The sequence below is a fragment of the Arthrobacter sp. Y3221160 genome (assembly GCF_059092585.1).
This window is the reverse complement of the sequence record NZ_JBNHHU010000002.1, coordinates 169,107-284,449: the sequence shown is the minus strand read 5'-3', so window position 1 is coordinate 284,449 and position 115,343 is coordinate 169,107. Positions and strand designations below refer to the sequence as shown.

The 115,343-nt window shown below is 67.9% G+C and carries 94 protein-coding genes (2 of these 94 cut by a window edge); 49 read left to right on the top strand and 45 right to left on the bottom strand.

Annotation, left to right across the window (positions count from 1 at the left end; translation table 11 throughout):
* From AC5RWG_RS14295 to cysN, 4 genes are all read left to right on the top strand, one after another.
* Nucleotides 1-803 carry the 3' portion of a sugar transferase gene (locus AC5RWG_RS14295; RefSeq protein ID WP_494157762.1) on the top strand. Its footprint begins 760 nt before the window's first position, so 803 of the gene's 1,563 nt are visible here — the last part of the coding sequence; its start codon lies beyond the left edge, outside the window; the stop codon is at nucleotides 801-803.
* Nucleotides 804-876: 73 nt separating this feature from the next.
* The gene (locus AC5RWG_RS14290) at nucleotides 877-1,686 is read left to right on the top strand and encodes a 3'(2'),5'-bisphosphate nucleotidase CysQ (protein WP_494167211.1); all 810 of its coding nucleotides are present in this window, start codon (nucleotides 877-879) and stop codon (nucleotides 1,684-1,686) included.
* Nucleotides 1,687-1,729: 43 nt separating this feature from the next.
* Nucleotides 1,730-2,650: a sulfate adenylyltransferase subunit CysD gene (gene cysD / locus AC5RWG_RS14285; RefSeq protein ID WP_494014319.1), complete on the top strand. Its 921-nt coding sequence runs from the start codon at nucleotides 1,730-1,732 to the stop codon at nucleotides 2,648-2,650.
* Complete coding sequence (gene cysN / locus AC5RWG_RS14280; RefSeq protein ID WP_494001396.1) at nucleotides 2,650-3,900, top strand: sulfate adenylyltransferase subunit CysN; 1,251 nt, start codon at nucleotides 2,650-2,652, stop codon at nucleotides 3,898-3,900. Before cysD ends, cysN begins: the two co-directional genes overlap by 1 nt.
* A 102-nt stretch (nucleotides 3,901-4,002) precedes the next feature.
* On the opposite strand, the gene cysC is transcribed toward cysN, so the two are convergent.
* The 5 genes from cysC to AC5RWG_RS14255 all read right to left on the bottom strand — a co-directional run bounded on the left by cysC (nucleotide 4,003) and on the right by AC5RWG_RS14255 (nucleotide 10,807).
* A complete protein-coding gene (cysC, locus tag AC5RWG_RS14275; RefSeq protein WP_494167210.1) occupies nucleotides 4,003-5,322 on the bottom strand; it encodes an adenylyl-sulfate kinase in 1,320 nt (439 codons plus the stop codon).
* Nucleotides 5,319-6,281 (bottom strand): sulfite exporter TauE/SafE family protein, encoded by a 963-nt coding sequence (locus AC5RWG_RS14270; RefSeq protein WP_494100783.1) that lies wholly within the window; start codon nucleotides 6,279-6,281, stop codon nucleotides 5,319-5,321. Before AC5RWG_RS14270 ends, cysC begins: the two co-directional genes overlap by 4 nt.
* Nucleotides 6,282-6,432: 151 nt before the next feature.
* Nucleotides 6,433-7,452: a glycoside hydrolase family 26 protein gene (locus AC5RWG_RS14265; protein WP_494167209.1), complete on the bottom strand. Its 1,020-nt coding sequence runs from the start codon at nucleotides 7,450-7,452 to the stop codon at nucleotides 6,433-6,435.
* Between the two features lie 37 nt (nucleotides 7,453-7,489).
* Complete coding sequence (locus tag AC5RWG_RS14260; RefSeq protein WP_494167208.1) at nucleotides 7,490-9,133, bottom strand: lipopolysaccharide biosynthesis protein; 1,644 nt, start codon at nucleotides 9,131-9,133, stop codon at nucleotides 7,490-7,492.
* Between the two features lie 15 nt (nucleotides 9,134-9,148).
* Complete coding sequence (locus AC5RWG_RS14255; RefSeq protein ID WP_494167207.1) at nucleotides 9,149-10,807, bottom strand: P-loop NTPase family protein; 1,659 nt, start codon at nucleotides 10,805-10,807, stop codon at nucleotides 9,149-9,151.
* A 380-nt stretch (nucleotides 10,808-11,187) separates the two neighbouring features.
* Between AC5RWG_RS14255 and AC5RWG_RS14250 the strand changes: the two genes are divergently transcribed.
* Entirely contained in the window at nucleotides 11,188-12,198 is a 1,011-nt protein-coding gene (locus tag AC5RWG_RS14250) for a sulfotransferase domain-containing protein (RefSeq protein ID WP_494167206.1), read from the top strand.
* Here AC5RWG_RS14250 and AC5RWG_RS14245 read toward each other — a convergent pair.
* The 6 genes from AC5RWG_RS14245 to AC5RWG_RS14220 all read right to left on the bottom strand — a co-directional run bounded on the left by AC5RWG_RS14245 (nucleotide 12,173) and on the right by AC5RWG_RS14220 (nucleotide 18,175).
* Nucleotides 12,173-13,108 carry a glycosyltransferase family 2 protein gene (locus tag AC5RWG_RS14245; RefSeq protein ID WP_494167205.1) on the bottom strand — a complete coding sequence of 312 codons (936 nt, stop codon included), beginning with the start codon at nucleotides 13,106-13,108 and terminating at the stop codon, nucleotides 12,173-12,175. The two genes, AC5RWG_RS14250 and AC5RWG_RS14245, sit on opposite strands and share 26 nt — an antisense overlap.
* A complete protein-coding gene (locus AC5RWG_RS14240) occupies nucleotides 13,105-13,848 on the bottom strand; it encodes a hypothetical protein (protein WP_494109943.1) in 744 nt (247 codons plus the stop codon). Before AC5RWG_RS14240 ends, AC5RWG_RS14245 begins: the two co-directional genes overlap by 4 nt.
* A gap of 95 nt (nucleotides 13,849-13,943) precedes the next feature.
* Entirely contained in the window at nucleotides 13,944-14,795 is an 852-nt protein-coding gene (locus tag AC5RWG_RS14235; RefSeq protein WP_494167204.1) for a sulfotransferase, read from the bottom strand.
* A gap of 7 nt (nucleotides 14,796-14,802) precedes the next feature.
* On the bottom strand, nucleotides 14,803-16,041 hold the full coding sequence (locus tag AC5RWG_RS14230; protein ID WP_494167203.1) for a hypothetical protein: 1,239 nt from the start codon (nucleotides 16,039-16,041) through the stop codon (nucleotides 14,803-14,805).
* Nucleotides 16,038-17,390: an O-antigen ligase family protein gene (locus AC5RWG_RS14225; RefSeq protein ID WP_494167202.1), complete on the bottom strand. Its 1,353-nt coding sequence runs from the start codon at nucleotides 17,388-17,390 to the stop codon at nucleotides 16,038-16,040. Before AC5RWG_RS14225 ends, AC5RWG_RS14230 begins: the two co-directional genes overlap by 4 nt.
* Before the next feature lie 44 nt (nucleotides 17,391-17,434).
* A complete protein-coding gene (locus AC5RWG_RS14220) occupies nucleotides 17,435-18,175 on the bottom strand; it encodes a hypothetical protein (protein ID WP_494073631.1) in 741 nt (246 codons plus the stop codon).
* A 426-nt stretch (nucleotides 18,176-18,601) separates the two neighbouring features.
* Between AC5RWG_RS14220 and AC5RWG_RS14215 the strand changes: the two genes are divergently transcribed.
* Entirely contained in the window at nucleotides 18,602-21,463 is a 2,862-nt protein-coding gene (locus tag AC5RWG_RS14215; RefSeq protein ID WP_494167201.1) for a PKD domain-containing protein, read from the top strand.
* 52 nt (nucleotides 21,464-21,515) lie between these two features.
* On the opposite strand, the gene AC5RWG_RS14210 is transcribed toward AC5RWG_RS14215, so the two are convergent.
* Nucleotides 21,516-23,159, bottom strand: coding sequence for a RecQ family ATP-dependent DNA helicase (locus AC5RWG_RS14210; protein WP_494014305.1), 1,644 nt, complete (start codon nucleotides 23,157-23,159; stop codon nucleotides 21,516-21,518).
* A gap of 256 nt (nucleotides 23,160-23,415) precedes the next feature.
* Here AC5RWG_RS14210 and AC5RWG_RS14205 point away from each other — a divergent pair, with 256 nt between their 5' ends.
* Nucleotides 23,416-24,732, top strand: coding sequence for a cysteine desulfurase (locus tag AC5RWG_RS14205; RefSeq protein WP_494014304.1), 1,317 nt, complete (start codon nucleotides 23,416-23,418; stop codon nucleotides 24,730-24,732).
* Nucleotide 24,733: 1 nt separating this feature from the next.
* Nucleotides 24,734-25,195, top strand: a complete 462-nt coding sequence (sufU, locus tag AC5RWG_RS14200; RefSeq protein WP_494014303.1) for a Fe-S cluster assembly sulfur transfer protein SufU — start codon at nucleotides 24,734-24,736, stop codon at nucleotides 25,193-25,195.
* Between the two features lie 71 nt (nucleotides 25,196-25,266).
* Here sufU and AC5RWG_RS14195 read toward each other — a convergent pair whose 3' ends face one another.
* Nucleotides 25,267-25,488, bottom strand: a complete 222-nt coding sequence (locus AC5RWG_RS14195) for an SCO4848 family membrane protein (protein ID WP_494014302.1) — start codon at nucleotides 25,486-25,488, stop codon at nucleotides 25,267-25,269.
* 16 nt (nucleotides 25,489-25,504) lie between these two features.
* Nucleotides 25,505-26,005: a DUF2505 domain-containing protein gene (locus tag AC5RWG_RS14190; protein WP_494014301.1), complete on the bottom strand. Its 501-nt coding sequence runs from the start codon at nucleotides 26,003-26,005 to the stop codon at nucleotides 25,505-25,507.
* Nucleotides 26,006-26,155: 150 nt separating this feature from the next.
* Between AC5RWG_RS14190 and mfd the strand changes: the two genes are divergently transcribed.
* On the top strand, nucleotides 26,156-29,770 hold the full coding sequence (mfd, locus tag AC5RWG_RS14185) for a transcription-repair coupling factor (RefSeq protein WP_494014300.1): 3,615 nt from the start codon (nucleotides 26,156-26,158) through the stop codon (nucleotides 29,768-29,770).
* Nucleotides 29,771-29,782: 12 nt separating this feature from the next.
* On the opposite strand, the gene AC5RWG_RS14180 is transcribed toward mfd, so the two are convergent.
* Nucleotides 29,783-31,564: an ABC transporter ATP-binding protein gene (locus tag AC5RWG_RS14180; protein WP_494014389.1), complete on the bottom strand. Its 1,782-nt coding sequence runs from the start codon at nucleotides 31,562-31,564 to the stop codon at nucleotides 29,783-29,785.
* 119 nt (nucleotides 31,565-31,683) lie between these two features.
* On the opposite strand from AC5RWG_RS14180, the gene AC5RWG_RS14175 reads away from it, so the two are divergent.
* Nucleotides 31,684-32,100, top strand: a complete 417-nt coding sequence (locus AC5RWG_RS14175) for a MarR family winged helix-turn-helix transcriptional regulator (RefSeq protein ID WP_494014299.1) — start codon at nucleotides 31,684-31,686, stop codon at nucleotides 32,098-32,100.
* A gap of 7 nt (nucleotides 32,101-32,107) precedes the next feature.
* On the opposite strand, the gene AC5RWG_RS14170 is transcribed toward AC5RWG_RS14175, so the two are convergent.
* On the bottom strand, nucleotides 32,108-32,464 hold the full coding sequence (locus AC5RWG_RS14170) for a hypothetical protein (RefSeq protein ID WP_494014298.1): 357 nt from the start codon (nucleotides 32,462-32,464) through the stop codon (nucleotides 32,108-32,110).
* A 222-nt stretch (nucleotides 32,465-32,686) separates the two neighbouring features.
* Here AC5RWG_RS14170 and AC5RWG_RS14165 point away from each other — a divergent pair, with 222 nt between their 5' ends.
* Complete coding sequence (locus AC5RWG_RS14165; RefSeq protein WP_494167200.1) at nucleotides 32,687-33,151, top strand: hypothetical protein; 465 nt, start codon at nucleotides 32,687-32,689, stop codon at nucleotides 33,149-33,151.
* Here the strand turns inward: AC5RWG_RS14165 and AC5RWG_RS14160 are convergent.
* The gene (locus tag AC5RWG_RS14160; protein WP_494023710.1) at nucleotides 33,118-33,957 is read right to left on the bottom strand and encodes a response regulator transcription factor; all 840 of its coding nucleotides are present in this window, start codon (nucleotides 33,955-33,957) and stop codon (nucleotides 33,118-33,120) included. The two genes, AC5RWG_RS14165 and AC5RWG_RS14160, sit on opposite strands and share 34 nt — an antisense overlap.
* 376 nt (nucleotides 33,958-34,333) lie before the next feature.
* Between AC5RWG_RS14160 and AC5RWG_RS14155 the strand changes: the two genes are divergently transcribed.
* The 6 genes from AC5RWG_RS14155 to AC5RWG_RS14130 all read left to right on the top strand — a co-directional run bounded on the left by AC5RWG_RS14155 (nucleotide 34,334) and on the right by AC5RWG_RS14130 (nucleotide 38,541).
* Complete coding sequence (locus AC5RWG_RS14155) at nucleotides 34,334-34,873, top strand: alternate-type signal peptide domain-containing protein (protein ID WP_494167199.1); 540 nt, start codon at nucleotides 34,334-34,336, stop codon at nucleotides 34,871-34,873.
* A gap of 81 nt (nucleotides 34,874-34,954) precedes the next feature.
* Entirely contained in the window at nucleotides 34,955-35,530 is a 576-nt protein-coding gene (locus tag AC5RWG_RS14150) for a SipW-dependent-type signal peptide-containing protein (protein ID WP_494167198.1), read from the top strand.
* Nucleotides 35,531-35,541: 11 nt separating this feature from the next.
* A complete protein-coding gene (locus AC5RWG_RS14145) occupies nucleotides 35,542-36,225 on the top strand; it encodes a signal peptidase I (protein ID WP_494167197.1) in 684 nt (227 codons plus the stop codon).
* A gap of 166 nt (nucleotides 36,226-36,391) precedes the next feature.
* On the top strand, nucleotides 36,392-37,135 hold the full coding sequence (locus AC5RWG_RS14140; RefSeq protein WP_494023714.1) for a hypothetical protein: 744 nt from the start codon (nucleotides 36,392-36,394) through the stop codon (nucleotides 37,133-37,135).
* A complete protein-coding gene (locus tag AC5RWG_RS14135) occupies nucleotides 37,132-38,115 on the top strand; it encodes a hypothetical protein (RefSeq protein WP_494167196.1) in 984 nt (327 codons plus the stop codon). The genes AC5RWG_RS14140 and AC5RWG_RS14135 overlap by 4 nt, the downstream gene beginning before the upstream one ends.
* A 165-nt stretch (nucleotides 38,116-38,280) precedes the next feature.
* Nucleotides 38,281-38,541 carry an SHOCT domain-containing protein gene (locus tag AC5RWG_RS14130; protein ID WP_494023716.1) on the top strand — a complete coding sequence of 87 codons (261 nt, stop codon included), beginning with the start codon at nucleotides 38,281-38,283 and terminating at the stop codon, nucleotides 38,539-38,541.
* Between the two features lie 100 nt (nucleotides 38,542-38,641).
* Here AC5RWG_RS14130 and AC5RWG_RS14125 read toward each other — a convergent pair whose 3' ends face one another.
* The 3 genes from AC5RWG_RS14125 to AC5RWG_RS14115 form a co-directional block, all read right to left on the bottom strand.
* Entirely contained in the window at nucleotides 38,642-40,678 is a 2,037-nt protein-coding gene (locus AC5RWG_RS14125; RefSeq protein WP_494167195.1) for a M1 family aminopeptidase, read from the bottom strand.
* Between the two features lie 179 nt (nucleotides 40,679-40,857).
* Nucleotides 40,858-42,171 carry a UDP-glucose dehydrogenase family protein gene (locus AC5RWG_RS14120; RefSeq protein WP_494014289.1) on the bottom strand — a complete coding sequence of 438 codons (1,314 nt, stop codon included), beginning with the start codon at nucleotides 42,169-42,171 and terminating at the stop codon, nucleotides 40,858-40,860.
* A 49-nt stretch (nucleotides 42,172-42,220) separates the two neighbouring features.
* Complete coding sequence (locus AC5RWG_RS14115) at nucleotides 42,221-42,664, bottom strand: VanZ family protein (RefSeq protein ID WP_494026431.1); 444 nt, start codon at nucleotides 42,662-42,664, stop codon at nucleotides 42,221-42,223.
* A gap of 291 nt (nucleotides 42,665-42,955) precedes the next feature.
* Here AC5RWG_RS14115 and AC5RWG_RS14110 point away from each other — a divergent pair, with 291 nt between their 5' ends.
* On the top strand, nucleotides 42,956-44,470 hold the full coding sequence (locus AC5RWG_RS14110; protein WP_494167194.1) for a M20/M25/M40 family metallo-hydrolase: 1,515 nt from the start codon (nucleotides 42,956-42,958) through the stop codon (nucleotides 44,468-44,470).
* Nucleotides 44,471-44,493: 23 nt separating this feature from the next.
* Here the strand turns inward: AC5RWG_RS14110 and AC5RWG_RS14105 are convergent, their stop codons facing one another.
* The 7 genes from AC5RWG_RS14105 to AC5RWG_RS14075 all read right to left on the bottom strand — a co-directional run bounded on the left by AC5RWG_RS14105 (nucleotide 44,494) and on the right by AC5RWG_RS14075 (nucleotide 51,639).
* Nucleotides 44,494-46,209, bottom strand: coding sequence for a sensor histidine kinase (locus AC5RWG_RS14105; RefSeq protein ID WP_494026430.1), 1,716 nt, complete (start codon nucleotides 46,207-46,209; stop codon nucleotides 44,494-44,496).
* Nucleotides 46,210-46,510: 301 nt separating this feature from the next.
* A complete protein-coding gene (locus AC5RWG_RS14100) occupies nucleotides 46,511-46,738 on the bottom strand; it encodes a hypothetical protein (RefSeq protein WP_494001347.1) in 228 nt (75 codons plus the stop codon).
* A 32-nt stretch (nucleotides 46,739-46,770) separates the two neighbouring features.
* Nucleotides 46,771-47,493 carry a deoxyribose-phosphate aldolase gene (gene deoC, locus AC5RWG_RS14095; RefSeq protein ID WP_494167193.1) on the bottom strand — a complete coding sequence of 241 codons (723 nt, stop codon included), beginning with the start codon at nucleotides 47,491-47,493 and terminating at the stop codon, nucleotides 46,771-46,773.
* Between the two features lie 122 nt (nucleotides 47,494-47,615).
* Nucleotides 47,616-47,822, bottom strand: a complete 207-nt coding sequence (locus AC5RWG_RS14090; protein WP_494001345.1) for a hypothetical protein — start codon at nucleotides 47,820-47,822, stop codon at nucleotides 47,616-47,618.
* Between the two features lie 222 nt (nucleotides 47,823-48,044).
* Entirely contained in the window at nucleotides 48,045-48,557 is a 513-nt protein-coding gene (locus tag AC5RWG_RS14085) for a putative endonuclease domain-containing protein (protein ID WP_494167192.1), read from the bottom strand.
* A gap of 473 nt (nucleotides 48,558-49,030) precedes the next feature.
* Nucleotides 49,031-50,842 (bottom strand): phospho-sugar mutase, encoded by a 1,812-nt coding sequence (locus AC5RWG_RS14080; protein ID WP_494167191.1) that lies wholly within the window; start codon nucleotides 50,840-50,842, stop codon nucleotides 49,031-49,033.
* Complete coding sequence (locus AC5RWG_RS14075; RefSeq protein WP_494023724.1) at nucleotides 50,839-51,639, bottom strand: purine-nucleoside phosphorylase; 801 nt, start codon at nucleotides 51,637-51,639, stop codon at nucleotides 50,839-50,841. The genes AC5RWG_RS14080 and AC5RWG_RS14075 overlap by 4 nt, the downstream gene beginning before the upstream one ends.
* Before the next feature lie 184 nt (nucleotides 51,640-51,823).
* On the opposite strand from AC5RWG_RS14075, the gene AC5RWG_RS14070 reads away from it, so the two are divergent.
* Nucleotides 51,824-53,227 carry an NAD(P)H-quinone dehydrogenase gene (locus AC5RWG_RS14070; RefSeq protein ID WP_494073647.1) on the top strand — a complete coding sequence of 468 codons (1,404 nt, stop codon included), beginning with the start codon at nucleotides 51,824-51,826 and terminating at the stop codon, nucleotides 53,225-53,227.
* A gap of 125 nt (nucleotides 53,228-53,352) precedes the next feature.
* On the top strand, nucleotides 53,353-54,333 hold the full coding sequence (locus AC5RWG_RS14065; protein WP_494001341.1) for a response regulator transcription factor: 981 nt from the start codon (nucleotides 53,353-53,355) through the stop codon (nucleotides 54,331-54,333).
* A 37-nt stretch (nucleotides 54,334-54,370) separates the two neighbouring features.
* Here the strand turns inward: AC5RWG_RS14065 and AC5RWG_RS14060 are convergent, their stop codons facing one another.
* The 4 genes from AC5RWG_RS14060 to AC5RWG_RS14045 form a co-directional block, all read right to left on the bottom strand.
* Complete coding sequence (locus tag AC5RWG_RS14060; protein WP_494023726.1) at nucleotides 54,371-54,742, bottom strand: hypothetical protein; 372 nt, start codon at nucleotides 54,740-54,742, stop codon at nucleotides 54,371-54,373.
* Between the two features lie 475 nt (nucleotides 54,743-55,217).
* The gene (locus AC5RWG_RS14055) at nucleotides 55,218-57,764 is read right to left on the bottom strand and encodes a Tex family protein (protein WP_494167190.1); all 2,547 of its coding nucleotides are present in this window, start codon (nucleotides 57,762-57,764) and stop codon (nucleotides 55,218-55,220) included.
* Between the two features lie 30 nt (nucleotides 57,765-57,794).
* Entirely contained in the window at nucleotides 57,795-58,118 is a 324-nt protein-coding gene (locus tag AC5RWG_RS14050; RefSeq protein WP_494026427.1) for a hypothetical protein, read from the bottom strand.
* A 69-nt stretch (nucleotides 58,119-58,187) separates the two neighbouring features.
* Nucleotides 58,188-58,376, bottom strand: coding sequence for a hypothetical protein (locus tag AC5RWG_RS14045; RefSeq protein ID WP_494001337.1), 189 nt, complete (start codon nucleotides 58,374-58,376; stop codon nucleotides 58,188-58,190).
* 195 nt (nucleotides 58,377-58,571) lie between these two features.
* Between AC5RWG_RS14045 and AC5RWG_RS14040 the strand changes: the two genes are divergently transcribed.
* A complete protein-coding gene (locus tag AC5RWG_RS14040) occupies nucleotides 58,572-59,264 on the top strand; it encodes a hypothetical protein (RefSeq protein WP_494001336.1) in 693 nt (230 codons plus the stop codon).
* A 30-nt stretch (nucleotides 59,265-59,294) separates the two neighbouring features.
* On the opposite strand, the gene AC5RWG_RS14035 is transcribed toward AC5RWG_RS14040, so the two are convergent.
* Nucleotides 59,295-60,149: an alpha/beta fold hydrolase gene (locus AC5RWG_RS14035; RefSeq protein WP_494001335.1), complete on the bottom strand. Its 855-nt coding sequence runs from the start codon at nucleotides 60,147-60,149 to the stop codon at nucleotides 59,295-59,297.
* A gap of 212 nt (nucleotides 60,150-60,361) precedes the next feature.
* On the opposite strand from AC5RWG_RS14035, the gene AC5RWG_RS14030 reads away from it, so the two are divergent.
* On the top strand, nucleotides 60,362-61,765 hold the full coding sequence (locus AC5RWG_RS14030; RefSeq protein ID WP_494001334.1) for an MFS transporter: 1,404 nt from the start codon (nucleotides 60,362-60,364) through the stop codon (nucleotides 61,763-61,765).
* Nucleotides 61,766-61,946: 181 nt separating this feature from the next.
* Here AC5RWG_RS14030 and AC5RWG_RS14025 read toward each other — a convergent pair whose 3' ends face one another.
* From AC5RWG_RS14025 to AC5RWG_RS14010, 4 genes are all read right to left on the bottom strand, one after another.
* Nucleotides 61,947-62,216: a GlsB/YeaQ/YmgE family stress response membrane protein gene (locus tag AC5RWG_RS14025; RefSeq protein WP_493977616.1), complete on the bottom strand. Its 270-nt coding sequence runs from the start codon at nucleotides 62,214-62,216 to the stop codon at nucleotides 61,947-61,949.
* A 180-nt stretch (nucleotides 62,217-62,396) separates the two neighbouring features.
* A complete protein-coding gene (locus tag AC5RWG_RS14020) occupies nucleotides 62,397-64,178 on the bottom strand; it encodes an acetyl/propionyl/methylcrotonyl-CoA carboxylase subunit alpha (protein WP_494167189.1) in 1,782 nt (593 codons plus the stop codon).
* 120 nt (nucleotides 64,179-64,298) lie between these two features.
* The gene (locus AC5RWG_RS14015; protein WP_494167188.1) at nucleotides 64,299-64,955 is read right to left on the bottom strand and encodes a Maf family protein; all 657 of its coding nucleotides are present in this window, start codon (nucleotides 64,953-64,955) and stop codon (nucleotides 64,299-64,301) included.
* 264 nt (nucleotides 64,956-65,219) lie between these two features.
* Nucleotides 65,220-66,950: a DUF885 domain-containing protein gene (locus AC5RWG_RS14010; RefSeq protein WP_494167187.1), complete on the bottom strand. Its 1,731-nt coding sequence runs from the start codon at nucleotides 66,948-66,950 to the stop codon at nucleotides 65,220-65,222.
* Between the two features lie 170 nt (nucleotides 66,951-67,120).
* Here AC5RWG_RS14010 and AC5RWG_RS14005 point away from each other — a divergent pair, with 170 nt between their 5' ends.
* A complete protein-coding gene (locus AC5RWG_RS14005) occupies nucleotides 67,121-68,377 on the top strand; it encodes a serpin family protein (RefSeq protein ID WP_494167186.1) in 1,257 nt (418 codons plus the stop codon).
* 124 nt (nucleotides 68,378-68,501) lie between these two features.
* Here the strand turns inward: AC5RWG_RS14005 and AC5RWG_RS14000 are convergent, their stop codons facing one another.
* Together AC5RWG_RS14000 and AC5RWG_RS13995 are read right to left on the bottom strand one after the other, a co-directional pair.
* The gene (locus AC5RWG_RS14000) at nucleotides 68,502-68,756 is read right to left on the bottom strand and encodes an acyl-CoA carboxylase epsilon subunit (RefSeq protein WP_494050229.1); all 255 of its coding nucleotides are present in this window, start codon (nucleotides 68,754-68,756) and stop codon (nucleotides 68,502-68,504) included.
* 14 nt (nucleotides 68,757-68,770) lie between these two features.
* Nucleotides 68,771-70,366 carry an acyl-CoA carboxylase subunit beta gene (locus AC5RWG_RS13995; RefSeq protein ID WP_494050230.1) on the bottom strand — a complete coding sequence of 532 codons (1,596 nt, stop codon included), beginning with the start codon at nucleotides 70,364-70,366 and terminating at the stop codon, nucleotides 68,771-68,773.
* Between the two features lie 236 nt (nucleotides 70,367-70,602).
* Between AC5RWG_RS13995 and AC5RWG_RS13990 the strand changes: the two genes are divergently transcribed.
* From AC5RWG_RS13990 to AC5RWG_RS13915, 16 genes are all read left to right on the top strand, one after another.
* Nucleotides 70,603-71,490: a biotin--[acetyl-CoA-carboxylase] ligase gene (locus AC5RWG_RS13990; RefSeq protein ID WP_494167185.1), complete on the top strand. Its 888-nt coding sequence runs from the start codon at nucleotides 70,603-70,605 to the stop codon at nucleotides 71,488-71,490.
* 36 nt (nucleotides 71,491-71,526) lie between these two features.
* The gene (locus AC5RWG_RS13985) at nucleotides 71,527-72,087 is read left to right on the top strand and encodes a PH domain-containing protein (protein WP_494167184.1); all 561 of its coding nucleotides are present in this window, start codon (nucleotides 71,527-71,529) and stop codon (nucleotides 72,085-72,087) included.
* A 255-nt stretch (nucleotides 72,088-72,342) separates the two neighbouring features.
* Nucleotides 72,343-73,425: an adenylate/guanylate cyclase domain-containing protein gene (locus AC5RWG_RS13980; RefSeq protein WP_494167407.1), complete on the top strand. Its 1,083-nt coding sequence runs from the start codon at nucleotides 72,343-72,345 to the stop codon at nucleotides 73,423-73,425.
* 296 nt (nucleotides 73,426-73,721) lie between these two features.
* On the top strand, nucleotides 73,722-79,865 hold the full coding sequence (locus AC5RWG_RS13975; protein WP_494167183.1) for an Ig-like domain-containing protein: 6,144 nt from the start codon (nucleotides 73,722-73,724) through the stop codon (nucleotides 79,863-79,865).
* A 107-nt stretch (nucleotides 79,866-79,972) separates the two neighbouring features.
* Nucleotides 79,973-80,944 (top strand): AAA family ATPase, encoded by a 972-nt coding sequence (locus AC5RWG_RS13970; protein ID WP_494167182.1) that lies wholly within the window; start codon nucleotides 79,973-79,975, stop codon nucleotides 80,942-80,944.
* A 39-nt stretch (nucleotides 80,945-80,983) separates the two neighbouring features.
* Complete coding sequence (locus tag AC5RWG_RS13965; RefSeq protein WP_494167181.1) at nucleotides 80,984-82,336, top strand: DUF58 domain-containing protein; 1,353 nt, start codon at nucleotides 80,984-80,986, stop codon at nucleotides 82,334-82,336.
* On the top strand, nucleotides 82,333-84,861 hold the full coding sequence (locus tag AC5RWG_RS13960; RefSeq protein WP_494167180.1) for a DUF4129 domain-containing transglutaminase family protein: 2,529 nt from the start codon (nucleotides 82,333-82,335) through the stop codon (nucleotides 84,859-84,861). The genes AC5RWG_RS13965 and AC5RWG_RS13960 overlap by 4 nt, the downstream gene beginning before the upstream one ends.
* Nucleotides 84,846-86,045, top strand: coding sequence for an RDD family protein (locus AC5RWG_RS13955; protein ID WP_494167179.1), 1,200 nt, complete (start codon nucleotides 84,846-84,848; stop codon nucleotides 86,043-86,045). Before AC5RWG_RS13960 ends, AC5RWG_RS13955 begins: the two co-directional genes overlap by 16 nt.
* Entirely contained in the window at nucleotides 86,042-86,878 is an 837-nt protein-coding gene (locus AC5RWG_RS13950; RefSeq protein ID WP_494167178.1) for a PP2C family protein-serine/threonine phosphatase, read from the top strand. Before AC5RWG_RS13955 ends, AC5RWG_RS13950 begins: the two co-directional genes overlap by 4 nt.
* Nucleotides 86,878-88,551 carry an FHA domain-containing protein gene (locus AC5RWG_RS13945; RefSeq protein ID WP_494167177.1) on the top strand — a complete coding sequence of 558 codons (1,674 nt, stop codon included), beginning with the start codon at nucleotides 86,878-86,880 and terminating at the stop codon, nucleotides 88,549-88,551. The genes AC5RWG_RS13950 and AC5RWG_RS13945 overlap by 1 nt, the downstream gene beginning before the upstream one ends.
* Nucleotides 88,548-90,116, top strand: a complete 1,569-nt coding sequence (locus tag AC5RWG_RS13940) for a serine/threonine-protein kinase (protein ID WP_494167176.1) — start codon at nucleotides 88,548-88,550, stop codon at nucleotides 90,114-90,116. The genes AC5RWG_RS13945 and AC5RWG_RS13940 overlap by 4 nt, the downstream gene beginning before the upstream one ends.
* A gap of 88 nt (nucleotides 90,117-90,204) precedes the next feature.
* A complete protein-coding gene (locus AC5RWG_RS13935; protein ID WP_494167175.1) occupies nucleotides 90,205-90,906 on the top strand; it encodes an FHA domain-containing protein in 702 nt (233 codons plus the stop codon).
* Nucleotides 90,907-90,982: 76 nt separating this feature from the next.
* Nucleotides 90,983-93,157, top strand: coding sequence for an NAD-dependent DNA ligase LigA (ligA, locus tag AC5RWG_RS13930; RefSeq protein ID WP_494167174.1), 2,175 nt, complete (start codon nucleotides 90,983-90,985; stop codon nucleotides 93,155-93,157).
* The gene (locus tag AC5RWG_RS13925; protein WP_494167173.1) at nucleotides 93,154-93,663 is read left to right on the top strand and encodes a DUF2087 domain-containing protein; all 510 of its coding nucleotides are present in this window, start codon (nucleotides 93,154-93,156) and stop codon (nucleotides 93,661-93,663) included. The genes ligA and AC5RWG_RS13925 overlap by 4 nt, the downstream gene beginning before the upstream one ends.
* Before the next feature lie 285 nt (nucleotides 93,664-93,948).
* Nucleotides 93,949-94,698, top strand: coding sequence for a hypothetical protein (locus tag AC5RWG_RS13920; RefSeq protein ID WP_494167172.1), 750 nt, complete (start codon nucleotides 93,949-93,951; stop codon nucleotides 94,696-94,698).
* 95 nt (nucleotides 94,699-94,793) lie between these two features.
* Nucleotides 94,794-95,291 carry a GNAT family N-acetyltransferase gene (locus AC5RWG_RS13915; protein ID WP_494128316.1) on the top strand — a complete coding sequence of 166 codons (498 nt, stop codon included), beginning with the start codon at nucleotides 94,794-94,796 and terminating at the stop codon, nucleotides 95,289-95,291.
* A gap of 35 nt (nucleotides 95,292-95,326) precedes the next feature.
* Here the strand turns inward: AC5RWG_RS13915 and AC5RWG_RS13910 are convergent, their stop codons facing one another.
* Complete coding sequence (locus tag AC5RWG_RS13910; RefSeq protein ID WP_494167171.1) at nucleotides 95,327-96,241, bottom strand: metallophosphoesterase; 915 nt, start codon at nucleotides 96,239-96,241, stop codon at nucleotides 95,327-95,329.
* A 525-nt stretch (nucleotides 96,242-96,766) separates the two neighbouring features.
* On the opposite strand from AC5RWG_RS13910, the gene gatC reads away from it, so the two are divergent.
* From gatC to AC5RWG_RS13885, 5 genes are all read left to right on the top strand, one after another.
* Nucleotides 96,767-97,063, top strand: coding sequence for an Asp-tRNA(Asn)/Glu-tRNA(Gln) amidotransferase subunit GatC (gene gatC, locus AC5RWG_RS13905; protein ID WP_493977642.1), 297 nt, complete (start codon nucleotides 96,767-96,769; stop codon nucleotides 97,061-97,063).
* A 9-nt stretch (nucleotides 97,064-97,072) separates the two neighbouring features.
* On the top strand, nucleotides 97,073-98,575 hold the full coding sequence (gatA, locus tag AC5RWG_RS13900; RefSeq protein ID WP_494002513.1) for an Asp-tRNA(Asn)/Glu-tRNA(Gln) amidotransferase subunit GatA: 1,503 nt from the start codon (nucleotides 97,073-97,075) through the stop codon (nucleotides 98,573-98,575).
* Nucleotides 98,576-100,087: an Asp-tRNA(Asn)/Glu-tRNA(Gln) amidotransferase subunit GatB gene (gene gatB / locus AC5RWG_RS13895; protein WP_494002512.1), complete on the top strand. Its 1,512-nt coding sequence runs from the start codon at nucleotides 98,576-98,578 to the stop codon at nucleotides 100,085-100,087. It begins immediately after the preceding gene.
* Between the two features lie 252 nt (nucleotides 100,088-100,339).
* The gene (locus AC5RWG_RS13890) at nucleotides 100,340-101,227 is read left to right on the top strand and encodes an aminoglycoside phosphotransferase family protein (RefSeq protein WP_494167170.1); all 888 of its coding nucleotides are present in this window, start codon (nucleotides 100,340-100,342) and stop codon (nucleotides 101,225-101,227) included.
* A gap of 70 nt (nucleotides 101,228-101,297) precedes the next feature.
* A complete protein-coding gene (locus tag AC5RWG_RS13885) occupies nucleotides 101,298-101,675 on the top strand; it encodes a VOC family protein (RefSeq protein WP_494167169.1) in 378 nt (125 codons plus the stop codon).
* A gap of 176 nt (nucleotides 101,676-101,851) precedes the next feature.
* Here AC5RWG_RS13885 and AC5RWG_RS13880 read toward each other — a convergent pair whose 3' ends face one another.
* The 3 genes from AC5RWG_RS13880 to AC5RWG_RS13870 form a co-directional block, all read right to left on the bottom strand.
* On the bottom strand, nucleotides 101,852-102,310 hold the full coding sequence (locus AC5RWG_RS13880; RefSeq protein WP_494167168.1) for a DUF779 domain-containing protein: 459 nt from the start codon (nucleotides 102,308-102,310) through the stop codon (nucleotides 101,852-101,854).
* 14 nt (nucleotides 102,311-102,324) lie between these two features.
* Nucleotides 102,325-103,848 carry an acetaldehyde dehydrogenase ExaC gene (gene exaC / locus AC5RWG_RS13875; protein WP_494026413.1) on the bottom strand — a complete coding sequence of 508 codons (1,524 nt, stop codon included), beginning with the start codon at nucleotides 103,846-103,848 and terminating at the stop codon, nucleotides 102,325-102,327.
* A gap of 198 nt (nucleotides 103,849-104,046) precedes the next feature.
* Nucleotides 104,047-105,408 carry a GAF domain-containing protein gene (locus tag AC5RWG_RS13870; RefSeq protein WP_494167167.1) on the bottom strand — a complete coding sequence of 454 codons (1,362 nt, stop codon included), beginning with the start codon at nucleotides 105,406-105,408 and terminating at the stop codon, nucleotides 104,047-104,049.
* Nucleotides 105,409-105,738: 330 nt separating this feature from the next.
* On the opposite strand from AC5RWG_RS13870, the gene tdh reads away from it, so the two are divergent.
* Complete coding sequence (tdh, locus tag AC5RWG_RS13865; RefSeq protein WP_494002506.1) at nucleotides 105,739-106,785, top strand: L-threonine 3-dehydrogenase; 1,047 nt, start codon at nucleotides 105,739-105,741, stop codon at nucleotides 106,783-106,785.
* An 11-nt stretch (nucleotides 106,786-106,796) separates the two neighbouring features.
* Nucleotides 106,797-108,038 carry a glycine C-acetyltransferase gene (locus AC5RWG_RS13860; protein WP_494026411.1) on the top strand — a complete coding sequence of 414 codons (1,242 nt, stop codon included), beginning with the start codon at nucleotides 106,797-106,799 and terminating at the stop codon, nucleotides 108,036-108,038.
* A 97-nt stretch (nucleotides 108,039-108,135) separates the two neighbouring features.
* Here the strand turns inward: AC5RWG_RS13860 and AC5RWG_RS13855 are convergent, their stop codons facing one another.
* From AC5RWG_RS13855 to AC5RWG_RS13845, 3 genes are all read right to left on the bottom strand, one after another.
* The gene (locus tag AC5RWG_RS13855) at nucleotides 108,136-109,173 is read right to left on the bottom strand and encodes a sialate O-acetylesterase (protein ID WP_494109950.1); all 1,038 of its coding nucleotides are present in this window, start codon (nucleotides 109,171-109,173) and stop codon (nucleotides 108,136-108,138) included.
* 100 nt (nucleotides 109,174-109,273) lie between these two features.
* Nucleotides 109,274-110,860 (bottom strand): histidine ammonia-lyase, encoded by a 1,587-nt coding sequence (hutH, locus tag AC5RWG_RS13850; protein WP_494026409.1) that lies wholly within the window; start codon nucleotides 110,858-110,860, stop codon nucleotides 109,274-109,276.
* 61 nt (nucleotides 110,861-110,921) lie between these two features.
* The gene (locus tag AC5RWG_RS13845) at nucleotides 110,922-111,950 is read right to left on the bottom strand and encodes an ABC transporter substrate-binding protein (RefSeq protein WP_494026408.1); all 1,029 of its coding nucleotides are present in this window, start codon (nucleotides 111,948-111,950) and stop codon (nucleotides 110,922-110,924) included.
* Nucleotides 111,951-112,133: 183 nt separating this feature from the next.
* On the opposite strand from AC5RWG_RS13845, the gene AC5RWG_RS13840 reads away from it, so the two are divergent.
* The 3 genes in view from AC5RWG_RS13840 to AC5RWG_RS13830 are tightly spaced (at most 6 nt apart) and all read left to right on the top strand, a layout consistent with a single transcriptional unit that may run on beyond the window.
* On the top strand, nucleotides 112,134-112,856 hold the full coding sequence (locus AC5RWG_RS13840; protein ID WP_494026407.1) for an IclR family transcriptional regulator: 723 nt from the start codon (nucleotides 112,134-112,136) through the stop codon (nucleotides 112,854-112,856).
* Between the two features lie 2 nt (nucleotides 112,857-112,858).
* Nucleotides 112,859-114,556 carry a urocanate hydratase gene (gene hutU / locus AC5RWG_RS13835; RefSeq protein ID WP_494014386.1) on the top strand — a complete coding sequence of 566 codons (1,698 nt, stop codon included), beginning with the start codon at nucleotides 112,859-112,861 and terminating at the stop codon, nucleotides 114,554-114,556.
* A gap of 6 nt (nucleotides 114,557-114,562) precedes the next feature.
* A protein-coding gene (locus AC5RWG_RS13830; protein WP_494026406.1) for an allantoate amidohydrolase crosses the window boundary here: on the top strand, nucleotides 114,563-115,343 show its 5' portion. The gene runs 419 nt beyond the window's last position; the window shows 781 of its 1,200 coding nt (coding positions 1-781); it begins with the start codon at nucleotides 114,563-114,565; its stop codon lies beyond the right edge, outside the window.

Genomic DNA, 115,343 nt, shown 5'->3' with positions numbered 1-115,343 from the left:
TCCTTGGCGCAGACGCCGTCATCGTTGCGGGACAGGTGGGGCAGCGCAGCGGCTACCTCCGGGAACTCGGCTGGCGGCTGGAGGAGAGCGCCACCGAGCTGGTGGTCGCGCTTTCGCTGACCAACGTTGCAGGTCCCCGGATCCAGATGCGTCCGGTGGAGGGCTTGCCGCTGATGCATGTCGAAAGGCCGCAGTTCTCCGGTTACCGGTACTTGCTCAAGCGGTTCGTCGATGTCGTCGTCTCCGCTGCCGCCCTGCTTGCCCTGCTGCCGGCCTTCGCCGTCTTCGCCGGCCTGATCCGCTGGGACTCGCCCGGCAAGGTCATTTTCAAGCAACGCCGGGTGTGCCGCAACGGACAGACGTTTGAGATGTTCAAGTTCCGGTCCATGACCGCCAACGCTGAGGCTGAACTTGAGGCCCTCAAGGCTATGAACGAAGGCAGCGGGCCGCTGTTCAAGCTGCGGGCTGACCCTCGTGTCACCAAGGTGGGCGCCTGGATGCGCAAGTACTCGCTGGACGAACTCCCGCAGTTCCTCAATGTCCTGCGGGGTGAAATGTCCCTGGTCGGGCCCCGGCCGCCGCTGCCCTCGGAAGTGGCCGGCTACGAGGGGCACGTGGGCCGCCGGTTGTACATCAAGCCGGGGCTGACCGGACTGTGGCAAATCAACGGGCGGTCCGACCTGAGTTGGGACGAAAGCGTGAGGCTCGACCTCTACTACGTGGAGAACTGGTCGCTGACCGGGGACCTCATGATCATGTGGCGCACGTTGAAGGTGATGGTGAATCCAACCGGCGCCTATTGAGGGTCAGCCGTTCACGCGACGGGCGCCCGGTACCGGCAGCAACAAGGGGATTGAGCAGGGAAAGGGGAAGTTGATGGGGGCGGATATACAGGCGGTCAACCGCCTGGACTTGGGACGGTACGTCCCGGACACCGCGCTGGCGCCGGAGCTCGCCGGCAGGGCCGGGGCCATGCTGCGGCAGTTGCAGTGGGACGCCGCGGTCGCGGGATGGACAGCCGACCGGCTGAAAACAGAAGGTGATGCGCGCTCGCATGAACTGCTGGTCGCAGCGCTGCGGTGGTCTCGGCCGCAGGACCTGGTGTTGTCGGAAGAGGGCGAGGATGATCCGGCGCGCCCAGGGGCCGAACGGGTCTGGATTATCGACCCGCTGGACGGCACCCGTGAATTCTCCGAAGGGCGCCGGGATTGGGCGGTCCACGTGGCGCTGTGGTGCAGGGGCAGCCTGCGGGCTGGGGCCGTCGCGCTGCCGGGACTTTCCACGACCCTGGATACAGCCGACCCCGCGGTCCGGTTGCAACCGTCCCGCTTCCCGCCGGGCCGCCGGTTGCGGATCGCGGTATCGCGGACCAGGCCTCCCGCCGTCATTGGCGCGCTGGCCGAGGAAACGGGCGCGGCAGTCCTGCCGATGGGCTCTGCCGGCTACAAGATCGCCGCTGTGATCCGCGGCGAGGTGGATGCCTACCTGCACAGCGGCGGCCAGTACGAATGGGATTCAGCGGCTCCGGTCGCCGTGGCCCGCAGCCGTGGCCTGCATGCCAGCAGGCTGGACGGTTCGCCACTGGTCTACAACCAACCGAGTGCGTACTTGCCCGATTTGCTGGTCTGCCGGCAGGAACTGGCAGGCGACCTGTTGCAGCGGCTCAGCCGGTTGCCGCGGGAATAGGCCGTTACGTGCTGGCTGGCACAAACAAAGGGGGAAGAAAGAAATGAATGAAACAACCAGTGGACCGCGCTATCACGTGAGCCACCTTAAACTTCTCGAGTCGGAGGCGATTTACATCATCCGCGAAGTCGCCGCCGAACTGGAGAAACCAGCGCTCATGTTCTCCGGCGGCAAGGACTCGATCGTCATGCTGCATCTCGCGGCGAGGGCCTTCGCACCTGCGCCGATACCGTTTCCGGTGGTACACGTCGATACCGGCCACAATTTCGACGAGGTCTTGCAGTTCCGCGACTCCTTGGTCAAAGAACTCGGGGTGAACCTGGTGGTCGGCTCGGTGCAGGATGCCATCGACCGCGGGCTGGTGCAGGAGGAACCCAACGGGTCCCGCAACCGCATCCAGACCGCGGTGCTGCTGGAGACTGCCGAAAAATACGGCTTCAACGCCCTCATGGGCGGGGCGCGCCGTGACGAGGAAAAGGCCCGGGCCAAGGAACGGGTTTTTTCATTCCGTGACGAGTTCGGCCAGTGGGATCCCAAGAACCAGCGTCCGGAATTGTGGGGCCTGTACAACCCCCGAATCCACCTGGGCGAGAGCATCCGCGTGTTCCCGATTTCGAATTGGACCGAACTCGATATTTGGAGCTACATCGCGCACGAGCAGATCGCAGTTCCGTCGATCTACTACGCCCACGAGCGGGAAGTCTTCGAACGCAACGGCATGCTCTTCGGGGTGCATCGCTTCTGTCAGCCGCGAGGCAACGAGCGCACCTTCAGGGAAACGGTGCGGTACCGCACCGTCGGCGACGCCACCCTCACCGCCGCCGTCCGTTCCACGGCGACGACGGCCGGGGACGTCATCGCAGAGGTGGCGGCGACCCGCGTCACGGAGCGCGGCGCCACCCGTGGGGACGACCAAGTAAGCGAAGCGGCCATGGAAGACCGCAAGAAAGAGGGGTATTTCTGATGGATCTGTTGCGTTTCGCCACTGCGGGTTCGGTCGACGACGGCAAGAGCACACTGATCGGACGCCTGCTCTACGACTCAAAATCGATCTTCAGTGACCAAATGGAAGCCATCGAACGCACCAGCCGGGAACGGGGCGACGAGTACACAGACCTGGCGCTGCTGACCGATGGGCTGCGCGCCGAACGGGAACAAGGGATAACCATCGACGTCGCGTACCGGTATTTCGCGACGCCGAAGCGCAAGTTCATCATCGCCGACACCCCGGGCCATCTGCAGTACACCCGCAACATGGTCACCGGCGCCTCCACGGCGGACGTCGCGATCGTCCTCGTGGACGCCCGGAAGGGCTTGGTGGAACAAAGCCGGCGCCACGCCTTCCTCGTGTCGCTGCTGCAGGTGCCGCACCTGGTGCTTGCCGTCAACAAGATGGACCTGGTCGACTGGTCGCAGGACGTGTTTGATCAGATCCGCGAGGAGTTCAGCGGATTTGCCAGCAAACTGGAAATCACCGACCTTTCGATCATCCCGGTGTCCGCGCTGCAGGGCGACAACGTGGTCTCGCGGTCCCAGAACATGCCGTGGTACGAGGGGCCGTCGCTGCTGCACCATCTTGAGAACGTGCACATTGCGAGCGACCGCAACCTCGTGGACGTGCGCTTTCCCGTGCAGTACGTGATCCGGCCGCACCAGAACCGCAACCACGACTATCGCGGCTATGCCGGCCAAGTCTCCGGTGGCGTCATGAAGGTCGGCGACGAGGTGATCGTCCTGCCCAGCGGCCTGCCTTCGCGGATCTCCGCCATCGATACCCCGGACGGACCGGTAGACGAGGCCTTCGCTCCGATGTCGGTCACCGTGCGGCTCGAAGACGACTTGGACATCTCCCGCGGTGACATGATCTGCAGGCCGAACAACAAGCCGATGGTGGCCCAGGACATCGACGCGATGGTGTGCTGGATGAGCGACAAGCCGCTGCAGCGGGGGCAGAAGCTTGCGGTCAAACACACCACGCGCAGCGCGCGGGCCTTGGTTAAGGACCTGCAGTACGGGCTGGACATCAACAGCCTGCATCGCCGGCCCGACCCGGACTCGCTCAGCCTTAACGAGATCGGCCGGATCAGGATGCGCACCACGTCGCCGTTGCTCGCCGACGAGTACAGGAGGAACAGGCAGACCGGCGGTTTCATCTTGATAGACGAGGCTACAAATGCGACGGTGGGGGCCGGAATGATCGTCGCCACGGCCTGATACTGCCTCTGCATAACAGCCCTGCCCGTGGGTCCAGGCCACGGGCAGGGCTGTTATGCAGGGTGGTTGGAACGTGAGGGACAGCCGGTTCCGCTGGCTCGCCTAGCGGTTGGCCGCGGCAGTAAGCGGCTTCTGCGCCGCTCTCACCAGGCTGAGGAGCTCCGCGACAGCCTCCTCGATGCCCACCCGGGAAGTGTCGACCACGCAATCGGCGTCCTGCGGCGTTTCGTAGGGTGAACCGATGCCGGTGAAGTCTGGAATGAGGCCCGCCCTAGCCTTCGCGTACAAGCCCTTCCGATCGCGGGCCTCGCAGACCTCCAAGGGGGTCGAGACGTGCACCAGAAGGTAACCGCCCGTCTCCCGGGCCATCGCCGCAACCTCCCGGCGTGTGGCTTCGAAGGGTGCAATCGGTGCGCAGACCGCTATACCCCCGGCCCGTGAAATCTGTGCCGCCACCCAACCGATTCGACGGACGTTCAGCTCACGATCGGCCGGCGAGAAGCCCAGCCCCGCCGACAGCATGCGGCGCATTTCGTCGCCGTCCAGCAGGATGGCCTCGCGGTCATCCAAACCCTGCAAGCGTTCCGTGAACCGGCGGGCCAAGGTCGACTTGCCGGAGCCGGAAAGCCCCGTAAACAGCACGACCAGGCCCTCCGGCCGCGCTCCGGCGGCGGGGGCGGCGGGTGGCGAAGGGGAGGCGCCGGACGCATCAGCCGCCGTGAAATCCATGACAGCCGCGGCGCCAAGCCGCTCCAGCGCATGGCTTCGCAGCAGGGAATGGTCCTGGGCATCCGGTATGACCAGCAGACGCACCAAGGCGCCGGAAACCCGATGGGCGCAGCGGTCCAGGGCGTCCAGCAGCCTCCCGAGGTCCCGGGTGGCGGAGGCGGAACTGCTCACGACGGCGGTCAGCAACAGGCGCCAACCGGCTCCGGAGGCGGCGGCCACCGCCTCGGCGATCTGTGCCGGCTCCGGCGGTACGGCGAAGGCTGCAACAAGGCACGGGCCGTCCGCCTCCGACAGGGGAGCGGTCAGGCGAAGTCTCCGCGCCGGCGGGTGTTCTGCCCGTTGTAACGGCTCCAGGGTGCCGCTCACATAAACGGTACCGTTGCCGCCCGTGCCTGCCGCCGCCTCCCGGTTGTCTGGCTCTCCGCGGTTGCCGCGTTCAGCAACCGCGAGCCGGGCAAGCGGCGTGCCTTCCGGATCAGACAGGAGGAGGGCACCCTGGGCGGCGCCTCGCCGGGCGACATCGGGCGGCACGGGCAGCGTGAACTCGTGCGGCCAGCCGTCCGGTTTGTCGCCCGGCCGGCAGTAGCCGTCCGCTGGCGCGTACAAGCCGCCCGTGAGCAACTCCAGCTCGTCAAGCCTGGCGCCGCACAGCGCGAACACCGGCTCGTGCAAGGAAGCGGACCAGTCACTCATTGCGCCACCTCCGACGCCGGTTGGCCAGCCGCTGCGCGGACCCGTTCGTGCTTCTCGGTCCAGGCCAGGGCGGGGAAGCCCCGGCGCCGGCGGATGTACATCCAGACCAGCGGTGCCACCAGCAATACCACGACCAGGATTATCCCCGTCGTGGTGTTGTCGACACCCAGCATTTTCAGCGAGGAGGCCAGGAGGACGAAGGCCAGCGCCCGCCTGACGAAACCACCGCTGAGCCGGGACGACATCTGGGCTCCGACCCAGACGCCCGGAATACTGCCCAGAATCAGTGGCAGGGCAATTCCCAGGTCCAGCGACCCGAACAGCATATGACCGATGGCAGCGGCCACGACAAGCGGCACGGCTTGCACCAAATCCGTGCCCACCAGCTGGGAAGCCTTGAGTCCCGGATAGATCATCATGAGACCGATGATGATGATCGAACCTGACCCGACGGATGTCAGGCCGACGATCATGCCGCCGACGACGCCGAGCAGCACCGTCGGCAGGATCCGGGCGGCTACTTCCGGTCTATCCAGCGGCAGCTTCGCGCCCAGCCCGTCGCGTGACTTCGCTCGTTCGACCAACCGGATGTAGGCACGGATGACCAAGAGCAGGGCGGTGAGCATCAGGGCGCAGCCCAAGGCGAGTTTGATTCCGTCTTGGACCCGGGCGTCGTCGCCGAGCGCCTTGAGTATCAGGACCCCGCAGAAAGCCGATGGCACGGCCCCGATAGCCAACCACTTAACCAGCTGCAGGTTCACGGTCTTCCGGCGCAGGTGAACCGCCGATCCGACCGGTTTCATGACTGCGCTGGCCAAAAGGTCACTGGAGACGGCCGTCAGCGGCGGGACGTTGAAGAAGAGCACCAGCATCGGTGTCATCAAAGCGCCGCCGCCCATGCCGGTCAGCCCGACGACGATGCCGATGCCGAACGCGGCGAAGCCGATAGTCATGTCCATGAAACGATATTCTGGCAGCCCTGCCGCCGGGGAAATAGAGTATTTTTCCGTGCTGCTACTGGAATAAGTGACCCGGCCCCGCGCGCAGGAGAATTCTCTCTGGAATGCGGGTGCGTCCCATTGTTTTCGCCGGCGAGGCGCACCCGCTGGCTCATTGTTCGTGCGCCAGTCGGCATGCAGAAGGGGAATTCAGTGCGCCGTCTTCGATGAATTCGCGGAAAGCGGCCAAGTCCTCCGGACGCGAATCGATGGAGGTGTCACCCACCGCCAGATGGTCTTCCTGGTCAGGGCCGGAATGGTTCCAATACACCAACGCGCGCAACTGTGGCAGTGCAGCGAGGTCGTCGGCGGCGGTTTGGAAGAAGTCCGCCTTGGCGCCGGCTGGTGGAAGTTCCGCCGCAACACCCCATTCGGCAAGCATCTGGGGCTTGTCCGGGTAGTTTGCCACCGCCCAATCATAGAAACCGGGCCAGGCCCCGCCACTCGTGCGGTTGACGAGCCCCGCCAAGTCCGTGGTGCCGGATTCGGGGTAGGCATAGGGATCCTGCGCAATCCAATCAACGACGTCGTCACCTGGGTACAGGTCGCCGAACCAGTCTTTCATGGCCCACTTTTCGGCACCGGTGTAGTTCATCACCGTCACCACGTTGTCCACACCGTTGGACCGCAGTGTCGACACGACGTGGCGAAAAAACAGGCGGAAATCATCGGCAGTCTGACCGGAATCCGGGTCCGTGTTGACCTCGTCTTCCATCTCCGCGTTCAGCGACAGGAAAAACGGCTGCTTGGCATGCGCGGCCAGATGGCGGGCCAACCGGTTAAGGTACTGATCGGCGGCGCCGTCGGCAACCTGACGCCAGGTCAGCCCGTCCGGTTTCCAGTTGTAGAAAAGAATCCTGTTTTGACCCGATTCGTTGCTGCGTGTGCGTTCGATCTCATCGGGGAACAATTTCTCCTGGCCTCGCTTGTAATAGCGCACCACGTCCACGTTCCGTCCGGCCGCCGCCTCAAAATCGGTCAGGGCGGCATCCCAGTCCTGGCCCGGCAGCGGGTTGGCGGCCACGCCCAGCAGGACGTTGCAGGCCGGCTGCGCCCGCCCATCGGCCTGCGGGAAAGGCAGCGAGCACGAGGGGAGGGACACCGCGGCGGCAACTGATGCAACAAGCAGCACACGACGCCTCATCCGCATCCTCCTCCGGCGTGTGCCTTCACACCCGGTGGGTGGTTGCATTAGTCGGGCTGACAGCGTGCGTCCGGCTGCCCTCTCGGGTGCCTGTCGGTTCGGCGGCGGCCTCCGGAGCTTCCCGCGCCCGCGTCCCGCGCAGCAGCGACGCCCGGCGCCGCCACACCGCCGCCGCATAGAGCACCGCGGCTGCCGCCGGCACCGCCGCCTGGACAGCCGGCGGCCACACCAGCACATGTGCGGCCAGCCACGGCGCCGCACCGAAGACCAGCAACAGGAAGGCGGCCATCGCCACAACTTCCCGCGAGGTCGGCACAATGTGCAGTGTCCGGTGCACCTGGATCAGGCACAAGACATTTTTGAGCACAATCGCCGAGGCCCACGCTGCCGCCGCCCCGAAGATGCCAAGCACCGGGACCAGCAACAGGCAGAGCACCACATCGGCGGCCAGTGCCAGCGCGACGTTGATCAGCGACAGGCTGCTGCGTCCGGCCATCAACAGCAACACGTCCAGCGGTCCCATGGCCGCGCCAATCAGCATGGCGCAGGCCAGCAGTTGCAGGCTTCCGGCAGCGAGGGCGAAGGACGAACCGAACAACAGTTCCAGGAGCCATTCGGCATAGGCAGCGATCAAGAGGTACACCGGCCAGGTCAGCATGACCGCCCACAGCGTCATCTTCCGTGCCACCATCTTGGCCTGGTCCGGCTGCCCGCGCGCGAGGAGCCGCGCAAGTTGCGGTTCGCTGACCTGTTGCATCGCGCTGGTGGCCATCTGGCCCACCACCAGGAATCGCGTGACGGCGGTGTACAGCGCGGCGGCCGACGGCCCGGCGAGCACCGTGACCAGCGCGATGTCCGCCCGCTGCAGCCCGACCTGCGCCAGCCGGGCCAAGCCGCGGGGGATCGTGAACTTCCAAAATGCGGCGCGCGCAGCATTGGCGCTGCTGGGACAGTCGATGACGGCAGCCGGCGAGGTGCCGGTGAGCGAGCCCGGATTCGCCCGCAGGATCCGCAGCAGCCCCGCGGCCGCGAGAACCAGCCCCAGCAGGTAGGGCGCCGTCCAGGCCAGGGCCAGCCCTACGGCGTCGGCACCTGATAAGCCTGCCAGCAGGACGCAGGCAAGCTGCAGGCAGGGGCGCAGCAGACGCTCGACGACGATCGTCGGCCGCATGTGCGCAAGTCCCCGCGAGACGGCCAGCAGAAGCTCGTACGTTGCGCCAATGGGCAGCGCGGCGGCGAAGACCACGATCACGTCCCGTGTCGCCGGCGCGCCTCCGAGCAGCTGTCCGAGCGGCCCGGCCAGCAGCATTCCGGCGGCCATCACGACCAGGCTGGCGGCCAGGGCGGCCAGCAGGCCTTCCACAACCAGCCGGCGGTTGTGCCTGCTCTCGGACCGAGCGTTGTTCCACGCGATGGACCGGATGAGTCCCTGGTCCACGCCGAGTTGGCACAGTGCCAAGGCAATCAAAAACAGCGACGTCACGGCGAACAGGGAACCGGCAGTCTCCAAGTCCCAGAGCCGGGAGACCAGGACAATGAGCACGAAGTTTGCCCCGGCAGAGATCCCGCTCCCCAGGATGTTCACACTGCCGGAGCGTGCTATCCGGCGGACTGCGGCTTGGCCGTCGTCGTCATCCTGCCGGACGCGCCCGTTACCCTTGGCGAACACGGAAGACGCCACCGGTCAGCTGCGGGAGAGCGGCCGGGTGCGCTCGTCGACCCCCGTTGAGCCTGGCCCGTCCGCCGTGCTCCCGCCATCGACGGGTCCCCCTACCGGGACCGGTTCAAGGCTGGCCGCTTCCTGGCGTTGGGTCCCGGGCGGCGGCGGCGTGGCCCTGCGCCGCCTGGAACTCCGGCGGAGGAGCACCGATCCAAGCATGGCGGCACCACCATTGCCCAGCAGTTCGCGGGCCGCCGACGCTTCCATGGCTGTAGACCGGCCCTGTGCCGCGACCAACACCGCCTCACGGCAAGCGCGCATCAGCGAGCCGCCAGTGGCCGAGTCGGCGGTAGGTCCAACAACGAGCACTAGATCCGAGGCGTTCTGCAGGGTGGCCAGCACGGTGTCCAGGCCGCGGTGCTGGACCAGCGCCGACAGGCGTTGCGGCTCCCGCCCCGTTTCCAGCACCGCTACGTGCTCGGAAACCGGAACCAGGAGCGTCCGGGCTTCCGACGGCGGACGTTGGCCGTTCAAAAGCTCGCTCAAGCCATCCCTGGCCGCTGCACCGTCCTGCCCGGGGGCGGACGCCTTGCGATCAAGCGGCGCCGTGCCGTCCGCCATCACCACCACGGTGCGGAGACCGGCTTCCTCGAACGCCTGCGCCAGCCCTTCGGACACCTGCCGTGCCGCCGTTCCTTGCGAGAGACCGGCAAGCAGGACAGTGTTGTTCGGCAGGAACGTCACGCGCTGCAACGCGTTGCTCAGCCGGCGATAGTCGTCCAAGGCGGTCTCCGCGTTCCCCCCTGCCGCGAGCGCTTCCACCGTGCCGAGCACCGGAGCTGTTCCTGCGGCAACAAGATCCGGTCCGTCAAGAATCCGCTGATGCAGATGCTCGCGCAAGAGGGCCAGCCCGACGCCCACTGCCACGGCCAGAAGGACTATCCCCCCGGCAATCAGCAGCGGGTCCACGCCGTCAGGGACGGTGGGGAGGCTGGCCGGATCGATGATGTCTCCGGGATCCAAGGATCCTGCCTGCGCGTCCGAAGCCTCCAGCCTTATTTCCGCAAGCTGGTTGGCGTACAGGGAGACCTGCTGCTCGAGGTCCAGTACGGCCGCCTGGTCTGGTTTTTCCGCGGCCCGCGCCTCGTTCAGCGCGGCGGAGGCCTGGTCCAGCAGCTGCGTCGCGGACGCGATCTGCTCATCGTGCATCGCCGATCGGGCCTCCAGTACGTCGGCGGCCCGGTCGCTGCGGTACTGCAGGTAGGCCTCGGCCAGCGCCCCGGCCACGGACTGGGCCTGGGCCGGTGAATCAGCGGTGTAGGTGATGTGCACTACCTGGGAGTTGGACGGCACCTCCGTGGCGATGAGCTGCCCGGCATCTTCGCCGAGCGCATCTCCGACAGATTCCCTGGCGAGTCCGATCACGGCCTGCGTGTGGACCAGCCCGGCCTCGGTGGTTAACGCGGCGAGCTGCTCGTTTCGCGTCGGCGGCGTCGCCGGCGAGAAGGGATTGCCCGATAACGGTTCCAAGAAGACAACGCTGGTCGACGAATACTTGGGCACGCTGCCCGCAACATAGGCTCCGGCGCCAAGTACCCCCAGCAGCACCACGGCCAGCAGCAACAGCCAATGCCGGCGCATGGCACGGCCAAAGAATGCTGGGCGCGCCGATGAATGGTCCATGATTAAACCCCCAACTTTTGCCGGCCGGCTTCCGCCTCCGGCGTCCCCCAAAAGTTTTCCCCAAAAACGCCCGCCTCATGCCCCAAGCGGTGCGTGGTGCCCAGTCTTGCACAGAACCACAACGTGTGGAATAGCCTGCTGGGGCAAAAATTAACGCTTTCATCAATAGCGCCAATGCTTTCCCCGAAATCCTTGACAGGAATCAACGCCGCCGTGATTATTGGCAAATCTGGGGGCGAACGGCCGGCACAATTGCCGTGCCGCGGGGAACGGCTTCCAGCCATGGGGGAGTCGTGATGGGTATCAACATGTCAAGCGCTCGGCCGGCTGTAAAGCCGCGGGTGGATGCGGCAAAGCGGGAGGACAGCGGCGTGCGCCGCATGGCGCCACTCACCGCGCCGGGGGAGCACGGCGGCGCGCTGCAAGGGCGGCAACATCCGGCGGTCCTGATGCTCGGTGGATTCGGCCGCAGCGGGTCCACCCTGTTGGAACGTTGCCTGGCAGAATGCCCCGACGCCGTCGGCGTGGGCGAAGTGCTTCATCTGTGGGAACGGGGGCTGCGCGACGACGAGCTCTGTGGTTGCGGCCTGCCGTTCAGCCAGTGCGGTTTCTGGCAGCAGGTTGGCGAGGCTGCTTACGGCGGCTGGCCGCGGGTGGATTCCGTGCAGGCGATTCAGGACCGCTTCGCGGTCGTGCGGAACCGCTTCCTGCCGGAGCTGGCGTCCGGGCTGCCGCTGCCGGGCCGCAGGAAGGCCCGGGAGCGCCTCCTGCACCGGCTTGACTCCCTGTACGGGGCGATTGCCCAGGTCAGCGGTGCCGGTCTCATCATCGACTCCAGCAAACATCCCGCGTACGCATACTTGCTTCGTGCGGCCAACGTGCGGCTTCGATGCGTGCTGGTGGTCCGGGACCCGCGCGGGGTGGCGTACTCATGGGCCAAAGTTGTGAGGCGTCCCGAGAGCACGGGCGCGGAGGCGCTGATGCCCCGGTACTCGACCGCTGCCGCGGTCACCCGCTGGACCCTGTATGGAGTCCTCTTCCACGCTCTGACCCTGCTGCGCGTACCGGTCATGACCGTGCACTATGAGGATTTCATGGCCAGGCCGCGCGAAACAGTCCACGATGTCCTCCGATTCGCCGGCGTGAACGCCGGTGCGGCGATGGAACACATCAGCCCCGCGGAAGTGCAACTCGCTGCCCATCACACCGTGGCCGGCAACCCGATGCGGTTCCGCACCGGCGCGCTGCCCATCCGTTTGGATGAGGCTTGGCGGCGGCAGATGCCGGTGCGGGACCGGCGGATCGCCGCCGTGCTCAGCGCCCCGCTGCGCGCCGCCTATGCCGCGGCGCGCATCGGAGCGAAGCTCAGATTCCGCGGCCGCGGGCGTTGAGTGCCCGGACCACCACCGGCGCCTTGACCAGCTTCAGCACCAGCGCCAGCGCAAGGTAGGCCCGCGGCTCCAGCAGGCTGCCGGCCAACGACCCGGCCGCCGTGCGCACGGCCTCCCTGCTGTTCCCCTGGGCAGCCAACGCGAACGCCCTCTGGCCCTGCATCCACGCCCGGCCGCGGCGGTCTGCCACGATCGCCGGATGCTTGGCCATCAGATACTCCAGGCCGTCTGCCATCGCGTCCCAGCGTCGGGAAAAGTACGAACCGTCGGGGTGCCACAGCACGTCGGCCCCCACCTGCCCGAGTACTGCCACTTTCCCGTGCTGGGCTGCGCGCAGCAGCAAGTCATAGTCCTCGCCGTAGCCGTAGGGCAGATCCTCGTCCACCAACCCGACTCTCTCGAGCAGGTGCTCGCGCAGCAGGAGATAGGTCGACGGGTGCGCCCCGGTCAACCTGCTGCCGGTGAGCTGCCCGGCCGTGATCTCCCGGACGTTGGGGATGCGGACCAACCGTTTCTCCCCGTAGTGGACTTCGATGCCCGTGACGCAGGCGGTGGCGGCCCGGTCGACCATGGTCTGCACCTGCCGCCTCAGTTTCTCCGGACGCCAGGCATCGTCGTCGTCGCAAAACGCCACCAGCGGTGCGTCGGCGGCGAGCAGGCCGGTGTTGCGCGAGCCGGCCAAGCCGGGAGTGCGCCGGTTTGACATCACCCGGACTTGGCGACGGGGTTCGGTTCTGGCCAGGGCCGGGTCCTCGGCACACCGGTCGTGGACCACGGTCACACGGATGGCGCCTGGATAATCCTGGGCCATGACGCTGGCGATCGCCTGGCGGAGCAGTTCCGGCCGGTTGTGCGTGGCTATGACGACGTCGACGGCTGCATCGAGCTCCAGCCCGGTAGGTGTGTTCATGACGTCCTTCCCTCGTGTGGAAACCTTTGTTCGTGCCTACGCTGGCTGCGTGCAGCCACGGCCGCGGCCAAGGCCAGTCCGGCCGCCAAGCTGGACCCGATCGCGGTGGGGAGCCCGGCGCGCTTGCTGCGGTCGGGCAGCACGGCCGGCCGGGAGATGTAGCCGGGTTCCGGGTCGTGGACGCTTAGCGCCGTCAGTTCTGCCTCAAGCTGCGCGTGTTGGCGGCTGAGCGTATTGACTCCCACGGCAGTGTTCGCAGGGGCCGTGCTCGACCGGTCGTGCATGCTGCGCTCGATGACCCGTTTCTGGGCGGCGATCGTTTCCGCCCGGTCCCGGGTGGTCGCCGCGAGCGATTCGCTGCGGACCTCAAGAAAGTTTTCGGCCAGGGCGGCGACGGCCCTGTACGCCGTCCGCGCCTCGGGCGCTGAGACGTAGAGCTGCAGGATCCGCGAGTTGACCACGGGCAAAACCGTGACGTCGTCCAACAGCCCGGCAGTACCTCCCGGGTAGTCCAAGCCGCGCGCAGTCTGCCCCAAGACCCGGTCAGAGAGCAACAACTGGACGGCGGAGTCGATGGAAACATCCACGACCAGGGCGTCGCTGAGGGCCAGGTCCGAGACCGCCACGACCACCACGTCGGTGCGGGCGGTGTATTCGGGTTCCTTGGCGACATGTAGTCCCAGCCCGGCGGCCAGCATGGCGGCAATAACGGCGCAGCCGGTCCGCCAGTTGTCGCGCATCAGGCCGCGATACCTCAGTCCATGTCCACGGTCCGGGGGCCGGAGCTGTGCCTGCCGGTGCGGGTGTCGGTCCTGAATCTTCATGTCGGCCACCGCTATCTGCGCCAGCTAGGAGTGACGCCCAGCAGCCGGGCGAGCCGTTCGTCGTCGTCAACGAAATCGTCGCGGAGCTGCCTGCGCAATCGCTCCGGCATCGGCCGGCTGGGACGGGAATTGGAATGCACGGCCGCGGGAGGGCGCCAATCCGGCAGCCCGAGGTGCTCCAGCAATCTGTCCCACTGCGGCAGCCCCGGCTGGAAAAAGTCGTCGGCGTCCAGCACCAGTACGTGCTCCCGCCCTACGGCGTCGAACATGCGCTCCAGTTGTGCCGCGTACCGGCCACGGGCACGGTAGGCGTGATGCTGGTGCGCGAACGACTGATAGCCCGGGTCGGCGACGATCCGTTCTTCTTCACCGGCCAGGCGCCCCGGTTCGGCTGCCAGCGCTTCGGCGAAGCCAAGGGTCTCGAATCCCCGGCCGTACTCTTGCTTGTGAGCGGAGAACGCCCGCTCGGCCGGGTCGCGCAGCAGCACGATAATTTTCACCGGTCCCAGCTCCTGTGCAATCCGTCCGGGTGCCAGCGGGTGGAAGAGGTAGTACGGGCTGGCTTCGCCGGTGATCTCCTGCCCACGCGCGCGGCGCAGGGGAAAATGCCCGGCGTAGAATCGCGTCCCGCGCCGGAACCGGTCCGCGGTGTCGAAGAAGTGAATGCCCTTGTTGAGCAGCGGCGGGCGCACGCCAGGGTGCTGGGCCAACATGCGGAACAGGCTGGTGGTCGCGCAGCGTTGGGCGCCGGCGATCAGGAACGACGGACGCATCCGGAAATCGGCGCTGAGCCTCCCCACCGAGGTGGCCGCGGTGCGGGCAGCGTCGCGGGCGGAACCGTTGAGCCGTTCGGTCAGGGTCATCGATCTCTCATTTCTTGCCGAGGGTGGTGAGGGCGGGATGCTCCAGCCGGTCCGCCAGCACCCGCTGGTGCCAGCGTGCCAACGGGCGGACTGCAGCCCCGTCAGGGGTCAGGCTGTCGAGAGTGAACCGGGCCGTGATGGTCAGCAGGTAGCCCAGTACCAGCGCGTCCAGTACCGCGGGGTCGCGGGCGGGGTCCGGCCCGGCGCTGCGGGCGACTGCCTGTGCCAGCGCCGGACGGCAGTCGACGCCGAGAGCGCTGCGCGCGGCGGCCATCTGGTCGACCGCCCGCAACACCGGGTGGGCCAGGTAATGAACGACGTCGCTGCCCAGCGGGACGTCGTGAGCGTACCGTTCCCAGTCCCAGACCAGGGGCGCTCCGGCGGTGGCAGCCAGATTCCAGGCGCCGAAGTCGCCGTGCCACGCTCCGAGGGGCACGTCCAGGCCTGCAAAGCGCTCGCCGTAGGCATCGGCCAGCTCCGGCAGCACGCTCTCGCTCGTGCCGTGCAGCGTCGTCAGCTCCCGCCGCAGCCCGGTGAACCAAGGGCCCGACTCGGCGGGGCAGGATCCGATGGTACCGGTTGCAGCGATAGCGGCCGCCGCCGCAACCGGGACCCCGTTCTGTACCCGCCGCCTGTCGGCGCGCAGGGCGGTCATCAGCAAGACCGCGTTGCCGCGCCAGTTGCCGTGGTGAATCACCTCGGGCACTGCAAAAGAGGCCGACCGGTGACTGGCCAAGGCGCGCAGCGCGCTGTGCTCATGGTCCACGAGGGCGTTCGTCAAGCCGTTGAGTCCCACCTTGGCGAATCCAATCTCCCGCCCGTCTGCCGTGTGGACGTTCAAGACCGGTTTCCGGTTCGCCCTCGCGGAGCCTACGGAGAGGGACAGCATCACCGGGGCGCCGACGACGTCGGCCAAGTAGTCGCTGATGGATCCGGACCCGGGAGTGACGTTCAGCCCGTAGGGCATCAGTGTCCCGCCGACCGATGACGCCAGCAGCTTGGCGAGCAGCCACCGCTGCGCCGAACGGCTGAACGAGTCATTGGCGCTGGGGCGGTTTACCGCGTCTGCTGCCGCCGCCCTGGAGTGGGCCGGCACCAGCAGGCGCGGCCGTCGCGGGCCGGGCACCAGGCGGAAGGCGTGCCGTCCGGGCCCGACGGGGCCGGCGCTGACGCTGGAATCGGGGAACAACTGCTCCACGGTGGACATCAGGTCCTCCAGCGCTGGGCTGTTGCGGATAGCTTTCATGAAACCGGCTCTTTCGTTGGCTGCTTCCGGCGGGTGGCCAAAGGCTGGTGGGGCGGAGGCTGCTGCTCCAGTTCCCGCCGCCACAGCAGGCCGATGCCGATCATCAGGGTCATCAGCGGGGCGGCGATGGTGTCGTAGAACGGCAGCACGCAGAGGAAAAAGAGGAAGACGTAGAGCATGGCCGCCGAGTCCCGGTCGCGTGTCCGCAGCGAGGGCAGATACCTCCGGAAGATGAACCATAGGAACAGGAACGCACCGAGTACCCCGGTGCAGAAGATGAGGTACCAGAGCGCACCTTGGGTGCCCAGCTGCGGCGGCGAACACTGGCTGCAATCCGCGGTTGCGCCGGCCGCGATGGAGTAAAAGTTGTTCTGTTGGGTCCGCGGGGCGCCGAAGCCTATGACGGGCGAATGTTCCAGCATGGTGGAGATGCTTCGCTTGGCCAGATTGAACCGGCCCTGGTTGCTGTGTGGATTTTCCAGGCGTGCCTGCACCAGGTAGCCCAAAGGAGTCAGCAGCACCGCCATCAAGGCGGCCACGAAGGCGGCGGCCATCGCGATAAGAACCACCACTTTGCCGCGCACCGCCATCCGTATGCCGGCCGCCAGGGCCAGGACGGCGAGACCGAGCCACAGCGCTCGGTTGAGCGAAAAGACAACCGGCGGCACCGAAGCCACCAATACCGCGGCCCAGAGCGCACGCTGCCACCAATTCCGCACGTAGGCGTAGGAGAGCATAAAGAACGGCAGGAACATGCCGAAGTTTGCGCCCCAGGAATTCGCATACTCGAACGGTGCCTTCGGCCGCGGGTTGTCGAATCCCAGAATGCCCTGCACTTGGGCCAGGCCGGGGTGGATCAGGCCGTTCAGGAACGCGTTCGAGGCCAGCTGGGCCGGCAGTACCGCCTCCAGCAGTGACGGAAAGTCCAGCCGCGACAGGAACTGTCCGGCATATCCGCCGAGGACGGTGATGACGAACATCCATGCCATCAGCAGCACGATGCGCCTGCGGGGAAGTTCCCGCTCGGAGGTGTTGCCGATGTAAAGCATGACGATGGTTACCGCCACAAACCACGCCATGCGGTAGGCCCACGGCAGCAGGCGCACGGGTCCTTCTTCGGGCAGCAGCCCGGGGACAGGAATCCAGAGCACGACGACGCCGATGGCAGCCACCGCCAGGAACAACCACCAGATCCCGAAACCGTGCGGGAGCAGCACTGCGCGCCGTCGCAGCAGGTGATAGCCCAGGGGAGCTGCCATCAGCAGGAAACCCAGCACCCCGAATCCCAGGAGCCACCACACGGGAAAACCGGCAAAGAACAGCACGAAGGGCCACGCATGCAGCGCCACCCGATTTTTTGCCCCCAACATCACGATGCCCCCTGTGCCGTTATTTACCAGGACCATTCCCAGCCGTAAGCGCCCTCGAAGCCGCCCATCCGGAACGAGGCCGAGCCGTTGCCCTCCGGGACATCCAGGATGATCAGCCCCTCGGCGTCACCGCCGGGATTCACCGGGTTGGGCAGCAGATCGGCCTCGGGCACGCAGCCCGCGCTGTTGCCGACTGGATCCACCACCTGTTCGCCGTCGCCGTCCCAGGCACGGAAGTCGTGCACCGACATGGCGAAATAGGGCCAGCCGGATTCCGGCAGCTCGGGGTGGGCCTTCACCGAGAAATGGATGGCAACGAATTGCCCGTTGATGCTCGGCAGGGCGGTGTCCGCCGTGCAGGTGAAATCGGCTTGGATTTCACTGGCCTCCATCTCGGCGAACTTCTTGCCGGTTGGTTCGCCGAGCACTCCCGCCTCGCCGACTTCCGCCGGCAGGTTGCCGTGGTCGTTAAGGTCGAGTTCAGCCAGTAGATCCTTTGAGGCGGCAGCGTCAGGCTTGTCCTTCTTGGCGGCTGGGTCAGGCGTTTTTTTCTTGGCGGCATCTGCCGTGGCCGAGGGCGACGGTTTCGCCGTCGCCTCCTTCTTGTTGCCGCTGCCGGGCTGGGTTGCCTTGGCCGGAGTCCCGCTTGCCCTCCCGCCCACAGTGGGCAGGTCGGCGGCCGCTGGATCGGCACCACCGCTGCAAGCGGACAAGGCCACAACCAGGCCGAGCGCGGCACAGCCACGGGCCATCGTTCGTTTCATTCTTCCCCCCCAGATGAACCTCAAGAACGAGGCTGGCGTACCCCGGAGCCAACGCGCCGGGGAACGAAGCTGACCCGATCGTATGGCCTTCATGTGGGAAGAAAAAGGTTTCAAATACCCGACTCTTCCCCACACCGTTACCGGGGTGGGAAAGACCGGGTATTCGACCCGTAGCGGACAAGGGGAATTCGAGTAGTGCGAAAGAAGAACTGGTAGCCGCAGGCCCCCGCCGAGTGTTTCCCGTTTGTTTGATCCCCGGCAATATTGGTGCAGCCTAGGGTCTTTTCTTTGATCCCGATTTGCATGTCCGGGATACCGAATGAGGGGCCGCAGCTATTCCGCCGCGAAAGCGGAAACGGGGGAGAACAGGAATAAACAATGCGAAGACTCTTATCCATATTTACGGGACTACTGCTGGTCGCCGGCATGGGATTGGCAACGCCCGGGGCGGCCGTGGCCGCCGACGTTAGCCACACCCAGGTGGTGCGGGCGAACCCGGTCAACTACACGCCGCACGTGCTCGACGGCATCGTGTTCTCCATCGCGGAAGCGGGGGACATGATCATCCTTGGCGGCTCGTTCACGCGGGTGCAGGCGAGCACGGGAGGCCCGGAACTGGTCCGCAACCGCATCGTCGCGTTCAACAAGAACACCGGCGCGATCAGCAACTCGTTCGCACCGGACTTCAACAGCACGGTCCGCAGCGTGGTGGCATCCGCGGACGGGCAGTCCGTGTACGTCGGCGGGCAGTTCGGAACCTTGAACGGGGCCAGCGTGCAGAAGGTCACCAGGCTCTCGGTGAGCAACGGGGCCCGCGTCACCGGCTTCAATCCGGGGCAGATCAACTCGGTCGTGCACGACATGAAGTTGGTGGGGAACCGGCTGTTCATCGGGGGTGAGTTCGACAGCATTGGCGGGCAGCAACGCAGCAAGCTAGCCGAGCTGGATGCATCGTCCGGCGCGCTGCGTCCCACCGTGAACTTCGAATTCGTCGGCGGCGCGACAGGCACCGGCGACGCCGGGATCAACGTCTTCGTGCACAAGTTCGACACCACCCCGGACGGGAACACCATGTTCATCACCGGGCACTTCGCCACCGTCAACGGGGCGGATCGAAACCAGATCGCGAAAATCAATCTCGCCGGTGCGACTGCTACGGTGGACCAAAACTGGCACACGGACCGCTACGATGCCCGCTGCAACTTCCAGCGGGCTTACTATGTGAACGATCTGGACTTCGCCCCGGACGGGTCAAACCTGGCAGTCTCGACATTTGGCGGCTATGGCTCCGGTCCGCCCAGCCTCTGCGACAGCATCGCGCGCTGGGACAGCGCCGCCTCCGGCCAGCAGCTCGACCCGACCTGGATCAACTGGGTCGGCGGCGACAGCATCTATGCCCTGGAGCATGTCGGCGCGCACATCTACTTCGGCGGGCACAACCGCTGGATGAACAATCCGTTCGTGGGTGACGCGGCGGGACCCGGTGCGGAAGTCCGCGAAGGCATTGGCGTCATCAGTTCCGCCAACGGCATGGCCTTGGCGTGGAATCCCGGACGTGACCGCGGTCGTGGAGTCTTCGACCTGCTGGCCACGGCCACCGGCCTGTGGGTCGGGTCCGACACCGATCGCATCGCCAACTCCCAGTACCGGGCCAGAATCGCGCATTTCCCGCTGGCAGGCGGCTATGCGGCGGCTACGGCAAGCGCACCGCGGCTTCCCGTGGATGTCCTGAAGTCGGGATCCGGCGCTGTCCAGCAGGTCTACTTCGACGGCCGCAGGGCCACTCCGGTCACCGGGGTGCCCTCCGGCAACGTGGACTGGGCCAATGTCCGCGGCGGCTTCGTGGCCGGCGGTTCGCTCTACCTGGCCATGGCCAACGGGACCATGGAAAAGCGGTCCTTCAACGGAACGCAGATCGGCGCGGCCGAGCAGGTCAACCTGCGGAACCTGGACAGGACCGACCTGGCCACGTTCGGCCGGCAGACCTCCAGCTACAAACTGGCCAACCTGGGCCAGGAGCTGCAGGGCATGACCGGCCTGTTCTACTCCAACGGACGGATGTACTACACCGTCCAGGGCCAGCCCAACCTGTACATGCGGTATTTCGAACTGGACACCGGCACCATCGGCGCCCAGCAGCACGTCATCACCGGCGCAGCCGCCGGCGTGGACTGGCGCAACGTGAGCGGCATGTTCCTGGCCGGAAACACCCTGTACTGGGCCTCCGCCAACGGCAACCTCAATGCGGTGAACTGGACCGAACCCGTCGGCCGCGATGGCCGGGTGTCCGGCACCACCGCGGCGGTCAGCGGCCCGGGCCTGGACGGCGCCAACTGGGCCGCCCGGTCGCTGATCGCACGAACCAGCACGTCCGCTCCGCCGCAGAACCAGGCGCCGGTCGCGTCGTTCACGGCGGAGTGCAACGGGTTGAGCTGCGTCTTCGACGGCTCGGGGTCATCCGATCCTGACGGTACGATCGCATCTCATGCCTGGCGGGTCGCGGGCGGACCTTCGGCCACGGGCGAGGTGTTCTCGCACACCTTCACCGCGGCTGGCAGTTACGGGGTGACCCTGACGGTGACGGATGCCGCCGGTGCAACCGCGTCGGTGACCCGGACGGTGACCGTATCGGGTTCCTCGCAGCCGCCTCCCTCTGCCAGGGTTGCGTTCGTGGGTTCGGTGGCAAGCTCCAATACCGGATCGGCCATGAACCACAGCGTCCAGTTGCCGGCGCAGGTAGCGGCCGGCGACGTGCTGGTCGCGGCGTTCTCGGCGAACTCGGCCACGGTCGGCCTGACGCCGCCGGCCGGGTGGACCCTGGCTGCGGAGGTAGGGACGACGTCCATGCGCTCGGTGCTGTACTCGAAGGTTGCCACGGCGCAGGATGCCGGGGCGACGGTGACGGTACGCACCGCCGACTGGGCGCGTGGTTCGCTGGCGGTCTCGGCCTACCGCGGGGCACAGATCAGTGCCGCGTCCTTCGGGTTCGAGCGGGAAACCGTGAGCCGGGCAACCCACACCACTCCGGTGATGACTGCCGCGGCCGGTGACTGGGTTCTGTCGTACTGGGCGGATAAGACCGCTTCGACGACGTCCTGGACGGCACCTGCCGGCGTGACGATCCGCCAGACCGGCGCCGGGACGGGCACCGGACACCTGAGCTGGCTGGTCGCCGACAGCAACGGCCCGGTGTCCGGTACCAGGGCCGGTGGCCTGACCGCTACCGCTGACAGCGCCACCGCCAACGCCGTCATGGGCACCATCGTCATCCGCCCGGCGACGCCGTAGCAACAACTGGCAGCAAACAGACCCCGCCGGCTCACCAGCCGGCGGGGTCTGCCTATGTCAATAGGCCGTCGTCCGCCTCGATGGCCGAAAGGGCGATGTCCTTGTAGCCGACCGATTCGAACAGGATCGTGATGCGGTCCGGCTGGGTGCCCATGACGATGCCGGGCCCCCACTCGCGGTGCTTCACCGGACGCTGGATCTCGTAGCCCTCCGGCATCTCAGCTTCCCGCGCTTCAACCTCCGTTTCGGACGTGGCCTCGCAGTTGTCGCAATTGCCGCAGTAGCCGTCCGTCTCCTCGCCGAAGTAGTTCAGCAACCAGTCGCGGCGGCAGTGATCCGTCTCGGCGTAGCCGCGGGCCATTTCAATCCGCGACTCGTCGATCCGGTGCCGCGCGTCGGCTTCTGCCAGTGCCTTTTCCGCGGCGGAAGCGGGGTCCGCGCCGCCGACCGCCCGGTAGCCCTTGCGGTTCACGGTGATGCTGCCGCTGTGCTCCAGGAAGTTGAGCAGGCGGGATTGTTTCCGCTGCGACAGGCCGGTGTGTTCGCGCAGCGCCGCGGGCCGGAGGGGGCCGTGGTCCCGGACGGCGCTGAAGACACCCGCGAGCTCATCGGGGTCGGGGGCGCCGCCGGCGAAGAACCGCTGCAGGCCCAAATCCTCGGACCGATAGTGCAAGATGGTCCGCGCCGGTTCCCCGTCCCGGCCTGCGCGGCCGATCTCCTGATAGTAACTGTCCAGCGAATCCGGGATGTCGGCGTGCACCACGAACCGCACATCCGGCTTGTCGATCCCCATGCCGAAGGCGGAGGTAGCCACGACCACGTCCACCCCGTTCGCTTGGAAACGCTCATGGATCGCCTCCCGGTCCGCGGCCGTCCGGCCTGCGTGGTAGGCGTCGGTCCGCAGGCCGCGCTCGGCCAGCTCGGCGGCGTATCTCTCGGTGTCCCTGCGGGTGGCCGTGTACAGCAGGCCGGGCCCGCCGAGTTCTGCCACCTGGTCCACCACGGCCCGCCGCTTGCCGCCGTCCTCGTGATGCCGCAGGACCTGAAGGTGCAGGTTCGGCCGGTCGAAACTCTGCACGTTGATGAACGGGTCGTGCATGCCCAGCCGGTCGACGATCTCCGTCCGCGTGTGCGGTGATGCGGTGGCGGTCAGCGCGACGACCGGCGGGTGCCCCAGCCGCTTCACCACCGAGGTCAGCATCAGGTAGTCGGGCCGGAAATCGTGTCCCCAGGACGAGATGCAGTGTGCCTCGTCCACCACCAACAGCGAGATGTCCTGTTCGGCCAACCGCCGCAGGGTTTCTTCACGGGCCAGTTGTTCGGGCGCCAGGAACAGGAACTTCGCCTCCCCGCCGGCCACCGCGTCCCACGCCGCCCGTTCCGCGGAGGACCTCACGTGCGAATTCACCGCGAAGGCCCGCTGCGCGCCCAGATCGGCGTTGATGGCATCCACCTGGTCGTGTTGCAGCGCAATCAGCGGAGAAATCACGACGGCGGTGCCCGGCAACGCCACGGCAGGAACCTGATAGATGGCGGACTTTCCGTGCCCGGAGGGCATCACGGCCAGGACGTCCTCACCGCGGGCGGCCGCCGCCATGGCGTCCAACTGCCCCTCGCGGAGGACGTCCCAGCCGAAGGATTCTTCGGCCACCTTGCGCAATTCGTCGTGGTCGGGCGTTTGGGAATGTTCGGGCATCAGGCTCCTGCAGGTCGGGTCAATGACGGGGTTCCAGTTCGTTTCTAACGAATCCGCAGGGGTTTGTATATAGCCGATAAGGGCGGACCGACGACAGTTTCGCCGCCGCCCGCGGTGACCGGGGCCCGCGGGTAAGGCATGGCTCAGGTGACCCCGCACCCGCTGAAGTGGGATGATTAGCGCAGACTTGTCTTGCGTATTGTCGGCCAATAGCGGGACAAACCGGTTCCAGCCATCGATCCAAGGAGCACCTCAGGTGTCTGTGGTATCCACCCCCGCAACCCTCAAGCATGCCGCCGGCATGATCGACAACGCTGAAGCGCGGCGCATCCGCAACGACTTTCCCATCCTCGACCAGCAGGTGAACGGTTCGCCGCTGGTGTACCTGGATTCGGGCGCCACCTCGCAGAATCCGCTCTCCGTCATGGAGGCCGAACAGGAGTACTACGAACAGCGGAACGCCGCTGTGCACCGGGGTGCGCATATGCTGGCCGTCTCCGCCACCGACGCTTTCGAGAACGCGCGGGAAACCGTCGCCGGTTTCATCAATGCCGGCATCGACGAGGTGGTCTGGACCTCCAATGCCACCGAAGCCATCAACCTGGTCGCCTATGCCTTTTCCAACGCCAGCGCCGGCCGCGGCGGGGCGGCCGCGTCGCGTTTCGCGCTGGGGCCCGGCGACGAGCTGGTGGTTACCGAGATGGAGCACCACGCCAACCTGATCCCCTGGCAGGAGCTCGCCTTCCGCACCGGCGCCACCTTGCGCTTCATCCCGGTGGACGACGCCGGTGCGCTGCGCCTCGACGAGGCGGCGCACGTCATCGGCCCGCGCACCAAGGTTGTGGCGTTCACCCATGCCTCCAATGTGCTGGGGACCATCAACCCGGTGGAGGACCTGGTGAAGCTTGCCCGCAAGGCGGGCGCCGTCGTCGTGCTCGATGCCTGTCAGTCAGTGCCGCACATGGCCGTGGACGTGAAGGCGCTGGACGTGGACTTCGCCGCCTTCTCCGGGCACAAGATGCTCGGTCCCACCGGCATCGGCGTGCTGTACGGCAAGGCGGAGCTGCTCAACGCCATGCCGCCGTTCCTGACCGGCGGCTCCATGATCACCACCGTGACCATGGAACAGGCAGACTATCTGCCGTCCCCGCAACGCTTCGAAGCCGGGACCCAGCGCATCTCGCAGGCGGTGGCGTTGGCCGCGGCGGTCGACTACCTCCAGGAGACGGGCATGGACCGGATCCATGCTTGGGAGGCCGAACTGGGGCAGCGGCTGGTGGCCGGACTCTCCGCCGTCGACGGTGTCCGGGTGCTCGGCCCGGCCGCCGGGGCCGAACGGATCGGTCTGGCCGCCTTCGACGTCGAGGGGGTCCACGCCCACGATGTCGGCCAGTTCCTGGACGACAAGGGCATCGCCGTGCGCGTCGGCCACCACTGCGCGCAGCCGCTGCACCGGCGCCTCGGCCTGGTGGCCACCACCCGGGTCAGCACATATCTGTACAACACCACCGACGATGTCGACGCCTTCCTGGACGCCGTCGCCGGGGTCCGCCCGTTCTTTGGAGTTAACTGACGTGAGTGCTGAACTGCAGCAGCTGTACCAGCAGATCATCCTGGAGCACGCCAAGAAACGGCACGGGGCGCCCCTGGCGGATCCGCCGCCGGGAGACAAGTCCGGCGAGTCGCACATGCTCAACCCCACCTGCGGCGACGAAATCACGCTCCGCGCCGCCGTGCACGAGGACGGCGCCGCGACCATGCTCTCCGACGTCAGCTGGGACGGGCAGGGCTGCTCCATCTCGATGGCCTCCGCGTCGGTGCTGAGCGACCTGGCGCAGGGCATGGAGCGGGAGGAGCTGCTGAAGGTGGTGGACAGCTTCCGCGAACTGATGCGCTCGCGGGGGAGTGTTGAGGCCGACGAAGAAATCCTCGGCGATGCGGCCGCGTTTTCCGGCGTCTCCAAGTATCCGGCGCGGGTGAAGTGCGCCATGCTCGCCTGGGTGGCGCTGGAGGAAGCCTTGCTGGCGGCGAACTGACCGGATGCACAAGGGGCCGGGCGGCGCGTCATGCGCCGCCCGGCCCCTCCTGTGGCCTCTAAGCGTGGTGCCTAGCCCGCCAGTCCGCGGGCGCCGATCACCAGCGTGGCGATGCCCAGGATCATGGAGGTGGTCGCCTTCATGAATTCCATGGTGAAGTAGCGGGTCATGGCGCCCTTGTCGTCTGTGGAGCGGGGATCCTTCCACACACGGACAAGATGCGGGGCCCAGACAAGCAAAGCCCAGACGCCGGCAAGGATCAGCACCCAGGCCAGGACAGCCGGAATATTCACTGCAGCGGCTCCCGGATCAGGCGCGGCCGGACAGCCAGGCCTCGGCCTGCTGCGCCTGGATGTTCAAGGCCTTGCCGAGCATCGGCTCGGCGGCGGCGGCGATCTTGCCGCCCAGGAACGGGATCGAAGACTTCACGTCTCCGCTGAGGTCCACCCGCGTGGAGCCGCCGTCGGCCACGAGCTGCTGGACCGCGGTGACGTCCACCGGGGCACCGGCCACCTTCATGCTGACGTCGGCGGTGCGGGAACCGTCGGCCGCCGGCGCCTGCCACCGTTCGGTCTGGGTGACGGTGAGCGAGTCACCGAGCATCTTCTTCGCGATCTCCGGCAGCCGCGCGCTGGGAACCTTGCGGACCACGGTCAGCGTGAAGGCGCCCGCAACATCGCCGTCGCGCTGCACGGACTCCAGCGTGCCGCCGACCAACTCGCTGATGTGGCGCAGGAACGCCTCGTCGGTGAAGGTTTCGGTGACCTTGGCTGCGGGATAGGGCAGGGTGGTGGAAGCGCTGAGCGCCATGAAGACTCCCGGTTTGTCGGAACTGGTTGGGCCAGCATCCATCCTACTGTGCGCGGTAAAGTTGGTCCCTGACCCTCAGTTGCGCCGGATCCAGGTGCGCCGAACTGGAGGGTATTCGTGTTGCGCCCGACCGGAAGAAGATGGAACACAATGAGCCTGAACGGACTGCGCACAGCCCTCGCCCAAGACGAATCGTTCGCGAAGGTACGGCTGCAGTCGGCCCGGCCCGTGGCAGAGCGCAGCGAGGATCTGCAGATCGGTGCGCCGCCCGGGCTGCGGGCCGCCCTGCTGGCCGAAATGGTGCAAGGGCTGGAGGCGGGCGCCGGCGAGGGGGCCGCGCCGGGCGACGGGTCCGGGCCCGGCGTCGTGCTGGCGGTGACGGCGACCGGGCGGGAAACCGAAGACCTGGCGGCGGCGCTGCGCAGCTACTTGCCGGATGAGTCGATCGAGGAGTTCCCCAGCTGGGAGACGTTGCCGCATGAGCGCCTGTCGCCGCGGTCGGACACGGTGGGCCGCAGGCTATCGGTGCTGCGCCGGCTGAAGCACGACGACGGGGCGGCGCCGCTGCGGGTGGTGGTGGCGCCGGTGCGCGCGGTGCTTCAGCCGCTCGTGCAGGGACTGGGGGATTTGCAGCCTGTCTCGCTTACGGTGGGCGACGAGGTCGCCTTCACCGACGTGGTCCGGCGGTTGTCCGAAGCCGCCTACGCCCGGGTGGACATGGTGAGCCGGCGCGGGGAGTTTGCCGTGCGCGGCGGGATCTTGGACGTCTTTTCGCCCACCGACGACCACCCGGTCCGGATCGAGTTCTTCGGCGACGAGGTCGAATCGATGCGCTGGTTCGCCGTTGCCGACCAGCGCTCCCTGGCCGGGGAGAACGTCAAGCACCCCGCCCAGCTGTACGCGCCGCCGTGCCGGGAGCTGTTGATCACGCCTTCGGTCATGAGCCGCGCCGCCAAACTGAAGGGGCAGATGCCGGCGGCGGCCGACATGCTGGAGAAGATCGCCGGGGGCGTCGCCGTCGAAGGCATGGAATCGCTGTCGCCGGTGCTGGTGGACGCCATGGTGCCGTTCATCGGGGAGCTTCCGCCCGGTTCCATCGCCGTCGTCATCGAACCGGAAAAGGTGCGCGGCCGCGCCCATGACCTCGAGACGACGAACGACGAGTTCCTGGCCGCCGCGTGGGCGACGGCTTCCGAGGGCGGGGACGCACCGCTGGACCTGGCGCTGCAGGGGGATCTGGAGCAGGCCGGCTTCCGGTCGCTGGGGGACACCCGGGCTGCGGCCGCGGAACAGCAGGTGTCGTGGTGGTCCATCACTTCGTTCAATCCGGACGACGAAACGGTGCTGGACATCGACACGTTGACCATCGCGGCCAGGGAACCCAGGGGCTACCAGGGCGATGTGGCCGAAATGATGGAGTTCATCGGTTCCCGCGTGCGCGACCAGTGGCGTGTGGTCGTGGCGACCGAAGGCCCGGGCCCCGCCGCCCGCATGGCCGAACTCTTCCACGATGCCCAGATCCCGGCCTCCCGCGTCGAATCGCTGGAGAACGAGCCGCAGCCCGGGATCATCGAAATCACCACGGCCAGCACGGGCAAGGGATTCGTTTTCGACGGGCTGAAGCTCGGCCTGCTGACCGAAGCCGACCTGCTGGGCCGGGCCACCGCACGCTCTACCAAGGACATGCGGAAGATGCCGTCGCGGCGGCGCAACGCCGTGGATCCGCTGCAGCTGACCGAGGGCGACTATGTGGTGCACGAGCAGCACGGCGTGGGCAAGTTCATTGAACTGGTGCAGCGCTCCACCGGTGCCGGACCCACCAAGGCCATGCGCGAATACCTGGTGCTGGAATATGCCTCGTCCAAGCGCGGCGCCCCCGGGGACCGGCTGTTCGTGCCGACGGACCAGTTGGACCAGGTCACCCGGTACGTGGGTGGCGAGACCCCCGTCCTGTCCAAGATGGGCGGCTCCGATTGGGCCAAGACCAAGAGCCAGGCCCGCAAGGCGGTCAAGGAGATTGCAGGCGAACTGATCCGGCTGTACTCGGCCCGGATGGCCTCCCGGGGGCACGCCTTCGGACCGGACACCCCGTGGCAGCGCGAGCTGGAAGAAGCCTTCCCCTACATCGAGACGCCCGACCAGTTGACCACCATCAACGAGGTCAAGGCGGACATGGAGCGGGAAGTCCCGATGGACCGGCTGATCTCGGGCGACGTGGGCTACGGCAAGACCGAGATCGCGGTGCGGGCCGCGTTCAAGGCGGTCCAGGACGGCAAGCAGGTCGCCGTCCTGGTTCCCACCACCTTGCTGTCCCAGCAGCACTTCGAGACGTTCAGCGAACGCTTCTCCGGGTTCCCCGTTAGGGTCAAGGCGTTGTCCCGCTTCCAGACCCCCAAGGAAGCCAAGGACACGATGGAAGGCATCAAGAACGGCAGCATCGACGTCGTCATCGGAACGCACCGGCTGCTGTCCAAGGAGGTCCAGTTCAAGGACGTGGGACTGGTCATCGTGGACGAGGAGCAGCGCTTCGGCGTCGAGCACAAGGAAGCGTTGAAGAAGATGCGCACCAACGTGGACGTCCTGGCCATGTCCGCGACGCCGATCCCGCGCACCCTGGAGATGTCCCTGACCGGCATCCGCGAGACCTCCACGCTGGCCACCCCGCCGGAGGAGCGCCATCCGGTGCTGACCTATGTCGGCCCGTACACCGACAAGCAGACGACCGCTGCCATCCGGCGCGAGCTGATGCGCGAGGGCCAGGTCTTCTTCGTGCACAATCGGGTGTCGTCGATCGAGCGGCAGGCGGCGCGGATCCGGGAGCTGGTGCCCGAGGCGCGGGTGGAAGTGGCGCACGGGCAAATGAGCGAGTCACGGCTGGAGCAGATCATTGTTGACTTCTGGGAGAAGCGCTTTGACGTCCTGGTCTGCACCACGATCATCGAGACCGGGCTGGATATTTCCAATGCGAACACCCTGATCGTTGACCGGGCGGACCGGTACGGCCTTTCCCAGCTGCACCAGCTGCGCGGGCGGGTGGGCCGCGGACGGGAACGGGCGTACGCCTATTTCCTGTTCGACGCAGAGAAACCACTGGGCGAAGTTGCCCTCGAGCGGCTGAAAGCCGTGGCCGCGCACAACGAGCTGGGCGCGGGCATGCAGCTGGCACTGAAGGATTTGGAGATCCGTGGCGCGGGCAACCTGCTGGGCGGGGAACAGTCCGGGCACATTGCCGGCGTCGGTTTTGATCTTTACATCCGGCTGGTCGGCGAGGCGGTGGCGGATTTCCGCGGCGAAACGGAGCAGAAGGTCGCCGAAATGAAGATCGAACTGCCCGTCAACGCGCACCTGCCGCACGATTACGTGCCGGGGGAGCGCCTGCGCCTGGAGGCCTACCGGAAGCTCGCCCAGGCAAGTACACACGAAGCCATCGACGAAGTGGTGGCCGAGCTCACCGACCGCTACGGCGAGCTGCCCGAGCCCGTCCGGAATCTCGTGGCGGTGGCGCGCTTCCGCGTCGAGGCCCGCGCCGCCGGGCTGACCGACGTGGCGGTGCAGGGCAACTTCATCAAGTTCGCGCCCGCGGCGCTGCCGGAGTCCAAGGTGATGCGGCTGAACCGCATGTACCCCGGGTCGCAGGTGAAGCCGGCGCTGGACTTCATCCTCGTCCCCAAGCCAAAGACCGCCCGGATCGGCGGCAAGGACCTGGCCGACCTGGCCATCCTTGAATGGGCGCAGGGCGTCATCGACGCGGTGTTCAAGGAGTAACGGCGCGGGTGGCTAGGCCGCCAGCGCCGCATACCGGCCGTCGGCGTCGAGCAGGGACTCGTGCGTTCCCTGTTCGACGATCCGGCCGGCCTCGAGGACGGCGATCTGGTCGGCATTCCGAACAGTCGAGAGCCGGTGGGCGATGGTGATGGTGGTGCGGCCGGCGGCCAGCCGGTCGAAGGCCTGCTGGACAGCGTGTTCGGTCTGGGTATCCAGTGCGCTGGTTGCCTCGTCCAGCACCAGCACCGGGGGATTGCGCAGCAGGGTCCGGGCGATGGCAATCCGTTGCTTCTCGCCGCCCGAGAACCGGTGCCCGCGGGACCCGACGACGGTGTCGTAACCATCCGGCAGCGCCGCGATGTGGTCGTGGATTTGGGCGTCCCGTGCGGCCTGCTCGATGTCGGCATCGCTGGCATCCGGCTTGGCGTAGCGCAGGTTCTCCCGCACCGTGGTGTGGAGCAAATAGGTGTCCTGGCTGACCACTCCCACAATGGCGGCCAGGTCGGCCAGGCGCAGGGAGCGGAGGTCGACGCCGTCGATGGTGACGCGACCTTCCGTCGGATCCTGTAGGCGGGCCACCAGGGCGGCCAGGCTGCTCTTTCCGGATCCGGTCGGGCCGACCAGGGCCAGGGTGGAACCGGCGGGGACAGTCAGGTCCACATGCTCGATGGCCGGTGTCCCGCTGTCCGGATAGCTGAAGCTGACGTTCTCGAAGCGGACATGGCCGGCGACCTTCGACGGATCCACCGGGGCGGGGGAGGCTGGCTCGGCGATCTCCACCGGCAGGTCCAGATACTCGAAAATCCGGGCGAAGAGCGCCAACGAGCTGGTGACGGTGATCGTCACGTTCAATAGTCCGAGCAACGGCCGGAAAAGGCCGCCCTGCAGCGCCGTGAACGCCACTACCGTGCCGATGCTGATGTTCCCTGCCGCCCCCGGCAGGCCGGCGGCGAAGTAGATGACGGCGGGGACGGCGGCAAAGATGATGCTCATGGTTGCCATCCGCCAGCGCCCGGCCAATTCGGAACGAAGTTCCAGGTCGGTCAGCCGCTCCGACGAGGCGGAAAACCGGGCGGCCAGGTCGTCTGCGGTGCCCAGCGTCTTACTCAGCTGGATTCCGCTGACCGAGAGCGATTCTTCGATGGTCACATTCATGTCGGCCAGTTCCCGCTGGCGGCGCGCGGTCAGCTCCCGGCGCACCTTGGCCACCTTGCGGGTCAGCACAACGGCCGGCGGCATGACCAGCAGCGAGATCAGTGACAGCTGCCAGGACAGCGCCGCCATGGCCACTGCCGTGGCGACGACGGTGGTCAGGTTGGTGGCAATCCCTGTTGCGGTCGAGGTGACCACCGATTGCATGCCGCCGATGTCGTGTGTGATGCGGGACTGGATTTCCCCGCTGCGTGTCCGCGTGAAGAAGCCGACGGACTGGCGCTGGAGGTGCGCGAAGACCTCGGTCCGCAGGCTGTGCATGACGCGTTGGCCCACCCGGGTGGCAATCCACGTCTGCAAAACGCCGAACAGGGCCGTGACCGCAGCGACAACCAGCATCCCGGCGGTCAGCCAAGCCAGCAGCGGGAGCTGCTGGCGGGGCAGGGCCGTGTCGATCACCGCGCGCAGGAGGAACGGCGAGGCCATGGCGGCGGCAGAGGAAGCGACGATGATGCAGGTGACGAGGGCCAGTTGTCCCCGGTACGGGCGGAACAGGGCGGCGATCCGCTTTAGCGGTACGTGCCGGGCTTGTTCTTTTTCTGCGGCCGTCGGCTCCCTTACGGGCCCGCGGCCGGCGGGCATTCCGAAGGTTTCCGTCGGAACCACCTCGATCCGTGATGAAGGGGGCAACGTGCGCCGCCCGCATTGCTGAGGTTACCTCAATATGAGGTTACAACAGGAAAACTTGGTAGCCTATTCCCGTGGCAGATGAAAGTTTACTGGACGCGTTCTGGGCAGTGTCGCGTCAACTCAGGAGGGGCGCCCGGGAGGGCATGGCCCCGCTCGGCGTCGCCCCGTCACAAGCGAGGGCACTGCGCATGCTCCGCCAGCACGGCCCGCTGCGGTTGGGTGAACTTTCCGAGCGGCTTCGGATAGCACCGCGGTCGGCGACGGACATCGTCGATGGCCTGCAGGAGAGGGGCTGGTGCTCGCGGGAGCCTGATCCGGCGGACCGCAGGGCCACGGTGGTCGTCCTGAGCGCGGCTGGGCGGGAGATAGGACAGGCCATCCGGGAGGTCCAAGTGAGGCATGCGGAGAAGTATTTTGGCGCCCTGACGGCAGCCGAGCGCTCCCAACTTGCTGCACTCCTGGCCAAGCTCACGTCGGGGGAGGACTAGGAAGGGCCTACCGCAAGAACGCGAACCACAAGACGGCGACGGCAGCCAGCACGACGACGGTGCTGGCGACCCAGGCGGTCCTGACCGTCTTTCGGGGTGCTTTGGGGCGCTGCGCGGACCGAATACCGGACTGCGGCTTCTCGATGCGCACATACTTCGCAGGACCGGCCGCTTGACCGTCCGCCGGTGCCACTACTTGGATGAGGCCGGTGCGCAACTCCCGCCGGGCGGGATACGGGTCACCGGACGGCTTGGACACGAGCGGGATCACCGGAATCATGCCCGTCGGCGGCGCGGGCTCGGCTGCCCCCGTGCGAACGTCGCGCCGGCTCGGCAGTTGAGTGTCTTGGGCAGGATTAGGCATTACTGGCCTTTCAGCCATCAGGAACGGGTGTGGTACGCACAGACGTGGCATAGCCATCTTAGGTAGCCGGCGCGGAAATCCGGGCATCTTCCTTTGTCGTGTCGGGAAGCCCGTCGGTTCGCCCGCGGTGTGAACGGCCTGCCGCCTCGTTCAGCTTTCCTTTGGCCGATCTTCGGGCTGCGCCGCCCGGCTTCCTGAGCTGCCGGGGCCAGACTGGCACCTATGAGTTTTCCTGACCAGCCCCGCCTACGCGAGACGGGCCCTGGCCGACCCGCGGTGTCCCTCCTCTTGGCCGCCTGCGAACTGCCGGTGGTCTCGATGCCGGTGCTGCATGCCCTGGCGAGGGACCTGAGGGACGAACACGCCTGCCGCAGGTTCGTGGCCGACTACATTGACATGTGGGATTTCCGGAGGACGCGGCTGGCCCAGGCGGTCCAGGAACAGGATCTGGACAAGGTCATGGATGTTTCCCTGAGCCTCAAGACTGCCAGCAGCGTAGCCGGGGCACTGCGGCTGTCGTTTTGGGGCCGGCAGGTTCAAAGGCTGGCCACCGAATTCGCGGAGGGAAACCGGCTTGGCTTGGCGACCGCGCGGGATCTGCTGGACCCGATCGGAAGCTGCGGCGACGAGACGATGCGGCGCCTTGCTGCCGATTACCTGGCGACAGCCGACGGGGCCATCCGATAACCGAATCCGCGAACGGTCTCCAGCCACCGGGGCGAACGCGGATCATCTCCGAGTTTGCGGCGCAGGTTGGCCATGTGGACCTCGACGGCGCGTTCGTCGGCCTCCGACACAAAGGAGCCCGTGTCAAACTCCTCAAACCGCAGGCGCCGCACCAAGTCCTGCTTGCTGCGCACGGTGCGGCCGCCGTCCATGAGGGTCAACAGCAATTCGAATTCCGTCCGGGTCAACTCCACCGCGGCCGCGTCCACGGTTACCGTGCGGGTCGGATAGTCCAACGAGAGGCCGTTGTGGTCGTACGTGCCGAGCGCAACAGCGCTTGCGGCACAGCCGTCCTTTCCTGTGGCCGGCCGAAGGGCGGGGGCCGCGGGTTGCTCGGCAGGGACAGCCGTCGGTACTGCAAGGGCCGCGGGAGGCTGCGTTGACAGCGGCCCGGTATTGCGGGCCCGGCGGAGCATGGCCGAAACCCGGGCACGCAGTTCAAACGGTCGGAACGGTTTGTTGATGTAGTCGTCCGCGCCTGATTTAAACCCCAACACGGTGTCGATTTCGTTCGACCGCGCCGTGAGCATGAGGATGTAGGCATCGCTGAAAAGGCGGATCTGCCGTGCGGCCTCGAAACCGTCGAAGTCCGGCAGCCCCACGTCCAGGGTCACGATACTGGGACAGTACTTCCTCACCGCAGCTACGCCCTCCTGGCCACTGGCGGCAGCATGAACCGAAAAACCGGATTGGGTGAGGACACTGCTGATGAGCCGCCGGATGTCTTGGTCATCTTCTATGACAACGGCTACTTGCGGAGTGTCCATCTATCCCATTTCTTGTGTGTCTGCCGATTCCTGGGGTGCAGTCGAAAGAACGTCTGAGCCGCTATGTGGGCCAGCTCACAGGCTCCTTCCTAGCTACGATGCCCTGCTCCTTTGTAACGTTCAACCCCTCGCGTGGCCGATGGTGCCTGACAGTCGTAGGACGGCGGCGTCGTTGTTTTGTTGTCTGCAGCGTGTTCCGATCCTCTTCCGACTGCATGATCTTGAGGTTGGAGGTGATTCTTGAGGTTCGCACGGCCGTCCAGCCACGAATTTCGAGAACCTTTGGCTCATGCAACCGTTCATCTTTGGTTGTGCCGATGAGAGTTGAAGCAGCGGGAGGAACGTCCTACCGGGTCAGCACAGCATGAGGTCGAAGATGAACAAGATGGTTAAGGGCACTATTGCGATCGGCGCCGGCGCGCTGTTGCTCCTCGGCGGCGGCGGAACGCTGGCAGCCTGGAACGCGGACCAGACCGCACAAATGGGCACGATCCAGGCCGGTAACCTCAACCTGAAAGCGGGGCAGGGTATCTGGACGAGCAACCTGATGGAAGCCCCCGTGGACCTCGCAACCCACAGAATCGTTCCCGGCGAGACCCTGACTTACAAGCAGAACCTGGACGTTGTTCTGGAGGGCAACGCTCTCAAGGCAAAACTCAGCGTGGACGGGAAAAACGGGAAGAACGTTCTCGACGCAGCCTTCGTCGACGGGACGATCAATAAGCCGGAAGTCACCCTGGCCAAGGAAGGCGTTGACCTGACCAACGTCCTCTCGAAATCGGTCGAGGGCATCACAGCGTCCGTGAGTTTTACCTTCAACGCGGACACTGCTCAGAGGCAGAGCGTGAACGCGAAGTATGACTTCAACAACGTGGCATTCAAGCTTGAGCAGGTTACGCCTACGCCCGTGAGGTAGCGGGTGCCGGTTGCCTGGTTTGACCGTCAGCAGGCGGCTGGGCATCGGCTCCAGCCAAGTGGGAGGCAGGGGGGGAGTTGGATGCGGCGTTTTGCGACGGCAGCGGCGCTGATGTCAGGTGCGGTTTTTCTGGGTTTACTCGCCGTTCAAGTTACTTATGCCCTCTGGAATGCGAGCGTGTCGGCCGATGCCGGCACCGTCCAGGCCGCCGACTTCACAGTCACCCTCAGCGGGGACGAAAGCCGGCACATGGATATGACGCTGGCCAACGGTGCTCCGGCGACGCTGGCACTGTCCACGAAGACAGCGGGCGCCCTGCTCCCGGGCGGAACTGTCTATGCCGGCATCGTCATGACGAACGAGACCAACGCAAGTGCAAATTTCACTGTCGAGGCAAAGATGGCGGTAGCGCCGATTATGGAATCGCAGGAGCTCGGCAGATTTCTCAAGGTCCGATCCGCGGCTGCGGGAAATCTCGCCTCCTGCTCGGATCCCGCCCTTTTTACGGCCGCCCCCGAAGTGCTCCCTTCATTCCGCCTGGCCAAGGGGCAAGCGGGCGCCTTTTGTTTCCAGGTGAAACTCGCCGATGACGTGCCGGCCGCACTGGAGGGTTCGTCTACAGCGATTTCCATTCCGTTGTCTGCCGCTCAGATGTGAGAGAGAAGCCCATGCATGTTGTTCGCCTGATAGGCAGGGGACTTACCTACCTGGCCTTCCTGACGGTAACCCTGGCAGCACTGGTACTGGTCGTTATACCTCTGGTTACCGGGTCTCAGACATACACGGTGCTGACGAACTCCATGGCGCCCAAATACGCGCCCGGCACGTTTCTGGTGGTGAAGCCTGTCCCTTTCGCAGAGCTGAGTACCGGCGACGTCATCACCTACCAGGTGGAATCCAACAGCCCCGTCGTCGTCACCCACCGCGTCACCGCTGTCATCACGGCGCAGGACGGTGAGCGGCTGCTGGTGACAAAGGGGGATAACAACTCCCTGGAAGACGAAATGCCCGTCATGGAAGTGCAGGTCCGCGGCAAACTGTTCTATGCCGTGCCCTCGGTCGGCTATGTTGCCAGCGCCATGGGACAAGGCGGGCGCGGCAGCCTCGTTCAGATTGCAGCCCTCGCGCTCATTGCCTATGGCGGCTTTGCGATGCTTCGCGGGCTCCGCCAGCGGAGACAACAAGGCAGCTCAGATGCGGTCGCCGGGGCCCCGTCCAATCCGGCAGGAGGGGACAACGAGCCGGAGACGGACGCGCGGGACAACCTCCACGCCCGCGCCGGCACCACTGCCGTGTCGCAGACGGAAGCGCTGCCGACGCGCCGTTCGCTCAGGGAACAGAACAGGATTTAGCGTGATGACCGGACGAAAGGATCCACGGCCCTGTGTCTGGCGCGCCTCGGTTTCGGTCCTGTTGATCCTCCTGGTTCTGGCGCCGGCCAGTCCGGCATTCGCGGGCGATGAACGTCTGCAAATCAGCTTGGACGGACGGGATTTCGCACCGCGGCTTCAGGCACCGTTGTTTGAACAGAATGCGCCGCTGGTGCCCGGCGGATCCATGACGGCCGGCCTGTGGATTCGCAACAACGGCAGTGACGCCGGAGCCCTGACCGTGGCCGGCGTCGTCGGCGACGCCGACGTGCAGATCGCCAGGAATCTGGTCCTGCAGGTCGAGTCAGGCGAGGAACCTGCCGTCGAAGCCTCGCTGACGGGGCCGTGGTCTTGTTCCCGTATCAACACCGTCTGGATTCTCGAGGCGGGGGAGATCCTGCACCTGGACATGACACTGCGCCTCGACCAAGAGGCTGCGAACGAAACCCGGCTCAAGACCGCCGACGTGGATGTGGCCGTGACGTTGCAGGCGACGGCGGGAGGACAGGCGGCCCGTGCCGCCTGCCCCGCAGGCACCGGATCCAACCCGAGCATCCCGCCGCCGGACGAGGCGGCTGCCGGTCCCGTCAGCGGGCCCGGTCGCGCGGGCGCCGCCGGCTTGACCGGAAACGGTACAGACGCCACCCGCCCCAGTGAGCCGCACGGCCAACATGCCCTCGACACCGTCGTGACTGCCGATGCCGAAGACCAGGAGTTCCCGTTGCCCGGTACCGAGGCGGGTGCGCCGGCGACTGAAACAGGTCGCGCAAGTCAGCCGGCCACCTGGATTGCGGGCAACGTGTCCGCCAACAGCCGCGGGTGGCTGGCGGTGGCTTTGGGCCTGATGGGAATTCTGTTCCTGGTCCTGATGAAACGAGGGAAGCGTTCATGAGCACACCTCGAGACCCCGACGCGCCGGATTCCGCTGGAGGCCCTAATTTTCTGATGCGGTTGATGGCTGTGCCCGGTTTTGTGCCGGCCTTGGTGGCATTTTTCCTGGTCATTCTGCTCGGCGCCGGCGTGCCCGTCGCCGCGGCCAAGTGGCAGCAGACGGCCACCGCCACCCTGAACATCACGGTGGGGCCGGTGCCAGGGCCGCCGCCTGGATCCGGGGCTGCCCGTGTTGTGGCCGGCGCCCAACTAAAGCCCCGCCCCATAGGGCCGGGAAGGAAATCCGTGCAATGCGTGGTGGGGAAAACCAAGGCAGAGTTGGAGAACCGCGACAAGGTCGACGTCACCTTCAGTTGGAGCCGAGCCTCAAGCGTCACGCATTACAACGTCACGCTCACCTCGGACGATCCGCGTTACAACCTTGCGGCCGAGGTCAAAGGGGAATCGGTCACCTTCAGCAGGCCTCGCATTCCTTCCGACCGCCTGGGCAATCCGCTCGACGGTGCCGGGACAAAAGCACCCTATTACAGGCTTTACAGCCTGCGGGTCCAGCCGATGAACGGGACTTCCGCCGGCGATGCTGCCTACTTGGCGTACGAGTACCAGCACTCAAACGTGGAAAACTGCTACTACGACGCCAAACAGCATCCGCCCCTGGGGCTGTTGACGAGTGTGAAGCACGCAGTCAGGGCGCCCGCCGACGACCGCCGGCACGTGTCCTTCAGCTGGAACGAATCGGCCGGCGCGACCTCCTACGAGGTGTCCCTGCAGGGCGCCAACGGCTGGGGCGCTGAAACGAGGGTGCAGGCGACCAGCGCCGACTTTGAGCTGCCGTTCTCCCAGACCGGCGGTGAATTCTTTGCAGATTACCGCTTGCGGATCCAGCCCATGAACGGAACTGTTGCCGGCGATCCCGTCTACAAGACCCTGAAGTATTTCCCATGGGGCACGACACTCCATGAGGCTGCCTCGCCGGAGTAGGAATGCCCCCGGGCTTCGGAATGTCGGCCTGCCAAAAACCCTGAAGACAGGCGGCGCTTCGGTGTACCCGTCCCTGTTGGTTGTCGGACCGGACGCGTATCCTGACCCTAGGGGAACGGAGTAGAAAAGCCATCGTTCCGTCGTGATCGAAGGGGTGCTTTCATCATGGTAGATATGGGCTTGGCATGGCTGTTTGGGCTGCTGTTGTTGGCGATTGTGGCGTTGCTGGCCGTCCTGGTGATACGTGCGTTCATGGGGCTGAGACCGCGCGACGTGGAAGATGCTTTGGCAGCAGCAGGCGGTCAAATACAGCAGTCGCACCGGCGGAGCACCGCCCGACAGATCCTCGACCAAAGGTTCGCCCGCGGCGAGTTGACGGCAGATGCCTACCGAGAAGGCCTGCGCGTCCTCGGCGAAGACCGCTAGCAGCAGACGGCTAGGCGAGGACCGTTAGCCGGAGACGGCTAGCCGGTGAATGGAGTCGCTGACAGGTGGCTCCCGGCCTGCCCTCCGCGACGCCTTGCCGCTACAAAACCCCTGGTTTCCCAGCCGTCGATACAAAGGCCTTGAAGAGTGCAGCGAGGTCTTTGCCAGTGACATCCTCGGCCAGCTTTTCGAAATCGACCGGCTTGCCCGATCCGTTCCGGACCCAGGTCTTCAGGAGCCTGAAAAAGTCTCTGTCGCCCACGGTTTCCCGCAGTGCATGCAGCGCCATGGCGGCCCGGGTCTGGACATTACCGGCGAAAAGTTGATCGACGCCAGGATCCGACACCCGCACCTGCCAGAAGTCGTCGTCGGCCGGGATGCCGGCGTAGAAATCGAACGTGTCATCGGCGCTGCCCAGGTCTTGCTGTTCGTTCCAGAGCCACTCGGCATAGGTAGCAAGGCCTTGGTTGAGCCAGCTGTCCTGCCACCGCGGTGGAGGCAATTGCGAGTCGGTCCACTGGTGCGCCAACTCCCGGGCGATCATGGCATTTCCGCTGGCCTCGCTGTAGAAGCCGTCCACGGGGTAGACCGGCCGACCCTGCATTTGAACGGCGAAGCCAAGGTCCTCGGCACGGTCAATGATGCCGCCGGCGCTCTTGAGCGGATACTTGCCGAACACGGTGGACAGGAACTGCATGATCTGCGGCTGCCTGTCCAGCGACTGCTGGATCCTGTACGCCTGCGACGGCGGAGCAGCGGACCCGGCCGTCCAGCCGTTCGCGTTCTCCGGGCTGCCGTCCGGTGCAGGCTGCGCTTTCCAGCCGTCCCAGCGGTCGCCGTCGCTGTCGAAGGACGTGGACCCTCCGCCGCCCGGCACCTTAATGTCTTCGACGAAGACCCCGTCGTTCTGTCCCGTGATGTCGCTGGCGTAGGTGATGGACAGCTCCACATCCTGGCCGGCGTAATCTGCCAGGTCGAACTCCCAGTGCTCCCAGCCGTCGCTGGCGCCGGTGGCCGCCCACCATTGGCCGGTGGCGCCTTCTGCGGTGCAGGAACCGCCGCCGTCGTCCGTCTGGTAGTGCTTCAGGAAGGGGTGCACGTGATGCCACGCGGGACAGGAATGGCCGGTGGACTCCCGAGCGTGTCCGGTGGTGTCCTTCAGCGTGGTCCAATCGCTGCCGCCGGGCGTGCGCGCCTCCACGAAGGCATAGTCCCAACCGGGCTCCGTGTCCCGCAGCATCCAGAACGAGAGTTCACCGCCGGCATCCGGCACCCTGATGGTGCGGGTGAGCCGCTTGTAGCTGGCATTGTCGCTCTGCGACCAGGCAAGCCCGTCGCCGTTGCGCGGGACCACCGCCTTCTTCAGCGCCGGATCCATGGCGTCCACGTAGCTGATGCCGCCCTTGGTGCGCTCCGCCACGTCAAAGTGCCCGACGGCGATGGTCGCCAAATGCGGAGACAGCGGCTCGTCGGCCTTCCAGGTGTAGACGGTGCGGCCGGACTCGGCCTCCCTGCCGTCCGGCAAGCCGTTGGCCACCGCCTGCCAGCCGTCGGGCACCGAGATGCTGAAGGTGTAGCCGGCACGGTCGCTGGGATGGTTGTTCACCGGAAACCAAGTTGGCGCACTCAGCGGATGGCCGGTGACGAGGGCGCCGTCGTCGGTATGGATGAACCCGGCGGGACCGGGGAGGGCGAGGGTTCGGGGGGTGCCGGAGTACGCCACGACCACGGTGAAGCGGTCGCCGTTCGGGACACCCCGGATGGGGGTGACGGCGAGCTTGGCGCCGGTCCGGACAAACCGTGCGTCCCGCCCGTCGACGCTGACGGAGTCGACGGCCAGGCCATCCAGGTCCAGACTGAACGCCGAAAGGTTCTGCGTGGCCTGTGCCGTGATCGTGGCGGTGCCCTCCAGCCGGTCCGTGGGCGGGTCGTACAGCAGATCCAGTCCATAGTGGGACACCTGGTAGCCGCCGTTCCCGGCGTCAGGGAAATACTCGTCATGCAGGGTGGCGGAGCCGGGTTCGAAGACGTGCCGGCTGGGATCGGGTGCTGCTGCGGCCGGGGCGACAGACAGGCCCACGCCGGACACACCAACGAGCGCGGCCGCAACCAGGGCAAGACCCCTCCGAGCCATCATGCAACGTCCCCCCATCGGCCAATGCTGCACGGACCCGTGGATATGCGGGGTCGGCGGCTTCACGCGCTGGCCATCTACATAAGATGCTCCTGTTCGGGGCCCCTGTCAACGGATACGACTATGGGCCCGCACAACCTGGCTGTACGGGCACATTCTGGAAGGCCGGACTTGGGAAAACGCTAGGGGCGGCCGATGCCCTTGAAGGCCCAGCCGGCCTGGCGCCACGTTGCCGGGTCCAGCACGTTGCGTCCGTCCAGGATTTTCTTTTCATCCACTTGGTTTCCGACGGCGACCGGGTCCAGCTCGCGGTACTCGTTCCACTCCGTCAGCAGCACGAGCGCGTGGGCACGGGCGATGGCCGTTTTGGTATCCGGTTCGTAGCTGAGCTCCGGGAAACGCTGCTTGGCGTTGGCCAGCGCCTCCGGATCGGTGACGGTTACCGTGGCACCCTGCAGCTGCAGTTGCGCGGCAACCGATAGCGCGGGGGAATCACGGACGTCGTCGGACTGCGGCTTGAAGGCGGCTCCGAGCACGGTGATGCGTTTGCCGATCAGCGACCCGCCGCAGAGCTCTCGGGTCAGTTCCACCACGCGCGTGCGCCGGCGCATGTTGATGGCATCCACTTCACGCAGAAATGTCAGGGCCTGGTCCGCGCCGAGTTCGCCCGCCCGGGCCATGAAGGCCCGGATGTCCTTGGGCAGGCAGCCGCCGCCGAAGCCGACGCCGGCGTTGAGGAATTTGCGCCCGATGCGCTCGTCCATGCCGATCGCGTCGGCCAGGGCGGTGACGTCGGCGCCGGCGGCTTCGCAGACTTCCGCCATCGCGTTGATGAAGGAGATTTTGGTGGCCAGGAAGGAGTTTGCAGCGGCCTTGACCAGCTCTGCGGTGGCATAGTCGACCACCAGCCGCGGAGTCCCGTCGGCCAGCGGCGTCGCGTAGACCTGGTCCATGGCCGCGGTGGCGGCTTCACCGGGTGCACCCGAAGGCACACCGTAGACAAAGCGGTCCGGAGTCAGCGTGTCCTTGACGGCGTGGCCTTCGCGCAGGAACTCGGGGTTCCACGCCAGGATGGCCCCCGGGGCAATATCCCGGATTTCCTCTGCCAACCGTGATGCTGTTCCCACCGGCACGGTCGACTTGCCGACGACCACGTCGTCCGGGCGCAGGTGCACGGCCAGGGACGTGAAGGCGGCATCGACATAGCGCAGGTCGGCGGCGTTCTCGCCTTTGCGCTGCGGTGTGCCCACGCACACGAAGTGCACCGCGGCTCCGGCCGCGTCGGCCATCTCGGTGCTGAACGTCAGCCGGCCGGTCTGCTGAACCTCAGCGAGCAGTTCGGGCAGCCCGGGCTCGAAGAACGGGGCGCGGCCGGCTTGGAGTTCGGAGACCTTGCGTTCGTCCACGTCAATACCGACCACGTCATGCCCGAGTTTGGCCATGGCCGCGGCATGCACGGCCCCCAAGTAGCCGCAGCCGATGACGGAGATTCGCATAGTGGTCCTTTACGCGTGCCTGAGTAGAGACTACTTCGACTTTAGCGCGTTACCGGTGCCGGTTTTGCCGGAATTCCAGCCAGGCATAGGCCAGCACCGTGCCGAGTGCCGCGCCCAGGGTGTTCGTCCAGACATCCTGCAGCGAGGCATAGCGGCCGGGGAGGAACTCTCGTTGCGCCCACTCCATGGCACCGGAAAGGAGGAAGGCTCCGGCCGGGGTCAACCAGCGCCAACCGGTCGGCATCAGGAGGGCGGCCAGCAGACCGAGCGGCACGAACATCAGGACGTTGGCCCCGGATTCGACCAGGTTGTAGTCGACCCAGCGCGGCCCGCCTGCGTCATGCAGAGCCGCGAGAACTGCCTGGAGGGTGCTGTTCGCGCCGGCATCAACCGGGGTAGGCCACAACATTGCGACGGCGACCAGGAGGGTATAGCCGGCCAACAGCCAAAAATGCAGCAGGCGGGACGGCTCCCGGGACGTGCCAAGCCGCATCGGTCTTCCTCTCGGGTGTGGGCGGCCGCGCTGATGCGCGGGCGACGGAATGCCATGGTACCGGTGCGCCACCAAGCCCGGCCGCCCGCCCGCTCCAGCCTGCCGGTGTGGGACACTGCCTCGGCGACGCGAGACCGGCCGCTTGCAAGGCTGAAATGGTTCTTTCAGGTGTTTGTGAGGGATATCACGAGCTGGGTCTGTCGCTTTCCGGGGCCATGGGGTAGCTTCCGGGCAGGATCCTGCTGCGGGGACAGCGGGATTCTTGCATCCACACCTTATGGAGGAACCAGCATGCAGACCCACAGTTTCAGGCGGGGTGCGGCCATCGCTGCCGCCACCGCATTGGCGTTCGGAACCGGGTTGCCCGCCCAAGCCGCTATCGGGACAGACACCAGCACCCTGCGGGACGCGGTCACCGTCGAGAACATCGTCAGCCACTTGCAGGCCCTGCAGGACGCGGCCAATGCCAACGGCGGCAACCGCGCTGCGGGCACGCCGGGCTACGAGGCATCGGCCCAATACATCGAGGCCCAGTTGTCGGCCGCCGGGTACACGCCCGTTCGGCAGGCCTTCTCCTATGAACGGTTCGTGCTCCACGGCGCAGAGTTCGAGCAGGTCGCCCCGACGCCGACGATCTACACGGCAGGGGAGGAGTTTCTGGCCATGGATTACTCCGCCTCCGGCGACGTCACGGCACCGGTGACCGCGGTGGATATCAACCTCGTAGGCGACAGGGCATCCACCAGCGGCTGCGAGGCGACCGACTTCGCAAGCTTCCCCGCCGGAAACATCGCCTTGATCCAGCGCGGTACGTGCGATTTCGCCACGAAGGTCTCGAATGCCGCGGCAGCAGGCGCCGCCGGCGTGGTCATCTTCAATCAGGGCAACGGAGGAACACCGGACCGGACGGACCTGTTCGGCGGCACGTTGGGGACGCCGCAGGCCATCCCGGCCGTCAGCACCAGCTTCGACCTGGGGGCCGAGCTCGCCGGGACCGCCGGCCTGGAACTGCGGATCGCGGTGGACGCCGAGATCGTCGTGACGGAGACGTTCAACATCCTCGCCGACACGGCCGGGCGCGCGGACCGCACCGTCGTCGTCGGTGCGCATCTGGATTCTGTATCCGAGGGCCCGGGCATCAACGACAACGGTTCCGGCAGCGCGGCGATCCTGGAAACGGCGCTTCAGATGGCGGCATCGGGTGACGCCCCGGAAAACCGGGTGCGGTTCGCATTCTGGGGCGGTGAAGAGGACGGGCTGCTCGGCTCCGACTACTACGTGTCCCAGTTGAGCAAGCGCGAGATCAAGCAGCATGCGCTCAACCTGAATTTCGACATGGTCGGTTCGCCCAATGCCGTTCGCTTCGTGTACGACGGCGACGGTGACGCGTTTGGGCTGACCGGGCCGAAGGGTTCGGATACCATCGAGCGCGTCTTCGAGGACTACTTCGCTTCGCAGGGACTCGCCACGGAACCGACGGCGTTCGACGGGCGCTCGGACTACTTCGGCTTCATCAACAACGGCATTCCCGCCGGCGGCCTGTTCACCGGCGCCGAGGAAATCAAGACCGAAGAGCAGGCGGCAATCTACGGCGGCACCGCGGGCGTGGCCTACGATCCCTGCTACCACGAGGCCTGCGACACGCTTGCCAATGTGGACCTTGTGGTACTCGATCAGATGGCTGATGCGATTGCGCATGCCACGCTGACCTTCGCCGAAACGACCTCAGCGGTCAACGGCACGGCCAAGGGCAAGGGAACGGGCAGCACCAAGATGCCGTTCAAGGGGCCGCACGCCGTTCGCTGACCCCACCGGACCGGCGCTGTCTCCTACGGCAGCAGTTGGCCCAGGGAGGCCGTCTCCGGACGGCCTCCCTCTTCGCTGCGCTGCGGAATCGCGACGCTGAAGGTCGTGCCCGCTCCCAGGACGCTCGTGAAGGTCAGCGTGCCGCCGTGGGCTTCTACGATCGACTTGCTGATGGCCAGCCCCAACCCCAGCCCTGGAATGGCCGCTTGACGGACGGCACTGGTGCGGAAGAACTTGGTGAAGATTTCAGCCTGATCCGCTTCGGACATGCCCATGCCGGTGTCGCTGACCTCCAGGAGGACGGCGCCGTCGGCCGCCAGGGTCCGTACCGTGACGCGTCCGCCGTCGGGGGAGTACTTGATGGCATTGGAGAGCAAATTGTCCAGCACCTGACCCATCCTGTTGGGATCGATCTCTGCTTCCAGCCCGTCGACGGCGTCGATGACCAACTCCACGCCCGCGTGTTCTGCCCGCGGCATGGCCGACGCAACGCTGGTAGCGACGAGGTCGGCCAGCGCCGTGCGGCGGGGCTCGATGCTCAGCGTTCCGGAGGCGGTGACGAGCAGGTCTTCCACCAGTTGCAGGAGGCGTTCGGAGTTGCGCATGGCGATGCCGAGGGAAGCGGTGACATGTTGCGGCAGCTGGTCGGCGTCCTCGAGCGCGAGGTCCAGGTAGCCCATGATGGAGGTCAGGGGAGTGCGGAGCTCGTGCGAGACGCCGGCGACGAACTCTTCCTTCACCGTCAACGCATTGACCAGGTCGGTGACGTCGCTGAAGGCCATCACGGTGCCGTCGAACTGGCCGAGGTCATTCTGCATGGGGCGTGCCGTGCACAACATGGCCCGTTGCCTGTCGCCGTCGCCGATCCACACCAGCCGGTCGGAAAAAGACTCCCCCTGAATGGCACGGCGAATGGGGCGGTCTTCGGGGACCACCGGGGTCACCCGGTCCGGTTCGAAGACCAGCAAATCGGCCTCGTCCGGATTGTCGATGCCTTGGGGCATGGCCAGCAAACGGTCCCGATCCTGTTGCACGTTGCTCAGGATGTCACGGCCGTCTGCATCGGTGACGAGCACCCCCACCGCGACGGCGTTCAGGACGGTGTCCAGCCGTCGCACGTGGACCTTGCTTTCTTCCAGCAAGGCCCGCAGTTCGCGGTCTTTGCCGGCCAAGGCTTGCTGCTGCGCCGTCATGCTCAGGGAGAAAACGGACGCGGTGATGGAGACCCCCAGGGTCACGATGGGGATCAGGATCGGGCCGAACAGGGTTTCCGGCGTTACCGGCTCCGGGCCGGTGAACACCGGAATCCAGACGATGAGCATCGGCGCGGCGAAGCTGACGATGCGCGCGGCGGCGGGGGCGATCTCCGACCAAGCCATCCAGAACACCGGGAAAACCGCCAACAGGGCCACGCCGGCCAGTTCTGTCCCGGCGCCCTGGTGAAGGGCCCCGATGGCGACGAAATCCAGCAGCGGGATCACCCAGTACGACGGATAGGGCAGCCGGTCCCACGGGATGGCGGCGCCGAGGATCCACAACACGGCAATGCCGATGAGTCCGCCGGTGAATTGCGCGTTGCCCAGCAGTTGGGGGAAGAATGCGGCGGCGATCACCGCAGTCAGCGTCACCGAAATGCAGAGCGGCAGATGGCTGAGGAAAACGCGTGCGCGCAGGGGCAGCTCATGGAACTGACGGCGTCCGGTCAGCCAGGACAACAACGGGCTTGGTGCGGCAGACATGATCGAAGGTCCCCTTACTCCGGGCAGCCCTCGTTGTCGGTTGCGTTGCGGAGCCGGGCTGGCCATGACTGGTTCAGTATGGCACGCGTGTTGGCCCGCGCCGTGGAACTATGCGGTCTGTGACGCAAGTCGCAGCGGTGCGGGGTGGGTGTGGTGGAGACGGGTTGGCGGATCAGTCCGCTGCGCGCCGGTTCCGTTCGGGCCCGGGCGGGTTTGCCCTTAACTACGCAGGGCGCCCTGCCATGGGAAACAGGACCTGCCTGCCTCCTGGCTGGGCGCCCGCGAAAGCCCGCGAAAAACGTCAGGCGTTGTGGTGCGTGTCGGAACGGCCCAGGAACTGCTTGGGAATGAAGAACGCCAGCGTGAACAGGCCGAGCCCGATGGCGAAGGCCGGGATGGGGCCGATGACCGGCTCCAGGCTGAAGGCGTACAGGGAACCGAAGAACATCAGCATGATGACCGCGAAGGTGACCAGATTGCCGACCAGGTGTCCCTCGCCCGAATGGGTGCGCTGCTTGGGGTGGGCCATGGGGTGTTTCTCCTCAATAGTGCGATGCGGCGTCAGTAGCCGCCGGCGGCTTGCTCGCCTTTAACAATAGCCACTGATGAGCTGGCGCCAATTCGTGTTGCGCCGGCCCGGAGCATGGCGCGCGCGTCGTCGAGGGATCGCACGCCGCCCGAGGCCTTCACACCCAGGCGCGTCCCGACGGCGTCCCGCATCAGGGCGATGTCCTCGACGGTGGCGCCGCCACCGCTGAACCCGGTGGACGTCTTGACGAAGTCCGCCCCGGCCTCGGCGGCGGCTTCGCAGACCATCCGCTTTTGCTCGTCGGTCAGGAAATGGGTCTCCAGGATGACTTTGAGGATGGCGCCGCCGGCGTGGACGGCTTCGGCCACCGCAGCGATGTCATCGATGATCGCGGCGCGGTCGTTTGCCCGGGCCGCGGCGATATTGATCACCATGTCGATTTCGTCGGCGCCGTCCAGGGTGGCGCCGCGGGCCTCGTGTACCTTCACATCGGTGGGAGTGGCGCCGAACGGGAAACCGACGACCGCGCAGGTCTTGACCCCGGAGCCTTTTAGCGTGCTGTGGACCAATGCTGTCCAGACAGGATTCGCACACACGGCGGCAAAGCGGTACTCGACCGCCTCCTGGCAGACCTTGAGGATGTCTTCGCGGGAAGCTTCCGGCTTCAGCAGTGTGTGGTCGATGACCGAAGCGATCGACGTCGGATCGTGATAGGTCGCGCTCGGAGCGGATCCGGATGTGATGTCTTCAGCCATGGCCATCCCTTTCATCTGCTGGGGTTCGAAGGAACTTCTATCCTTGCATACCGGTCAGGCGGCCACAGGACCGGCGCACCGGCCTGCACGGCCGCCGGGAGCGTTCCCGGACAGGGCAGGGGTCAGTGCGGGCCGCCAGTGGAGTGGCCCTCTTCCTCGGCCGCACGGCGGTGCTCCTCAAGCTTCTCCTCGGCCTCCTGCCGGCGGCGCGCGATGGCCCGGGGGTCGTCAGCCGGAATGTGCTCCTCCGAGGCCTTGTGCGCCGGCTCTTCGTCAGGGCTTTGATGCCTCGCCCCTGCGGAACGGGGCAGCTGTTCTTCTATGCCCATGGCTGCATCGTCCCACATGGCACCAGCGTCGAAAAGGTGCGGAAGGTGATCAATCAGCGGAGGTTGTGCCCCCTCCGGCCCGGCCCTTCCCGCGGAGGGCGCCCGGGCCGGCCGGCGCCTCGGCCAGCGGATTTTTGTTAGGCCCGCGCCGGCCCGGTCTATGCTCCGCTTTGGGCGCCTCGCCCGCCGAACCATTTGCGGGCGGGGTGGGCGCGTGTCCCGTCAGGCGGCCGGGGGATGATTTTTCAGCCCTGACGTTCTGCTCGCGGCGCGGGCCATGGCTTCGGCGAGCCGGCCCCGGAATTCGTGAGGCCGGCTGAGCTGCGCCCAGTCCACACGGATGAAGTTCCAGTGGATTTCCGATAAGGCGTTCTCCCGCTGTCGTTCCTCGAGCAGCACTTGTCCCGTCGGCCTGTAGTCGAAGTATTTGCTCCTGCCATCGAATTCCAAAATCAGCATGATGTCCTCCCACGCGAAGTCGACGCGGTGCTTGCCCAGCCTCGTGGTCAGTTCTACCTGCGGCACGGGCATCGGAATACCGAACGTGCCTAGCAACAGCCTGGTGCGGGTTTCTCCCGGTGACTCGGCCCGACCATCCAGCAAGGCGACGGCAGTTCTGGCGCGGTGCACTCCCCGTGAACCCGGCATCGAATCGAGGATCTCGTTAATCCGCCCGAGGACCGCGCCGCAGCGGAGGGCGTGATCGCCGATAATGGCAGCCCGGTCAAGCTGCATGGTCCTGGCACAGTCCACAACTGTCCGTTCCAAGCTGGTGACGGGCACCGGCTCGCCGCGCGGACCACGCAGAATCGTGACTTCATCCGGCGGCAAGACAGAGCGGTGCGGGCTGACGTCCGGGCTTCTGGTGTGCCGGGTGGTGGGGAATGGCTGGGTTAGATGGACAGTTGCCGGAACATCCCAAACATGCAGCCCGTGTGCGCGCGCAGCGGAAGCGTGGCTGTAGGTGCCGGCGGGACCGGTCACGAGGGATGGGCCTGGATGCGGAGCAGATTCCGTTGCCGGGAACTGCTGGCCATCCACCGCGAACCCAGGATCCGTGCCGATGAACCGGGCCGGGTTTCAGGGCGGCCAAAAGTCGACACAGACCCGTCGGTTAAGGCCGTTCTCGCACAGCTAGGCCGCCCTGGAGATGGGAGCACTTTCCCTTGTGAACACCGCGGTCTTCGGGCGGCAGCGATCCGTGGCGGTTATCCGGGCACGCCGAGGCTGGTGCGGATGTCGGTTTTGATGGCCTCCAGCAGCCGGGCCGCTTCCGCGCGTTCCTCCGCCAGCCGGTCCACGCCGGCAACCGGCCGGATGACCTCCAGATAGCACTTGAGCTTGGGCTCCGTACCGCTCGGCCGCACGATGACGCGGGTATCGTCCTGGCCCAGAAACAGCAGTCCGTCGGTCGGCGGCAACGCTTCGCTGCCGAGGGACAAGTCCGTGCTCGTCACCACCGGGGAGCCGGCCAGCGACGACGGCGGCCGCTCCCGGAGCCGGTACATCATCGTTCCCATCAGGGCGAGGTTGTCCACTCTGATGCTCAGCTGGTCCGTAGCGTGGAGCCCGTACTTCAGCGAGAGGTCATCGAGGACGTCGAAGACCGTCCGGCCCGCGGCTTTGACGTCGGCGGCGAGCTCGGCGAGCAGCAGGGCGGCGGACATCCCGTCCTTGTCCCGGACCAGGTGCGGTGCCACGCAATAACCCAAGGCCTCCTCATACCCGTAGGCCAGGCCGGGGACGCGGGAAATCCACTTGAAGCCGGTCAGTGTCTCCACGTGGGCTACCCCTGCGTCGGCCGCGATCTTGCCCAGTAGCCGGGAAGACACGATCGAGTTGGCGAAGACCCGGGACGCAGCCGCGCGCTCGCCCGCACCTGCATCGATCGGATCGGGTGCGGCGTCCTGGTCCGCGCGCAGCCGCTCCTGGCCTTCGAAACGAGCCGCCATGTGGGCGCCGAGCAGCGCACCGGCCTCGTCGCCGCGGAGCATCCTCCACGCCCCGGTCAACGGATCCTTGGCAGCCAGCGCCGCGCGGTCGGCGTCGGGATCATTGGCAATGACCAGGTCCGCGTCGATTTCCGCTGCCGTCTCCAGGGCCAGGTCGATCGCTCCGGCTTCCTCCGGGTTGGGGAAGGCCACGGTCGGGAAGTCGGGGTCCGGCTCCGCTTGGGCGGCCACCAGCGTCACTTCGGTGAATCCGGCCTGCTCAAAGACCGCCCGCATGGTCGCTCCGCCGACGCCGTGCATCGGTGTGAGCACGATCCTCAGGTCCCGCTGCGGGAACAGCCGCGGGTCGGTCAGCGCGGTGACCGCGGCGACGTAGTCTTCGGCGATGCCCTCCGGGAGGACGTTCCAGCCTTCCTCGGCGAGCGGGATGGAGTCCAGGGGCGTGGTGTAGTCAATGCCGGCGGCGATATCGGCGTCGTAGGGTGCCACAATTTGCGCTCCGCGGCCGCCTTCGTCCACGGCATGTCCGCCCAGGTAGACCTTGTACCCGTTGTCGTGCGCGGGATTGTGGCTGGCGGTGACCATCACGCCCGCTTCGCAGCCCAGCGCCCGAACGGCGTACGCCAGCACCGGCGTTGGCAGGGCGGAAGGCATGAGGAACGTCTCGATGCCGGCGGCGGTGAAGACGGCCGCGGACTCGGCGGCGAAAACATCCGAGTTCCGGCGTGCGTCGTAGCCGATCACCGCGCGCGGCGCATAGGCGCCGGCGGCGGTGTCCAGCAGGAAGCGGGCCAGGCCGGCGGCCGTGCGGCGCACCACCACACGGTTCATCCGGAAGGGCCCAGCACCCAGCTCGGCCCGCAGCCCGGCGGTACCGAAGGCCAAGGTTCCGGAAAACCTGTCCGCAAGTTCGGCCCGTGCCGCGGCGGCTTCCGGCGCGCCGCCCTCAACCGCTGCCAGCAGGTCTTGCAATTCCCGGCGCGTCTGCTCGTCCGGATCGGCCTGCAGCCAGGCCTCGGCTGCCGCCTTCAGCTCCTGGGGCGTTGCCGTTATGCCGCTCCCGTTCACAGCTTGGCGACAATTCCGGCCAGCAGCCGCGAGATCCGCGGCCCCGCGGCCCGGCCCGCCTCGATGACCTCGGCGTGGCTGAGCGGAACGTCGCTGATGCCGGCCGCAAGGTTGGTCACCAGCGAGATTCCGAAAACCTCCATGCCGGCGTGGCGCGCGGCGATGGCCTCCAACGCCGTGGACATGCCGACCAGGTCGGCGCCGATCCGCTTGGCGTACTGCACCTCGGCCGGAGTCTCGTAGTGGGGGCCGGGGAACTGTGCGTACACGCCTTCGTCCAGGCTGGGATCCACCTCTCGAGCCAGGGTGCGCAGCCGTCCCGAATAGAGGTCGGTCAGGTCAACGAAGGTTGCGCCTTCCAGCGGGGAGGCGGCGGTGAGGTTAATGTGGTCGCTGATCAGCACCGGCGTCCCCGGCGCCCAGGCCGGGTTCAGTCCGCCGCAGCCGTTGGTCAGCACCAGCGTCCCGCACCCGGCCGCCGCCGCAGTCCGGACGCCGTGGACGACCGAGCGTACGCCCTTGCCCTCGTAGTAGTGGGTGCGGGCGCCCAGCACCAGCACGCGCTTGCCGTCGGGCGTCCGGACGGAGCGGATGGTGCCGACGTGGCCTTCGACTGCCGGGGCGGAGAACCCGGGAATGTCCGTGGCCGGGATCGAGTGGGTCGTCTCGCCGATGAGGTCGGCGGCCTCGCCCCAGCCGGAGCCGAGCACCAGCGCGACGTCATGGGCGGCGACACCGGTCTGCCGGGCGAGGAAAGCGGCTGCCTCGGCGGCCAGTTCAAAGGGGTCTGTAGTCACAGGACCTAACCTACCCGCTGCCGAACTGCCGCCGAAAGCGTCGGGCGGGCGGCGCCGTCGTCGTTCCTGGCATTGGGGATGTCCGCGCGGGTACTGGCGGCGGCCGTGCGCGGGGCCGCCGGCGCCTGCTTCATGCCGTGCCGGCAGGTTGAGGCGTTGCGGGGCATGCGACAGAATGAAGTCCGTGACTAGCCAAATAGATTTCAGTGCCCCGCGTCTGGCGATCCTGGGCGGGGGCCCCGGCGGGTATGAGGCGGCCATGGTGGCCAACTCGCTCGGCGCCAAGGTGACCATCATCGAACGGAAGGGCCTCGGCGGCTCGGCCGTGCTGACCGACGTGGTGCCGTCCAAGACCCTGATCGCGACCGCCGATGCCATGCGGCGGGTAGCGAGTGCCCATGACCTCGGGGTCCGCTTCGATGAGGACTCCAAGGCCGCCTACGCCGACCTGCGCACGGTCAACGACCGCCTGCTGAAGCTGGCCGAGAGCCAGTCGGCGGACATCCACCACGGGTTGGAGCGTGCCGGGGTGCGCGTCATCCTGGGCGAAGGCAAGCTCTCCGGCCCGAACACCATCGCCGTGTCGACGGAGACGGGGACGGAGACGATTACAGCGGATGCCATCCTGGTGGCCACCGGCGCGACACCCCGCGAACTGTCCACGGCCAAGCCGGACGGCGAACGCATCTTCAACTGGACGCAGGTTTACAACCTCACCGAGATCCCGGAGCACCTGATCGTGGTCGGTTCGGGCGTGACGGGAGCCGAGTTCGCCTCTGCCTACCGCATGCTGGGCACCAAGGTCACCCTGGTCTCCTCGCGGGACCGCGTGCTCCCGGGCGAGGACGCCGACGCCGCCGAGGTGCTCGAAGACGTTTTCGCCCGCAGCGGCATGACCGTGCTGTCCAAGTCCCGCGCCGCCAGCGTGGAACGAACGGACGACGGCGTGCTGGTCACCTTGGCCGACGGCCGGGTGGTCGAGGGCTCGCACTGCCTGCTGGCCGTGGGCGGCGTGCCCAACACCGCCGGCATCGGGCTCGAAGAAGCCGGGGTGGCCCTGACCGAGGGCGGGCACATCAAGGTGGACGGCGTCTCGCGCACCACCGCGTCGAATATTTATGCTGCCGGCGACTGCACCGGCGTGCTGGCTCTGGCCTCGGTGGCCGCGATGCAAGGCCGCATCGCCGTGGCCCACCTGCTGGGCGACTACGTCAAGCCGCTGAAGCTCAAGCAGGTGGCGTCCAATATCTTCACCAGCCCGGAGATCGCCACCGTGGGGGTGACCGAGGAGGAAGTCGCCGCCGGAAAGTACCAGGGCGACATCATCAAACTCTCGCTCAACACCAACGCGCGGGCCAAAATGATGAACGTCTCCGACGGCTTCGTGAAAATCATCGCCCGGCGCGGTTCCGGCACGGTCATCGGGGGAGTGGTGGTGGCCCCGCGGGCTTCCGAACTGATCTTCCCCGTTGCGCTGGCGGTGAGCCAGAAACTCCACGTGGACGATCTCGCGAACACGTTCACGGTGTACCCGTCGCTGACCGGTTCCATTTCCGAGGCGGCGAGGCGGCTGCACGTGCATCTCTAGGCGGCGGATCCCGCCGTCATTTCCCCGCTGATTATTTCGCCACATTGTCCGTTTCTGGGTCTATGATCATCAAATAGCCATGTAATGAAACGATGAACCGAAGTTAGTCAGTTGGGGGATAAAGGATGAGCGAGCAGCGTACTGCCGTCATTGTGGAGGATGACCTGGACATCCGGGAGTTGATCTCGACGGTCCTGTCCAGTTCCGGGTTTACGGTGCACACCGCCTCCTCCGGGATGGAAGGCGTTGCCGCCATCAAACGCCACAACCCCGATGTCGTCACCCTCGACCTTGGCCTGCCGGACATCGATGGCTTCGAGGTCGCGCGACAGGTGCGCCGTTTCAGCGACACGTACATCATCATGCTCACCGCGCGCGCCGAAGAACTGGACACGCTGCTGGGCCTGGAGACCGGCGCGGATGACTACCTCACCAAGCCGTTCCGCCCCCGGGAACTGCGCGCCAGGATCACCGCGATGCTGCGTCGCCCGCGTACTACAAAGGGCAACGACGGCGGTCTGCCGGAGGACGTCGGGGCCCGCGGGGGTGCCCCGACGGGGCCGGCCCTGGCCGGCGCAGCTGCGGCAACTCAGGTGCCCGAACCCGTCCTGCAGGGAGCGGGGGTGGGTGCCGGAGGGCATCCCGGCCTGTCGCTGTCGACGTCCGGTGCCGTTTCGGCAGCGGCGCTCGCAGGAGGCGGCGGGGCACCGGCCTTCGCAGCCGAGACCGGCGCCGGGGCAGCGGCTGCCGCGGCCGGGGCGGCGAGCCCGGCCGGCGACGGCGTGCTGGAGCACAACGGCATCGTGGTGGACCACCGTGCCCGCACGGTGATCCGGTCCGGGCGCGAGCTGGAACTGACCCGCAGCGAATTCGACCTGCTGTACGCCCTGATGGAAAGCGGCCGGGTGGTGCGGACCAAGGCGGATCTGGTCCGCCGGCTTCGCAACGAGCCCTACAACACCGGCGGCTACATTTCGGACTCCGACGAACGCACGATCGAAGTGCATATGGCCAACCTTCGCCGCAAGCTCGGGGATGACACCAAGTCCCCGCGCTGGATCAAGACAGTGCGCGGGGTTGGCTACAGCCTGGCACCGAAGCGGTGACGCCGCGCGGGCGCGCATTTCCCGCCTGACGGGCGGGCTACTGCAGATGCAGGCTGCGCAGCTGTGACGTCGTCGCCATCCCGCAGGTGCGCAGCTCGTCCAAGAGAGCCGTCGCGGCGTCAAAGAGCCGCCCGTTGACCAGGCCTTCGAGATGTTCCGCCATCTGGCCGAGGCGTCCGGCCCCCACCATGCTGCTGGAGATCTTCAAACTGAGGATCGCGTCCATGGCGTCTTCGGCGTCCCGGGCGAGAATGGCGCTCGAGACCCTTCCGAAGCGGTGTTCCCACAGCCCCACGTAATTGCCGATGAAGCGGCGGCGCATGCTGCCGTCGTGGTCGTCGAGGTCGGTTGCCAGTTTTTCCAGTACTGCCGTTAATACCAGAGGAATTTCCGGCGAAATGGCCGTCACGAGAACGCCTGGGGACCGGCTGCGGAGGACTGCCCGGAAAAGAGCATCGGGCGGCGCCCCTTTCAAACTTGTTGCGACTTCGAACTACTTACATCGTAAGCGACTGCTGGGGCCCGCCCGAGGCGTGCAGGCGCAACCTTGGGTAACTCTTGAGCACCAATCTCGATTGAGGGGTGCACGCCCGGGCGGTCCGAACAGGTGACGTGCACGGCGCCGCCGGTATCGGGCAGAACCTCCGCGCGGACCTGGCGGTCCCCTTAGGCCAAAGCTGAGCAAATCTTCAGCGAAAGCCTCCGCGCCCTTAAGCGGCATCGGTCACAGTGTTGTCTGTGGTTTCAAGCCCCGTGCCCGGGGCCGGAGGCACAGGCTCCATTAGTCCACCATCCGGTGGGAACAGCCCCAGTACCCTGCCCTTGTCCGTCCGGAGGGAGTGCTCCGGACCCGAGGGAGGTGCTGGGGCTGTTTCTGTGCTGTGCTAGCTGCCCAGGCCCGCCCGCCGAAGCGCCTCGGCCATCGCCGTGTCGGCGGAGCCGCCCGGGCCCGGAATGCGGCCGTCACTGCGTCCGGGCTTGCCGCCGTCGCCGCGCCCCGGCTTCCCCCCGTCGCCGCGCCCCGGCTTCCGGCCGGCGCCCCGCCCGGGCTTCCCGCCGTCGCCGCGCCCCGTTGTGCCACCGCGGGCATCGGGACGAGACCCGCCCTTTCCGCTGCGGGTTTCGCTCGCGCGGCCCTGGTGGCCGGACCCGGGCTGGCGCCGCTCGCCGACGGGAGCCTCGTCGTCGAGCCGCAGCGTCAGGGAGATGCGCTTGCGCTCGGGATCGGCTTCGAGCACCTTGACCTTCACGACCTGGCCGGACTTGACTACGTCATGGGGATCGGAGACGTACTTGTTCGACATGGCGGAGATGTGGACCAGCCCGTCCTGATGGACGCCGACGTCGACGAAGGCTCCGAACGCGGCGACGTTGGTTACGGTGCCTTCCAGCACCATGCCCGGCATCAGGTCCGAAATCTTTTCCACGCCCTCGGTGAAGGAGGCGGTGGTGAAGCTCGGGCGCGGGTCGCGGCCCGGCTTCTCCAGCTCGGTGATGATGTCCACTACCGTCGGCAGGCCAAAGTGCTCGTCGACGAACTGCTGCGGGTCCAGTACCGCCAGGGACTGGACGCCCCGCCCCGCCGCCGTCGCGGTTGTGCCGGCGGCGGCAAGGATTTTCCGGGCCACGCCGTACGCCTCCGGGTGCACGCTGGAGGCATCGAGCGGCTCGGCACCACCGGTGATGCGAAGGAATCCGGCGCACTGTTCGAATGCCTTCCCGCCCAGCCTCGGGACCTTCTTCAGCTCGGAGCGCTTGGCGAAGGGGCCGTTGGCATTGCGGTAGGCCACGATATTCTCGCTCAGCTGCGTACCGAGGCCGGCCACGCGGGAGAGGAGCGACGGGGAGGCGGTGTTCAGGTCCACCCCGACCGCGTTGACGCAGTCTTCGACCACCGCGTCCAGGGACCGCTCCAGCTTGCTGGCCGTGACGTCGTGTTGGTATTGCCCCACCCCGATGGACTTCGGGTCGATCTTGACCAGCTCGGCCAGCGGGTCCTGCAGCCGGCGGGCGATCGAGACCGCACCGCGCAGCGAGACATCCAGTTCGGGCAGCTCCGCCGAGGCCAACGCCGAGGCCGAGTAGACCGACGCCCCTGCCTCCGAAACCACCAGCTTCTGCAGTTTGTGGGCGGGCTCCATCAGTTTGATCAGCTCGGTGGCCAGCTTGTCGGTTTCCCGCGAAGCGGTCCCGTTGCCGATGGCGACGAGCTCGACGGCGTGCTGATCCGCGAGCCTGGCCAAGGTGGCGAGCGAGTCGTCCCATTTCCTGGCCGGAGCATGCGGATAGATGGTATCGGTGGCCACCACCTTGCCGGTACCGTCGACGACCGCGACCTTCACTCCCGTGCGCAGCCCCGGGTCCAGCCCCAACGTGGCCCGGTTGCCGGCCGGTGCGGCCAGCAGCACGTCCCGCAGATTGGCGGCGAAGACCCGTACTGCTTCGTCTTCGGCTGCCGTGAACAGGCGGACGCGGAGGTCGATGGCCAGCTTGACCAGGATCCGCCGCCAGCCCAGCTGCGCCGTTTGCAAGAGCCAGCGGTCGGCCGCCCGCCCGCGGTCAGACACGCCCATCCGTGATGCCACGGCGTTCTCAAACCGGCCGCGCGCCTCGGCGAAGTCCTCCGGATCAGCCGGATTGCCTTCGCTGATATCAAGGTTCAGCACGCCCTCCTTCTCGCCCCGCAGCAGTGCCAGCACCCGGTGCGACGGCAGGCCGGCAGGGTCTTGGGCGAAGTCGAAGTAGTCGGCGAACTTCTGGCCGGCTTCCGACTGGCCCTCGCGGACCTCGGCCCGCACCAGGCCCTGCTGCCACAGCCGTTCGCGCAGCTCGGAGACCAGGTCGGCGTCCTGGCTGACCCGCTCCACCAGAATCGCCCGGGCGCCGGCCAGGGCGTCGGATGGCTCGTTGATGGCGTGCCCGGCATTGAGGAACCCTTGCGCCGCTGCCAGCGGATCCTGGGACGGGTCGGCCACGAGGCCATCGGCGAGCGGCTCCAGGCCTGCTTCCCGGGCGATCTGCGCCTTCGTCCGCCGCTTGGACTTGTACGGAAGGTAGATGTCCTCCAGCCGCGCCTTCGTCTCGGCTCCGTTGACTGCCGCCTCCAGCTCGACGGTCAGTTTGCCCTGCGCGGCGATGGCCTCCAGCACGGCACGACGGCGGTCTTCCAGCTCCCGCAGGTAGCGCAGCCGCTCCTCGAGATCACGCAGCTGCGCGTCATCAAGCGTGCCCGTGGCCTCTTTACGGTACCGGGCGATGAACGGGACGGTGGCACCGCCGTCGAGCATTTCCACCGCGGCCTTGACCTGCCAGGCCTGGACGCCGAGCTCCCGGGCGAGCTGGGCATGGATCCGGGCACTGAGCGCGGCCGGGTCGAGAGGCGGCAGGTTTGCAACGGAGGCGGGCGGGGCAGGCGCGGATGATTCGGTCACCGATCCATTGTGCCGTATTCGAGGCTTGGCCTAGGCGCCGGGATAGTAAAAGGCGTAGTCATCATAGGGGTCGCGCCAGCTGGACTCGTCACGGTGAATGCGCCGGACCTCGCTGCCGGGAACCCAGGCGGTACGGGCGGATCCGTGCGCATCCATCCACTTCACCTGCACGCTGGTCCGGTCCCAGGAGATGGCCTTGGCGTCGAACGTCTTCCCCTCATGGCGCACGCGGACATAAGGTTCGCGGCCGTAGGGCTCACGAGTGGCCCCGGGCGGGCGCCCTTCGGCGCGGGGGCCGGGTTCGCCGCGATCCCGGGCGTACCTGCGGGCGGTCATGACGTCTACTTTGTTCATGCGGAAAGCCTGCCATCCGGCCCGGACGGTACGGGCGGCAACTGTCTCGATCCGGGGTCGCCGGCGGCTTCAGTAGCCGTAGCCGCCCGATTCCTTGGCATTTTCGGCTGCGGCTTCCCCCTGCACATCCTTGGAATCGGGGCCGGACGTTTCCATCGGCTTCTCGGATTCCGTGCTGTTTTCGTTGCCCGCCCCGGGATCTGCGGGAGCTGTTGCTTCCTCTTCCCCGGAATCGGAATATTCGTTGCCGCTGCTCATCATGGATTCCTCCCGCTAGGGGCGGCGGACCCGGTTTGGCGCAGTCCGCACTGTGCCCGATGCCAATCAGAGTAGGCTGATGCTCAGTATGCTGTCTATGGCGGGGTCGAAGCTCGGATGGCTTGCCGGCTGACTGACAGAGATGCTGGAAGCGGTGCGCAGCGGGGCAGCGTCACGGGGGAGGAGTCGGCGGGCATGCGGGATGTTGGCACGGCGGCCGGTCGTGGTCTGGCCTTTGTTTTCTCGGCGCTCAAGAGGCTGCGGCCGGCCCGGCCCATCCATCCGATCGGGCTCCACCTGGAAGGGCGGCTGGAGAGATCGGGGAACTCCCTCGCCAGTGGCATTTCCTGGCTGGACGAAGCGGGGAACAACGACGTCGAGGCCCGGCTGTCGAGGTCAGCGGGCCTGCCGTCGCGGCTCCCCGACATTATCGGGCTCGCGCTGCGGGTCACCGCGGAGGACGGACAGGCCGACATCCTGCTGGCTTCCAGCGGTACCTCCCGGGCCGGCAGGTACCTGCTCCAGCCTCGACGGGACGTTCGTGCTGCGGCGCTGACCACGGTGATGCCCTACCGAGGGGCACACGGCCCGGTCCAGCTCGCAGCCCGCACAATCCGGCCGAACGTGCCGCTTCCGGCGGATCCGGCGGGATTCCGACGGGCGCTGGGCAGCGAGGACTGGGTGCTCTCGCTGTCCCACGCGCAGCCGTGGGGCCCGTGGCGCCGGTTTGGTACCCTCACACTGCGGCTTGCGCAGGGCGGGGGAGACACCGGCCTGCGTTTCGATCCGATCGTGCACCGGCTTCCAAACGCGGATACCTACCGTTGGATCGAGAAGCTGCGCGCGCCGTCCTACGCGGTGTCGCGCCGGTCGCGCCCCCGGGGATAGGGGATAGGCGGACCGGCTTCGGGCGGAACCTCAAACCCCCGGCAGGTCCGCAATCCAGTTCCTCACCATCCGTGCGGCTGTTTCTCCGGCCTCCGCGGGCCACCAATGGCCTGCATCCACTTCAACAATTCTCAGCCGCGGCACCCAGTCCTCCAGCCCCTCCACCAGATGGGGCGAGAGGAACGGGTCCCGCCGCGGGACTATCACCTGCACGGGAACCCGGCAGCGGGCCGACAGGGTTTGGGGCCGGAACCAGTTTGCCCGGTACAGGGCGAGGCCGCGGACACCGTTGTCGCCGATCCTGCGGCCGGAGAAGCGCTCGTACGGACGGGTCAGGAGCGTCCGCCACGCAAGTTCCGGCAGTACCGGCAACTGGAACCCGGCGACGTACAGGCTGCGCACGGCCTGTCCTGCCGCCTGCGGCCAGAGCGCGGGCCTGCGCAGCCTGCGCCCGAACCAGCGGTGAAGATGGCCCAGGTCCGGTCCCGAAATGCTGGTGAAGCTGAGAATCCGGCCCTCGGCACGAGCATCCTGGGCCGCCGCCCAGCCTTGGATCGATCCCCAGTCGTGTCCCACGAGGTGCACGCCCTCTGCCCCGGAGGCATCGATCACCGCAAAAAGATCGTCCACCAGGACGGGCAGGCGGTAGGCGCCGGGACGGGCGATGGGGGTTCGGGACGCCCCGGCATTGCGGGTGTCATAGGAGATGACGTGGCTGTCGGCGCTCAGGTGGGCGGCGACGGAGTCGAAGACCGAGTGGTCATCCGGGTAGCCGTGGATCAGCAGGACGGCCGGCCTCCCGGGCCCGTGCGGCGGGCCGTACGTATAGACGGCGAGTGTCGCATCGGGGCGCGCCAGCATCCCGTGCCGTTCATCGGCCTCCATCGGGGCCCTCCCTCGCAGCGCCGCGTGTTTCCGTCCGCCCAGCCTACGGCGGCATGGCGACCGTGGCGAGCACGGTGGTCCGCACCGGGAAACAGCAAGAGCAGGGCGGTGCGCATAACACAGCTGTCCACATGTTGAAACAATTGTCCGGATCGCGGACACATCTGACTAGAATTCATAAGTTATTCATTCGAGCGAAAGCCAACACTTCAATGTCCAAACCAGCATCAGTTACCGCGGGGGCGCCTGCCGCGCCGGTGAACTCCCGCGGCCGCGTCATCGTTGCCAGCCTTGTTGGCACGTCCATCGAGTTTTATGACTTCTACGTCTACGCCACGGCCGCCGTGCTTGTCTTTCCGGCGCTGTTCTTCCCGAATGCCAGCGGAGCCGTCGCTCTGCTGAGTTCGTTCGCGGTGTTTGGCGTGGCCTTCATCGCCCGCCCGTTGGGGTCCATTATTTTCGGACACTTCGGCGACAAGTTCGGCCGCAAGGGAACGCTGGTGGCCTCCTTGCTCACCATGGGCATCGCCACCTTCCTGATCGGCTGCCTGCCCACCGCCCAGGTTGACGGCTGGTCCTTCTGGGCACCCGCCCTGCTGGTGGTCATGCGCTTCGCCCAGGGCTTGGCCCTCGGCGGCGAATGGAGCGGCGCCGCCCTCCTGGCTACCGAGAATGCGCCGGCGAATAAGCGGGCCATCTACGGCACCTTCCCGCAGTTGGGCGCCCCGATCGGCTTCATCATCGCCAATTCGCTGTTCCTGGTGCTGAGCATCAACCTCGCCAACGAAGAGTTCATGGCCTGGGGCTGGCGCATTCCGTTCCTGGCCAGCGCCGTGATGGTGATCATCGGCCTGTGGGTGCGCCTGAAGCTGGTGGAAACCCCCGCCTTCCAGAAGGTCGTGGACAAGGGCGAGGTCACCAAGCTGCCGCTGGGCCGGGTCTTCAAGACCAGCTGGCGCCAGCTGATCCTGGGTACGTTCATCATGCTGGCCACCTACGTGCTGTTCTACCTGATGACCACCTTCACGCTGTCCTACGGCACGGCGGCAACGAACGCCGAGGACGCCGCCGCCGCGGCCGAGGCCGCCGGAAAGCCGTTCGATCCGGACACCTTTGCCGCCGGGCTGGGCTATGCCCGCAACGACTTCCTGCTGATGCTGATCATCGGCGTGGTGTTCTTCGGCATCTTCACCCTGGTGTCCGGCCCCCTGGCAGAAAAGTACGGCCGCAAGAAGACGCTGATTGCGGTATCCCTGGGCATCATGGCATTCGGCTTCCTCTGGGTGCCGCTCTTCGCCGGCGGCTTCGCCGGCACCATGGCGCACCTGATCATCGGCTTCACGCTGATGGGCCTGACCTTCGGGCCGATGGGCGCAATCCTGCCCGAGCTGTTCCCGACGAACGTGCGCTACACCGGCTCGGCCGTGGCCTACAACTTCTCCTCGATCCTGGGCGCTTCGGTGGCTCCGTTCATCGCCGTCGCGCTGTGGCAGGCCGCCGGGGGCAGCACGGTCCTGGTGGGCCTCTACCTCAGTGGCGCCGCCGTCCTGACTCTGGTCGCCCTGCTGCTGACCAAAGAAACCAAGGACATGGACTACGAGAACCAGTCGAGCTGACCTTCCAGCCGGACGATCAGAAAGACCCGCGGCCGTGGCCGCGGGTCTTTTTGATGCCTTGGCGCAGGTGTGCCGCCGCCATGCAGGGCAAGCAAAAGGTTGCAGGCAAGCAAAAGGCCCGCCCTCCCCGGAGGGGCGGCGGGCCAGATGCCACTAAAAGGAGCAGTTTAATCGGCCAAGATTAAGCGGTTGTGCTCCTCCTCTTCGTGATGAAGCCCCAGATCACCAGCACGATCAGGGCGCCAATAATGGCCCAGATCCACGATTCGAGGCTGAAGAATTCGTTCATATCGGCGCCCATCACAGCACCGCCGATCCATCCGCCCAGGAGGGCACCGATGACACCGAGGACGAGCGTCGCAATCCAGCCACCGCCCTGCCGTCCGGGAAGGATCAGCTTGGCAATGGCGCCTGCAATAAGTCCAAGTAAGAGGAATGCTAGGAAGTTCATGAGGTGCATCTCCTTTGTTAGGTGCTACGTCAATTCTCCCGGTCAGGCCGGGTTCTGCTCCTTGGTAGGCATCACGCTACCGCATGGACAGCGTGCTTAGTAAGTTCCCGCGCCCACTTGGTACCTAAAACGTGACATGACTACAACCAGTGATACAGTCCGGCCTTAAAAGTGTGCGCCCTAATCCGCAATGGTAGCCAGCACGGCGCCGGCTGAAACGGTGTCCCCGGGCTTGGCGGCCAGCCCCAGGATGGTCCCGGACTTGTGCGCGGTGAGCGGCTGCTCCATCTTCATCGCCTCCAGTACGACGACGAGATCGCCTTCCGCAACCGTGTCGCCTTCGGCGACGGCGACCTTCACGATGGTCCCCTGCATCGGGGAGGCCAGCCCGTCGCCGCCGGCCGCGGCGCCGGCTGCGGAACCGGAACGGCCCCGTCCGGCGCGCTTGGGCTTGCCGTTGGACTTGGCGGGCGTGCCGGTACCGCCGCCCAGGCCGGCCGGGAGCACGACCTCCAGCCGCTTGCCCCCGACCTCGACGGTGACCCGCTGGCGTTCGCCGTCGTCGTCGGATCCCGCCGCCGGGACGGACTGGAACGCCGGGATGTCGTTGACGAACTCGGTTTCGATCCAGCGGGTATGGATGCTGAACGGCCCTTCCACGGGGGCGAAGGCCGGGTCGGCCACCACGGCGCGGTGGAACGGCAGCACGGTGGGCATGCCGCCGATTTCCATCTCGTCCAACGCGCGGCGGGCGCGCTCCAAGGCCTGGGCGCGCGTGCTGCCGGTGACAATCAGCTTGGCCAGCATGGAGTCGAAGTTGCCGCCGATGACTTCGCCGGCTTCGATGCCCGAATCCACGCGGACGCCGGGACCGGTGGGCAGGCGCAGGGTCTCCACCGTCCCGGGCGCCGGCATGAAGTTGCGGCCGGCATCCTCGCCGTTGATGCGGAACTCGAACGAGTGCCCGCGCACGTCGGGGTCGTCATAACCGAGTTCTTCGCCGCGGGCAAGGCGGAACTGTTCGCGGACCAGATCAATGCCGGTGACTTCCTCGGACACGGGATGCTCCACCTGCAGGCGGGTGTTGACCTCGAGGAAGGAAATGGTCCCGTCCTGGCCGACGAGGAATTCGCAGGTTCCGGCGCCCTGGTACCTGGCTTCGCGCATGATCGCCTTGGACGCCGTGTACAGGCGCTCGTTCTGCTCGGGGGACAGGAACGGGGCCGGGGCCTCCTCCACGAGTTTCTGGTTGCGGCGCTGCAGCGAACAATCGCGGGTCGAAATGACCACCACGTTGCCGTGCGCGTCGGCCAGGCACTGGGTTTCCACGTGCCGCGGCGAGTCCAGGAAACGCTCCACGAAGCATTCGCCCCGCCCGAACGCCGCCGTGGCCTCGCGCACCGCCGACTCGTAGGACTCGGCGATGGCCTCGCGGTCACGGACCACCTTGATGCCGCGGCCGCCGCCGCCGTAGGCCGCCTTGATGGCCAGCGGCAGGCCGTGCGCGTCGGCGAAGTCCAGGACTTCCTGCACGCTGCCCACCGGATCGGGCGTGCCGGGCACCAAGGGGGCGCCGACCCGTTCGGCGATGTGCCGGGCCTGGACCTTGTCGCCCAGTTGGGAGATGGCGTCGGGGGAGGGGCCGATCCAGGTCAGCCCGGCGTCGACGACCCGTTGCGCAAACTCTGCGTTCTCGGACAGGAAACCGTAGCCGGGGTGGACGGCGTCGGCACCGGCGGCCTCGGCCACCTGCAGGAGCTTATCCATCATCAGGTACGACTCGGCGGCGGTGCTCCCGCCGAGTGCGTAGGCTTCGTCCGCCAGACGGACGTGCAGGGCATCCCGGTCCGGGTCGGCGTAGACGGCGACCGAGGCAATGCCTTCGTCCCGTGCGGCGCGGACTATGCGAACGGCAATTTCACCACGGTTGGCGATCAGTACCTTGGTGATGCGCTGGGTCATTCAAAGCTCCTTCTATCCTTGAGGAGCCTAGCCTGCTTTTGCGGGATTCGCTCATGAACCATGCCGTTTCTGCGTGTGAGAGGGCGGTTCTTTGTAGGGGTCCTACAAAGCGGCCTGCGCTCAGCTCCAGAGGTCGGTGATCTGAACGCCGGCGCTGGACAGCAGCCGGCGCAGGGTGGATACCGAGAGGCCGACGACGGCATGCGGGTCCCCGTCCACCCGCTCGATGAAGGCGCCACCCAGCGAGTCGATGGTGAACGAACCGGCAACGTGCAGCGGTTCGCCGCTGGCCACGTAGGCGTCGATTTCGGTGTCGGTGAGCTGGGCGAAATGCACCGCGGCGGAGGCGACCGCGCCTACGGTGGCACCCGATCCGGCACCGGAAATTTCCTGCCCGCCGGCTTCGAAGGCGGTGGGGCGGCAGTCCACCAGCCAATGACCGGTGTGCAGCACCCCGTGCCGCCCGCTCATCCGATGCAGGCGTTCCCGGGCGACGTCCGGCTCATGCGGCTTGCCGTACGGCGCGCCGTCGAGTTCGAACACGGAGTCGCAGCCAAGCACCAAGGCGCCTTCGGCCGCGGGGAGCGCCGCAACAGCCTCGGCCTTGGCCCTTGCCAACAACAGCGCCGTGTCGTGCGGGTCGGTGATGCCGTAGCCCGCTGTGACCGCGTCCTCGTCGACATCCGAGACCAGGACCTCGTGCGCGATGCCGGCTTCGGCCAGGAGCTTGGTGCGGGCGGGGGAGGCTGAGGCGAGTATCAGGCGAAGATCGGTCATCCGACCAAGCTTATCCGGCGCCGCAAAGCGAACCCTGCTTAGGGTGTTTCCGCGCCGTGACCTGAGCGTAAAGAAGCGCCGCGTTGGCCCCTGGACCGGTTGCCTGACCGTACGATTTCGGCGGGAGCTTCTCCCGCCGGAGAGTACGCCCCGTTAAGGGCCGAAGGGACCCGGCACAGATGAGGGCCGGTGCACCGTTGGGGGATGCATCGGCCCTCCTGTTTGTCCGCGCCTTGTCCGACGTCCGGCCGGAACCGGCCCGGGTCAGCCGGTGGCGGGCACCGGGTCCTCGCCCAGCAGCGCGCGCCGCAGGGTGTCCAGCCCGACCGAGCCGATATTCAGCGCCTGGCTGTGGAAGGCCTTAATGTCGAATGCGTCGCCCTCGCGCAGGCGTCGCTCGTCGCGGATTTCCTCCCAGAGCTTTTGGCCCAGCTTGTAGGCCGGCGCCTGTCCCGGCCAGCCCAAGTAGCGGGCAAATTCAAAGTCCAGCTGGCCCTTGCTGATCGCGATGTTCCGGCGCAAGAACTCGTAGCCCTTCTCCGGCGTCCAGGCACCCGAGCCCCAGCGCTCCGGGATCTCCAGCTCCAAATGGACGCCGATGTCGAACACCACCCGGGCGGCCCGCATGCGCTGCGCATCCAGCATGCCCATCCGGTCGCCCGGGTCGGCCAGGTAGCCCAAATCATCCATCAGGCGTTCGGCATACAGTGCCCAGCCTTCGCCGTGGCCGGAAACCCAGCAGATGTTCCGCCGCCAGTTGTTCAGCAGCTCGCGCCGGTAGGTGGCCGTCGCGATTTGGAGGTGGTGGCCCGGAACGCCTTCGTGGTAGACCGTGGTGGTTTCCTTCCACGTGGTGAAGCTGTCTTCGCCTTCGGGCACCGACCACCACATGCGGCCCGGCCGGGCGAAGTCGTCGCTGGGGCCGGTGTAGTAGATGCCTCCCTCATGCGTCGGGGCAATCATGCACTCCAGCCGGCGCATCGGTTCGTAGATCTCGAAGTGGCCGGCGAGTTCCTCAACGGCCTTGTCCGAGAGGCGCTGCATCCACGCCTGCAGCTCGTCGGTGCCGTGCAGCTGCCGCTGGGGATCCGCATCCAGCAGTGCCATCGCTTCTTCGATGCTGGCCCCGGGCCGGATCTGCTCCGCCACGGCTTCCTGCTCCGCGATGATGCGGTCCAATTCCGCCACCCCCCAGGCATAGGTGGCTTCCAGATCCACCGCGGAGCCCAGGAAACGGCGCGACATCAGGGCATAGCGTTCGCGCCCGACGGCGTCCTTCTCCGGTGCTGACGGCAGCAGCTCGGCCTCGAGGAACGAGGCCAGCCGGCCGTAGGCGGTCGCCGCGGCACCGGCGGCTTCGGCCAGCCGGTCGCGCAGGTCCTGGGACAGCTCGCCCTCTTCCGGGGCAGCCTGCCCCGCCAACGTGCGGAAGAAGCCGTCCTCGGCCGCGTACGCACGGGTCTGCTCGATCACGATCCGCACCTGCCGTTTGGCGGCGACCAGCCCGTGGTCCTTGGCCTCGCGCAGCGACGTCACATAGCCGGCAATCGCGTCCGGAACGTGCGCCATGCGGCCGGCGATGTTGTTCCAGTCCTCGATGGTGTTGGTGGGCATCAAGTCGAAGATGGCGCGGATGTCCTGCGCCGGCGAGGCGATGTTGTTCAGGTCCGCCAGGTCCCAGCCGGTCTCGTGGATTTCGAGCTCAAGGCCCAGCCGCTCGTGCATCGCATCGAGGGTGACACGGTCCACGTCGTCGGTCGGTTCCAGGTCCTCCAGCCGCCGGAGTGCCTCCCGGGTGGCCTCGGCGAACGCCTCGGCGCCGGCAGGGGAGTAGTCCGGGTACTCGGTTTCATGGCCGGGGATGCCCAGGGAGGTTGCCAGCGAAGGATCCAACTCCAGCAGCTCCGCCGTGTAGGCGTCTGCGACGGCATCGATGGCGGACGGGATGCGCCAGGTTTCCGGGCTCTTGGTCAGTTCAGATGTCTGCTCAGTCACAGGGAGAGCCTACCGGCAACCCGCAGACCCGGCCACGCCAGCGCGCCTGTCCGCCGTCCGGCACCGGGCGGCCGGCCCAGCGGCAATCGTCATGGAATCGTAGTGTGCTGCCTCTGGCACTGAGGTCCTGCCGCCCCATAGGTTGGGGGGTCAACGGCGAGGAGGGCAAAGTGCGCAAGAGGACGACGGCGGCGCTGGCGGCACTGGGGGTGGCGCCCGCCATGATGCTCGGCGCCTGCGCGGCGCCTCCGGAACTGCTGGCCGCGGACGGAGTGGCCCGGGCGGACGTGGCAGCGGGGGACTTTCCGGCCGAGGTCGAAGCGCTGCGGCGTTCGGCCTACAAGCTGGGAGCAGCCATGCTCGCGGCGGCGCCGGAGAAGAACCAGGTCACCAGTCCGGTGAGCCTGCTCTACGCCGTCGCCATGCTCCGCGCGGGCGCCGGCAGCACCACGGCCCGCGAGATGGATGCCGTGGTGGGGCTGCCGGACGCGCATCTCGAAGCCGCCATGAACGGGCTGTCGGCGGAGTGGGAAGGCTTCGACGGCGATCCCACCTCGGTCGACGAGGAGGAGCCACCGGCCCGGCCGCTGCTGCACCTGGCCAACGGCGTCTTCGTGGACGAAGGGACGCCCACCGGCGAAGACTACCTGCACACCCTGGCCCGGCATTACGGCTCCGGCGTCTACCCGGTGGACTATTCGGATCCAGCGACCAAACAGGCCATGGATGCATGGGTGGACCACCACACCGGCGGCCGCATCACCGAGGCGCCCGGCACCTTCGACCCGGGGAACACGCTGACCCTGCTCAACGCCGTCTACTTCGCGGCCGCCTGGGACCAACCGTTCGACCCGTCGGCCACGGAGGACGGCGGTTTCACCACGGCATCCGGCGAGTCGGTCGAGGTACCCATGATGGGCAATCTGGTGCAGGCGGCGTACGGGCGCGGGAACGGCTGGCAAGGCCTCGACCTGCCGTACAGCGACGGATTCGTGATGCGCCTCGTTTTGCCCGACGACGGTGCACCGGTCAGGGACGAGGCCGGACTGGTGGAGGTGGCGACGGTGATGGACAGTGCCGACGAGGCCATGGTCGTTCTCGAGCTGCCCCGCTGGAACCACACGCACCGGCAGGACCTGCTGCCCATCCTGCGCGGGCTCGGACTCGCCGAAACCTTCGGCCCGGATCCCGATTTGGAGGCCATCCAGCCGGACGCCTCGGTGACCGGCGCAGCCCAGCAAGCCAACATCACCGTCGGCGAAAAGGGAACCATCGCCGCCGCCGTGACCGAACTGGATGTGCTGTCCGGTTCGTTGCCGCCGCAGCCCGACGTCGAGCTTTCGTTCGACCGGCCCTTCCTCTACCAGATCATCCACCTGCCCACAGGTTTTCCGCTTTTCCTCGGCACGGTCCTGGACCCGCGCTGAGCGCCCGGAGACCCGTACCGCGCCCGTCCCCGCAGTGAAGCGGCAGCAGTACCAAGCCGGCCGGGAGTCCGTGACCCCCGGGCCGCGGCGGCATTACCGCAGGGCGTGCCCTCTGGGGAGCCGGCTACCGGAAGGTGTGCCGCCAAGCGCCGGGGCCGTGCGAGACGAACGGGCGCAGCAGCGGCCGGCGGTTTCGCCGGGGCTTGCTCTGCGGCGAGCTGGACACCCCGGATGACTGCAGGGCGGCGACGACGGCGGTCAGCGCGGCTAGTTCCTCGGCATTGGGATTGCCCTTGGCCACGGTCAGCAGCGGATGCGGCCCCATGGCGTCATCGGCCTGCGGCACCGCGGCGGTGCCCGAAGACTGTGTTGTATTCATGTCTGACCACCGGCTCATAGCGGAATGTTCCCGTGTTTCTTGTGCGGCATGGTCGCCCGCTTGTCGCGCAGCGCCCGCAGGCCGCGCACCACTTGAAGGCGGGTGTCGGACGGTGCGATCACGGCGTCGACATAACCGAGTTCGGCAGCCTGGTACGGGTTGAGCAGCTCTTCCTCGTACTGTGAAATGATCTCCTGCCGGCGGGCCTCGACGTCGCCGCCTTCGGCAGCCACTGCGGCCAGGTCGCGGCGGTAGAGGATGTTGACCGCGCCCTGGGCGCCCATCACGCCGATCTGGGCGGTGGGCCAGGCGAGGTTCAGGTCGGCACCGAGCTTCTTGGAGCCCATCACAATGTAGGCACCCCCGTAGGCCTTGCGGGTGATGACCGTAAGCTTCGGCACCGTGGCCTCGGCGTAGGCATAGAGCAGTTTGGCCCCGCGGCGGATGATGCCGTTGAACTCCTGGTCCTTGCCAGGCAGGAAGCCGGGCACGTCCACCAGCGTGAGGATGGGAATGTTGAAGGCGTCGCAGTGACGGACAAAGCGGGCGGCCTTTTCGGAGGCGTTGATGTCCAGCGTGCCTGCGAACTGCATGGGCTGATTGGCCACGACGCCGACGGTGTGCCCCTCGACGCGGCCGTAGCCGATGATCACGTTCGGCGCATACAGCGACTGCATTTCCAGGAAGTTGCCGTCGTCGACGATGTGCTCGATCACCGTCCGCATGTCGTACGGCTGGTTGGCCGAATCCGGAATCAGTTCGTCCAAAGTCAGGTCGTCGGCGGTGAGGTCGAGTTCCTCCTCGAAGTCCAGCGGCGGAGCCTCGGCCAGGTTGTTCGAGGGGAGGAACTCGAGCAGCTCACGGACGAATTCGACGGCGTCGGATTCATCGGCGGCCAGGTACGTGGCGGTGCCCGTCGTGGCGTTGTGCTGGCGCGCCCCGCCCAGCGTTTCCATGTCCACTTCTTCGCCGGTGACCGTCTTGATGACGTCCGGTCCGGTGATGAACATGTGGCTGGTCTTGTCCACCATCACCACGAAGTCCGTCAGGGCGGGGGAGTAGGCGGCCCCACCGGCGCACGGGCCCATGATCAGCGAGATCTGCGGCACCACGCCGGAGGCGGCAACGTTGTTGCGGAAGATGTCAGCGAACATCGCCAGCGACGCCACGCCCTCCTGGATCCGGGCGCCGCCGCCGTCGTTAATGCCGATGACGGGGCATCCGTTGCGCAGGGCGAATTCCTGCACCTTCACGATCTTCTCGCCGTTGACCTGGGAGAGCGAGCCGCCGTAGACGGAGAAGTCCTGGCTGTACAGCGCCACCAGCCGCCCATCGACGGTGCCGTAACCGGAGACGACGCCGTCGCCGAGCGGCTTCTTTTTCTCCATGCCGAAGGCGGTCGACCGGTGCGTGGCAAAGGCATCGAACTCGACGAAAGATCCTTCGTCCACCAGCATTTCGATCCGTTCCCGCGCGGTGTTCTTGCCGCGGGCATGTTGTTTCTCGATCGCCTCGGCGCCGGAAGGCTGCAGGGACTGCGCCTGGCGGCGGCGGAAGTCCGCAATCTTGCCTGCAGTGGTCTGCAGATCAAGGTCTTGATCGAGGCTCATGAATTCTCCGGATTCTGCCGAGGGTGTCGGATGCGGCGCTCTGCAGGCTGCTTAAGTAGGTTTCGCACAAAACAGCAGGGCGCAGGCGCGCCGCTGAACCAAGTCTAGTGAGCATGGGCGTCAGGCCACGTGTAGGAACCCTACAATTTCGCCGCAAGTGCTTTTGCCCGGGGAACCCCGCGGATCGCGACCTGCCGGCAGCCCCCGTGCGGTCGGCGGTCAGTAGGATGGGACACATGAGCCCGAGTTTTTCCGACGTTGACCGACCGGCCCTGGATTTCGACGGCCTCAGCGACGCTCTCTGCGCACCCCTGGGCCCGTACCGGAGGCTCGAACTGGTGGAATCCACCGGCTCCACCAACAGCGACCTGGCGGCCAAGGCGGTCGCGGACAAGGTGGGATGGTCGGACCTGAGCGTCCTGGCCGCCGAGATGCAAACCGCAGGCCGCGGCCGGCTGGACCGGCAATGGAGCGCTCCGGCCCGCTCGTCGGTGATCGTGAGCATCCTGCTGCGCCCCTTCAATCACGCCGGCCGGCCCGTGCCGACCCAAAGCTACGCCTGGTTCTCACTGCTGGCCGCCGCCTCGCTGGCGGAGGCGCTCGGCGAGTACGCGCAGCTGAAGGCCGAGGTCAAATGGCCCAACGACGTCCTGGTCTCCGGCCGCAAGATCGCCGGCATCCTGGCCCAAATCGTGAGCTACCCCGACGGCTCGCCCCCCGCCGTCGTCCTCGGCACCGGCCTCAACGTGACCCTCTCCAGGGATGAGCTGCCGGTTCCCACCGCCACCAGCGTCGCGCTGGAAAAGGGCCGGACGACCGACAGGAACATCCTGCTGATGTCCTACCTGCGGGTCTTCTCACAGCGCTACCGGCAGTTTTGTGATGTCAGCGGCGACCCGGCGGCTGAGTGGGACGACGGATCCAGCCTGATCGGCCGCTTGCGCGACGTCATGGTCACCCTGGGACAGCAGGTGCGCGCCGAGCTTCCGGACGGGAAGCACATCATCGGCGAGGCCTTCGGCCTGGACGCTTACGGTGCCGTGAAAATCCGCGACGCGGAAGGCACAGAGCACGTCGTGACGGCCGGCGACGTGGTGCACCTCCGGCCGCACGAAGGTCCCTGAGTTGCTCTGGAGGCCCTGCGGGAACCGGGAGCCGCGTTGCGGCTGAAACTGGATCCGGGGGAGCGCGTGATCGTGGTGACCCGGCCGCAGGCACGGAAGCTTTCCTGGCCGGTGGCGGCGGCGCTGCTGGTGCTGGGGGCCGGCTCCTACCTGCTGGGCAACCTGAGCCGTCCCGGCCCGCCGGACTGGGTGGTCGAGTCGCGCCCCTTGCTGCTCGCCGGGCTGGCCGTGATGGTGGCGGCGCTGCTGTCGCGACTGTTCCTCCTGCCGCTGCTGCGCTGGATGAGCACGCGCTATGTGCTGACCAGCCGGCGGCTCATCATCCGCGAGGGCGTCGGGCGGCGGCATGAACGCCAGCTGCTGCTGGTGGCCATCGCCGAAGTCCGCAGCGAGCAGTCCATCATCCAGCGCACCCTGCGCAGCGGCAATCTCACGGTCGACCTGGGGCACGGACGGACCAGCACGCTGGTTGACGTACCGGAGGTCCACCGGTTCAGATCGTTGGTGGTGGAGGCCATTGAGGAGCTGCCACGCACCGCCATGTTTGATGGTGTAGACATGGAAACGGAAACAGAGTGGAACAGCTGGGACAGCTGACAGGGAGGAAAGCACAGGATGGACATCAGCAGCGGGCAGGATGAACCGCGCCGGCCACCGGTTCCGCGTGATCCCGAGCTGCCCCATCTGCTGCGCCGCGAAGTGCCGCCGCCGCCCGCGGACGAACCGGACGAAGGGCTGGAGGAAACCCGCCCGGAGGACCCCGAACCTGTGCTGGAGCCCGAGCCGGCACCGGAAGGGCACCAGGCCGCCGGCGGCCACCCGACGGGGGAGCCCGAGCCGCTGACCTTGTCCATGCCCCGGGTGCCACTGCCCACCCCCGCGCCGGTCGCCGAGTCCAACGGAAAGGTGGACCGGCAGGCCATCAAGGATCTCGAGATCCGGCTGTTGGGTTCCGAACGGACCATGAAGCGCCGTGAAGTGGCTGCCGGGGCAGGAGTGTCGCTGCTGTCGGCCCGCAAAATCTGGCGTGCCCTGGGGTTCGCGAACCTCGGGGACGAAGACCTGGCCTTCACCCAGGCCGACCTGGAGGCCTTGACCACCATCATCGACCTGGTCCGCGAGGAGCGGCTGACCGAAGAAGCGGCGATTTCGATCACCCGGTCGGTCGGCCAGATGACGGACCGCATGGTGGTCTGGCAGGTGGAGGCGTTGGTGGAGGAGATGGTGCACCAGCGGGGGCTCACTGATGCCCAGGCCCGCCAGCGGCTGGTCCATGAGCTGCCGAACCTGATCGATTCCCTGGAAAAGCTGTTGCTCTACTCCTATCGGCGACAGCTCAACGCCGGGGTTGCCCGCCTGACCGTCCGGTCCGAGGCCGCCCTCCGAGCCGGAGCCGGGGCAGGTGGCGACGCCGATTCGCTGCCCCTGCTGCGGGCCGTGGGTTTCGCGGACCTGGTGTCCTACACGAGCCTGTCCCGCCAGATGAACGAGAAGACCCTCGCCCAGCTGGTCCAGCGCTTCGAAAACCGCTGTGCCGAGATCATCTCCGTGGGCGGCGGGCGCCTGGTGAAGACGATCGGCGACGAAGTCCTCTTCATCGCGCCCTCCCCGCAGGCCGGGGCCGAAATCTCGCTGGCCCTGGCGAAGGCCATAGGCGACGACGACCTGCTGCCCTCGGCGCGGGTGGCCATGGTGTGGGGCAGGGTCCTTTCCCGGCTCGGCGACATCTACGGCCCCACGGTCAATCTCGCCGCCCGCTTGACCACGCTAGCGGAGCCCGGCACCGTTCTGGTCGATGCGTCCACCGCGTCCACGCTCGCCGGGGATGAGAGATTCGTGTTGATCCCGCAGAAGGTGCGCACCGTCCGTGGATTCGGCGAGGTCAACCCGGTCACCGTTGCCCACGGCACCGGCCAAGGGCTGGTTGTCGACTAGGTCCACGCTCACCGGACGGTACCGCAACGAGGCCCTCGACGCCCGGGCACGGCACCGCCGCCGACGCCCGGGCAGGGCATCGCCGTCGTCGTTCCCGGGCGAATGGCCGGCAGGGGAGTCTTCCCCATGCCTTCGGGTTTACGCTCAGTGGTTATACGTGCAATAGTCGATAAGGGCCCTTGTCGCACCAAGGGCCGTCTTTGGGTGCCTTATCGGCGTGTTCTTCCGGAATTTCCCGGGGCGCCGACGGGGAATCGGCGCGGGATCACAAAGGAATCAGGGCATTGCGGGGAAGAATGTTCGGGCGGACGCGGCGGCGCAAGACGCTCGCATCGACGACGACCTTCTCTGTGGCGACGGCGCTGGTGGTCGGCGGGGCCATCTACTACCAAGGGTTCCCCACCGCCGACGTGGATTTGAATGACGGCGGGGTGTGGGTCACCAACAACAGCCAGGGGATGGTAGGCCACCTCAACTATCAGTCCCAGGTGCTCGACGGCGGTTTCAGGGCCAACAGCGACGGTTTCGATGTCCTGCAGAACGCCGGCACGGTGTTCATGGAAAACCAGGACCAGTCGATGCTCAGCCCGGTGGACGTGGCGCAGATGGAGCGCGGGTCCGAACAGCAGTTGCCCGGCACCGCCGACGTGGCTTTCGGCAACACGCTGCTGTCCATCACCGACACGGCCAAGGGCCAAGTCTGGATCAGCCCGGCCGACGAGTTGGGGTCGTTCAACGAGGAAACGGCCGAGCCGCTGCTCACCGACGCCAAGGGCAGCGTGGCCACGGTCTCGAGGCAGGACACCATCTTCGTTGCCGATCCGGCTGCCGGCGAGGTCGCCCGCTTCGAAGTCAACGACGAAGGCGTGCCCGAACGCACCGGCGGGCACCGGGTGGAGTCGCTGGCCACAGCCGGGGATCTGCAGATAGCCGCCGTGGGGGAAGAAGCGGTGGTCTTCGATACCGACTCGGGCCTGCTGGTTCTCCCCGGCGGCCGCGAGGTCACCGTGCCGGACGCCCGCGGCGGCGCGCTTCAGCTCAGCGGCGACGAGAGCCCGTTCGTGGCGGTGGCAACTGAATCTGCCCTGGTTAAGCAGCCGCTGAACGGATCCGACGCAGCCATCGTGCCGCTGGAAGGCACCGGAACACCGGCCGCACCCGTCCAGCTCGCCGGATGCCTGCACGCGGCCTGGGCCGGCGTCAACCACTACCTGCGGGACTGCAGCGACGACGCCGATGATCTCGCACAGCCGATCCTGGGAATCGGTGCGAACGCGTCGCTGGTCTTCCGGGTGAACCGGGACATCGTGGTCCTCAACGACGTGAACGCCGGCAATGTCTGGCTGGTGCTCGAAAACATGCAGCTGGTGGACAACTGGAGCGATCTGATTCCGCCGGAGCAGGAGAACGAGGAAGACGAAGAGGACTCGGCGGACGAAAACCCAGTCAACACGCTGCCCGACCGGACCGAAGAAAACCAGCCGCCGGTCGCCCAGGACGACACCTTCGGCGTGCGTGCCGGCCGCACCACCACGCTGACTATCCTGGACAATGACTCCGACCCCGACGGCGATGTGCTCACCGCCCGCGTGATCGGCGACGGCCCGGTCGTCGGTGAGGTGCAGGGCATCTACGACAGCACCGGACTGCAGATCGTGGTCAACGGCGACGCGGGGCCCGGCCGGCACACCTTCAATTACGAGGTGGACGACGGCCGGGGCGGCACGGACACGGCGCGGGTAGCGATTGACGTGCGCGCCGAGGGCAGCAACCTGCCGCCGGAAGCGAAGCGGAAGACCACCATCCTGGTGGAACAGGGCCGGGAGATCAGCCAGAACATCCTCAGTGACTGGATCGACCCGGACGGGGACGACCTGTTCCTGGTCGGCGCCGACAACACCGCCGACGGCGACCTGGTGCGGACCCGGCCGGACGGGCTGCTGACCTTCCAGGACGTCGGGAAGACGTTCGGCAAGAAGGACGTCACGGTGCGGGTGTCCGATGGTTCCGAAACCACCGAGGACGTGGTGGTGTTCGACGTCCGCCCGCCCGGCGCGCTGCCGCCCTTGGCCAACGCCGACCACTTTTCCGCGACCGTGGGCCAGGAAATTCAGATCGCGCCGCTGAAAAACGACCAGGACCCCAACGGCGGGGAACTCCGGCTGGCCAAGACGGGCTCCGCGGCGAACACCTCGATCGTGCCCGACTACGACGCCGGCACGGTCAAGTTCACGGCCGATGCCGCCGGCGCCCACTACTTCACCTACCTCGTCACCAACGGGCCCTCCAGCACCACCGGCCTGATCCGCATCGATGCGACCGAGGACGACGGCGGCGGCGCGCCGGTGGCCGTGCGCGACGTTGCGCTGCTGCCGGAGAACGGGCAGGTGCTGGTGGATGTGCTGGCCAATGACACCGACCCCGCCGGCGGCGTCCTGGTCGTGACCTCGGTGGACGCCGACGGTGCGCCCGTCGCCGTCGAGGTGCTGGACCACAACATCCTGCGCCTCTCCGACGTGAAGGGGCTGCACGAGCAGACCACCATCCGGTACACCGTGTCGAACGGCTTCGCCTCGGCCACGGGCGAGGTCAGCGTGATCTCCGTGGCCGGCCAGGACAAGCCGCTGCCGCCGCAGGCCGAGGCCGACACCGCCACCGTGCGGGCCGGCGACGTCGTGACCGTGGAGGTGCTGGCGAACGACACCGATCCGAACGGCGACACGCTGGAGCTGGTGGAAGAGCTCGCGGAGACCCCGGATCCTGCCGACGGCCGCATCTTCACTGCCGAGAATACCGTGCGCTTCATCGCCGGGCAGCAGGCCAAAACGGTCTACGCGGTCTACGAGGTGACTGACCCCACGGGACAGAGGGATTCGGCCCAGCTGAGGATCAACATCCTCCCGCGCGACGACGAGTCCAACTCCCAGCCCGCTCCCAAAAACCAGGAAGCCCGGGCCATTGCGGGGTCGACCGTCCGGATTCCCATCCCGCTGAACGGCATCGATCCGGACGGCGACTCGGTCTACCTGACGGGCATCGGCAAGGCCCCCGCCCAGGGCGCGGCCGTCGCCGGGCCCAACTACATCGACTACACGGCATCGGCGCAGGGCGCGGGAACCGACACCTTCACCTACCAGGTCAAGGACCGGCTGGGCGCCGTCAACACGGCCACGGTCCTGGTTGGCATCGCCCCCGCGCCGGAGAGCAACCAGAACCCGGTGGCACTCGACGACGGGATCGAGATCCGGCCGGGCCGGACGGTGGCCGTCGACGTGCTCAAGAACGACTCCGACCCGGACGGTGACCCGCTCCAGCTGGCCCCCGACAAGATCGTCGGCACGCCCCAGTCGATTGCGGCCAAGGCCGAAGACGGCCGCGTCTATCTGACCACCCCGGCCCAGGAGGGCACGGTCAACGCCCGGTACACCGTGGGCGACGGCCGCGGCGGCTCCGCCGTCGGGACCGTGACGGTCCAGGTGAGCGGGGACGCCCCGCTGCAGGCGCCGCTGGCCCGTGACGATCGGGTGGAATCGGCCGACATCAAGGGGCGCACCGCCGTCGACGTGCCGGTGCTGGAGAACGACGAGGACCCGGACGGCGTGGCCAAGGAGCTGGACGTCCTGGTCGATGGTGGCTACCCGACCGCCCGGGCGGTCGCCGACGGCCAGGTCAACGTGGAGCTGACCGACGCGGTCCAGCTGATTCCCTACACCGTCCGGGACGTGGACGGGCTGCAGGCCACCGCGGTCATCTGGGTTCCGCCGCTGGGCGAGCAGTATCCGGTGCTGCGCGACAACACCCCGCAGGACGTGACGGCCGGCGAGGAACTGCGGCTGGACCTGACCGAACTGGTGGAAGTCCGGCCCGGCCGCACCCCGCGGATCACGGTGGCGGAGAACATCCGCGCGATCGGCACCAGCGACGACGAATGGATGGCCGACGCGAGCACGCTCAGCTACAAGGCGGACCTCGACTACGCCGGCCCCGGCTCCATCACGTTCGAGGTGACCGACGGATCGGGCCCCGACGACCCCGAGGGCCTCAAGTCCACGCTGACCATCATGACCAAAGTGATTCCGGCCGCCGACCGGAACTTCCCGCCGGAGCTGACCACCGGCACGCTCGAGGTCGCCAAGGGCGAAGACGCCGTCAGCTACGACCTGCGCCCGCTGGCCAGCGACCCGAACCCCGAGGACCTGGAGAAGCTGCAGTTCGCCGTCGAAGGCGGGACGCCGGAAGGATTCGACGTCAGCCTGGAGGGCAGCGTTCTGCGGGTGGCGGCGGATGCCGCGCTCCAGACCGGAGCCACCGGCGTGGTCAACTTCTCCGTGACCGACGGGCGCTCCGACAAGGTGACCAGCCGGGTGGGTGTGCGGGCGACCGCCTCCACCCGCCCGCTGCCGGTCGCCAACGACGACGAGGTGCCCGACGCCGTGCAGGGCGAAGCGCTGCCGGTAGACGTGCTCGCCAACGACGTGAACCCGTTCCCGGAAACCCCGCTGACGATCGTCAGCGCCGTGGCCGGCAACGGGGGCACCGCGGAGATCGACGGGGAGCGGATCATCGTGACGCCCGGCGCCGACTTCTCCGGCACCATGACCGTCGAATACACGGTGGAGGACAAGACCCGCGAGGGGAGCCGGCAGGCGACGGCGAACGTCTCGCTCGTGGTCAAGGGCCGACCGGAGACGCCCGGCACGCCGCTGGTTGACTCGGTCCGCAACCAGAGCGTGGTGCTGTCCTGGACGGCGCCCAGCGACAACGGCGCGCCGATCACCGGCTACACGGTGAACGCGGTCGGCGGGGGCTTCAGCCAGCAGTGCGCGACCACCACCTGCACCCTGACCGGCCTGCAGAACGACGTCGAATACACCTTCACGGTGACGGCGGAGAACAGCGTGGGCACGTCCGACCCGTCCGCGGAGTCAGCGGTGGCGCGGCCGGATGTCCGGCCGGCGACCCCGGCCGCCCCGCAGCTGAAGTTCGGCGACAAGTCACTGGACGTGAGCTGGGCCGCCCCGGCCAACGAAGGCTCGGCCATCGAGAGCTACACCCTGGAGATTTCGCCGGCGCCGCCGAGTGGCCAGCTGCAGAAGAACGGCCTGACCGGCACCAGCTACAGGTGGGAGGGGCTGGAGAACGGCCAGGCCTACGAGGTCCGGGTGCAGGCGCACAACCGCGCCCCGGAACCGAGCGAGTTCAGCGCCTACTCCGCAGCGGAGGTGCCGGCCGGTCCGCCCGCCGCTCCCACCGCTCCTGCCACCGAACGGGTGAAATCCGTGGGTGACCAGAGCCAGCTGAAGGTGAGCTGGGCCGCGCCGGCCAACAACGGCGGCGAGATTCTCGACTACACCGTGCGCGAATACCAGGGCGGAGGCCTGACCCGGACCTTCCCGGCGGTGAGCGCGACGTCGCAGACCGTGACCGCACCGAACTCGGAGACCGCCTACACCTACACCGTCACGGCCCGGAACAAGGCCGGGTCGGGCGAGGCCAGCCCGCAGTCCAATGCGCGGCGGGCGGTCGGCGCACCTGCTGCCCCGACCGGAGCCTCGCTGAGCGAAGCGGAGACCGGCGGGGCCGGACGCGCGGTAACGGTGTCCTTCAACGAACTGACCGCCGCGCAGCGCAACGGCGCCCAGGCCGGCGAAGTCAGCTACCGGGCCCACTTCAGCGACGGCCGGACCATGGCCATCGCAAACGGCCAGAAGGTGGGAGGCTTCACCAACGGCAAGGCCGTCAACGTGCGCATTACCTCCGTGGCCAACAGCGACGGCGCGAGCTACTCGAGTGCGCCGAGCGCCGAGTCCAACAACGCGACTCCGTATGGGGCTCCGGGCACGCCGAGCGTTTCCGGACAGAACGGCGCCAGGGAACAGCAGGACGTCACGTTCAGCTGGAGCGCACCGGCGGCGAACAGCCATGACGTCACCCAAATCCGGATCCGGATCGACGGGGGCGCGTGGCAGAATGTGGCCAACTCGGGAAGCAAGACCGTCAACACCCGCGCGTACAACAAGCGCGTGACGTTCGAAGCGCAGTCGATCAATTCCCGGGGCACGGCCGGTGCGATAGCGTCGACCGCGGCCAGCTCCGGCGACGCTCCGCCGCCGCCGCCGCCGCCGAAGACGCAGTGGACGGTGACCGTTGGCGGAGGCAATACGGATCTCGATGATGGACACCGGACCTGCATGGAAAATGCCGACGGCAGCAGCGACAACTTCAACAACGGGTCTTGCGCGGGCAACCACTGGGCCATTTGGGGCAGTGACATCGTTGTCCAGTGCTACGTGCAGTGGAGCAGCGGAAAGTGGTACAAGCAGATCGGCGGCGGCCAACCGCAGAACCACAACATGGTCGTCAAGGGCCTGCACATCCGTGAGGCGGGGACTAACGGGCATCTTGCCAACTCGGCCCCGGCAGGGATGGGCAGATGTTAGGCCGCCAGCGGGAGGGGCGGCCGGATCCAGACGCAGGGCGCCTGCACGCTCCTTAAGCAACTAGAAGTTTTGACACCGAAGCAACACGAAGAGAGACCGGGAACAGCATGACGATGACTTCCGAGCAGGCCGAGTGGTTCGCCGAGACGTTCGGGAAGCTGGCCGCCAATGTCGGCCAGGCCGTGCTTGGTAAAAACCAAGTGGTGCGCTTGGTGCTCACCGCCATGCTGGCCGAGGGGCACGTGCTGCTGGAGGACGCCCCGGGAACCGGCAAGACGATGCTGGCCCGGTCGCTGGCCGCCACCGTGCAGGGCTCGAACTCGCGCATCCAGTTCACGCCGGACCTGCTGCCCTCGGACGTCACCGGCATCACCATCTACGACCAGAAGACGCAGAAGTTCGAGTTCCACAAGGGCCCGATCTTCGCCACCGTGGTGCTGGCGGACGAGATCAACCGCGCCTCGCCGAAGACGCAGTCGGCGCTGCTGGAAGTCATGGAAGAAGGCCGGGTGACGGTGGACGGCGTGACCTATGACGCCGGGCGACCCTTCATGGTGATCGCCACGCAGAACCCGATCGAGCAGGCCGGCACGTACCGCCTCCCGGAAGCCCAGCTGGACCGCTTCCTGATCAAGACGTCGATCGGCTACCCGGACCGCGCGTCCACGGTGGAATTGCTGGCGGGAGCCGGCACCCGCGACCGGTCGGCGGCCCTGACGCCGATCATCACCCCGCAGGCCGTGCGGGACATGGCTGATCTCGCGGCCGCCACCCACGTGGACGTGTCGGTACTGGAATACGTCTCCGCCCTGTGCGAGGAAACCCGCAACGCGGCCGAGTCTCGCCTCGGCGTGAGCGTCCGCGGCGCCTTGGCCATGGTCCGGGCGGCCAAGGTCTGGGCCGCCTCCCAGGGGCGGAACTTTGTGCTGCCGGACGACATCAAGGAACTGGCTCCGGTGGTCTGGAACCACCGGTTCGTGATGGACCCCGAGGCGGAGTTTGCCGGCGCCACCCCGGAGGCCGTGATGTCACGCGTGCTGGCCGGCGTGCCGGCGCCCCAGCAGCGAGTGACGGTCTAGGGCCGTGCCGACGGAAGATCTCCGGCCGGAAGCGGCGGCATGACCGAGACGACGACGAAGCGGGCCACGGAGCAGACGAAGCGGTTCGCCGGCCTCGGCGAAACCATCCGGCGGGTGGCTCCGGACGAAGGCAGCACGCTGCATCCGGCCTCGCTGGCGGCCCGGGCCGGTTCGCTGGCAGGGCTGTACGTGCGGCCGGGCTGGCAGCGGGCCCAGGACGCCGCCGAGCGCTACCTGCGGCCCGTGCTGGAAACGGTGAGCCCGCTGGGCTGGGTGGTTGCCGGCAGCACGGTCCTGCTGTTGGTGCCCGGGATGGCCTTCGGCTGGCAGGAAGCCAAGATCGCGGCACTCACGGGACTGTTTCTGCTGTTGCTGGCGATAGGTTTTGTTTTGGGCCGTTCCTCGTATGGCGTGGAACTGGACCTGGCCCGCACCCGGGTCGCGGTCGGCGACCAGGCCGTGGGGAGCATAGCGGTGACGAATACCGCGGACAAACCCCTGCTGCCGGCGGCGCTGGAGCTGCCGGTCGGAGCGGCCACCGCCGTGTTCCAGCTGCCGCGCATGAAGGCCGACCAAGTGCACGAGGACCTGTTCACCATCCCGACGCAGCGCCGCGCCGTCATCGTGGTGGGCCCGGTCCGTTCGGTGCGCCAGGATCCGCTGGGCCTGCTCCGCCGCCAGATGATGTGGACGGAACCGACCGACCTGTTCGTCCATCCGCGCACCACCGCGCTGGGCAGTTCGGCCGCCGGGTTCATCCGCGACCTCGAGGGCCTGCCCACCAAGGAACTGGCCAGCGCCGACGTCTCCTTCCACGCGCTGCGCGATTACGTCCCCGGCGACGACCGCCGCTACATCCACTGGAAAACCACGGCGCGCACCAACACGCTGATGGTGCGCCAGTTCGAGGAAACCCGCCGCGCGCATCTCGCCGTCGCGGTCTCGACGAACACCGAAGAATACGGTTCGGAGGAAGACTTCGAACTGGCGGTCTCCGTCGGCGCCTCGATCGGGCTGCAGGCCATCCGGGAGGAGCGCAACCTGAGCGTCCTGACCCAGCGGGGCCCGCTGCGCAGCGAAACCGGCCGCATCCTGCTCGATGAAATGACCCGGATCGAGGGCAAACCGCAGCGCTCCACCGCGGTGGAACTGGCCCGCAGTACCGCCGACGCGGTTCCGAATGCGTCCGTCATGTTCCTGGTCGTCGGTGATCACGTGTCCGCCACGCAGCTGCGCCAGGCATCGTCGGCCGTTCCGGTTGGCATCCGTGCGTTCGCCATCCGCTGCGGCGGCGGCCTCCAGGCCGCCCGGGCGACCATCGGCGACCTGTCCGTGCTGTCCCTGTCCACCCTGGACGACCTGGCCCTCGTGTTGCGGAAGGCCGCCGCATGAGCGGCAGCGCCAACGCTCCGTCTCCGGGGCAGCAACCCGGGCGGGTGCGCGGCCGTGCCGCCGCAGCACAGAACGACGCCGGCCCTGCCGCCCCGCGGAAGCGGCGCCTGCCGGCCGGCGGCGGATTGTCGACCCGGCTGCCGCGGCCCGCGGGACAGGTGGCCGTCGACGCGGCTGTCCTGGTGCTGCTGCTGGGACTGGGACTGGCCGGATTCCATCATGTTTTCGGCGGAAACGGCCGCTACCTGAGCGCGGGCTTCGGTGGCATCGCCGTCGGCCTCCTGCTCTCGCTGGTCGGCGCGCGCTACCGGCTGGGTCTGTTGTCCACGGCCACCGCGGGACTCGCGGCGTACCTGCTGCTCGGCAGCGCCTTCGCCGCGCCCGGCGAAGCCATCGGCGGCGTCCTGCCGTCGCTGGAGTCGCTGCGGACCGTGCTGACCGGCTTCGTGTTCGCGTGGAAGGACATCCTCACCGTCGCCCCGCCGGTAGGGATCTCCGGCGGGATGCTGGTGGTGCCGTTCCTGGGCGCCCTGGCCGCCGCCCTGCTGGCCGGCACGTTTGCGTGGCGCCTCCGCGGGCCGTACTGGCCGCTGTTGCCGGTACTGGCGTTCTTCCTGCTGGGCATCGCGTTCGGCACCGATGTCCCGGTGCTGCCGGTGTTGCGCGGCGTGCTGCTGGTCGCCGTGGCCGCGGCCTGGCTGGCGTGGCACCGCCACCTGGCCCGGGGAGATGCCGCTGCCGGTGTGGCCACTGCGGCGCCGGCGGATCCCGCCGCACACCGGGCAGGGCCGCGGCGAAGGCTCGGCCTGGGCGCGGGAATGTTGGCGTCGGCGGTGGCGCTCACGGCGCTGGCCGGCCCGGCACTCACGGCGCGGGGCGATCGCGAGGTGCTGCGCGACGTCGTCGTCCCCCCGGTCAATCTCTACGACTATCCGAGCCCGCTGATGGATTTCCGGAGCTACGTGAAGGACCGGGCCGAGGAGACGCTCTTCACCGTCGCGGGGCTGCCCGAGGGCCAGCGGGTGCGGTTGGCGGCGCTGGATACCTTCGACGGCACGGTCTACAACGTCAACCCCGAAAGCGGGGGCAATTTCAAGCCCGTCGGCGACGCCGGTTCGCTCGGCCCGGCGTCCGGCGGCACCGCGCGGCTCGACATCCGGATCGGGGACTACAGCGGCGTCTGGCTTCCCGTGGGCGGGCACATCGACGGGATGGCGTTTCAGGGCGAGCGGGCGGCCGAGCTGGGCGGCTCGCTGTTCTATAACGACGACTCCAAGACGGCGCTGACCACCCGGTACCTGCTGGCCGGAGACAGCTACTCGGTAGAGACCACGTTCCCCGGCCGGCTGGAGGACGCCCAGTTGGCACAGTATGACTTCGCCTCCGTCCGGCTGCCGAAACCGGCCAGGGTGCCGGACATCGTCGCGGCCAAGGCGAACGAGTTTGTCGGCGAAGCGACGGTGCCGATCGAACAGGTGCGCCAACTGGAACGGAACCTGCACGAGAACGGCTTCTTCAGCAACGGCAAAGAAGATGAGGCCCGCAGCCTCTCCGGCCACCACGCGGGGCGGATGATCCAGTTGCTGGACGCCGACCAGATGATTGGCGACGACGAGCAGTACGCCGTCGCAATGGCGTTGATGGCCCGGCACCTGGGCATCCCGGCCCGGGTGGTGATGGGCTTCTACCCGGATCCGAAGGAAGGCCGGTCCGCCGGGGAAGCCGTTCAAATCAAGGGCGAAGACGTGCACGCCTGGGTTGAGGTGGCGTTTGAGCATGCCGGCTGGGTCGCCTTTGATCCGACGCCGGACGAGGACAACGAGCCGACGCCGCCGCAGCAGGAGCCGAAGTCGACGCCCAAGCCGCAGGTTCTGCAGCCGCCCCCTCCGCCGCAGGAACCGGCCGAGCTGCCGCCGGACACCGCCCCGGAGCCGCAGGACGCCGAGCAGCAGGAGAAATCGTTCTGGGAACTGTGGGGCTGGCTCTTCGCGGCCGTGGGCCTGGCCGCCCTCCCGCTGGCGGTATTGCTGCTGCCGCTGATGCTGATCGCCTGGCTGAAGCTGCGCCGCCGCAAGCGGCGGGCCAGCGAAGGCCTGCCGAGCCAACGCGTGGGCGGCGGCTGGCGCGAGGTGATGTCCCTGGCCACCGATATGGGAGCGAGCGCCCCCGCCAACGCCACCCGGCGCGAGCACGCGGCCGCGCTGGCAGGGCAGTTCCCGGCCACCGCGGACGGCACCACGCTGCTGGCACACCGGGCCGACGCGGCGATCTTCGGGGCAGCCGAACCGACGGAGGTGCAGGTGCAGCAGTACTGGGACCAGGTGGACGACTCGCTGGCGAAGATGAAGGACTCGCTGGGTTTCTGGCAGCGGCAGCGGGCAAAGTACACGCCGCGCTCGCTGGTTGCCGACGCCAGGAGGCGGCTGGCGCGGCGGCGGACAACGGCCGCCACTAGAATCCGTACAGTAGACTCACAGGCCGGACGGCCGGAACAGGGCGGGAGCAGCACGTGGCAGCAAGACTGAATCTGGTCAGCGCCCCGGTCGGCAAACGGCTGGGGGCGTGGCTGATCGACAAGATTCCGCCGGCCGTGCTGATGCTGGCCGCCTACGCTGCCAGCGTGCCGGCCGTGATGGAAGCCGCGGCCTCGGGCAGCGCCTCCGCTGCCGCGGAGTCGCTGGGCGGCCTGTTCCTGTGGATCGGGTTGGCGACCGTGCTGTCGCTGGCCTACACCATCTGGCTCTGGGGCTGGGAAGCGACCACCGGCAAGACTCCCGGCAACGTGCTGCTGGGCCTGCGGACCGCGAATGAGGACGGTCACGCGGCCGGCTGGGGAGCCATCTTCCTGCGCGGGCTGATCATCGCCGTGGGCGGACTGGTCTTGGCGGTGGGCGCGGTCGTGGTGGTGGTCTCCAACGTCTGGGACCGGAACCACAGGCGGCAGGGCTGGCACGACAAGGTGGCCAAGACACTGGTGCTCGACGTGGCACAGGGCCGCGATCCGCTGACCACCGGCGGGCTCTACGGGCCGGCGGCCTTCGCCCCGGATGGTACGGACGCCCGCGCCGGGTTTGCCGGCGTGGCACCGGACGGACAAGACCCGCGCCGGCCCGGCGCTGAGCCGGCTTTGCAGCCCTCCGGGGTCATTGCCGCGATCCCGGGATTCGGTCCGGCAACGGGCGCACCGGCGGCCAAGCTGCCGGCGGCCCGCCCCGGCTCCGACGTGTCGCCGGCGCCGGCGGCTGACCGCTTGGGCGCCCCGGGTGAGCCGCCGTCACCGGCCCCGGCTCCGGCACGGATAGCTGCGGAGGCCGAACCGCACCACCACCCGGACGAAGAATTCGCGGCGACCCGGGTCCGCACGGTGGCCCCGCCGTCGGGCCCCCTCACGATTACCTTCGACGACGGGCGCGATGTGGTACTTGAAACGACGGCCCTGATCGGGCGCAACCCGGCCGCAGGCGCCGGCGAGGACATTGACCAACTGATCGATTTCGCGGACATGGGACGTTCCGTCTCCAAGACGCATCTGCTGCTGCGGGTCGACGGCGGCACCGTCTGGGTGACGGACCGCAACTCCACCAACGGGACCGCGGTGACCGGCGGCGACGGCATCCGCCGTCAGCTGGCCCCCGGGGATCCCGTGGCGGCGCAACCCGGCGCGACCGTCGAATTCGGCGACCGCAGCTTTACCATCGGACGGGCATGAGCACGGCGTCGGGAGGGGAGCCCATCCGGCTCACTGTCGGTGCCGGGTCCGACCGCGGGTTGCGGCGGCAGCTGAACGAGGACGCGTATCTGGCCGACGGGACGCTGTTCGCGGTGGCCGACGGCATGGGCGGACACGAGGCGGGCGAAGTGGCCAGCCGCATTTGCGTGGAGACGATGCGGGACTACGTGGCCAGCCACGAACTCGGCGCGCACGAGCTGGAGCAGCTGATCGGCCGGGCGGACGCGCGGATCAGGGCGGCGGCTGCATCGCGGGCGGGCACGACGGTGTCCGGGGCGGCGCTGGTCTCCGAACGCGGGGTGCCGTATTGGCTCGTGTTCAACGTCGGCGATTCCCGCACCTACCGGCTCAGCCACGGCAAGCTTGTCCAGATCAGCGTCGACCACTCCGAAGTGCAGGAACTGCTCGAGGCCGGACAAATCACCGCCCAGGAGGCCCTGGTGCACCCCCGCCGGCACGTCATTACCCGGGCGCTGGGCACCGGCGAAGACAACCAGCCGGATTTTTGGATGGTGCCCGTGGAGCCGGGGGACCGGATCATAATCTGCTCCGACGGGCTGACCTCGGAGGTCAGCGACGACCACATCTACGCCATCCTCACCTCCGTATCCGGTCCCCAGGACGCAGTCGATGCACTGATCCAGGCCGCGCTGCGCTCCGGCGGGCGCGACAACATCACCGTGGTCGTCGTTGATGTAGCCGGTCCCGCAGGCGACGCCGATGACGCCTCGACCGCCCCGCGGCAGGAGGATACGACGACGCTGCCCCGGCTGGACGCCCCGGAACAGGCAGCCGCCGAGGAGGACGCCTGATGGCGGGCATGACGTACAGCCCGGGGCCTTGGCTGGGGCTGGTCAGTGGCGGCACGGCGGTGCTCCTCGAACCCGGCGCTCCCGAGGACCTGGTGCAGCAGTTGTGGCAGGCGCTGGAGTCCGGCGCCACGCTGGAAACGTTGCTCGGAACGGTGGTCTCCGGGTACGGCGCCAACCTGTCAGCCATGCCGCAGTTCGGCATCGTCTCCTGCTCCGGCGGCATCCACGCGGTGCTCCGCGGCGACGTGGTGGTGTCCGCCGACCCGGACGGGCAGGAACTGAGCGGACGCGGCGTCTCGAGCTGGACCGAGGGACGGCTGTCGGCCGGCAATGTGGCCATTGCGGCCGGGCCCGACGGCGCCCGGCCCGAAGGCCGGACGGGACGGTGGCTGCCGCTGAGCGCCGGGGCGGTACAGTTGGGTGCCCTGCGCATGGGCGCGGCACTGGAAGCCGGACGGGAGCCCCGAGTAGGGGGCGCAGCCGATCCGGCCCGAACGGATTGGACGGCCGGCGTTTCTGCACCTGCCTCCGCGCCCGCACCGGCACCGGCTCCCGCATCCGGCCCGGTTCCGGCCGCGCAGCCCGAACCGGCAGGACCTAAGTCCGCCGGCGCCGGCTGGGCCGAAAGCCTGGACCTGACCAGCCTCTACGTGCCGGACGATGAGTCCGAGGGCGCCGCCGCCGAATGGACGCCCGGAGACGAACCGGCGCCCCCAGCCGGACACGCCGCCGGCGCCCCCGCGGAACCGGACCCCGCGGCGGCAGACGATGGCCTGGACCAGACGGTTGTCCACGCCGCCGCGCAGCGTGCCAACCTGCAACCGCCGCCGCCCCCAGCCGCCGCCGGCGATGTCCCGGCCGGGGCCGCCGCCGCACCACGCCCCGCGGCGGCTGGCCCGACCGGGCGGCCCGGCCAGCCGCTGGACCTGATCGATGCCGTTCCCTGGCTGACGCCCTCTGCGTCCGCCCGCGCGGCCGCCACGGCATCGGCCGCGGGAGCGGCGGGGGATTCGGAACCGGCCGCGGCTGCCAACCGCGGCCCTGCCGCCGTCGCTAGCCCACCGGCCGGATTCGACGGCGGCGACCACGATGGCGGAGAACGCGGCGCCGGCGACCACGATGCCGGCGACCACGACGGGCAGACGCTGATGCGCAGCGACCTGCCCGAGGTTCCGGCGGCACCCGCACCCGAGGCGGCGCCGGCGCCGAGCACCGCCCCCATGGTGCTGGCCCGGGTGTGCGCTCTCGGCCACGCCAATCCACCGACCAGTTCGGCGTGTTCCGGGTGCGGCGGGCCGTTGGACGGCGAGGCCCGGGAGGTGCAGCGGCCGGCGCTGGGGCATCTGCGGTTGTCCACCGGCGAAGTGGTGGAACTGGACAGGCCCGTGATCGTCGGACGGCAGCCTTCCGCGAACCGGGTCCAGGGCAGGGTGATGCCTCGGCTGGTGCCGGTGCACAGTGCCAGCGGGGACATTTCGCGCTCGCACGTGGAAGTCCGGCTGGAAGGGTGGCACGTCATCCTTGCCGACTTGAAGTCGACCAACGGGACCTTGCTCCTGCGGGGCCAGCAGGCGCCCCGGCGTCTGGGCCACGGCGAGGCGGTCATGCTGCTGGACGGGGACATCGCGGACCTGGGCGACGGCATTTCCCTGCGCTTTGAGGACCTGCCGTGAGTTTGAAGCGCCCGCCCGCACCGCCGCCCGCGATCGACGGGTACCGCTACGTCAGGCTGCTCGGCTCCGGCGGTTTCTCCGACGTCTATTTGTACGAACAGGATCGGCCCAGGCGCCGGGTTGCGGTCAAGGTACTGCTGTCCGGACTGAAGACCGAGGACGCCCGACGCCGCTTCGAATCCGAAGCAAACCTCATGGCGCAACTGTCCACCCATCCGTTCATCGTCACGATCTACGAGGCGAATCTCACCGCCGACGGACATTCCTACCTGGCGATGGAGTATTGTTCACGTCCCAGCCTGGACGTCCGGTACCGCAACGGTCCGCTGGGGGTGGACGAAGTGCTGGCCCTCGGCATCCAGGTGGCCTCGGCCGTGGAAACCGCGCACCGGGCCGGAATCGCGCACCGCGACATCAAACCCGCCAACATCCTGGTCACCGATTACAACCGGCCGGCCCTGACCGACTTCGGCATTTCCTCGAGCACCGACGGCGGAGATGGCGACACCGGCATGTCCATACCGTGGTCGCCGCCGGAAGCCTTCCGGGGCAATGCCGGCAACGGCACCCGCAGCGACATCTGGTCCCTGGGCGCCACGATCTACACGCTCCTGGCCGGCCGGTCCCCGTTCATCCAGCCCGGCGGAAACAACTCCCAGCGGGACCTGATGGACCGGATTGCCCATGCGCCGCTGCCGCCGCTGCGCCGTGCCGACGTGCCCGCATCATTGCAACTGGCCCTGGCGACGGCGATGGCCAAGTCGCCGGGGTCGCGGTTCACCTCCGCCTATGCCTTCGCGCTGTCCCTGCAGCGGGTCCAGGCGGAATTGAACCTCTCGGTGACGCCGTTCGAGGTGCTGGAGGAAGCGCGGCCGGCTGAAGCGGACGGCGGTGACGACGGCGAGGCGACGCGCGTCCGCGGGATCGTCTCCATCGACCCGGCCGCCGGCACGGTACCGACGTCGCCCGGTTTCGCCTTTCCCGAACGCACCGGGCGGCTGCCCGGGGACCCGCCGCCGGCACCAGGCAGCGCTCCCGGGCCGCGGCTGCCCGGCGCCGAGGGACGGCCCCCTGAGCCGGCTCCGGACGGCTCCACCGTGCTGCGGGACTCCGAACGGGATGCAGCGACGGAACAGGACGGCGCTGCGCGGCGTCGCCCCTGGGCGTGGGTGGCGGGGGCGGTCGCGGCGGCGGCGGTGCTCGCCGGCGCCGCCGTCGTGCTCAACCGGCCCGCACCGGAGGCTGCGGTGGCAGAGGCCCCCGTCAACCGGCCGCCGGCGAATGCCCTGGAGGGCCTGTCCGGCAACGTGGTGCCGCCCGAGGACCTGGTTGGCCGGGTCGAGGGCGGCGAGGCGGTCTTCAGCTGGATTAATCCGGACCCGCGGGACGGCGACCTGTTCATCTGGACGCCCGTTACCGCGTTGGGCCGGGGCGAGCCCGAGCGCACCGGCGAGCCCGAGGCGACCGTGACACTGGCGCAGAACGACCGCACCTGCATCGAAGTGGTGGTGGTGCGGGTCAACGGCCGGGCCTCGGATCCGGTCCGCGGTTGCGCGGATCAGTAGTGTGCCCGGACTGCGTGGCTTTTGCGGGTAGGTTTGGAACGATGAATCACGCGCCGACCCCTGGCCGGCGCAGACAAGGGGGCTAGCGGTGGCGGATGTGAGCATTGAGTTCTGCGGCGAATGGTACCAAGCCACGAACGACGACGTGTTCACCATTGGGCGCGAAGGCGACCTGGAGATCGACGACAACCCCTACCTGCACCGCAAGTTCCTGCAGATTGCCCACTACGACGGCATCTGGTGGCTGGCCAACGTCGGGTCCCTCATCTCCGCGACCATCGCCGATTCGACCGGGGGCATGCAGGCATGGCTGGCGCCGGGAGCGCGGATCCCGATGGTCTTCAGCCAGACGAACATCGTTTTCACGGCCGGTCCCACAACCTATGAGCTGTCGGTCCACGTGAAGACTCCGTCGTTCCGCCAGGAACACCGGGACACGGACGCGGTGGGCGAGACCACCATTGGTCCGGTGGTGTTCACCGCGTCGCAGAAGGCCCTGATCCTGGCCCTGGCCGAGCCGATGCTCAGGCGTGACGGGACCGGGCTCAGCTCGATTCCGTCGTCCTCGCAGGCGGCGGCCAGGCTGGGGTGGCCCCTGACCAAGTTCAACCGCAAGCTGGACAATGTCTGCGACAAACTGGACCGGGTGGGCGTCGCCGGACTGCGCGGCGGCGGCGGAAAGCTTGCCACCAATCGGCGTGCGCGGCTGGTCGAACACGCCGTCACCTCCCACCTGGTCACCGCGGCCGACCTGCCGCTGCTCGACGAACGGCCGGACGCCGAAGACTGAGCGGCCGCCGGTCCACCCCGGGCACGCGGGCACCGCCGTCGTCGCCTGAACCGCGCTTCTCGGGCAAGATAGTCAGGTGAGCACAGTCGAAACACCTGCCAGCGGGATTCCCAGCGACGAAATCCGCCACGAGTACGAGCAGCTGACCGAGGACGTCCGCAAGTACCGCTACGCGTACTACAACGAGGACGCCCCGCTGGTCTCGGACGCCGAATTCGACGGGCTGTACCGGCGGCTGGAGGAAATCGAGGCCCTGCACCCGGAATTGGTGGCCAACGACTCGCCCACGCAGGAAGTCGGCGGCGAGGTTTCGGCCGCCTTCGCCCCGGTGGAACACCTGCAGCGGATGTACTCGCTGGAGGACGTCTTTTCGCTGGACGAGCTGAAGGCCTGGGTGGACCGCGCCACGGCGTCGGTGGCCAACCTAGGCAACGGCAGGAAGCTGCGCTGGCTCAGTGAAGTGAAGATCGACGGCCTGGCCGTCAACCTGCTCTACCGCAACGGTGAACTCATCCGCGCCGCAACCCGCGGCGACGGCACCACCGGCGAGGACATCACCCACAACGCCCTGACCATTGCGGACATCCCGCGCCGGCTCTCCGGCAGCAACATCCCGGCCGAGGTGGAGATCCGCGGCGAAATCTTCATCCCCACCAAGGACTTCCTGGCGCTGAACGAGCGGATGGTGGAGGCGGGCAAGGCGCCGTTCGCGAACCCGCGGAACTCGGCGGCCGGCTCGCTGCGGCAGAAGGACCCGAAGGTGACGGCCGAGCGGCCGCTGCATATGTTTGTCCATGGGATCGGCGCCCGCGAAGGGCTCGACGCCGAGAGCCAATCGGAGACCTACGCCCTGCTGCAGGAATGGGGGCTGCCCACCAGCCCCTACTTCAAGGTCGTGGACAGCTACGAAGAGATCCTGGAGTTCATCGAGCACTACGGCGAGCACCGCCACGACCTGCTGCACGAAATCGACGGCATCGTGGTCAAGGTGGACGACTTCGGCCTGCAGCGCGCGCTCGGCCACACCTCGCGGGTGCCGCGCTGGTCCGTGGCCTATAAGTATCCGCCGGAAGAGGTCCACACCAAGCTCCTGGACATCCGGGTGAACGTGGGCCGCACCGGCCGGGTGACGCCGTACGGGGTGATGGAGCCGGTGAAGGTGGCCGGTTCCACCGTGGAGATGGCCACGCTGCACAACCAGGACGTGGTCAAGGCCAAGGGCGTGAAGATCGGCGACGTCGTGGTGCTGCGCAAGGCCGGCGACGTCATCCCGGAGATCGTGGGTCCGGTGCTGGCGCTGCGGGAGGCGCAGGATCCGCCGGTGCGCGAGTTCGTGATGCCCACCGACTGCCCCTCGTGCGGCACCCCGTTGGCTCCCGGCAAGGAGGGCGACGTCGACCTGCGCTGCCCGAATGCCAAGTCCTGCCCGGCGCAGCTGACCGAGCGGGTGGCCCATCTGGCCGGCCGCGGGGCCTTCGACATCGAAGCGCTGGGCTACGAGGCGGCGTTCGCGCTGACCCGGCCGGCCGAACCCGAACAGCCTCCGCTCACCAACGAGGCCGGGATCTTCAGCCTCAGGCCCGAGGACCTGGCCGACGTGCGGATCCGGCGCGAGAAAAAGGTTAAAGGTGTGCCCACCGGCGAGACCGAGCTGGTGCCCTACTTCTTCACCAAGGGCACCGCCAAGAAGCCCTCGGTTCCCACGGCCAACACCAAGAAGCTCTTCGAGGAGTTGGAGAAGGCCAAGACCCAGCCGCTCTGGCGCGTCCTGGTGGCTTTGTCCATCCGGCACGTGGGTCCCACCGCTTCCCGCGCCCTGGCCACGGCCTTCGGCTCGATGGGCGCCATCCGGGCCGCCAGCGAGGACCAGCTGGCGCACGTCGACGGCGTCGGTCCCACCATCGCGGCGGCGCTGAAAGAGTGGTTCGCCGAGGACTGGCATGCCGGGATTGTCGACGCCTGGGCCGCCGCCGGCGTGCGGATGGCCGACGAGGTGGACGAGAGCATGCCCCGCACCCTGGAGGGGTTGACCGTGGTGGTGACGGGTACGCTGCCGAACTTCAGCCGTGACGAGGCCAAGGAAGCGATCATCATTCGCGGCGGCAAGGCCTCGGGCTCCGTCTCGAAGAACACCAGCTATGTGGTGGCCGGCGAGAACGCGGGGACCAAGCTGGACAAGGCCGAGTCCCTGGGCCTGACCGTGCTGGATGAGGACGGTTTCCGCCGGCTGCTGGAAACCGGCACGGCATGACGGGGGAGCGGCCGGGGCCCGCCGCCAGCTGGCAGCAGTTGCTCTCCGCCCTGGCCAGCGAGCGGCTGCGCGGGCTCTATGCCGCCTTGGTGCTGGGCCAACAGCCGGAGATGACCCCCAAGGAACGGCAGAAGCTGGTTGCCTCCGGCCTGGTGACGGACGACGGCGGTGCCCTCGCCGTCGAGCCGGGCGTCTTCAAGGCCGCGCTGGCCGCGGCCCGGAAACCCGGTCCGGCCGGGCCGGAGAGGTTCCTCACCGGCGGGCTGGTGGTGCTGCCGTCCCGCGCCTCCGACCGGCTGGAACTGCTGGGCCATATCCGCGACCGCGTCATCGCCGGAGGCGAGGTCATGACTGAGAAGGACCTGAACGCCCGGTTGGCCGCGTTCACCTCCGATGTGCCGATGCTCCGCCGTGCCTTGGTCGATGACGGCTTCCTGGACCGCGAGCCGGACGGCAGCGACTACCGGGTCGGCCACCGCCGCGCCACCAGCCCCGGGCAGCCGTAGCCGCGCGAGGGGCGGAACGTATGCTGACGCGGGTTGACCGAGCTGACGACGGTCGACCCCCGACGCGGCGGTTGCACGGGCGTCGCGAGGGCGGCCTTTATCGTCCCGGCGTGCGGCTTTATCGGCCGGTTTCGACGATATACAGCGTTCTCGACGTTATAGGCCGCTCTCAGCGGGGAGATGATACGGCCATTACCGCGCGGGCCCAACCATTCTCCCGCGGCCTGGCGAAACTATCGTGACTGGCATCACCCGCCATGCGACGATGGAGGTGCGAGGTGAGCCATGAACGAGTTCTTTGCCGACGGTTTTCCCTGGTGGTTCATCTGGGTCGGTTTCGCCGTGGTCTCCGGGATGGGACAGCGTGCCAGGCGTACCCGGCGAGGCCAGGGCTGGAACCGCGGCGGCCGGCGCCACGAAAGCGCACGCTCGGAGGCCGCGCGGCGCGAGGCCGACCGGCTGCGTGCCGCCGCAGCCGCCGAACAGCAGCGGCTCCGCGACACCGCGGCGGTGATGGCCGACCATGATGCGGTGAACGCGCGCTGGCTGGACTATGAGCTGGACGTGGCCAAGCTGATCGATTTCCCCATGATGTCCGATGTCCGCGAGCCGCTCACGGTGGCGTTCCTGCGCGCCAAACGCGCCGCGGACGGGCTCCGTCCGGTCACCGCCGCGGAAGTTGCCACCGACGAGCGGCTGCGCGAATACCGCGAGGCCGTGCGGGCCTACGAGGTCGCCTTCGACATCGCCGAACGCGAGGCCCGCCGCATTCAGGACCAGCACTTCAGCGGCCCCGAACGGCTGCGGCTGAACACCGCGCGCCGGCTGCTGACCATCGCGGTGGATAGGGCGGCAACGCCCGCCGAGCGGCAGCTGGCCTACGCGCGCGCCCGCAAGGAGCTCGACGGTCTGTTGGCGCTGCCGGCCGAGGCGGTCGCCGCCCTGCAGCGGCGGGTCAATCCGGAATTGCTTCCGCCCGTGCCCCGTCCGGCGGCCGGGCCGTCGGCGGGACGGCCGGCCGGCGGCCCGTCCTGAACCGTATTGGCGCGCACCGCCCGTGGTGCGGGAAACTGGTCAGGCAAGCCCCGCCGTCGTACATTTACTACCCCGCAAGGACACCGCCCAAGCACATGCAGATCACCATCCGCCCTGCCACCGCTACCGATTTCGACGACGTGGAGCGCCTGACGCGCGAGGCATACCTGGCCGCTGGACACTTCCCGGCAGCCGACCACCCGTATCTGGTGCACGTTTCCGACGTGGCGCACCGGGCCCGGCATGCCGAGATCTGGGTGGCCGAGCGGGGCGGAAAGGTGGCCGGGGCGGTCACGCTGGCCCAGGCCGGCGGAGAGTATGCGGACATCGCCCGGGAGGGGGAACTGGAGTTCCGGATGCTGGCCGTGGATCCGGGGCTGCAGCGCTCGGGCGTCGGCCGGGCACTCGTGGACGCCATCGTGGAGTACGCGCGCACGCTACCGGGCATCAACGCCGTGAGCCTGACCACCGGCAGCGACTGGACCGCGGCGCACCGGCTGTATGAGTCGCTGGGATTCGACCGGGTGCCGGAGCGCGACTGGCCGGTACCCGGGACCGACATCCGGCTGCTGGTCTTCGTCAAACGTCTCTAGCAGCCGCAGGGACGGACGCTGCGGGCAGCGCGTGCTCAGGGTTTCCTGAACGTGAACGAATCGGTGAAGTTTGCGCCGCCGGCGCCCATAAACGTGGCCTTCAGGGAGGCCTCGGTCACCTCGATCTCCACGAACCCGTGCGCGGGCTCGGCGTTTGCGCCGGAGTAGGCGGCGAAGTAGGGCGCCTCGGCGTCGGAGCCGTTGATGTCGCGCAGCGGTTGCCCGCCGGTGCCGACCGTCGCGAAGACCGTGCCGGCACCGGACTCGAAGTCTGCGTCGGTGTCGGAGATGCAGGCATTATCGCTGTGCGCGGGCAGCAGCGACGGGCAGTCCGGCCCCAGGGCGAGTTGGTGTGTCCGCTGGTAGAGGTGTTCGTGGCCGTGCAGCACCAGGTCCACTTTTTTGTCCAGCAGCAGATCCGTCACGGCGGAACCGGGATCGCACTCGTAGGCGCCCGCCGAGTGGCAGGGCTTGTGGGAACCGACCACAACCCACGGGATGTGCGCTGCGCGGGCCGAGTCTATGGCGGCGGCCGTCCACCGGTAATGGTCGGTGCCGGGAAGGTAGTCCCAGCGGCCGGATTCCGGAAACTCTAGCCCCGGCGAAATCAGTATCAGCCGCAGCAGGGGGTCCCGCTGTGGGATGTCCACGAACCATTGGCGCCCGTAGGCGCCGTGGACACCGGGTAAGCGGGGAGGCAGGCAGCGGGCGAATTCGTCGATCGAACCGTTCCGGCCGTCGCTTTCGTGGTTTCCGGCGACCAGCTGCAGGGGAATATCCGGCCCCAGGTGGTTGGTGACGAAACTGCACCACCCCGATTCCGTGCCGGGAAGGCCGTAGGACAGGTCGCCGAGCGCCAGGCCGAACCGGGAGCCGCTTTCCGCCATCGCTTCCAGCACCCGCGCGGCACCTTCGTCGAAGCCGAAGTCCCCGGCCGCCGCGAATTTCACGCTTTCCTCGGAGTTGCCGGCTGTCCGGGGCGCGGGGGCGGCCGGGTGGGAGGCAGGTGGGGACGCAACCGGCGGTGCGGCCGGCGCGCGAGAGGTCAAGGAAGTAGGGCCCGCCGAGGCGTGCGGCGCCGGGGCGGGAGAGCCTTGCCCCGGACTGCTGCAGCAGGGCAGCAGCAGGGCGGTGAGGGCGATGGCAGCCAGCCGAGCCGGACGCATGGGGACCTCCTCGCCGCGAAGGACTTCGGCAGCCGGCCGGAAGCCTAGCGGCCCGGCCTGGGCCCTAGCGCGTGCCACATTCTAGGTGCCCGGTGTCAGACGGTCAACGATAAAGCGGCACGGGAAGTGAGCCGAAACGCTCAAGTCCGTGGTCCCCCCGCTGTGCCTGAGGATCACAAGCCCAAGACCGGACGCCGGGAAGCCGGAGGCAGTCGCCGCTGGATAGTCCCCCGGCATTCCCTGGCGAATTCCGACCCTTCTGCGCCGGTAGACTGAGAAGGAAAAGCATTCCATCCGCGTAGGAGACTCATGTCTGAGATCAATCGTGCGGCGGTGGCGCATTTGGCGCGGCTGGCCCACATTGAGATGACCGCCGAAGAACTGGACAAGATGGCCGGCGAACTCGACGTCATTGTCGATTCGATCAAGTCCGTCCAGGAAGTTGCCAGCCCCGACGTTCCGGCGACCTCGCACCCGATCCCGCTGAACAACGTGTTCCGCGAGGACGTGGTGGGGGAGACGCTGAGCCAGGAACTTGCCCTGGCGAACGCACCGGACCAGGCCGACGGCCGGTTCAAAGTTCCGGCGATCCTGGACGAGGAGTAAGACGCACCCATGAGCGAACTGATCACCCACAGCGCGGCCAAGCTGGCCGAGATGCTGACCGCTTCGGAGGTGTCCTCGGTGGAGGTCACCCAGGCGCATCTGGACCGCATCGCCGAGGTCGACGGTGACCTCAACGCGTTCCTGCACGTGAACACCGACGAGGCGCTCGCGGTGGCGGCGGACGTGGACAAAGCCCGCGCCGCCGGCGAAGAACTGCACGCCCTGGCGGGCGTCCCGATAGCGATCAAGGACCTGATCGTCACCGTTGGCCAGCCCACCACGGCCGGCTCGAAGATCCTCGAGGGCTGGATGAGCCCGTACGACGCCACCGTGGTCAAGAAGATCCGGGCGGCGCGCATGCCGATGCTGGGCAAGACCAACCTGGACGAATTCGCCATGGGTTCCTCCAGCGAGCACTCCGCCTACGGTCCCACCCGCAACCCGTGGGACCTGGACCGGATCCCCGGCGGCTCCGGCGGCGGCTCTGCGGCTGCCGTGTCCGCCTTCGAAGCACCGCTGGCGCTGGGCACCGACACCGGCGGTTCCATCCGCCAGCCGGCCGCAGTGACCGGTTCGGTGGGCGTCAAGCCGACCTATGGCGGAGTTTCCCGCTACGGCGCCATTGCCATGGCGTCTTCGCTGGACCAGATCGGTCCGGTGACGCGCACGGTCCTGGACGCCGCGCTGCTGCATGAGGTCATCGGCGGACACGACCCGGCCGACTCCACCTCGCTGACCGACCCGGTGGGTGCGCTGGTCGAGGCCGCCCGGAACGCCGACGTGCGGGGCATGCGCATCGGCGTGATCAAGGAACTGCAGGGCGAAGGCTACGCGGCCGGCGTGCAGGCCCGCTTCGACGAGGCCCTGGAACTGCTGCGCGGGGCCGGCGCCGAGGTGCTGGAGGTCTCCTGCCCGAACTTCAAGTACGCGCTGGGCGCCTACTACCTGATCATGCCCTCGGAGGTTTCCTCCAACCTGGCCAAGTTCGACGGCGTCCGCTACGGACATCGCGTGCTGCCGGCCGAGGGCCCGATGACGATCGAACGCGTGATGGGTGCCACGCGCGCCGCCGGCTTTGGCGACGAGGTCAAGCGCCGCATCATCCTGGGCACCTACGCCCTGTCCGCCGGCTACTACGACGCCTACTACGGTTCGGCGCAGAAGGTCCGCACGCTGGTTCAGCGCGACTTTGCCGCGGCGTTTGAGACCGTCGATGTGCTGGTCTCTCCCACGGCGCCGACGGCCGCGTTCAAGCTGGGCGAGAAGCTGGACGACCCGATGGCCATGTACCTCAACGACGTGGCCACCATTCCGGCCAACCTCGCCGGAGTGCCTGGCATCTCCGTGCCGGGCGGCCTGACCGACGGGCTGCCGGTGGGGATCCAGTTCCTGGCCCCCGCCCGTGAAGATGCCCGCTTGTACCGCGCCGGCGCCGGTCTTGAAAACCTGCTGGAAGCCCAGTGGGGCGGCCCGCTGCTGGCTCAGGCTCCTGTCCTCGGAGGTGTGAAGTAAATGGCTGCAACAGAAGAGTTGGTCTCCTTCGAGGAGGCGATGGCGAAGTACGACCCGGTCCTCGGGTTTGAGGTCCACGTTGAGCTGAACACGAAGACCAAAATGTTCTCCGCCGCTCCGAACGCGTTCGGCGATGTGCCGAATACGAACGTGTCGCCGGTGGACCTGGGCCTGCCCGGCGTCCTGCCGGTGGTGAACAAGTCGGCGGTGGAGTACTCGATCCTGATTGGGCTCGCGCTCAACTGCAAGATCGCCGAATCCTGCTTCTTCGCCCGGAAGAATTACTTCTACCCGGACACCCCGAAGAATTTCCAGACCTCCCAGTACGAAGACCCGATCTGCTACGACGGCTACCTGGACATCGAGCTGGAAGACGGCGAAGTGTTCCGGGTGGAGATCGAACGCGCGCACATGGAGGAGGACGCGGGCAAGCTCACCCACATGGGCGGCGCCACCGGCCGGATCCAAGGCGCCGAGTACTCGCTGGTGGACTACAACCGAGCCGGCGTTCCGCTGGTGGAGATCGTCACCAAGCCGATCGTCGGAGCCGGCTCCCGCGCTCCGGAACTGGCCCGCGCCTACGTGGCCGCCGTCCGCGAGATCGTCAAGAACCTGGGCGTCTCCGACGCGCGGATGGAACGCGGCAACGTCCGCTGCGACGCGAACGTGTCCCTGATGCCCAAGGGCTCGGAGCAGTTCGGCACCCGCTCCGAGACCAAGAACGTGAACTCGCTGCGTGCGGTGGAACGTGCCGTCCGCTTCGAAATCCAGCGCCACGCGGCGGTCCTGGACGCCGGCCGGAAGGTGGTCCAGGAAACCCGCCACTGGCACGAGGACACCCGCTCCACGACCGCGGGTCGGCCCAAGTCCGACGCCGATGACTACCGCTACTTCCCGGAACCGGACCTGGTCCCCGTGGTCACCACCGAAGAGTGGATCGAAGAACTGCGTTCGCGGCTGCCCGAACCGCCGGCCGAACGGCACAAGCGGCTGAAGGCCGAATGGGGCTATTCCGACGCCGAATTCCGCGACGTGGTCAACGCCGGCGTGATGGAGTCGATCGAGGAAACCATTGCCGCCGGAGCCTCCGCTGCCGTGGCCCGCAAGTGGTGGATGGGTGAAATCTCCCGCCGCGCCAAGGAAGCCGAACTCGAACCTTCGGAACTGGGCGTGAGCCCGCTGACCGTGGTCGAGCTGGACCGTCTGGTGCAGGCCGGCAAGATCAACGACAAGCTGGCCCGCCAAGTGCTCGACGGCGTGCTCGCCGGGGAGGGCACGCCCGAGGAGGTCGTGGAAAAGCGCGGCCTGGCCGTGGTGTCGGATGATTCCGCCCTGCTGGAAGCCATCGATGCCGCGCTGGCAGCCCAGCCCGAGGTGGCCGAGAAGATCCGCGGCGGCAAGGTCCAGGCCGCCGGCGCCATCGTGGGCGGGGTCATGAAGGCCACACGCGGACAGGCCGACGCCGGCCGGGTCCGCGAGCTGATCTTTGAACGTCTCGGCGTTCAGGGTTAGCCGGTGGAGCGGACGATGAGCGGTGATGGGTCGCGCCGTGCCTGCGCCGATATCGGCCCGGTTCCGCGGCGCCCGGCCCGCCCGGCCCGCCCGGGTACGCGCGCGTCCGCCGGCGCCGACATCGGGCCGGTTCCGCTGGACTAGCGGACCCGGGCCGACATCGGGCCGGTTCCGCTGGACTACCGGACCGGGTACGACAGCCTTCGCCGCCGGCGGGGCCACGCCCGCCGATTAAGGGGAGCACGGAAACAGATGGCTTCGATGCCTGCTGCCGAAATCGACATCAGTAACGACCTGGTGCAGCGGTTGCTCTCGGACCAGTTCCCGGACCTCGCCCGGCTGCCGCTGGTGCGGGTGGCCAACGGGTGGGACAACGTGACGTTCAAACTCGGAGCCGATTTGGCCGTCCGGCTGCCGCGCCGGACCGCGGCAGGGGATCTGGTGCTGCATGAACAGCAGTGGCTCCCGTCCCTGGCCCGGGAGCTGCCCCTCGCCGTGCCGGCCCCGACGCGCCGCGGCAGCCCGACGTCGTACTATCCCTGGTCCTGGTCGGTAGTGCCGTGGCTGGAGGGCCGGGCTGCCTGGCGCCTCCAGCCGGAGGAACGGCGATCGCTGGCCCCGGGGCTGGCGGCGTTCGTGGCCGCGCTGCACGTGCCCGCCCCGGCGGGCGCCCCGGTGAATCCGGTGCGCGGCGTGCCGCTGTCCTCCCGCAACGCCGCCGTGCAGCAGCGCCTGGCTTCCGGGGCCATTCCGGAGGCAGAACGTGTCATGGCGCTGTGGCGCCAGCTGTCCGCCGTGCCCGCGTGGGAGGGACCGGCACTGTGGCTGCACGGCGACCTCCACCCGGGGAACCTGGTGGTGAACGGAAACCGGTTGGCCGCCGTCATCGACTTCGGCGACATCACCGCGGGCGATCCGGCCACCGACCTGGCCGCCGCCTGGCTGGTGTTTGACGGCCCGGGGCGCCGGGAGTTTATTGCGGCCGTCGAAGCGCGCACCGACGTTTCCCAAGACACCTGGCAGCGCGCCCGCGGCTGGGCGTTGAACATCGCGACGGTGCTGCTGACCTCCTCGGATGACAACCGGTTGTTGCGCGGCGTGGCGGAGCGGGCGCTGGCCGAAGTCCTGTCCGGGAGCTAGCCGCGGCGCCGCCGCCGCAGTAGCATGGCCGGACTACTGCCCAGGAAGTGCGTCCACGGGAGGAGCGGCGATGTCCGGCCCCACAGGACTGCAGCTGCATGCAACGGTGCTGGGAGCGCCGGATCCGCTGGCCTTGGCTCAGTTTTACGGTCGGCTGCTGGGCTGGGACATCCGCACCAACGAGCCAGACTGGGTGACGCTGGCCAATCCGGGCGGTGGGCCGGGGCTGTCCTTCCAGCTGGAGGAGGACTACCGCCGGCCGGTCTGGCCCGAAGAACCCGGCGAACAGCAAATGCTGATGCATTTGGACATCCTCGTCGAGAACCTGGCCGCCGCCTGCTCTCATGCCGAGTCGGTAGGGGCTGAACGTGCCGGATACCAACCGCAGGACGACGTCCGGGTGTACTTCGATCCGGCGGGGCACCCGTTCTGCCTCTTCGAACGCTAGCCGCGCGGGGGATCAAGGGTTCCGCTCCTGCTCCGGTCCGCGCCCCCCGGGGTTGGTCCCCTGCTCCGGTTCGGGCCCGCGCTCCGGTTCGGGCGCCTGCTCCGCCTAATAAGCGGAGCGGGGGCCCAAACCGGAGCGTCGCCCAGGGAGGTCGGCACCCGGCCCGGGTCGACCCGTCAGCCCGGCTGTGCCGCGCCGTCGAACAGCCGGGAGCGGATCAGGAAGCGTTTGCCCTCCGGCGCCTCCACCGAGAACCCGCTGCCGCGCCCGTCCACCACGTCCACGGTCAGATGCGTGTGTTTCCAGTACGCGAACTGCTCCCGCGACATCCAGAAGTCCAGGCTCCCGCGGCCGGGAAGGTCGAACGTGCCCAGCAGCACGTCCGCATCGCCGGTGAGGAATTCACCGGCCGGATAGCACATGGGGGAGGAACCGTCGCAGCAGCCGCCGGACTGATGGAACATCAGCGGCCCGTGGGCCTCCCACAGTCTTTGCAGCAGCCCGACCGCCGGTCCGGTGAGCGCCACCCGGGAAAAAATCTCCCCGGGCAGCGCCACCGCGGCCTCGAGCGCCGCCTCGTGTTTCGCGGCGGGCGGGGTGGGTGCACCCTGCCCCTGCGGTGAAGCAGACGCCATGACGTGACCTGTCTTTAGAAGAAGCCGAGCTTGTTCTCGTTGTAGCTGACCAGCAGGTTCTTGGTCTGCTGGTAGTGGTCCAGCATCATCGCGTGGTTCTCGCGGCCGATGCCCGAGGACTTGTAGCCGCCGAACGCCGCTCCCGCCGGGTAGGCGTGGTAGTTGTTCACCCACACCCGGCCCGCCTGGATTTCGCGCCCTGCCCGGTAGGCCACGTTCCCGTTGCGGCTCCACACGCCGGCTCCCAGCCCGTAGAGCGTGTCGTTCGCAATCTGCAGGGCTTCCTGATAGTTCCCGAACCGGGTAACCGAGACGACCGGCCCGAAGATCTCTTCCTGGAAAATCCGCATGCTGTTGTCGCCCTCGAAGATGGTGGGTTTCACGTAGTAGCCGTCGGCGAGGTCCCCGTCCAGGATGTTCCGGCCGCCGCCGGTCAGGACTTTCGCGCCCTCCTGCTGGCCGATGTCCATGTAGGACAGGATCTTCTCCAGCTGGTCGTTGGAGGCCTGCGCGCCGACCTGGGTGTCCGTGTCCAGCGGGTTGCCCTGGATGATCGACTCGGTCCGGGCCAGGGCATCGGCCATGAACGAGTCGTAGATCGACTCCTGCACCAGTGCCCTCGACGGGCAGGTGCAGACCTCGCCCTGGTTGAAGGCGAACAGGGTGAAGCCCTCCAGCGCCTTGTCGTAGAACGCGTCGTTTTCGGCGGCCACGTCGGAGAAGAAGATGTTCGGGCTCTTCCCGCCCAGCTCCAGCGTGACCGGAATCAGGTTCTGCGACGCGTACTGGCTGATCAGCCGGCCCGTGGTGGTCTCGCCGGTGAACGCGATCTTGCGGATTCGCGGGCTGGACGCCAGCGGCTTGCCGGCTTCCACGCCGAAACCGTTGACCACGTTGACCACGCCCGCCGGCAGGATGTCCGCGATCAGTTCCATCAGCACCAGGATGGACGCCGGTGTCTGCTCCGCAGGCTTAAGAACGACGGCGTTGCCCGCCGCGAGCGCGGGAGCCAGCTTCCACGTGGCCATCAGGATGGGGAAGTTCCAGGGGATGATCTGCCCGACCACACCCAGCGGCTCGTGGTAATGGTAGGCGGTGGTGTCGTCGTCCAGTTGGGACAGCCGGCCCTCCTGGGCCCGGATGGCCGAGGCGAAGTAGCGGAAGTGGTCGGCGGCCAGCGGGATGTCGGCGGCCAGGGTCTCGCGCACGGCCTTGCCGTTGTCCCAGGTCTCGGCCACGGCCAGCAGTTCCAGGTTCTCCTCGATCCGGTCCGCGATCCGGTTCAGCACTGCGGCCCGGTCCGCTACTGAGGTCTTGCCCCACGACGGCGCCGCCTTGTGGGCGGCATCCAAGGCCAATTCGATGTCCTCGGCGGTCCCGCGTGCCACTTCGCAGAACGTCTTGCCGGTCACGGGGGAGGGGTTCTCGAAGTATTGGTTCTTCACCGGGGCGACCCATTCGCCGCCGATCCAGTTCTCGTAGCGCTGCTTGAAGCTGACGGGTGATCCCTCGGTACCGGGCTGGGCGTAAACAGTCATGGTCGACTCCTCTGGCTTCGGTATCCGGACCCCCACGGCCCGGCAGACGGCACTGTCTGTGTCCCCAAAGCCTACGGAGGGCAACGTTGCAATCAGGTTGCAGCGGTAGTCCTTGCGGCGGCTCCGGACGCGGGACCCTTTCGAAGGGGCTGTCAGTCCCCGGCTTCCAACCGCACCGGCAGCGTTCCGAAAGTCCCGTCAGCCCCCGGCTTCCAACTGTTCCAGCACCGCGACGACCGCGGCCCGCTTGGGTGAGCGCGGCGGCAGGAGGCGCAGCGCCGCGCGCCAGGCCTCGCCGTCGTACTTCGCTTCGGGAAGCTGCAGGTACCGTAGGACTTCATCCGGCGATGCACTGCTCAGCACTGCCTCGCGCAGGGTGGCGCTGACGTGCCGGCGGAAACTGACGACGCCCGGCGCCTCCGACCGCGGAACGACCTGCCCGCGGTACAGGCCAAGAGCCTGCCGGTGTGCCCCGCGGGCCAGGCACCGGAGGACCTGCTGCGCGTCGACGGCCACTTCGTGGGGGAGGCGGTAGGGCCGGGATGTGGGCACGGCGGCAGGGCTGATGCCGGCCAGCAGCTTGCGCAACCGCACCATCTCGGCGCGCAAAGTAGCGCCCTGGGCCCGCGGGTTGAGCTGGTCCGCCAGTTCCCCGGCCGTCAGGCCGGCGGGATGCAGGGCCAGCAGGGTGAGGATCTCCGTGTGCCGCTGCGACAACTCGATCCGCTGGTCGGCCAGTTCCAACAGTCCCTGATCGCGTCCCATGATGCGCAGACCGGCCTTCGGGCGGGTTCCGGATTCGCCCTCCGGACGGGCCGGCGTCCCCCGACGCCGCGTGATCGGGCCGGCAGGTGCTGACCGGCTCCGCGTCCCCGGGTCGTGCCGGGCGGCTGCCTGGAGGCGGAGAATGCGCAGCTCTGCCTCGGCCGCCGCTACCGCCGCCCGGACCAAGGACAGCGTGTGGGGCGCGGCCGCTTCCTCCCCGCCGGTCAGATCCACGACGCCGAGGACGGCACCGGTTTCGGGATCTTTGATGGGGACGGCGGTGCAGTTCCATGAATGGACCGCCCGGCTGAAGTGCTCGGCACCGGCGATTTGGACTCCACGGCCCAACGCGAGCGACGTGCCGGGCGCGCTGGTGCCCACGGTCGCCTCCGACCAGTCGGTGCCGGGCATGAACATCATGCCTTCGGCGCGGTCTTTCAGGCGGGCCTCTCCGTCCACCCATAGCAGCCGCCCGTGCCGGTCTCCCACGGCCACCAGCATCCCCGCGTCGCGGCTGGGCTCCACCAGCAGCCGGCCAAAGACCGGCATGATGGCGGACAACGGATGGTTCCGGCGGAACTCGTCCAGCGCGTCCGCGGCCATGACCAGTGGAGCCAGCGCCCGATCCGGATCCGCCGCGTGCCGCAAGGACCGTTGCCAGGAGTCGCGGACCACTGCGCGCAACCCCCTGATGCTCCCGGTCCCGGCGGACAGGTGCATCGGATCCAGCCGCTCGTGCGCGGCGTAGGCCTGGTCCTGCACGGGCCGGGACGCTGGCTGGGCTGGGTGCGGCACTGGAGAACCCCTTTTACCGGATCGCAGCCACGCACCTGTGGCCGGGGTCACAGTCTAGCCTGCGCTTCCGCGGCCTTTCCACCGGCTTTCACGGCACGCGGCTCCGAACCGGTTTCCTGTTTCCTATGGGGTCGGCCTGCCCGGTTCGCATACGGTGACGTGAGGATGCCCTGCGGCCGCCGGTTGCGAGCAAAGCTACCCTGCCCCCTGACGCGACGGATACGGTGACGTGCTCCACTTCGCCAAGACAGTTACGTAGAGTTGGCCTAGTGATCCGGGCCACAGCCCGGGCGGCCGGACGCGCCGGCCCGCTTAGCGAAAGGACACCGCGTGAAGGCGCTCTACAAGCCCGGCCCACAGGCCGGCTTCGAGCTGGTCGACCGTCCGGAACCGGAACCCGGCACCGGCGAGGTCAAGATCAAGGTCCACACCACGGGCATTTGCGGCACCGACCTGCACATCCAGGCCTGGGACGACTGGGCCGCGGGGGCGGTCCGGGCGCCGCTCATCCCCGGCCACGAGTTCTATGGCGAGGTCGTGGCCGCCGGCAGCGCCGTGCAGGACGTGCAAATCGGCGACCGGGTCTCGGGGGAGGGCCACATCGTCTGCGGGACCTGCCGGAACTGCCGCGCCGGCCGGCGGCAGATGTGCATCCGCACGGTCAGCGTCGGCGTGCAGCGGGACGGTGCCTTCGCCGAGTTCGTGGTGATCCCCGAAACCAATGTGTGGGTGCACACCGACCCGGCGGTCACGCCCGAACTGGGCGCGATCTTCGATCCGTTCGGCAACGCCGTGCACACGGCACTGAGCTTTCCGCTGGTCGGTGAGGACGTCCTGATCACCGGCGCCGGGCCCATCGGGCTGATGGCGATAGCGGTAGTACGCCACGCCGGCGCCCGCAAGATCGCCGTCACCGACGTGTCCGCCGAGCGGTTGGAGCTGGCCAAGCACATGGGCGCCGACATGGTGGTGGACGTCAGCCACGCCCGAGTGGCGGACGCACAACGGCAGTTGGAACTGGTCGAAGGTTTTGACATCGGGCTGGAGATGTCCGGCCGCGGCTCGGCACTGCGGGCCATGATCGACAACATGACCCACGGCGGCCGGATTGCGCTGCTGGGGCTGCCGGCCGAAGACATCACCATCGACTGGGCAAAGGTGGTCACCCACATGCTCACGCTCAAGGGCATCTACGGGCGCGAGATGTTCGAAACCTGGTACGCGATGAGCGCCATGCTCTCCTCCAGCCCGGCCCTGCACGCGGCGATTTCCTCCGTGATCACCGACGTGCTGCCGGCCGCCGAATGGGAGCGCGGGTTCGAGACGGCCCGGCAGGGGACAAGCGGCAAAGTGGTCCTGGACTGGACCCGGATATAGGGAGGAGAAGCATGTACGGAACACTCAAGGACCAGCTGGCCTCGGAGCTGGAGGAGATCCGCGCCGCCGGACTGTTCAAGGCCGAACGGCGCATCACCACCCCGCAGTCCAGCCACATCTCCGCCGGCCCGGAGGACGGGTCAACCCGCGAGGTGCTGAACTTCTGCGCTAACAACTACCTGGGGTTGGCCGACCATCCGGACATCATCGCCACCGCGAAGGCCGCCATGGACGAGAGAGGGTTCGGCATGGCCAGCGTGCGGTTTATCTGCGGCACGCAGGACCTCCACCTGCAGCTGGAACGGGAGGTGTCGCGCTTCCTAGGCACCGAGGACACCATCCTGTTCTCGTCCTGTTTCGACGCCAACGGCGGGGTCTTTGAATCCTTGTTCGGGCCGGAGGACGCCATCATCTCGGACGCGCTGAACCATGCCTCGATCATCGACGGCATCCGGTTGTCCAAGGCAGTGCGGTTCCGCTACGCCAATCGGGACATGGCCGAACTTCAGGAGCGGCTGCAACAGGCTGCGGCAATGAACGACGGCGCCGGCGCACGGCGGACCGTCATCGTCACCGACGGCGTGTTCTCTATGGACGGTTACCTGGCGCCGCTGGAACGGATCTGCGAACTGGCCGAAGAATACGGCGCGCTGGTGATGGTCGACGACTCGCACGCCGTCGGCTTCATGGGTGCCAACGGTGCCGGCACCCCGGAGCACGCCGGGGTGGCTGACAGGGTGGACATCTACACCGGGACCTTCGGCAAGGCGCTCGGCGGTGCCTCCGGCGGTTACGTGTCCGGCCGCCGCGAAATCGTGACCGTGCTGCGGCAAAAGGCCCGGCCGTACCTGTTCTCCAACTCCGTCGCGCCGGCCATCGTGGCCGCCACCTTGAAGGCGCTGGAACTGGTGGCCGGTTCGGCAGACCTTCGGTCGCGGCTGCAGGACAACACGGCGTTGTTCCGCCGGCGGATGGCCGAGGAAGGGTTCGATCTGCTCGAAGGCGTGCACCCGATCGTCCCGGTCATGTTCCACGACGCGGTCCTCGCCGGGCGGGTGGCCGAGGCCATGCTCGCCCACGGCGTGTACGTCACCGCCTTCAGCTATCCGGTGGTGCCCAAGGGCGCAGCGCGGATCCGCGTGCAGCTCTCGGCCGCCCATAGCGCCGACGACGTCGAGGCCTGCGTCGCGGCGTTCGTCGTCTCCCGGCGGGCGGTCGGGATCGTCTCCCGGCGGGCGGTCGGGCAGGCCTGAACCGGGCACCCCGCAGCGGTGCGGCGCCCTCCCTTGGCCCGCCGGGTCCGGCTGCCGAGCCCGGCCGCGCCGGCTCCGGCGACCGAGTTCTGCCCGGCTACCGGGCCCGGTCCGAGGTTTCGGCCTCGAAGGCGCGGTAGAAGCGCAGGCCGAGCTCGCGGGCGCCGGCGGCACTGTAATGGATCTGTTCGGCGTCCTGGCTGGCGCCGGACGGGCCCGCCACGAACGCCGTCCGCAACCGCTGCGCCGCCACGGAGCGGTGCGCGGCCTCGATGCCGCGCCGCCGCCGGTCATCGGGCAGCCATTCGGGCACCATCCCGCCGATCAGGAACGGCGCCGGCCCCAGCGCGTCGCGGACCAGATCAATAATCTGCAGCAACTTGCGGCGGTACCAGCCTTCTGAGGCGCCCAGCACCGCGTCGGACTCGCCCTGGTGCCACAAGACCGCCGCCAAACGGTTGCGCGCATTCAGCGAGAGCGCCTGCCGGGCGGCATCCAGCGCGCGGTGGCACAGGTTCGTTCGGGCAGTTTTGTTGTCCGGATCCCAGGAGTAGTCGGCGTTGCCCGTGATCGAGGTGCCGCCCAGGGCCGCGGGCACCAGCAACACCTTGCGGCCGGCCGGCTGGGCCAGCCACAGCTGCCGCGCGAATTCGAGGCCGGGGCCCACCGCGGGCCGGCCGTCCACCCACACACTGGCGACATGGCAGAGCGGTTCGCTGGCCGCGATGACCCGGCCGGCGGACGGGCCGGAACCCGCCAGCTGGTCAATCCCGTCGAGCTCCACATCGATGGCCGGATCGAAGGGGAGGCCGCAGCCCTGCATGTTCGACTGGCCCAGCAGCAGGACGACGTCGTAACCGGCCTGGCGGGGATCGACGCGCCCGTTGGCAGTCGTTTGGGCGGCAGCCGCGATTGTCGGGGCCAGCAGTTGCAGCAGCTCTCGGTGGGTGGCCGACGTCGGGTCCGCCACCAAGCGCGCAATCCGCTCGTCATCCGGTGCGGAATCCGGCCGGGTTGCTGCGGCCGCCCCGGCCGTGCCCAACGCCCCGGCCCCGATGCCGGCCGCCAGGACGGGAACCGTCTGCTGCAGCAGTCTGCGCCGGCTCGGCTGTCCCTCGGGCGTGTTGGCGGCCATGCAGCACGTCCTCCCGGTGCCGGCCCCCAGAGTCCCTGCGCCGCATCCGGTCCGGCCTGCCGGACGCGGCGATTGTCGGCACCAGTCTATGCCGAACGCATCAGTTCAGTGCCGTGCCCGCCGCCTGTTCGACGGCGTCCACCAGCACGCCGCTGTCCACCAGCAGTCGGACCGCCTCGATCTCCGGCGAGAGATAGCGGTCGGTGCCCGGACCGGCGACGGTTTTGCGGATCTCCCGGCGCACCGCGGTGACGGCCGGGGCGCTGCGGGAGGTCTCCACCCCGCCGTCGCGCATGTCCAGGGCGCGGGCACTGGTGAGCAGTTCAATGGCCAGCACCCGGGTGAGCCCGTCCAGGGCGCGGCGCAGTTTCAGCCCCGCGGACCACCCCATGGACACATGGTCCTCCTGCATGGCCGAGGACGGGATGGAATCCACCGACGCCGGGTTGGCGAGCCGCTTGAGCTCGCTGACGATGCCGGCCTGGGTGTACTGGGCGATCATGTGCCCGGAGTCCACCCCCGGATCATCGGCCAGGAAGGCATTCAGACCGTGGCTGCGGGCGGTGTCCAGGAACCGGTCGGTCCGCCGTTCGCTCATCGAGGCAAGGTCGGCCACGGCGATGGCCAGGAAGTCCAGCGCGTAGCCGACCGGGGCGCCGTGGAAGTTGCCGTTGGACTCCACCCGGCCGTCCGGGGTGACGACGGGATTGTCGACGGCGGAGGCCAGTTCGTAGCCGGCCACCGATTCCACATGGGCAAGCGTGGCGCGCGCCGCGCCGTGCACCTGGGGTGCGCAGCGCAGGGAGTACGCATCCTGGACCCGGGTGAACCGGTGCTGCGCATCGGCTCCGGCCGACTTTTGCTCTGCGATCAGGACGGAACCGGCCAGGACGGTGCGCATGTTGGCCGCCGCAGCGATCTGGCCGGGGTGCGGCCGGAGGGCGTGCAGGTCCTCGGCGAGCACGGAGTCCGTGCCGAGCAAACCTTCGATGCTCATGGCCGCGGCGAGGTCGGCGGTCTTCAGCAGCCGGTGCAGGTCGGCCGACGCCATGATCAGCATGCCCAGCATGCCGTCGGTGCCGTTGATCAGTGCCAGCCCTTCCTTCTCCCGCAGCTCCACCGGCTCCAGGCCCGCGGCGGCCAGTGCGTCGGCGGCCGCCACCAGCTCGCCGTCTTGGGTGCGGACCTGGCCCTCACCCATCAGGGCGAGTGCGCAGTGGGCCAGCGGCGCGAGGTCCCCGGAACACCCCAGGGAGCCGTATTCGCCGATCACCGGGGTGATGCCGGCGTTGAGGATGCCCGCGTAGGCCTGGGCCACCAGCGGGCGGACGCCGGTGCGGCCGGTGGCCATCGTCGCCAGCCGGTTGAGCATCAGCCCGCGCACCACCTCCCGGTCCACCTCGGCCCCGGACGAGGCCGCGTGGCTGCGGATCAGGCTGCGCTGGAGCTGGGTGCGCAGCTGAACCGGGATCTGCTTGGTGGCCAGGGCGCCGAAGCCGGTGCTGACCCCGTAGTGCGGCACGTCGTCGTCCACCAGGGCCTCGATCACCTTGCGGGATTCGGCCATGGCCTGCAGGGATTCCTCGCTGAGCTCGACGGCGGCGCCGTGGCGGGCGACGGCGACGACGTCGGCGGGGGAGAGGGGTCCGACGGAGACGGAGACGGTGGCGGTCTGGAGCTGGGACATGGTGCCTTTCGGGTTCGGGTGCCGGTGAAGGTGGGAGTGGCGGGTATGGGAGGGGCGGCGATCAGTCCGCGATCAGTGCGTCATAGTCGGGCTCGTTCTTCAGCACGCCGTACTTGGTGGCCGCCGACCCCAACTTCTGCAGGCCCTCCATGTTGACCTCCGGATACCAGCGGGAGATCACAATCTTTTCGGCCAATTCGGGCGTGACCTTGGCATAATCCTGGATGATCGTGCGCACCTCGTCCTCGTTCTCCGAGGCGAACTGGAAAGACTTCTCCAGCGCCCGGCGGAAGCGCTCCACGAGCTCGGGGTCCTCCTGCAGGGTCTGCTCGGAGGCGAAGTAGAAGGCCGAATCGAAGTCGTCGGCGAGGTCGGTCATCGGGCTGGCCACGATCTTTCCGCCGGCGTCCAGGATCTGCGTGCGGAACGGCTCCGTGGTCCAGGCCGCGTCCACGTCGCCGCGCTCCAGTGCCGCGGGCATGTTGGGGTACGGCATCTCGACGAAGTCGACGGCGTCCGGGTCGCCGCCGGCCTGCTCCACGGAGTTCCGGATGGTGACGTCGGCGAAGTTGTTCAGCGCGTTGACGGCGACGGTCTTGCCCACCAGGTCCGCGGCGCTCTCGATGCCGCTGTCCGGCATGGCCGCCACCTCGGTCCCATCCTTCCCGGGCTCATTGGTGGAGCTGGAGCCGTTGGAGACCACCGTGATCGGCAGCCCCTTGTCCCGCGCGATCAGCAGCGAGATGACGTTGGAGTAGCCGAACTGGTATTCGCCGGTCATGACCGCCGGGACGATGGCCGCCCCGCCCTGGGCCAGCTGGATGGACAGCTGGATGCCTTCCTCCTCGAAGTAGCCCTCCTGCATGCCCAGGTAAACCGGGGCCACGTCCGCGATCGGGATCAGGCCCAGGCTCACCTGGTCCAGGTTGGCGTCTGCCGGCGCCCCTGCGGTTTCCGTTCCGCCGCCGGTGGAGGACGGACTGCCGGAGCCGCACCCGGTCAGCAGGAGGGCGCCGGCCAGCACCGCGGCCGAGGCGGTGGCCAGCAGGGGGCGGCGGGGCGCGGTGGCCTCGGACATCAATGGGCGCATCAGGATCTCCTTGTTTCTGCCGGTACGCGGCATACCTGTTTCGATCAGTAAAACGAGCGTGGCTTGCTACCTGAAGCTACCCATCCGCGGTGCCGGGGTCAAGGGTTTTTTGCTAATTCCTTGCCACTGCATGAAATTGATGTTTTACTGGCTGCAACATTGGATGGTTACCGAGGAGCAGGCATGGCGTCAGGAACGGCAGCGGATCCTACGACCAGGGCGGCGGACCGCACCCTGGCGCTGCTTCGCATCGTCTGCGAGCACGACGGCGTCAAGCTCGCCGATGCGGCCAAGGCGGTGGGCCTGTCGGCGTCGACCGCGTTGCGCCTGCTGCGCACGCTGGAAGCCAACGGGTTCGCAGCGAAACGCGACAACGCGCTCTACCGGCCGGGCTTCCGGATGGTGCAGCTGGGTGTCCAGGCGCTCAGCCACGAGTCGCTGGTGGATGCGGGCCGGGAGGTCCTGCGGAGCCTGGTGGACCAGACCGGGGAGTCGGCGTACCTGAGCGTGACCGCCGGCAACGACCACGGGCTGTACATAGCCATCGAAGAGGGCACCCATACCGTGCGCCACGTGAATTGGGTGGGCCGGACCTTCCCGATGGCGGGCAGCGCGGCCGGGGCGGCCCTCAGCGGACAGGTGGGCCGGGGCTGGTACACCGTGCAGGCGGACAGCGTGGAGGCCGACGTCACCGCCGTCGCGGCTCCCGTCTTCGCCGGCGACAAGGTGGTTGCCGCGGTGAGCATCGTCGCGCCCAGCTACCGCACGACGGCAGAGGCCGCCGAAAAATTCGGGCTGCTGCTGGCCGAACAAGCCGGCACGCTCTTCGCCGCGCCGGAGGGCTCGGCGGCCAATGGGACCGAAGAACATGACCAGAGAAGTACCTCCACGCCAGAAAGGGCATGACGATGACGTTCACCCAGCACGACCCTTCCCGCCGCATCCGGGCTTCCCGGGGCACCACCCTCACCGCCAAGAGCTGGCAGACCGAGGCTCCGCTCCGGATGCTGATGAACAACCTGGATCCCGAAGTGGCGGAACGCCCCGAGGACCTGGTGGTCTACGGCGGCACCGGCCGCGCCGCACGCTCCTGGGAAGCCTACGACGCGATCGTCAAGACGCTGGCGGAACTCGAAGACGACGAGACGCTGCTGGTCCAGTCCGGCAAGCCCGTGGGCGTGCTGCGCACCAACCCCTGGGCCCCGCGCGTGCTCCTCGCCAACTCGAACCTGGTGGGCGACTGGGCCAACTGGCCGGAATTCCGCCGCCTGGAGGCCGAAGGGCTGATGATGTACGGCCAGATGACGGCCGGGTCCTGGATCTACATCGGCACCCAGGGAATCCTGCAGGGCACCTTCGAGACCTTCGCCGCCGTCGGCGCCAAGCTGCACGAGGCCGGCAAGACCGCGTCGCCCACGCTGGCCGGAACGCTGACACTGACCGGCGGCTGCGGCGGCATGGGCGGAGCCCAGCCGCTGGCGGTCACCCTCAACGACGGCGCCTGCCTGATCGTGGACGTGGACGAGGCCCGGCTCCGCCGCCGCGTGGGCAAACGCTACCTGGACGAGGTGGAGACGGATTTGGACACCGCCGTCGCGAAGGCCATGAAGGCCAAGGAAGAAGGCCGCGGCTGGTCGGTGGGCTACGTGGGCAACGCGGCGGAGGTGTTCCCCGAGATCCTGCGCCGGCACCGCGCCGGCGAGATCACCGTGGACGTGGTCACCGACCAGACCTCGGCCCACGATCCGCTGTCGTACCTGCCGGAAGGCATTTCCGTGGCGGATTGGCAGCGCGAGGCCCAGGCCGATCCGGTCGGCTTCACCAAGAAGGCGCAGGCGTCCATGGCCCGGCACGTGCAGGCCATGGTTGAGTTCCAGGACGCCGGAGCCGAGGTGTTCGACTACGGCAACTCGATCCGCGACGAAGCGCGCAAGGGCGGCTACGAGCGCGCCTTCGAGTTCCCGGGCTTCGTCCCGGCCTACATCCGGCCGCTGTTCTGCGAGGGACTGGGCCCGTTCCGCTGGGTGGCGCTCTCCGGTGACCCGAAGGACATCGAGGTGACCGATGCAGCCCTGAAGGAACTGTTCCCGGAGAACGAGCACCTGCACCGGTGGCTGGATGCCGCGGCCGAGCGGGTGGAGTTCGAGGGGCTGCCGGCGCGCATCTGCTGGCTGGGCTACGGCGAGCGCCACCAGGCCGGGCTGCTCTTCAACCGGCTGGTGGCCGAGGGCAAGGTCTCGGCGCCGATCGTGATCGGCCGCGACCACCTGGACTCCGGCTCCGTCGCCTCGCCGTACCGGGAGACCGAGGCGATGGCCGACGGCTCGGACGCCATCGCGGACTGGCCGCTGTTGAACGCCCTGACCGCCGCGAGCTCCGGGGCCACCTGGGTGTCCATCCACCACGGCGGCGGCGTCGGCATCGGCCGCTCCATCCACGCCGGCCAGGTGTCGGTGGCGGACGGCACCGAGCTGGCGGCGCAGAAGCTGGAGCGGCTGCTGACCAACGATCCGGGGATGGGCGTGATCCGCCACGTGGACGCCGGCTACGACCGCGCCGTCGAGGTCGCGGCCGAACGGGGCGTCCACATCCCGATGGGCAAGTAGGCGCAGATGGAAACTGTGTCCTCCCTCCTGGAATCCATTGCCGACGTCGGCCGTGACGCGCTACGCGGCGGGTACTCGCGGCCGGTCTATTCCACCGCGGAACTGGGCCTGCGCGACTGGTTCATCGAACAGGCCCAACGCCGCGGGCTGGGCGTGGAGACGGACCGCAACGGCATCATCTGGGCGTGGTGGGGCGAGCCGCAGCCCGGCGCCCTGGTCACCGGCAGCCATCTGGATTCGGTTCCCGGCGGCGGCGCCTTCGACGGGCCGCTGGGCGTCGCCTCCGCGCTCGCCGCCGTGGACCTCCTCAAGGAGCGCGGCGTCGAGCCTAACCGGCCGCTGGCCGTCACGGTCTTCCCGGAAGAAGAAGGATCGCGCTTCGGTGTGGCCTGCCTGGGCTCGCGGCTGCTGGCCGGCGCCATCGATCCGGACAAGGCCCGAAACCTGCGCGACGAGAGCGGCGACACGTTCGCCGACGTCGCCCGGGCCAACGGGCTGGATCCTGCGCATCTGGGGCGCGACGAGGAGGCGCTGGCGCGGATCGGCGACTTCATCGAGCTGCATGTGGAGCAGGGCCGCGGCCTGGGCGAGGACGGCCCGACCATCGCCGTCGGCAGTTCCATCCTGGGCCACGGGCGGTGGCGGATCAGCGTCACCGGCCAGGGCAACCACGCCGGCACCACCCTGATGGCCGACCGTGCCGACCCGATGGTCGCCGCGGCGCAGATCATCCTGGCCGTACAGCAGGCCGCGGCCAAGCAGCCCGACGCCCGCGCCACGGTCGGCC

Bases quoted from the DNA above. Each gene is read 5' to 3' on its own strand.
- AC5RWG_RS13975 (WP_494167183.1), top strand. From the start codon at position 73,722: ATGTTCGGGCGGACGCGGCGGCGCAAGACGCTCGCATCGACGACGACC.
- AC5RWG_RS14000 (WP_494050229.1), bottom strand. From the start codon at position 68,756: ATGAATACAACACAGTCTTCGGGCACCGCCGCGGTGCCGCAGGCCGAT.
- AC5RWG_RS14050 (WP_494026427.1), bottom strand. From the start codon at position 58,118: ATGAACAAAGTAGACGTCATGACCGCCCGCAGGTACGCCCGGGATCGC.
- cysC (WP_494167210.1), bottom strand. From the start codon at position 5,322: ATGAGTGACTGGTCCGCTTCCTTGCACGAGCCGGTGTTCGCGCTGTGC.
- AC5RWG_RS14235 (WP_494167204.1), bottom strand. From the start codon at position 14,795: ATGACCCTGACCGAACGGCTCAACGGTTCCGCCCGCGACGCTGCCCGC.
- AC5RWG_RS14115 (WP_494026431.1), bottom strand. From the start codon at position 42,664: ATGCGGCTTGGCACGTCCCGGGAGCCGTCCCGCCTGCTGCATTTTTGG.
- AC5RWG_RS13880 (WP_494167168.1), bottom strand. From the start codon at position 102,310: ATGGCGTCTGCTTCACCGCAGGGGCAGGGTGCACCCACCCCGCCCGCC.
- AC5RWG_RS14165 (WP_494167200.1), top strand. From the start codon at position 32,687: ATGAGTTTTCCTGACCAGCCCCGCCTACGCGAGACGGGCCCTGGCCGA.
- AC5RWG_RS14090 (WP_494001345.1), bottom strand. From the start codon at position 47,822: ATGGGCATAGAAGAACAGCTGCCCCGTTCCGCAGGGGCGAGGCATCAA.
- AC5RWG_RS13840 (WP_494026407.1), top strand. From the start codon at position 112,134: ATGGCGTCAGGAACGGCAGCGGATCCTACGACCAGGGCGGCGGACCGC.
- AC5RWG_RS13995 (WP_494050230.1), bottom strand. From the start codon at position 70,366: ATGAGCCTCGATCAAGACCTTGATCTGCAGACCACTGCAGGCAAGATT.
- AC5RWG_RS14215 (WP_494167201.1), top strand. From the start codon at position 18,602: ATGGGATTGGCAACGCCCGGGGCGGCCGTGGCCGCCGACGTTAGCCAC.
- AC5RWG_RS13920 (WP_494167172.1), top strand. From the start codon at position 93,949: ATGAACGAGTTCTTTGCCGACGGTTTTCCCTGGTGGTTCATCTGGGTC.
- AC5RWG_RS13845 (WP_494026408.1), bottom strand. From the start codon at position 111,950: ATGCGCCCATTGATGTCCGAGGCCACCGCGCCCCGCCGCCCCCTGCTG.
- AC5RWG_RS14250 (WP_494167206.1), top strand. From the start codon at position 11,188: ATGGCGCCACTCACCGCGCCGGGGGAGCACGGCGGCGCGCTGCAAGGG.
- AC5RWG_RS14105 (WP_494026430.1), bottom strand. From the start codon at position 46,209: ATGTCTGCCGCACCAAGCCCGTTGTTGTCCTGGCTGACCGGACGCCGT.
- AC5RWG_RS14085 (WP_494167192.1), bottom strand. From the start codon at position 48,557: ATGCAGCTTGACCGGGCTGCCATTATCGGCGATCACGCCCTCCGCTGC.
- AC5RWG_RS14245 (WP_494167205.1), bottom strand. From the start codon at position 13,108: ATGAACACACCTACCGGGCTGGAGCTCGATGCAGCCGTCGACGTCGTC.
- AC5RWG_RS13860 (WP_494026411.1), top strand. From the start codon at position 106,797: ATGTACGGAACACTCAAGGACCAGCTGGCCTCGGAGCTGGAGGAGATC.
- AC5RWG_RS13990 (WP_494167185.1), top strand. From the start codon at position 70,603: ATGAGCCCGAGTTTTTCCGACGTTGACCGACCGGCCCTGGATTTCGAC.
- gatC (WP_493977642.1), top strand. From the start codon at position 96,767: ATGTCTGAGATCAATCGTGCGGCGGTGGCGCATTTGGCGCGGCTGGCC.
- AC5RWG_RS14020 (WP_494167189.1), bottom strand. From the start codon at position 64,178: ATGACCCAGCGCATCACCAAGGTACTGATCGCCAACCGTGGTGAAATT.
- AC5RWG_RS14220 (WP_494073631.1), bottom strand. From the start codon at position 18,175: ATGAAACGAACGATGGCCCGTGGCTGTGCCGCGCTCGGCCTGGTTGTG.
- AC5RWG_RS14035 (WP_494001335.1), bottom strand. From the start codon at position 60,149: ATGGAGGCCGATGAACGGCACGGGATGCTGGCGCGCCCCGATGCGACA.
- AC5RWG_RS14170 (WP_494014298.1), bottom strand. From the start codon at position 32,464: ATGCCTAATCCTGCCCAAGACACTCAACTGCCGAGCCGGCGCGACGTT.
- hutH (WP_494026409.1), bottom strand. From the start codon at position 110,860: ATGTCCCAGCTCCAGACCGCCACCGTCTCCGTCTCCGTCGGACCCCTC.
- AC5RWG_RS14065 (WP_494001341.1), top strand. From the start codon at position 53,353: ATGAGCGAGCAGCGTACTGCCGTCATTGTGGAGGATGACCTGGACATC.
- AC5RWG_RS13965 (WP_494167181.1), top strand. From the start codon at position 80,984: ATGACCGAGACGACGACGAAGCGGGCCACGGAGCAGACGAAGCGGTTC.
- AC5RWG_RS14135 (WP_494167196.1), top strand. From the start codon at position 37,132: ATGAGCACACCTCGAGACCCCGACGCGCCGGATTCCGCTGGAGGCCCT.
- AC5RWG_RS14240 (WP_494109943.1), bottom strand. From the start codon at position 13,848: ATGCGCGACAACTGGCGGACCGGCTGCGCCGTTATTGCCGCCATGCTG.
- deoC (WP_494167193.1), bottom strand. From the start codon at position 47,493: ATGGCTGAAGACATCACATCCGGATCCGCTCCGAGCGCGACCTATCAC.
- AC5RWG_RS14270 (WP_494100783.1), bottom strand. From the start codon at position 6,281: ATGGACATGACTATCGGCTTCGCCGCGTTCGGCATCGGCATCGTCGTC.
- AC5RWG_RS14255 (WP_494167207.1), bottom strand. From the start codon at position 10,807: ATGGACCATTCATCGGCGCGCCCAGCATTCTTTGGCCGTGCCATGCGC.
- AC5RWG_RS14045 (WP_494001337.1), bottom strand. From the start codon at position 58,376: ATGAGCAGCGGCAACGAATATTCCGATTCCGGGGAAGAGGAAGCAACA.
- gatA (WP_494002513.1), top strand. From the start codon at position 97,073: ATGAGCGAACTGATCACCCACAGCGCGGCCAAGCTGGCCGAGATGCTG.
- AC5RWG_RS14120 (WP_494014289.1), bottom strand. From the start codon at position 42,171: ATGCGAATCTCCGTCATCGGCTGCGGCTACTTGGGGGCCGTGCATGCC.
- AC5RWG_RS14180 (WP_494014389.1), bottom strand. From the start codon at position 31,564: ATGCCCGCCGGCCGCGGGCCCGTAAGGGAGCCGACGGCCGCAGAAAAA.
- AC5RWG_RS14290 (WP_494167211.1), top strand. From the start codon at position 877: ATGGGGGCGGATATACAGGCGGTCAACCGCCTGGACTTGGGACGGTAC.
- AC5RWG_RS14110 (WP_494167194.1), top strand. From the start codon at position 42,956: ATGCAGACCCACAGTTTCAGGCGGGGTGCGGCCATCGCTGCCGCCACC.
- AC5RWG_RS13960 (WP_494167180.1), top strand. From the start codon at position 82,333: ATGAGCGGCAGCGCCAACGCTCCGTCTCCGGGGCAGCAACCCGGGCGG.
- AC5RWG_RS14160 (WP_494023710.1), bottom strand. From the start codon at position 33,957: ATGGACACTCCGCAAGTAGCCGTTGTCATAGAAGATGACCAAGACATC.
- AC5RWG_RS13970 (WP_494167182.1), top strand. From the start codon at position 79,973: ATGACGATGACTTCCGAGCAGGCCGAGTGGTTCGCCGAGACGTTCGGG.
- AC5RWG_RS14150 (WP_494167198.1), top strand. From the start codon at position 34,955: ATGCGGCGTTTTGCGACGGCAGCGGCGCTGATGTCAGGTGCGGTTTTT.
- AC5RWG_RS14125 (WP_494167195.1), bottom strand. From the start codon at position 40,678: ATGATGGCTCGGAGGGGTCTTGCCCTGGTTGCGGCCGCGCTCGTTGGT.
- AC5RWG_RS13945 (WP_494167177.1), top strand. From the start codon at position 86,878: ATGGCGGGCATGACGTACAGCCCGGGGCCTTGGCTGGGGCTGGTCAGT.
- exaC (WP_494026413.1), bottom strand. From the start codon at position 103,848: ATGACTGTTTACGCCCAGCCCGGTACCGAGGGATCACCCGTCAGCTTC.
- AC5RWG_RS14015 (WP_494167188.1), bottom strand. From the start codon at position 64,955: ATGACCGATCTTCGCCTGATACTCGCCTCAGCCTCCCCCGCCCGCACC.
- AC5RWG_RS13925 (WP_494167173.1), top strand. From the start codon at position 93,154: ATGACGGGGGAGCGGCCGGGGCCCGCCGCCAGCTGGCAGCAGTTGCTC.
- AC5RWG_RS14025 (WP_493977616.1), bottom strand. From the start codon at position 62,216: ATGAACTTCCTAGCATTCCTCTTACTTGGACTTATTGCAGGCGCCATT.
- cysN (WP_494001396.1), top strand. From the start codon at position 2,650: ATGGATCTGTTGCGTTTCGCCACTGCGGGTTCGGTCGACGACGGCAAG.
- AC5RWG_RS13980 (WP_494167407.1), top strand. From the start codon at position 72,343: ATGCCCCGGGTGCCACTGCCCACCCCCGCGCCGGTCGCCGAGTCCAAC.
- AC5RWG_RS13950 (WP_494167178.1), top strand. From the start codon at position 86,042: ATGAGCACGGCGTCGGGAGGGGAGCCCATCCGGCTCACTGTCGGTGCC.
- AC5RWG_RS14190 (WP_494014301.1), bottom strand. From the start codon at position 26,005: ATGGCGCTCAGCGCTTCCACCACCCTGCCCTATCCCGCAGCCAAGGTC.
- cysD (WP_494014319.1), top strand. From the start codon at position 1,730: ATGAATGAAACAACCAGTGGACCGCGCTATCACGTGAGCCACCTTAAA.
- AC5RWG_RS14210 (WP_494014305.1), bottom strand. From the start codon at position 23,159: ATGCCCGAACATTCCCAAACGCCCGACCACGACGAATTGCGCAAGGTG.
- AC5RWG_RS14040 (WP_494001336.1), top strand. From the start codon at position 58,572: ATGCGGGATGTTGGCACGGCGGCCGGTCGTGGTCTGGCCTTTGTTTTC.
- AC5RWG_RS14130 (WP_494023716.1), top strand. From the start codon at position 38,281: ATGGTAGATATGGGCTTGGCATGGCTGTTTGGGCTGCTGTTGTTGGCG.
- AC5RWG_RS14145 (WP_494167197.1), top strand. From the start codon at position 35,542: ATGCATGTTGTTCGCCTGATAGGCAGGGGACTTACCTACCTGGCCTTC.
- AC5RWG_RS14155 (WP_494167199.1), top strand. From the start codon at position 34,334: ATGAACAAGATGGTTAAGGGCACTATTGCGATCGGCGCCGGCGCGCTG.
- AC5RWG_RS13855 (WP_494109950.1), bottom strand. From the start codon at position 109,173: ATGGCCGCCAACACGCCCGAGGGACAGCCGAGCCGGCGCAGACTGCTG.
- gatB (WP_494002512.1), top strand. From the start codon at position 98,576: ATGGCTGCAACAGAAGAGTTGGTCTCCTTCGAGGAGGCGATGGCGAAG.
- AC5RWG_RS13915 (WP_494128316.1), top strand. From the start codon at position 94,794: ATGCAGATCACCATCCGCCCTGCCACCGCTACCGATTTCGACGACGTG.
- AC5RWG_RS13885 (WP_494167169.1), top strand. From the start codon at position 101,298: ATGTCCGGCCCCACAGGACTGCAGCTGCATGCAACGGTGCTGGGAGCG.
- AC5RWG_RS13890 (WP_494167170.1), top strand. From the start codon at position 100,340: ATGGCTTCGATGCCTGCTGCCGAAATCGACATCAGTAACGACCTGGTG.
- AC5RWG_RS14100 (WP_494001347.1), bottom strand. From the start codon at position 46,738: ATGGCCCACCCCAAGCAGCGCACCCATTCGGGCGAGGGACACCTGGTC.
- mfd (WP_494014300.1), top strand. From the start codon at position 26,156: ATGAGCCTGAACGGACTGCGCACAGCCCTCGCCCAAGACGAATCGTTC.
- hutU (WP_494014386.1), top strand. From the start codon at position 112,859: ATGACGTTCACCCAGCACGACCCTTCCCGCCGCATCCGGGCTTCCCGG.
- AC5RWG_RS14230 (WP_494167203.1), bottom strand. From the start codon at position 16,041: ATGAAAGCTATCCGCAACAGCCCAGCGCTGGAGGACCTGATGTCCACC.
- AC5RWG_RS14030 (WP_494001334.1), top strand. From the start codon at position 60,362: ATGTCCAAACCAGCATCAGTTACCGCGGGGGCGCCTGCCGCGCCGGTG.